General features: G+C 40.4%; 115 protein-coding genes, 8 tRNA genes, 1 rRNA gene and 5 pseudogenes (1 of these 129 running past the window's edge). 34 read left to right on the top strand and 95 right to left on the bottom strand.

Annotated features, from left to right (window positions below):
• Window positions 1–304, top strand: the end of a protein-coding gene (locus KP78_RS01425; RefSeq protein WP_041085663.1) for a LysR family transcriptional regulator. The gene continues 572 nt to the left of window position 1, outside the view; only the last 304 of its 876 coding nucleotides appear in the window; the start codon falls outside the window, past its left edge; its stop codon occupies window positions 302–304.
• 128 nt (window positions 305–432) lie between these two features.
• Here the strand turns inward: KP78_RS01425 and fdhD are convergent, their stop codons facing one another.
• The 11 genes and pseudogenes from fdhD to KP78_RS01370 form a co-directional block, all read right to left on the bottom strand.
• On the bottom strand, window positions 433–1,260 hold the full coding sequence (fdhD, locus tag KP78_RS01420) for a formate dehydrogenase accessory sulfurtransferase FdhD (RefSeq protein WP_422723686.1): 828 nt from the start codon (window positions 1,258–1,260) through the stop codon (window positions 433–435).
• Window positions 1,261–1,300: 40 nt separating this feature from the next.
• Window positions 1,301–2,572, bottom strand: coding sequence for an L-lactate MFS transporter (locus tag KP78_RS01415; protein WP_041085661.1), 1,272 nt, complete (start codon window positions 2,570–2,572; stop codon window positions 1,301–1,303).
• Window positions 2,573–3,001: 429 nt separating this feature from the next.
• Window positions 3,002–3,511: pseudogene (locus KP78_RS01410) on the bottom strand (helical membrane plugin domain-containing protein); the annotation flags it as partial.
• A complete protein-coding gene (gene fdhF / locus KP78_RS01405) occupies window positions 3,504–6,449 on the bottom strand; it encodes a formate dehydrogenase subunit alpha (RefSeq protein ID WP_041086074.1) in 2,946 nt (981 codons plus the stop codon). The gene fdhF and the pseudogene KP78_RS01410, both read right to left, overlap by 8 nt.
• 221 nt (window positions 6,450–6,670) lie before the next feature.
• Window positions 6,671–7,177, bottom strand: coding sequence for a MogA/MoaB family molybdenum cofactor biosynthesis protein (locus KP78_RS01400; RefSeq protein ID WP_041085657.1), 507 nt, complete (start codon window positions 7,175–7,177; stop codon window positions 6,671–6,673).
• Window positions 7,178–7,318: 141 nt separating this feature from the next.
• On the bottom strand, window positions 7,319–8,329 hold the full coding sequence (gene moaA / locus KP78_RS01395) for a GTP 3',8-cyclase MoaA (protein ID WP_041085655.1): 1,011 nt from the start codon (window positions 8,327–8,329) through the stop codon (window positions 7,319–7,321).
• Between the two features lie 35 nt (window positions 8,330–8,364).
• Window positions 8,365–8,982 (bottom strand): molybdenum cofactor guanylyltransferase, encoded by a 618-nt coding sequence (locus KP78_RS01390; RefSeq protein ID WP_157841415.1) that lies wholly within the window; start codon window positions 8,980–8,982, stop codon window positions 8,365–8,367.
• A gap of 92 nt (window positions 8,983–9,074) precedes the next feature.
• Window positions 9,075–9,305, bottom strand: a complete 231-nt coding sequence (gene moaD / locus KP78_RS01385) for a molybdopterin converting factor subunit 1 (protein WP_041085653.1) — start codon at window positions 9,303–9,305, stop codon at window positions 9,075–9,077.
• Complete coding sequence (locus tag KP78_RS01380; protein WP_041085651.1) at window positions 9,298–9,771, bottom strand: molybdenum cofactor biosynthesis protein MoaE; 474 nt, start codon at window positions 9,769–9,771, stop codon at window positions 9,298–9,300. The genes moaD and KP78_RS01380 overlap by 8 nt, the downstream gene beginning before the upstream one ends.
• Window positions 9,768–10,283, bottom strand: a complete 516-nt coding sequence (gene mobB / locus KP78_RS01375; protein WP_041085650.1) for a molybdopterin-guanine dinucleotide biosynthesis protein B — start codon at window positions 10,281–10,283, stop codon at window positions 9,768–9,770. The genes KP78_RS01380 and mobB overlap by 4 nt, the downstream gene beginning before the upstream one ends.
• The gene (locus KP78_RS01370) at window positions 10,265–11,536 is read right to left on the bottom strand and encodes a molybdopterin molybdotransferase MoeA (RefSeq protein ID WP_041085649.1); all 1,272 of its coding nucleotides are present in this window, start codon (window positions 11,534–11,536) and stop codon (window positions 10,265–10,267) included. The genes mobB and KP78_RS01370 overlap by 19 nt, the downstream gene beginning before the upstream one ends.
• A gap of 130 nt (window positions 11,537–11,666) precedes the next feature.
• Here KP78_RS01370 and moaC point away from each other — a divergent pair, with 130 nt between their 5' ends.
• Window positions 11,667–12,161 carry a cyclic pyranopterin monophosphate synthase MoaC gene (gene moaC, locus KP78_RS01365; protein WP_041085648.1) on the top strand — a complete coding sequence of 165 codons (495 nt, stop codon included), beginning with the start codon at window positions 11,667–11,669 and terminating at the stop codon, window positions 12,159–12,161.
• Window positions 12,162–12,189: 28 nt separating this feature from the next.
• On the opposite strand, the gene modB is transcribed toward moaC, so the two are convergent.
• The 10 genes and pseudogenes from modB to KP78_RS01315 form a co-directional block, all read right to left on the bottom strand.
• Window positions 12,190–12,855 carry a molybdate ABC transporter permease subunit gene (modB, locus tag KP78_RS01360; protein WP_041085646.1) on the bottom strand — a complete coding sequence of 222 codons (666 nt, stop codon included), beginning with the start codon at window positions 12,853–12,855 and terminating at the stop codon, window positions 12,190–12,192.
• Window positions 12,856–12,923: 68 nt separating this feature from the next.
• A complete protein-coding gene (modA, locus tag KP78_RS01355; RefSeq protein WP_041085644.1) occupies window positions 12,924–13,691 on the bottom strand; it encodes a molybdate ABC transporter substrate-binding protein in 768 nt (255 codons plus the stop codon).
• Window positions 13,692–13,704: 13 nt separating this feature from the next.
• A complete protein-coding gene (locus KP78_RS01350; protein ID WP_041086070.1) occupies window positions 13,705–14,727 on the bottom strand; it encodes a MoeB/ThiF family adenylyltransferase in 1,023 nt (340 codons plus the stop codon).
• Window positions 14,728–14,999: 272 nt separating this feature from the next.
• On the bottom strand, window positions 15,000–15,806 hold the full coding sequence (ehuB, locus tag KP78_RS01345; RefSeq protein WP_084219604.1) for an ectoine/hydroxyectoine ABC transporter substrate-binding protein EhuB: 807 nt from the start codon (window positions 15,804–15,806) through the stop codon (window positions 15,000–15,002).
• A gap of 136 nt (window positions 15,807–15,942) precedes the next feature.
• Window positions 15,943–16,452, bottom strand: coding sequence for a GNAT family N-acetyltransferase (locus KP78_RS01340; protein WP_041085642.1), 510 nt, complete (start codon window positions 16,450–16,452; stop codon window positions 15,943–15,945).
• A 12-nt stretch (window positions 16,453–16,464) separates the two neighbouring features.
• On the bottom strand, window positions 16,465–16,899 hold the full coding sequence (locus KP78_RS01335; protein ID WP_041085640.1) for an NUDIX hydrolase: 435 nt from the start codon (window positions 16,897–16,899) through the stop codon (window positions 16,465–16,467).
• Window positions 16,900–17,062: 163 nt separating this feature from the next.
• The gene (locus KP78_RS01330) at window positions 17,063–17,620 is read right to left on the bottom strand and encodes a cysteine hydrolase family protein (RefSeq protein WP_041085638.1); all 558 of its coding nucleotides are present in this window, start codon (window positions 17,618–17,620) and stop codon (window positions 17,063–17,065) included.
• Window positions 17,621–17,986: 366 nt separating this feature from the next.
• Window positions 17,987–18,175 carry a PspC domain-containing protein gene (locus tag KP78_RS01325; protein WP_041085636.1) on the bottom strand — a complete coding sequence of 63 codons (189 nt, stop codon included), beginning with the start codon at window positions 18,173–18,175 and terminating at the stop codon, window positions 17,987–17,989.
• An 813-nt stretch (window positions 18,176–18,988) separates the two neighbouring features.
• Window positions 18,989–19,120: pseudogene (locus KP78_RS18875) on the bottom strand (GNAT family N-acetyltransferase); the annotation flags it as partial.
• A 407-nt stretch (window positions 19,121–19,527) separates the two neighbouring features.
• Entirely contained in the window at window positions 19,528–21,177 is a 1,650-nt protein-coding gene (locus tag KP78_RS01315; RefSeq protein ID WP_041085634.1) for a catalase, read from the bottom strand.
• A gap of 368 nt (window positions 21,178–21,545) precedes the next feature.
• Here KP78_RS01315 and KP78_RS01310 point away from each other — a divergent pair, with 368 nt between their 5' ends.
• The 6 genes from KP78_RS01310 to KP78_RS01285 all read left to right on the top strand — a co-directional run bounded on the left by KP78_RS01310 (window position 21,546) and on the right by KP78_RS01285 (window position 27,223).
• Window positions 21,546–21,863, top strand: coding sequence for a DUF3243 domain-containing protein (locus KP78_RS01310; protein WP_041085632.1), 318 nt, complete (start codon window positions 21,546–21,548; stop codon window positions 21,861–21,863).
• 970 nt (window positions 21,864–22,833) lie between these two features.
• Window positions 22,834–23,232, top strand: a complete 399-nt coding sequence (locus KP78_RS01305) for a sporulation protein (protein WP_041085630.1) — start codon at window positions 22,834–22,836, stop codon at window positions 23,230–23,232.
• Between the two features lie 13 nt (window positions 23,233–23,245).
• A complete protein-coding gene (locus KP78_RS01300; protein ID WP_052474440.1) occupies window positions 23,246–24,055 on the top strand; it encodes a TerC family protein in 810 nt (269 codons plus the stop codon).
• A gap of 310 nt (window positions 24,056–24,365) precedes the next feature.
• Window positions 24,366–25,082 carry a (Fe-S)-binding protein gene (locus KP78_RS01295; RefSeq protein WP_041085629.1) on the top strand — a complete coding sequence of 239 codons (717 nt, stop codon included), beginning with the start codon at window positions 24,366–24,368 and terminating at the stop codon, window positions 25,080–25,082.
• A gap of 13 nt (window positions 25,083–25,095) precedes the next feature.
• A complete protein-coding gene (locus KP78_RS01290; RefSeq protein WP_041085627.1) occupies window positions 25,096–26,547 on the top strand; it encodes a LutB/LldF family L-lactate oxidation iron-sulfur protein in 1,452 nt (483 codons plus the stop codon).
• Window positions 26,525–27,223: a LutC/YkgG family protein gene (locus tag KP78_RS01285; RefSeq protein ID WP_041085626.1), complete on the top strand. Its 699-nt coding sequence runs from the start codon at window positions 26,525–26,527 to the stop codon at window positions 27,221–27,223. The genes KP78_RS01290 and KP78_RS01285 overlap by 23 nt, the downstream gene beginning before the upstream one ends.
• 65 nt (window positions 27,224–27,288) lie before the next feature.
• Here the strand turns inward: KP78_RS01285 and KP78_RS01280 are convergent.
• Window positions 27,289–27,615, bottom strand: a pseudogene (locus tag KP78_RS01280) (AAA family ATPase); the annotation flags it as partial.
• A 321-nt stretch (window positions 27,616–27,936) separates the two neighbouring features.
• Here KP78_RS01280 and KP78_RS01275 point away from each other — a divergent pair.
• A complete protein-coding gene (locus KP78_RS01275) occupies window positions 27,937–28,434 on the top strand; it encodes a metallophosphoesterase family protein (protein WP_041085624.1) in 498 nt (165 codons plus the stop codon).
• Between the two features lie 194 nt (window positions 28,435–28,628).
• Here the strand turns inward: KP78_RS01275 and KP78_RS01270 are convergent, their stop codons facing one another.
• Window positions 28,629–29,459: an MBL fold metallo-hydrolase gene (locus KP78_RS01270; RefSeq protein WP_235420803.1), complete on the bottom strand. Its 831-nt coding sequence runs from the start codon at window positions 29,457–29,459 to the stop codon at window positions 28,629–28,631.
• A 302-nt stretch (window positions 29,460–29,761) separates the two neighbouring features.
• Here KP78_RS01270 and KP78_RS20425 point away from each other — a divergent pair, with 302 nt between their 5' ends.
• Together KP78_RS20425 and KP78_RS20420 are read left to right on the top strand one after the other, a co-directional pair.
• Window positions 29,762–29,947 (top strand): hypothetical protein, encoded by a 186-nt coding sequence (locus KP78_RS20425; RefSeq protein WP_235420802.1) that lies wholly within the window; start codon window positions 29,762–29,764, stop codon window positions 29,945–29,947.
• A gap of 14 nt (window positions 29,948–29,961) precedes the next feature.
• The gene (locus KP78_RS20420) at window positions 29,962–30,189 is read left to right on the top strand and encodes a hypothetical protein (protein ID WP_235420801.1); all 228 of its coding nucleotides are present in this window, start codon (window positions 29,962–29,964) and stop codon (window positions 30,187–30,189) included.
• Between the two features lie 81 nt (window positions 30,190–30,270).
• On the opposite strand, the gene KP78_RS01260 is transcribed toward KP78_RS20420, so the two are convergent.
• The 7 genes from KP78_RS01260 to KP78_RS01230 all read right to left on the bottom strand — a co-directional run bounded on the left by KP78_RS01260 (window position 30,271) and on the right by KP78_RS01230 (window position 38,053).
• Window positions 30,271–31,098: an alpha/beta hydrolase family protein gene (locus KP78_RS01260; RefSeq protein ID WP_041085621.1), complete on the bottom strand. Its 828-nt coding sequence runs from the start codon at window positions 31,096–31,098 to the stop codon at window positions 30,271–30,273.
• 422 nt (window positions 31,099–31,520) lie between these two features.
• Window positions 31,521–32,075, bottom strand: coding sequence for a YitT family protein (locus tag KP78_RS01255; protein ID WP_235420800.1), 555 nt, complete (start codon window positions 32,073–32,075; stop codon window positions 31,521–31,523).
• 147 nt (window positions 32,076–32,222) lie between these two features.
• On the bottom strand, window positions 32,223–33,560 hold the full coding sequence (locus tag KP78_RS01250; protein WP_041085617.1) for a hemolysin family protein: 1,338 nt from the start codon (window positions 33,558–33,560) through the stop codon (window positions 32,223–32,225).
• A gap of 493 nt (window positions 33,561–34,053) precedes the next feature.
• A complete protein-coding gene (locus KP78_RS01245; RefSeq protein ID WP_041085615.1) occupies window positions 34,054–35,382 on the bottom strand; it encodes a hemolysin family protein in 1,329 nt (442 codons plus the stop codon).
• 38 nt (window positions 35,383–35,420) lie between these two features.
• Window positions 35,421–35,828, bottom strand: coding sequence for a MerR family transcriptional regulator (locus tag KP78_RS01240; protein WP_041085613.1), 408 nt, complete (start codon window positions 35,826–35,828; stop codon window positions 35,421–35,423).
• Window positions 35,829–35,963: 135 nt separating this feature from the next.
• The gene (locus KP78_RS20885) at window positions 35,964–36,386 is read right to left on the bottom strand and encodes a histidine phosphatase family protein (RefSeq protein ID WP_268747495.1); all 423 of its coding nucleotides are present in this window, start codon (window positions 36,384–36,386) and stop codon (window positions 35,964–35,966) included.
• A gap of 242 nt (window positions 36,387–36,628) precedes the next feature.
• On the bottom strand, window positions 36,629–38,053 hold the full coding sequence (locus tag KP78_RS01230) for an NAD-dependent succinate-semialdehyde dehydrogenase (protein WP_041085611.1): 1,425 nt from the start codon (window positions 38,051–38,053) through the stop codon (window positions 36,629–36,631).
• 198 nt (window positions 38,054–38,251) lie between these two features.
• Here KP78_RS01230 and sspN point away from each other — a divergent pair, with 198 nt between their 5' ends.
• Together sspN and KP78_RS20415 are read left to right on the top strand one after the other, a co-directional pair.
• Window positions 38,252–38,386 carry a small acid-soluble spore protein N gene (gene sspN, locus KP78_RS01225; protein WP_041085609.1) on the top strand — a complete coding sequence of 45 codons (135 nt, stop codon included), beginning with the start codon at window positions 38,252–38,254 and terminating at the stop codon, window positions 38,384–38,386.
• A gap of 338 nt (window positions 38,387–38,724) precedes the next feature.
• Window positions 38,725–38,937 (top strand): hypothetical protein, encoded by a 213-nt coding sequence (locus KP78_RS20415; protein ID WP_157841414.1) that lies wholly within the window; start codon window positions 38,725–38,727, stop codon window positions 38,935–38,937.
• Between the two features lie 148 nt (window positions 38,938–39,085).
• Here KP78_RS20415 and KP78_RS01220 read toward each other — a convergent pair whose 3' ends face one another.
• A complete protein-coding gene (locus KP78_RS01220; RefSeq protein ID WP_041085607.1) occupies window positions 39,086–39,928 on the bottom strand; it encodes an NAD(P)H-hydrate dehydratase in 843 nt (280 codons plus the stop codon).
• A gap of 580 nt (window positions 39,929–40,508) precedes the next feature.
• Complete coding sequence (locus KP78_RS01215) at window positions 40,509–40,889, bottom strand: VOC family protein (protein ID WP_041085606.1); 381 nt, start codon at window positions 40,887–40,889, stop codon at window positions 40,509–40,511.
• A gap of 932 nt (window positions 40,890–41,821) precedes the next feature.
• On the opposite strand from KP78_RS01215, the gene KP78_RS01210 reads away from it, so the two are divergent.
• Window positions 41,822–46,195 carry a S8 family serine peptidase gene (locus KP78_RS01210; RefSeq protein WP_052474436.1) on the top strand — a complete coding sequence of 1,458 codons (4,374 nt, stop codon included), beginning with the start codon at window positions 41,822–41,824 and terminating at the stop codon, window positions 46,193–46,195.
• 136 nt (window positions 46,196–46,331) lie between these two features.
• Here the strand turns inward: KP78_RS01210 and KP78_RS01205 are convergent, their stop codons facing one another.
• From KP78_RS01205 to KP78_RS20225, 9 genes are all read right to left on the bottom strand, one after another.
• A complete protein-coding gene (locus KP78_RS01205; protein WP_041085604.1) occupies window positions 46,332–47,225 on the bottom strand; it encodes a DMT family transporter in 894 nt (297 codons plus the stop codon).
• Window positions 47,226–47,446: 221 nt separating this feature from the next.
• A complete protein-coding gene (locus KP78_RS18870) occupies window positions 47,447–47,599 on the bottom strand; it encodes a YpzG family protein (protein ID WP_084219598.1) in 153 nt (50 codons plus the stop codon).
• A gap of 167 nt (window positions 47,600–47,766) precedes the next feature.
• Window positions 47,767–48,255: a hypothetical protein gene (locus tag KP78_RS01200; RefSeq protein ID WP_041085602.1), complete on the bottom strand. Its 489-nt coding sequence runs from the start codon at window positions 48,253–48,255 to the stop codon at window positions 47,767–47,769.
• Between the two features lie 105 nt (window positions 48,256–48,360).
• Complete coding sequence (locus KP78_RS01195; protein ID WP_041085601.1) at window positions 48,361–48,807, bottom strand: DUF4385 domain-containing protein; 447 nt, start codon at window positions 48,805–48,807, stop codon at window positions 48,361–48,363.
• 295 nt (window positions 48,808–49,102) lie between these two features.
• On the bottom strand, window positions 49,103–49,672 hold the full coding sequence (locus tag KP78_RS01190; protein WP_041085600.1) for a superoxide dismutase family protein: 570 nt from the start codon (window positions 49,670–49,672) through the stop codon (window positions 49,103–49,105).
• A 90-nt stretch (window positions 49,673–49,762) separates the two neighbouring features.
• Entirely contained in the window at window positions 49,763–50,683 is a 921-nt protein-coding gene (locus KP78_RS01185; RefSeq protein WP_041085599.1) for a proline dehydrogenase family protein, read from the bottom strand.
• A gap of 87 nt (window positions 50,684–50,770) precedes the next feature.
• A complete protein-coding gene (locus tag KP78_RS01180) occupies window positions 50,771–51,799 on the bottom strand; it encodes a YkvI family membrane protein (protein WP_041085598.1) in 1,029 nt (342 codons plus the stop codon).
• A 168-nt stretch (window positions 51,800–51,967) separates the two neighbouring features.
• Window positions 51,968–52,573: a methyl-accepting chemotaxis protein gene (locus KP78_RS01175; RefSeq protein ID WP_422723690.1), complete on the bottom strand. Its 606-nt coding sequence runs from the start codon at window positions 52,571–52,573 to the stop codon at window positions 51,968–51,970.
• 108 nt (window positions 52,574–52,681) lie between these two features.
• Window positions 52,682–52,840, bottom strand: coding sequence for a hypothetical protein (locus tag KP78_RS20225; protein WP_162835561.1), 159 nt, complete (start codon window positions 52,838–52,840; stop codon window positions 52,682–52,684).
• Window positions 52,841–53,297: 457 nt separating this feature from the next.
• Between KP78_RS20225 and KP78_RS20880 the strand changes: the two genes are divergently transcribed.
• Window positions 53,298–53,420, top strand: coding sequence for a hypothetical protein (locus KP78_RS20880; protein ID WP_268747494.1), 123 nt, complete (start codon window positions 53,298–53,300; stop codon window positions 53,418–53,420).
• A gap of 202 nt (window positions 53,421–53,622) precedes the next feature.
• Here the strand turns inward: KP78_RS20880 and KP78_RS01170 are convergent, their stop codons facing one another.
• The gene (locus KP78_RS01170) at window positions 53,623–54,399 is read right to left on the bottom strand and encodes a TatD family hydrolase (RefSeq protein WP_041085597.1); all 777 of its coding nucleotides are present in this window, start codon (window positions 54,397–54,399) and stop codon (window positions 53,623–53,625) included.
• A 185-nt stretch (window positions 54,400–54,584) separates the two neighbouring features.
• Here KP78_RS01170 and KP78_RS01165 point away from each other — a divergent pair, with 185 nt between their 5' ends.
• The gene (locus KP78_RS01165; protein ID WP_041085596.1) at window positions 54,585–54,938 is read left to right on the top strand and encodes a winged helix-turn-helix transcriptional regulator; all 354 of its coding nucleotides are present in this window, start codon (window positions 54,585–54,587) and stop codon (window positions 54,936–54,938) included.
• 772 nt (window positions 54,939–55,710) lie between these two features.
• Here KP78_RS01165 and KP78_RS01155 read toward each other — a convergent pair.
• The 6 genes from KP78_RS01155 to KP78_RS01130 form a co-directional block, all read right to left on the bottom strand.
• Entirely contained in the window at window positions 55,711–56,394 is a 684-nt protein-coding gene (locus KP78_RS01155; RefSeq protein WP_041085594.1) for a Na-translocating system protein MpsC family protein, read from the bottom strand.
• A 110-nt stretch (window positions 56,395–56,504) separates the two neighbouring features.
• The gene (locus tag KP78_RS01150; RefSeq protein WP_041085593.1) at window positions 56,505–56,702 is read right to left on the bottom strand and encodes a hypothetical protein; all 198 of its coding nucleotides are present in this window, start codon (window positions 56,700–56,702) and stop codon (window positions 56,505–56,507) included.
• Between the two features lie 355 nt (window positions 56,703–57,057).
• Window positions 57,058–57,909: a DUF1206 domain-containing protein gene (locus KP78_RS01145; RefSeq protein ID WP_041085592.1), complete on the bottom strand. Its 852-nt coding sequence runs from the start codon at window positions 57,907–57,909 to the stop codon at window positions 57,058–57,060.
• 187 nt (window positions 57,910–58,096) lie between these two features.
• A complete protein-coding gene (locus KP78_RS01140; RefSeq protein WP_327063144.1) occupies window positions 58,097–58,489 on the bottom strand; it encodes an SRPBCC family protein in 393 nt (130 codons plus the stop codon).
• Between the two features lie 258 nt (window positions 58,490–58,747).
• The gene (locus KP78_RS01135) at window positions 58,748–59,509 is read right to left on the bottom strand and encodes an alpha/beta hydrolase (RefSeq protein ID WP_041085591.1); all 762 of its coding nucleotides are present in this window, start codon (window positions 59,507–59,509) and stop codon (window positions 58,748–58,750) included.
• A gap of 151 nt (window positions 59,510–59,660) precedes the next feature.
• Window positions 59,661–60,584: a DMT family transporter gene (locus tag KP78_RS01130; protein ID WP_052474433.1), complete on the bottom strand. Its 924-nt coding sequence runs from the start codon at window positions 60,582–60,584 to the stop codon at window positions 59,661–59,663.
• Between the two features lie 230 nt (window positions 60,585–60,814).
• Between KP78_RS01130 and KP78_RS01125 the strand changes: the two are divergent.
• Window positions 60,815–61,642, top strand: a pseudogene (locus tag KP78_RS01125) (superoxide dismutase).
• A 137-nt stretch (window positions 61,643–61,779) separates the two neighbouring features.
• Entirely contained in the window at window positions 61,780–61,965 is a 186-nt protein-coding gene (locus KP78_RS01120) for a hypothetical protein (RefSeq protein ID WP_041085590.1), read from the top strand.
• A gap of 230 nt (window positions 61,966–62,195) precedes the next feature.
• On the opposite strand, the gene KP78_RS01115 is transcribed toward KP78_RS01120, so the two are convergent.
• Window positions 62,196–63,488: an MEDS domain-containing protein gene (locus KP78_RS01115; protein WP_041085589.1), complete on the bottom strand. Its 1,293-nt coding sequence runs from the start codon at window positions 63,486–63,488 to the stop codon at window positions 62,196–62,198.
• Between the two features lie 272 nt (window positions 63,489–63,760).
• Between KP78_RS01115 and tlp the strand changes: the two genes are divergently transcribed.
• Complete coding sequence (tlp, locus tag KP78_RS01110; protein ID WP_041085588.1) at window positions 63,761–63,994, top strand: small acid-soluble spore protein Tlp; 234 nt, start codon at window positions 63,761–63,763, stop codon at window positions 63,992–63,994.
• Window positions 63,995–64,049: 55 nt separating this feature from the next.
• Here tlp and KP78_RS01105 read toward each other — a convergent pair whose 3' ends face one another.
• The 4 genes from KP78_RS01105 to KP78_RS01090 form a co-directional block, all read right to left on the bottom strand.
• The gene (locus KP78_RS01105) at window positions 64,050–66,230 is read right to left on the bottom strand and encodes an ATP-dependent helicase (RefSeq protein ID WP_041085587.1); all 2,181 of its coding nucleotides are present in this window, start codon (window positions 66,228–66,230) and stop codon (window positions 64,050–64,052) included.
• A 350-nt stretch (window positions 66,231–66,580) separates the two neighbouring features.
• Window positions 66,581–68,296, bottom strand: coding sequence for a thiol reductant ABC exporter subunit CydC (gene cydC, locus KP78_RS01100; RefSeq protein WP_041085586.1), 1,716 nt, complete (start codon window positions 68,294–68,296; stop codon window positions 66,581–66,583).
• Entirely contained in the window at window positions 68,293–70,026 is a 1,734-nt protein-coding gene (gene cydD / locus KP78_RS01095) for a thiol reductant ABC exporter subunit CydD (protein WP_041085583.1), read from the bottom strand. Before cydD ends, cydC begins: the two co-directional genes overlap by 4 nt.
• Before the next feature lie 296 nt (window positions 70,027–70,322).
• The gene (locus KP78_RS01090) at window positions 70,323–70,790 is read right to left on the bottom strand and encodes a DUF1643 domain-containing protein (RefSeq protein ID WP_041085581.1); all 468 of its coding nucleotides are present in this window, start codon (window positions 70,788–70,790) and stop codon (window positions 70,323–70,325) included.
• A gap of 758 nt (window positions 70,791–71,548) precedes the next feature.
• Between KP78_RS01090 and KP78_RS01085 the strand changes: the two genes are divergently transcribed.
• The 7 genes from KP78_RS01085 to KP78_RS01065 all read left to right on the top strand — a co-directional run bounded on the left by KP78_RS01085 (window position 71,549) and on the right by KP78_RS01065 (window position 77,143).
• Entirely contained in the window at window positions 71,549–71,932 is a 384-nt protein-coding gene (locus KP78_RS01085; protein WP_041085579.1) for a GntR family transcriptional regulator, read from the top strand.
• Window positions 71,929–72,831 (top strand): ABC transporter ATP-binding protein, encoded by a 903-nt coding sequence (locus tag KP78_RS01080; protein WP_041085577.1) that lies wholly within the window; start codon window positions 71,929–71,931, stop codon window positions 72,829–72,831. Before KP78_RS01085 ends, KP78_RS01080 begins: the two co-directional genes overlap by 4 nt.
• Window positions 72,803–74,767, top strand: coding sequence for a hypothetical protein (locus KP78_RS01075; protein WP_041085576.1), 1,965 nt, complete (start codon window positions 72,803–72,805; stop codon window positions 74,765–74,767). Before KP78_RS01080 ends, KP78_RS01075 begins: the two co-directional genes overlap by 29 nt.
• Before the next feature lie 87 nt (window positions 74,768–74,854).
• A complete protein-coding gene (locus KP78_RS21025; protein ID WP_052474430.1) occupies window positions 74,855–75,094 on the top strand; it encodes a hypothetical protein in 240 nt (79 codons plus the stop codon).
• A gap of 6 nt (window positions 75,095–75,100) precedes the next feature.
• The gene (locus tag KP78_RS21020) at window positions 75,101–75,235 is read left to right on the top strand and encodes a hypothetical protein (RefSeq protein WP_327063142.1); all 135 of its coding nucleotides are present in this window, start codon (window positions 75,101–75,103) and stop codon (window positions 75,233–75,235) included.
• Window positions 75,232–75,552, top strand: coding sequence for an ABC transporter permease (locus KP78_RS21015; protein ID WP_052474429.1), 321 nt, complete (start codon window positions 75,232–75,234; stop codon window positions 75,550–75,552). The genes KP78_RS21020 and KP78_RS21015 overlap by 4 nt, the downstream gene beginning before the upstream one ends.
• A 244-nt stretch (window positions 75,553–75,796) precedes the next feature.
• The gene (locus KP78_RS01065; RefSeq protein ID WP_041085575.1) at window positions 75,797–77,143 is read left to right on the top strand and encodes a M48 family metallopeptidase; all 1,347 of its coding nucleotides are present in this window, start codon (window positions 75,797–75,799) and stop codon (window positions 77,141–77,143) included.
• A gap of 125 nt (window positions 77,144–77,268) precedes the next feature.
• On the opposite strand, the gene KP78_RS01060 is transcribed toward KP78_RS01065, so the two are convergent.
• Window positions 77,269–78,333 carry an acyl-CoA dehydrogenase family protein gene (locus KP78_RS01060; RefSeq protein WP_041085574.1) on the bottom strand — a complete coding sequence of 355 codons (1,065 nt, stop codon included), beginning with the start codon at window positions 78,331–78,333 and terminating at the stop codon, window positions 77,269–77,271.
• A 27-nt stretch (window positions 78,334–78,360) separates the two neighbouring features.
• Window positions 78,361–78,894: a DUF4242 domain-containing protein gene (locus tag KP78_RS01055; RefSeq protein WP_041085572.1), complete on the bottom strand. Its 534-nt coding sequence runs from the start codon at window positions 78,892–78,894 to the stop codon at window positions 78,361–78,363.
• Window positions 78,895–79,035: 141 nt separating this feature from the next.
• Here KP78_RS01055 and KP78_RS01050 point away from each other — a divergent pair, with 141 nt between their 5' ends.
• Window positions 79,036–79,491 (top strand): winged helix-turn-helix transcriptional regulator, encoded by a 456-nt coding sequence (locus KP78_RS01050; RefSeq protein ID WP_041085570.1) that lies wholly within the window; start codon window positions 79,036–79,038, stop codon window positions 79,489–79,491.
• A gap of 14 nt (window positions 79,492–79,505) precedes the next feature.
• Here KP78_RS01050 and KP78_RS01045 read toward each other — a convergent pair whose 3' ends face one another.
• The 13 genes from KP78_RS01045 to KP78_RS00985 all read right to left on the bottom strand — a co-directional run bounded on the left by KP78_RS01045 (window position 79,506) and on the right by KP78_RS00985 (window position 88,864).
• A complete protein-coding gene (locus KP78_RS01045; protein ID WP_041086053.1) occupies window positions 79,506–80,270 on the bottom strand; it encodes an ABC transporter permease in 765 nt (254 codons plus the stop codon).
• A gap of 5 nt (window positions 80,271–80,275) precedes the next feature.
• Entirely contained in the window at window positions 80,276–81,232 is a 957-nt protein-coding gene (locus KP78_RS01040; protein ID WP_041085568.1) for an ABC transporter substrate-binding protein, read from the bottom strand.
• A 14-nt stretch (window positions 81,233–81,246) separates the two neighbouring features.
• Window positions 81,247–82,029: an ABC transporter ATP-binding protein gene (locus KP78_RS01035; RefSeq protein ID WP_041085566.1), complete on the bottom strand. Its 783-nt coding sequence runs from the start codon at window positions 82,027–82,029 to the stop codon at window positions 81,247–81,249.
• 196 nt (window positions 82,030–82,225) lie between these two features.
• On the bottom strand, window positions 82,226–82,774 hold the full coding sequence (locus KP78_RS01030) for a GNAT family N-acetyltransferase (protein ID WP_422723689.1): 549 nt from the start codon (window positions 82,772–82,774) through the stop codon (window positions 82,226–82,228).
• 124 nt (window positions 82,775–82,898) lie between these two features.
• Window positions 82,899–83,132, bottom strand: coding sequence for a hypothetical protein (locus tag KP78_RS19835; RefSeq protein ID WP_235420797.1), 234 nt, complete (start codon window positions 83,130–83,132; stop codon window positions 82,899–82,901).
• 106 nt (window positions 83,133–83,238) lie between these two features.
• The gene (locus tag KP78_RS01020) at window positions 83,239–83,622 is read right to left on the bottom strand and encodes a hypothetical protein (protein WP_041085560.1); all 384 of its coding nucleotides are present in this window, start codon (window positions 83,620–83,622) and stop codon (window positions 83,239–83,241) included.
• A gap of 153 nt (window positions 83,623–83,775) precedes the next feature.
• Window positions 83,776–84,408 carry a YczE/YyaS/YitT family protein gene (locus KP78_RS01015; protein ID WP_041085558.1) on the bottom strand — a complete coding sequence of 211 codons (633 nt, stop codon included), beginning with the start codon at window positions 84,406–84,408 and terminating at the stop codon, window positions 83,776–83,778.
• Between the two features lie 176 nt (window positions 84,409–84,584).
• Window positions 84,585–84,983 (bottom strand): hypothetical protein, encoded by a 399-nt coding sequence (locus tag KP78_RS01010; protein WP_235420796.1) that lies wholly within the window; start codon window positions 84,981–84,983, stop codon window positions 84,585–84,587.
• A gap of 116 nt (window positions 84,984–85,099) precedes the next feature.
• Complete coding sequence (locus tag KP78_RS01005) at window positions 85,100–85,528, bottom strand: MarR family winged helix-turn-helix transcriptional regulator (RefSeq protein ID WP_041085556.1); 429 nt, start codon at window positions 85,526–85,528, stop codon at window positions 85,100–85,102.
• A 61-nt stretch (window positions 85,529–85,589) separates the two neighbouring features.
• A complete protein-coding gene (gene spxA, locus KP78_RS01000) occupies window positions 85,590–86,006 on the bottom strand; it encodes a transcriptional regulator SpxA (protein WP_041085554.1) in 417 nt (138 codons plus the stop codon).
• Between the two features lie 191 nt (window positions 86,007–86,197).
• Entirely contained in the window at window positions 86,198–87,058 is an 861-nt protein-coding gene (locus tag KP78_RS00995) for an SDR family oxidoreductase (RefSeq protein ID WP_041085552.1), read from the bottom strand.
• A 168-nt stretch (window positions 87,059–87,226) separates the two neighbouring features.
• Complete coding sequence (mutT, locus tag KP78_RS00990; protein WP_041085549.1) at window positions 87,227–87,634, bottom strand: 8-oxo-dGTP diphosphatase MutT; 408 nt, start codon at window positions 87,632–87,634, stop codon at window positions 87,227–87,229.
• Between the two features lie 210 nt (window positions 87,635–87,844).
• Window positions 87,845–88,864: a phosphotransferase enzyme family protein gene (locus KP78_RS00985; protein WP_041085547.1), complete on the bottom strand. Its 1,020-nt coding sequence runs from the start codon at window positions 88,862–88,864 to the stop codon at window positions 87,845–87,847.
• A 390-nt stretch (window positions 88,865–89,254) separates the two neighbouring features.
• On the opposite strand from KP78_RS00985, the gene KP78_RS00980 reads away from it, so the two are divergent.
• On the top strand, window positions 89,255–89,626 hold the full coding sequence (locus KP78_RS00980; protein ID WP_041085545.1) for a cyclic-phosphate processing receiver domain-containing protein: 372 nt from the start codon (window positions 89,255–89,257) through the stop codon (window positions 89,624–89,626).
• 1,162 nt (window positions 89,627–90,788) lie between these two features.
• On the opposite strand, the gene KP78_RS00975 is transcribed toward KP78_RS00980, so the two are convergent.
• Window positions 90,789–91,439: a hypothetical protein gene (locus tag KP78_RS00975; RefSeq protein WP_041085543.1), complete on the bottom strand. Its 651-nt coding sequence runs from the start codon at window positions 91,437–91,439 to the stop codon at window positions 90,789–90,791.
• A gap of 340 nt (window positions 91,440–91,779) precedes the next feature.
• Complete coding sequence (locus KP78_RS00970; protein WP_235420795.1) at window positions 91,780–91,950, bottom strand: PadR family transcriptional regulator; 171 nt, start codon at window positions 91,948–91,950, stop codon at window positions 91,780–91,782.
• A gap of 292 nt (window positions 91,951–92,242) precedes the next feature.
• Between KP78_RS00970 and KP78_RS00965 the strand changes: the two genes are divergently transcribed.
• Complete coding sequence (locus KP78_RS00965) at window positions 92,243–92,587, top strand: YuzC family spore coat inner layer protein (RefSeq protein ID WP_052474427.1); 345 nt, start codon at window positions 92,243–92,245, stop codon at window positions 92,585–92,587.
• 183 nt (window positions 92,588–92,770) lie between these two features.
• Here the strand turns inward: KP78_RS00965 and KP78_RS18855 are convergent.
• Window positions 92,771–93,261: pseudogene (locus KP78_RS18855) on the bottom strand (DEAD/DEAH box helicase); the annotation flags it as partial.
• 380 nt (window positions 93,262–93,641) lie between these two features.
• On the opposite strand from KP78_RS18855, the gene KP78_RS00950 reads away from it, so the two are divergent.
• Window positions 93,642–94,124, top strand: coding sequence for a glutathione peroxidase (locus tag KP78_RS00950; RefSeq protein WP_041085534.1), 483 nt, complete (start codon window positions 93,642–93,644; stop codon window positions 94,122–94,124).
• Between the two features lie 80 nt (window positions 94,125–94,204).
• Here KP78_RS00950 and KP78_RS19830 read toward each other — a convergent pair whose 3' ends face one another.
• On the bottom strand, window positions 94,205–94,348 hold the full coding sequence (locus KP78_RS19830; protein WP_157841412.1) for a hypothetical protein: 144 nt from the start codon (window positions 94,346–94,348) through the stop codon (window positions 94,205–94,207).
• A 551-nt stretch (window positions 94,349–94,899) separates the two neighbouring features.
• Between KP78_RS19830 and KP78_RS19825 the strand changes: the two genes are divergently transcribed.
• The gene (locus KP78_RS19825; RefSeq protein ID WP_157841411.1) at window positions 94,900–95,061 is read left to right on the top strand and encodes a hypothetical protein; all 162 of its coding nucleotides are present in this window, start codon (window positions 94,900–94,902) and stop codon (window positions 95,059–95,061) included.
• A gap of 71 nt (window positions 95,062–95,132) precedes the next feature.
• Here KP78_RS19825 and KP78_RS00945 read toward each other — a convergent pair whose 3' ends face one another.
• The 5 genes from KP78_RS00945 to KP78_RS19820 all read right to left on the bottom strand — a co-directional run bounded on the left by KP78_RS00945 (window position 95,133) and on the right by KP78_RS19820 (window position 101,231).
• The gene (locus tag KP78_RS00945; RefSeq protein ID WP_041086047.1) at window positions 95,133–96,296 is read right to left on the bottom strand and encodes an iron-containing alcohol dehydrogenase; all 1,164 of its coding nucleotides are present in this window, start codon (window positions 96,294–96,296) and stop codon (window positions 95,133–95,135) included.
• A 44-nt stretch (window positions 96,297–96,340) separates the two neighbouring features.
• Window positions 96,341–97,762 carry an aldehyde dehydrogenase family protein gene (locus KP78_RS00940; protein WP_041085532.1) on the bottom strand — a complete coding sequence of 474 codons (1,422 nt, stop codon included), beginning with the start codon at window positions 97,760–97,762 and terminating at the stop codon, window positions 96,341–96,343.
• 24 nt (window positions 97,763–97,786) lie between these two features.
• Window positions 97,787–99,175 (bottom strand): hypothetical protein, encoded by a 1,389-nt coding sequence (locus tag KP78_RS00935; RefSeq protein WP_041085530.1) that lies wholly within the window; start codon window positions 99,173–99,175, stop codon window positions 97,787–97,789.
• Window positions 99,176–99,333: 158 nt separating this feature from the next.
• Window positions 99,334–100,326: a LacI family DNA-binding transcriptional regulator gene (locus KP78_RS00930; protein WP_041085528.1), complete on the bottom strand. Its 993-nt coding sequence runs from the start codon at window positions 100,324–100,326 to the stop codon at window positions 99,334–99,336.
• 746 nt (window positions 100,327–101,072) lie between these two features.
• Window positions 101,073–101,231 (bottom strand): hypothetical protein, encoded by a 159-nt coding sequence (locus KP78_RS19820; protein WP_157841410.1) that lies wholly within the window; start codon window positions 101,229–101,231, stop codon window positions 101,073–101,075.
• 205 nt (window positions 101,232–101,436) lie between these two features.
• Here KP78_RS19820 and KP78_RS00925 point away from each other — a divergent pair, with 205 nt between their 5' ends.
• The gene (locus KP78_RS00925; RefSeq protein ID WP_052474426.1) at window positions 101,437–101,793 is read left to right on the top strand and encodes a hypothetical protein; all 357 of its coding nucleotides are present in this window, start codon (window positions 101,437–101,439) and stop codon (window positions 101,791–101,793) included.
• Window positions 101,794–101,812: 19 nt separating this feature from the next.
• On the opposite strand, the gene KP78_RS00920 is transcribed toward KP78_RS00925, so the two are convergent.
• From KP78_RS00920 to sigW, 8 genes are all read right to left on the bottom strand, one after another.
• The gene (locus tag KP78_RS00920; RefSeq protein ID WP_235420794.1) at window positions 101,813–102,319 is read right to left on the bottom strand and encodes an SMI1/KNR4 family protein; all 507 of its coding nucleotides are present in this window, start codon (window positions 102,317–102,319) and stop codon (window positions 101,813–101,815) included.
• Between the two features lie 68 nt (window positions 102,320–102,387).
• Window positions 102,388–102,612 (bottom strand): hypothetical protein, encoded by a 225-nt coding sequence (locus KP78_RS00915; protein ID WP_041085523.1) that lies wholly within the window; start codon window positions 102,610–102,612, stop codon window positions 102,388–102,390.
• A 466-nt stretch (window positions 102,613–103,078) separates the two neighbouring features.
• Window positions 103,079–104,881, bottom strand: coding sequence for a glutamine--fructose-6-phosphate transaminase (isomerizing) (gene glmS, locus KP78_RS00905; protein WP_041085519.1), 1,803 nt, complete (start codon window positions 104,879–104,881; stop codon window positions 103,079–103,081).
• Window positions 104,882–105,514: 633 nt separating this feature from the next.
• A complete protein-coding gene (gene glmM, locus KP78_RS00900) occupies window positions 105,515–106,864 on the bottom strand; it encodes a phosphoglucosamine mutase (protein WP_041085517.1) in 1,350 nt (449 codons plus the stop codon).
• A 66-nt stretch (window positions 106,865–106,930) separates the two neighbouring features.
• On the bottom strand, window positions 106,931–108,331 hold the full coding sequence (locus KP78_RS00895) for a CdaR family protein (protein WP_157841409.1): 1,401 nt from the start codon (window positions 108,329–108,331) through the stop codon (window positions 106,931–106,933).
• On the bottom strand, window positions 108,267–109,109 hold the full coding sequence (cdaA, locus tag KP78_RS00890; protein WP_041085513.1) for a diadenylate cyclase CdaA: 843 nt from the start codon (window positions 109,107–109,109) through the stop codon (window positions 108,267–108,269). The genes KP78_RS00895 and cdaA overlap by 65 nt, the downstream gene beginning before the upstream one ends.
• 450 nt (window positions 109,110–109,559) lie before the next feature.
• Window positions 109,560–110,192 (bottom strand): anti-sigma factor family protein, encoded by a 633-nt coding sequence (locus KP78_RS00885; protein ID WP_041086045.1) that lies wholly within the window; start codon window positions 110,190–110,192, stop codon window positions 109,560–109,562.
• Between the two features lie 14 nt (window positions 110,193–110,206).
• Complete coding sequence (gene sigW, locus KP78_RS00880; protein ID WP_041085512.1) at window positions 110,207–110,770, bottom strand: RNA polymerase sigma factor SigW; 564 nt, start codon at window positions 110,768–110,770, stop codon at window positions 110,207–110,209.
• Between the two features lie 421 nt (window positions 110,771–111,191).
• On the opposite strand from sigW, the gene KP78_RS00875 reads away from it, so the two are divergent.
• Both KP78_RS00875 and KP78_RS00870 read left to right on the top strand, forming a co-directional pair.
• Entirely contained in the window at window positions 111,192–111,500 is a 309-nt protein-coding gene (locus KP78_RS00875; RefSeq protein WP_041085510.1) for a PadR family transcriptional regulator, read from the top strand.
• Window positions 111,501–111,518: 18 nt separating this feature from the next.
• Window positions 111,519–112,703, top strand: a complete 1,185-nt coding sequence (locus tag KP78_RS00870) for a chromate transporter (RefSeq protein WP_041085508.1) — start codon at window positions 111,519–111,521, stop codon at window positions 112,701–112,703.
• A gap of 209 nt (window positions 112,704–112,912) precedes the next feature.
• Here KP78_RS00870 and rocF read toward each other — a convergent pair whose 3' ends face one another.
• From rocF to rrf, 10 genes are all read right to left on the bottom strand, one after another.
• Entirely contained in the window at window positions 112,913–113,815 is a 903-nt protein-coding gene (rocF, locus tag KP78_RS00865) for an arginase (RefSeq protein WP_041085507.1), read from the bottom strand.
• A gap of 443 nt (window positions 113,816–114,258) precedes the next feature.
• Window positions 114,259–114,331, bottom strand: a tRNA-Lys gene (locus KP78_RS00860).
• 1 nt (window position 114,332) lies between these two features.
• Window positions 114,333–114,407 (bottom strand) — tRNA-Gln (locus KP78_RS00855).
• 72 nt (window positions 114,408–114,479) lie between these two features.
• A tRNA-Tyr gene (locus KP78_RS00850) sits at window positions 114,480–114,563 on the bottom strand.
• Window positions 114,564–114,579: 16 nt separating this feature from the next.
• Window positions 114,580–114,655, bottom strand: a tRNA-Thr gene (locus tag KP78_RS00845).
• Between the two features lie 4 nt (window positions 114,656–114,659).
• Window positions 114,660–114,735 (bottom strand) — tRNA-Val (locus tag KP78_RS00840).
• A 45-nt stretch (window positions 114,736–114,780) separates the two neighbouring features.
• Window positions 114,781–114,855, bottom strand: a tRNA-Glu gene (locus KP78_RS00835).
• A gap of 7 nt (window positions 114,856–114,862) precedes the next feature.
• A tRNA-Thr gene (locus tag KP78_RS00830) sits at window positions 114,863–114,935 on the bottom strand.
• A gap of 3 nt (window positions 114,936–114,938) precedes the next feature.
• Window positions 114,939–115,013 (bottom strand) — tRNA-Asn (locus KP78_RS00825).
• Between the two features lie 6 nt (window positions 115,014–115,019).
• Window positions 115,020–115,135: ribosomal RNA gene (gene rrf / locus KP78_RS00820) — 5S ribosomal RNA — on the bottom strand.
• Window positions 115,136–115,343 lie beyond the last annotated feature (208 nt).

Raw genomic sequence — 115,343 nt, 5'->3', positions numbered from 1 at the left:
GGTTCTCTTAACACATAACCATCCTGAATATTGGGATACAATACTGCTGGAATTGAAAAACCAGTACGGTCGCATACGAACAATGAAAGTTTCTCAAGTTCATGTTACAAAACGATTTATTGAAGAAGGATTTGGTTTTTCAATTTTGCCTATTTCGACTGTGAGACGAGAGCTGGCAGAGGGGCGCCTTCTTGAAGTTTTCACACATACTATTAAGTTGCCACACGCCGCCACCTACATGATTAAAAAAAGTAAGAACCAGGAAATAAATGATTTTATCAGCAAGATCAAGGAGTTAATTTAATAGTCAAAGCATAGAGGAACGAAGAAAATCCGGAGTAAATGAATAAAAAAGTACAAGGAGCCAGAAGGCATCTTGTACTTTTTCGAGGATATAAATAAGAAGCCGCTTACACAAAGACAGTGATGATATCAGTTCTCTATTTCTACTAATACGTGCTCCTGCTGCATTTTGATGCGATCTGGGCATGTATAGACATTTAATGATTGGTTTCGAATAAATCCTACTGTTGTAATCTCAAGCTCCTCTGCCAGCTGTAAAGCCCTTTCTGTTGGAGCTGATTTGGACAGGACAATCTCACATCCAATTTTCGCTACTTTCAGCAATATTTCAGAAGAAATGCGTCCGCTGAAGACAAGAATTTTATCGCGTAGAGAGATCTTGTTTTTCAGACAATATCCATAAATTTTATCGAGCGCATTATGTCTGCCAATATCCATTCTGCTCAGGACAATTCCATCCAGATCACAAAGTGCAGCATTATGTACACCGCCTGTTTCTTTAAACGTGGAAGCCCCCTCCTGCATCTCCTTCATCAATCGAAAGCAGTCTTCAGGAGTGACACTGATCCTTCTTTCCGTCATTTTTTTTGCGGTCATAGCATCGCTTGCAAATACAAATCCCTGTCTGCTGGCTCCGCAGCAGGAGGTAATATATCTTTTATTTTGAAGACCTTGGTAAAAAGGATTAAGCTTTGACGTTTTCACATGGACGAAGTCTTGCTTATCTTCAATCCATAAATCTTCTATGTCTTCATATCTACGAAGAATTCCTTCAGAAGCTAAATAGCCGATTGCCATATCCTCAATATATTCAGGAGTACAGACCATCGTAACAAATTCTTCCCCATTAATTTTGATCGTGACGGGGTGTTCGGTGGCAACAACATCTTCAATATATTCAGCATTGCCATTATGATAACGAAGAATCTTTCGTGTTGTTACAATTGGATTTTCCACAATCATTCACTTTCCTTATCTCATATTTCTAAAACAAATATTAGCTTGTCACGGGTTGAGACTTCTCATTTGCCTCACGAATCTTTTTAATATTTAAACGGATCAGAAGGGACACACTAAGCGCTGCGACGAAAGCGACTGTAAAAATATACATCGTTATCGAATAGCTGCTTGTTGCTTCCTGTATTCTCGACACTACAATTGGACCAACAAGACCCGCAGCTGCCCACGCTGTAAGGATATAGCCGTGAATTGCCCCAAGTTGCTTTGTTCCAAAAAGGTCGCCGATATATGCTGGAATCGAAGCAAATCCTCCACCATAGCAGGACAATATAATAAAAATCAGTATTTGAAAGACGAATGCATTTGTGACACTCGGCAAAAGGGCGAAAGCAACCGTTTGAATCGCAAAGAACGCTGTGTATACGTTTGGACGGCCGATATAATCTGAAATGGAGGCCCATCCAATTCGTCCAAAGCCATTGAATAACCCCATAATTCCAACCATTGTTGCTGCTGCAGCGGCACTTAAGCCAGCAACATCCTGCGCCATTGGCGAAGCAACCGAAATGATGGCAATTCCACACGTAACGTTTATAAAGAGCATAATCCATAGCGCCCAGAAGCGAACCGTTTTAATGGCTTCATTAGCAGTTAGCTGCGACAGGTCGCCTGCAGGTTTCGCTTGTTTTTCTACCTTTTCTGCTTCCTTTTCTTTCATACCCGCTGGCAGCCAGCCCTTCGGTGGAGAAGCAAGATAGAGTGAAGAAGAAAACATAAGAACGAAATAAATTGTACCTAGTAAATAAAATGTATTGGAAATCCCAATGCTGTTAATCAATGCGGCAATAACCGGACTTGCGATTAACGAAGCAAAACCGAATCCCATAATGGCAAGTCCGGTTGCCAGTCCTCTTCGATCAGGAAACCATTTTACAAGAGAGGATACGGGAGTTATGTAACCGATCCCAAGACCGATGCCTCCAAGCGCTCCATAGAAAAAATATAATAGATAAAGAGACCCAATACTATCCGCATAACCGGATCCAAGCATGCCAATACCAAAACAGATCGAAGCAATCATTCCTGATTTTCTCGGTCCATATTTTTCAACAAAGTGACCCATAAATGCAGCAGATAACCCTAGAAATAGTATTGCAATACTAAACGTGAGAGAAATCTCACTTAATCCCCAATTGTGCTTATCGCCTAATGGATTGGTATATACACTCCATGAATATACAGAACCAATGGAGATATGGATTCCGACTGCAGCCGCAGCAATGAGCCAGCGATTTTTTGTTTTAGCCATCATATTTCCCCTTTCTTTTAAGGATACATCCTGTTTTGTTAAAGTCAATTCTCTTTAAACTCTTTATCGTCTACTGCTTTTAATGCTGATTCTATTAAAACTTCCGTACATCAATTGCTTCGGCAGAAGGTAAATACACAATTTATATGAACGACTGCTCCAGCGATCCTGACAATCAGCTGGAACAGTCCCTAAACACATGAATTGAAGTTTAGCAGCACCATTAGCCGCCCTTCATTATTTACTCATAGCATCCCCTAACTACTTTTTTAAAAAACGTGAAAGTGGAATCGACAGAAGTGTTATGCCGGCTGCAGCAATCATCCATCCTGCTCCGCTGCTTTCTTCCTTAGAAGATGAACTTGAACGGCTTGTTTTCTTGGAAGCCGTAATATCTGAACCTTCCATTCCAACATAGAGTTGTGCCGCTTGATCCTCAGGATTTTGAGTTGTTCGCTCTAGATCGTCCTGTTTTTCACCAAGCCCCTTTAAAAATGCCACACCGACTGCCATTGCTCTTTTTATTTCCGGATCATTCAGAGACCTGAGCAATGTTCTGTAGCCTGCTTTTTCTTCTTTTTCCCCAAGCTCCGCTACTCTTGCAATTCCCGTATTCATTTTCAGAATCACTGGCTCTAGCTGCTGTACGTTTAGCGTGCCGAGAGTACCAAGCATTAACAAAAGGTTCTTTAATGAATTGGCGGTTTCAGGCGTATCTGCTGTTTTTACAAGGATGTCGAGAACCTTATCTCCTTGAGCGAAAAGTCCATTTAGCAGATTTAACACTCCTCTATCCTGCATATGCTTCAGGATCCCAAAGGTCTCTTCAATGACTTCCTTATGTTCCAGCAATGTGTTTTCAATATTTCTCAAATCCCTTTGTCGCTGCTCTTCCTCACTGAATTCAATTCGATGAATAACCTTCGTCGCCTTAGCCATGCTGCTTCGACTCCTTTTTCACCAGATCGCCAGGGAAGATATAATCCTTGCGCGCCCATTTTTTCTGTACCTGTACACCAATTTGAGGCTGAGGATTTCCATTGCGGTGATTAATCTTCGGCAAGGGATTATCACCCTTCGCTCTCAAAATCTCCATCTTGGCACTCACTTCTTTGTAGGCAGGTGTATCCGTGTCTTTATCTGCATGGCTGCTTGTCAAATAGTTGATAGCTCCATCCCCTGTATCATTCATTGGAAGGTACACTTCTTTTCCTCTGACACGATCTGTGATTAAACACTCTACCTTCACATTTCCATAAGGAGACGTTAAGCGGACAAGCGTTCCATTCTCTATCCCTCTCTCTTTTGCAAGCTCCGGTGATACTTCAAGAAATACATTAGGCGTTTTTGATGTAATGCCTTCGGACTTGTATGTCATATTGCCTTCGTGGAAATGCTCAAGCAACCGGCCATTATTGACATGAATATCATATTGTTCTTCGAATTGAAGCGGCTTTGTCCACACAACCGGGAAAAGACGCGCTTTACCATCAGGGAATGGGAATTCATCAATAAACAATAGCGGTGTATCCGTACCGTCCTTTGCAACCGGCCATTGCAAGCTCTTATACCCCTCCAAGAGCTCATATGATACACCAGCATAAAGCGGTGATAACGAAGCAGCTTCGGCCATAATTTCGCTAGGGTGAGAATAGCTCCATCCTGCACCAAGACCGTTTGCAATGTCCATAATAATTTCCCAGTCAGGCTTCGAATCGCCGAGCGGCTCAAGTGCTTGATACAAACGTTGAACCCGTCGCTCTGTATTCGTAAATGTTCCTTCTTTTTCAAGACTTGGTGCTGCAGGAAGCACAACATCTGCAAATTCAGCTGTTCGTGAAAGGAAAATGTCCTGTACAACGAAGAAATCGAGCTTCTCAAACGCTGCGTGAACATGGTTAATGTTGGAATCAACTAAACCCATATCTTCACCCTTCAAATACATGGCTTTAAGGTGACCATCATGAACAGCTGAAATCATTTCATGGTTATTAAGACCAGGCTCGGCAGGAATTTTCACGCCCCATCTCTGTTCATACTTTGAACGAACCGCATCATCCGTTACTTTTTCGTATCCTGGAAAACGATCCGGCATACTGCCAAAATCACTTGCCCCCTGAACGTTGTTATGTCCTCGGAGCGGATAGCTTCCTGCTCCTGGCTTCCCATAGTTTCCAGTGATCAGCAGCAGGTTTGAAATAGCCGTACTCGTATCACTGCCGCCAAGATGCTGCGTTACGCCCATAGCCCATAAAATCGAAACTGTTTTTGAGGAATGAATTTCTTCCGCAATTTTTATCAGCAATTCTTTTTTGATGCCTGTAGCTTCTTCGGCATAGTCCATTGTAAAAGTTTCAAGACTTGCGATATAGTCATCCAAGCCATTGACTCGATTATTTAGGAAGCTTTCATCCTCCCAGCCCTGATCCAAAATATATTTTGTGACAGCTGAAAGCCATACAATATCGCTGCCTGGCGCCGGCTGAATAAAGAGATCAGAACGGTCAGCCATTTCATGCTTTCGCAAATCAGCAACAATAAGCTTTTGTCCATTGAGCTTGTGAGAGCGCTTAACTCTTGTTGCCAAAACAGGATGAGATTCTGAAGTATTTGAGCCTACAATAATCACAAGCTCCGCTTTTTCAATGTCCGTAATCGAACCAGAGTCTCCTCCGTGCCCTACCGTTCTAAACAGCCCCATTGTAGCAGGTGTTTGACAGTATCTTGAGCAGTTATCGACATTGTTCGTGCCTATTACACCTCTGGCAAGCTTCTGCATTAAATAGGACTCTTCATTCGTGCATTTTGAAGAACTGATAAACGCCATCGAATCAGGTCCATGTGCTTTTTTCATTTCTGTGAATTTTCGGGTGATCAGGTCAAGGGCTTCTTCCCATTCTGCTTCACGGAACGCCTCGCCTTCACGAATTAACGGTTTGGTCAAGCGTTCTTCACTGTTGACAAAGTCCCAGCCGAATTTCCCTTTTACACAGGTTGAAATTCCGTTAGCCGGTGCTTCTGCTTGAGGCTCCACCTTTAGGATTTTACGATCTTTTGTCCATACATCAAAACTGCAGCCAACACCGCAATACGTACAAACGGTTTTGGTCTTTTTAATACGCTCGTCTCGCATGGCAGATTCCATATCGGATATGGCCAGAATGGAGCCGTAGCCTGTTTCTACACTTTTTGTGATTTCAATCATTGGGCGGAGGGTTTTCTTTGCTATGCCCGTAAGAAAGCCGGCTTCTCCTTCCATGCCTTTTTCCATCATGGCATTACAAGGGCAAACGGTTGAACAGTGTCCGCATGATACACATGAGGACTCATTGATCGTGGTATTTTTATCCCAAATTACTCGTGGCTTTTCAAGCTCCCAATCGATCGTCAGCGTTTCCGTGACTTGAACATCCTGGCACGCCTCAACACAGCGTCCGCAAAGAATGCACTGATCGGGATCATAACGATAAAAAGGGTTGGAGTCGTCAACCTCATACGGCTTGTGCTGAAATGGAATGCTTTGGTGGTTGATTTTCATTTCTTTTACGGTGTTATGTACCTCACAGCCACCGTTATTAAAGTCGCAGACTGTGCAATAAAGCTCATGGTTGTTTAAAATTCTGTCCATCCCAATCACTTGCGCTTCTTTTACATGAGGTGCTGCGGTATCAATTACATCTCCATTTTTTAATTGTGTAGAGCATGATCTGACCAGTTCACCATTTACACTGACAATACACGTGTCACAAGTTTCAATCGGACCAAGACTTGGATGATAACAAACATTTGGAACTTCAATTGAGCTATCTTTTAGCATTTGAAGAACTGTTTTTTCTTCCGTAAGAGTTACTTCTGCACCATTAACGTTTACTCTCATGTTATCTGGCAAAATTGTCTCTCCTCTCTTTAACCTTTTGTTAAAAAAACTGTTAAGAAAATTCAGTTTTTTTGTCTAATACCCTCTCATTTACAGCTTAAACTCATATCAATACTACTTTTTCCTTATATAGTATCGACAGTCACAGGAGAAAAATGCTGTTTCAAGAAAATATTATGACAAAAATCTACTCTGTTTGATCCATACACCTTTTATATCGGTTACCCTTTTGATAATTCCATCGCAACATGACCAAGCTCCGGAAGAATGAGTTTTTCCATTGCTAATTTCACTGCACCTGTTGATCCAGGAACAGAAAAGATTGCGGTGCGTTGAGCGGTTCCTGCAATGGCACGGGACAAAATAGCTGCAGATCCAATATCATTCTGATAGCTTAAATAGCGAAAAAGCTCACCAAATCCAACCAATTCTTTTTCCAGCAAAGGCTGAACAACTTCAATCGTGACATCCCTCGCCGCAATCCCGGTTCCGCCATTCAGCAGGATCGCTTCAATCGCAGGATCGTGTAATCCCTTCAAAATTGCTCTTTCAATAACGGCTCGATCATCTGTTACGATGTCATACTCAAGCACTGCATGTCCTTCTTCAAGGAGCATGTCCTTCATTCTCTTGCCACTTTTATCTGTTTCCACCGTTCTCGTATCACTTACCGTGATAATTTTACAATTCACTTTTTTAACTGATTTTTTACGGTGCTCCTCCAGCATTTTTTCATCTCCTTATAAACTTTATCCCCGACATACAGATTGGGAGTCTGTATGTCGGGGATTATTATTATTCTATCTTTTATTGTATTGCATCCATCAAAAAACGTATTTAGTAATGCGAACAATAAGGTATTATTCACACTAGCCGCCAATATAGGACATTTCGATTTTAGGACGGTTCTTTGCTGTCTCTTCCGTTCTCTCATCTGAATAGCGGTCTACTCGATTGCTCCAAATGTTTGAGAGGGTTTTACGCACCTCATCAGCAGTTGCTCCTTTTCGCATTAGCGCTTTAAGATCATGTCCTTCCATAGCAAACAAGCATGTATAAAGCTTTCCTTCTGCTGAGACTCTCGCTCGCGTGCAGGAGGAGCAAAAAGAGTCTGAAACGGATGAGATGACACCAACCTCAGTTTCTGTTCCTGCATATTGATATCTGCTTGCCACTTCTCCAAAATACGCTTCTTCCACTGGGGTAACGGAAAAGTGTTCATTCAGCATATCGACAATTTCTTTTTTTGTCACAACGGAAGACAATTTCCACCCATTCGTGCTTCCAACATCCATAAATTCAATAAATCTTAGTGTAATGCCTTTTTCTTTAAAATGGGCGGCCATTGGAATGACTTGATGATCGTTCACCCCTTTTTGAACAACCATATTAACCTTTACGTCCAGTCCTGCTTCTTTTGCCGCTTCAATTCCTTTTAAGACAGGCTTTACTCCCACAGAACGGCCATTCATAATCTTGAACACTTCGTCTTCAATGGCATCCATACTAACATTTACTCGCTGCAGGCCTGCTTCCTTCAGCTTTGCAGCATATTTTGGCAGAAGCATAGCATTCGTTGTTAACGCGATATCCTTTATTTTATCAATGGTATTCAATTTTTTGATCAGCTCATGCAAATCTTTTCTTAATAACGGCTCTCCGCCTGTCAGCCTGATTTTTTCTACACCTAAATCAGCCGCTGCATTGACGATTTCATATATTTCAGAGAAAGACAGATATTCTTCTTTTGGAAGAAATGCATAATCCGGACCAAAAATTTCTGCAGGCATGCAATATGAGCAGCGAAAGTTACATTGATCCGTCACTGAGATTCGAATGTCTCTTAATGGGCGCTGAAACTTATCTTTTAGCTGATTCATATTCTTCACTCCTTTCCGGATTCAACCATTTCTCTTTAAGTGCTTGAAGAATTGTTTTCTAACAGCAGCTTGTATTCATCCTGGTCATTCACATTTTGAAAAACATCTTCCGTAATCGCTAAATCTTGTTCTGTTACATATTTAGTGTTGATTTTATTTAAAAAATGGATCATTCTGTAATTCTCTAAACTCAGCTGTTCCTCTAATTGAGTAAGCGTGCTTCGATGATACAGACCGGCAAGCGGCTGAATTCTGCCAAATACATTCGGAATAACAGCGTCAAACTGACGGTCAATCTGAGCAGCAAGTTTTCCAGCAGCTGCAGCATTCATTCTCGGCATATCACAAGGGAGAACAAAATACCAGGATGCCGGGCATTGCTTCATTGCAGCATAGATTCCGGATAAAGGACCTTTCCCTTTAAACGGGTCTATATCTTCTATAATTGAAAAACCCTTTTCTTTTATAAAACGTGTGCTGAGAGACGGCTGACTGACAATCACATTTTGATCTGTGTACGGAGATAACGCTTCCAGCGCACTCTCATAAAAGTACTGGTTATTATACGTTGCGAACGCTTTTGAGCTTCTGAATCTTTTTGATTCTCCTCCTGCAAGTATGACACCTGCCAGCCCTGGCTTTTTATCGTTCAAACGAATCTCCTCCGATAACATCTCTTCAGATTGTCCCTCTATTGTACGTTTAACTCCTGCATGAATCAAACATATCTATGATGAATCTGTCTTTATCCTCCACTAACAGGCGGGATAAGAGCTACCGTATCACCAGACTGAACCAAATCTTCACTGTCCGCATATTCTTCATTGATCGCAACCATAATAGAATCCGTTTTAATCGAGTACTTTTCAGCAAGCTCCTGCAGCAGCTCCTTTACCGTAATTTCAGTATGATCGACTGTCAGCTGCTCCCCGCCAAGCTTTTCTCTTAAATGGGCAAAAACCTTAATATTAATCATTATTTTCTACCTCCTCCGGCTTCCCTTTTGGATAACTTTTGTTTTCCAGCTGATCCCCAATCCATTCTTCTCCATCTTCCCACTGTTCTTTTTTCCAGATCGGTACAATTTGCTTAATTCGTTCAATCGCATATTCGTTCGCAGCATAAGCGTCTTTTCGATGCGGTGTTGACACCGCAATCACCACAGCAATATCGGAAATATCAAGCTTCCCGGTGCGGTGAGTGATGGCTGTGATCGCATCTGGCCATTTCTCGTTAATTTCTTCTCCAATTTTCGCCAGCTGCTTTTCAGCCATAGAGGGATAGGCCTCGTACTGCAATGATAGCGTTCTCTTCCCCTTTGTGAACTCTCTCACTGTTCCTATAAAATTCACGATTGCCCCAGCTTCCCTGCGCACAACCTTTTGCGTCACTTCTTCAATTGAAACGGGCTCACTTGTAATAATAAACATCGAATTTTTCATTTCGTCCTCCCAATAAACTCAATAAACCACTCAAGATAGCGTTCTTCCTCGTTGATCAAAAAAACAGGATACGGTGCCTGGATCGGTTCACAGCTGATCACGGCTTCAATATTCTCAAGCTTATCCAATAAAAATAGGTCTTCTTCCTCTTTAATCATAACAATTTTTGGATAATTTTCGTGTTTATAACCCTCTATTAATATCGCGTCAATCTTCATTTGACAATATATAGATAAAATTTCATCAAGCTGCCATTGTGATTGACTGATAGTCATTTGCAGTACTCCTCCGCCTTCAACCCCGCTTATGACGGCTCCTGCCTGCCGATGGCGTTCACTGTCTTTGCTTTGAGCAGCCAGATCAGGTATACCGCCATGACCATGATGCTTAATCGAAGCGATTCGAAAATGGCGCCTGCTGGCCTCTTCAATCAGCTTGCTTACCACCGTTGTCTTTCCGCTATTTTGGAATCCGACGACCTGTAAAATAGTAATTATTTCTCCCAAGGCCATTCACTTCCTTCATAGGATTCCAGCAGCAGTACGTCTACAAGATCGCCATCTTTATATCCCCGTGTTCCGCCTGGCAATACTACAAGTGCATCAGAAGTCGCAAGAGAAGTCACAGCATTTGATTTATTGAAGCCGCTTGGTGCAGCCTTTAATCCTTCTGTTGTTATGTTCAATTTACTTCTAACAAAACGGGTAAAGGGATTAGGCTTCAGAAAATCCTCGGATAATCGAGCCTCCACTTTTGGCAGATGAGGTTTAGCTGAAAACAACAGCGTTTTGACCACAGGACGAACAAGCACCTCGAATCCTACATAACAGGCAGAAGGATTTCCTGACAGCCCGAATAAATATTTCCCTTCCCAATGAGCGACTGTCGTAACACTTCCCGGTCTCATGGCAATCTTATTAAACAGCACCTCTGCTCCAAGCTTTTCATAAACAGCTGGCAAATAGTCAAAATCGCCAACTGAAACCCCGCCTGTTGTTATGAGCATATCCACCTCTGCAGCGGCTTCATTAATGGATTGATAGCAGCGTTCAAGATCATCTTCAAGCTTTCCGAAGTATTTTACCTCTGCACCCGCCCGTTCAATTTGAGCGGCAATCATATGTGCGTTGCTGTTGCGTATTTTCCCCGGCTGCAGCTCCTCATGCACATCAAGCAGCTCTGAGCCTGTAGCAAAAACACCAATAAGCGGTTTTTTTGCAACATAGACATACTCGTAGCCAAAAGTGGCTAAAACAGCCACGACACCCGGATTAATTAATTCGCCTTTTTTTACTAAAACAGCACCTTGCTCTGTATCTTCACCCTTAAACGATACATTATCGCCTGGTTGAAACGGACGTTTAATGGTCATTGTGCTTACGCCGTCTTCAGTAGATTCGGTGGTAAGCTCGAGCATCACAACCGCATCACATTGATCCGGCAGCTGAGCACCTGTCATAATTCGAACAGCCTCATACGGTTTTACCTCTTTGGTCGCGACAGAGCCTGCCCCGACCGTCTCGATTACGTTAAAGGTGATTGGATTTCCCCTGCTCGCCTGCGCCGAATCCTCTGCACGAATGGCAAATCCGTCATAAGGCGAACGGTCAAACGGCGGAACAGGGTGGACAGCAATAATATCCTCTCCCAGTGTCCGACCATATGCATCATTAACATGGATCTTTTCTTTTGTCCCGGGAGCGGCGAAGCTCATTACTCTGCTCACCGCTTCTCCAATGGGAATCGGCTTTCTTCTCTCTGCCATTTCTAAAAGCTCCTCTCTCCTTCTTCGTTGAAAATCCTTTTTTTAAAAGATATAGCGTCATGGTACAATACCATCAATTGATCTATATACTCACAAACTTTTTCACTATTGAAATGGAGGCTTTATCGCAATGTCCGATTTTACACACTTTAATGATCAGGGAAGAGCTAAAATGGTTGATATTACACAAAAGCCGGAGACATCGCGCTCCGCGATTGCCCAATCAAGCATCTTGCTTAATGAAGAAATCTATACAAAAATCACAAACAATGAGATGAAAAAAGGTGATGTTCTTGCTGTTGCGCAAGTTGCCGGTATCATGGCAGCGAAACAAACATCTACGCTTATTCCTATGTGCCACCCTATTCCGATCAGCGGCATTGACATCTCTTTTGACTGGATAAAAACAGAACAGAGCTATAAATTATCCATTTCATCTACTGTTAAAACAAAAGGCAGCACAGGCGTTGAAATGGAAGCTCTCACAGCCGCTTCAGTCTGCGCACTAACCGTTTATGACATGTGTAAAGCAGTCGATAAAGGCATGATCATCGGCCCCACTTTTTTAAAAGAAAAAAAAGGCGGCAAAAATGGTGACTTCTCCCGTCAGGATGAACCGGTTTAATCAAACGTTTGTTTAAAAGTCCTTTTACTCAGTTATAACGCTTATTTAAGACGTTTGTTAAGCCTAACAGAATGAAAGCCGCACTAATACTAAACAAAACATATATAAAAGCAAGCTTCGTGTCGCCTGTTTCAAGAGCAACATAAATGGCTGTTGGAATGGTTTGAGTTTTCCCTGGAATATTCCCAGCAAACATAAGCGTAGCCCCAAATTCTCCCAGTGCACGGGTGAAGCTAAGAATACCGCCAGTAATAAGGGCTTTTCCTGCGAGCGGAATCATGATGTTTCTTAAAATCCCCCACTCTGAGGCACCATCGATTCTTGCAGCGCCAACGATATCTTTATCGATGGAAAAAAATCCCATCTTAGCTGACTGAAACATGAGAGGGAAGGCGACGACGATGGCAGCAAGAATTGCCGCCATCGGTGTAAACATCACAGAGAAGCCGAATACATTTTCTACCAGCCTGCCGGCAGCACTATTTGCTCCAAAAATCATGATGAGCAAAAAGCCAATTACAGAAGGAGGCAGCACAAGCGGTAGAATAAAGAGCGTCTCCCATATTAATTTCCCTTTAATTCTCTCAGAAACAAACAGTCTGCCTAATAGGATACCAAGTACAAAAACTATAATTGCTGCGATTGATGCTACCCATAAAGACAGCTGAATGGGAAACCAAAATTGTTGATCCATTGCTTCACCTACTTATTTTATAAACCAAATCATATGGACATCTCTTGTATAGAACAAGAGTGTCCTTGTTATTTCGGATATAAAAAACCGTTTGCGACCAAGATATCCTGGCTTATTTTCTGATGTAGAAATTCTGTAAACAGCTCTGCTTGAGCTCTATTTTCACTTTTTTTTACTACTCCTGCGTAATACCCAATAGGAGAATACAAAGAAGCATCCAGCTTTTTAATGACCTTCACCTTTTGGGATGAAACAGCATCTGATTGATACACTAAACCGCCATCGACACTCTGCTGCTCGACAAGTGTTAAGACATGCCGAACATCCTTCCCAAAAACAATTCTGCTCTGCATACTCTCCCAAGCTCCCATATTTTCTAGCGCTTCTTGTGCATACTTGCCTGCTGGAGTCGTTTCAGGAATAGCAAGGGCAATCCTTTTTCCATTTTGAAGCAGCTCGTTTAAGCGGTTAAATTCACTATTTTTATGTGTGACCATCACGATTGCATTGCTCGCAAAAGCATTTTTATTCGTTGTGAAGATATACTCCTCTTCTAACAAATCCACAAAATGTTTCTTCGAGGCAGAAAGGAAAGCATCTACTGGCGCACCTTGCTCTATTTGACGTTTAAGTGCACCAGAGCTCCCATAGTTAAACACTAAAGAGATATCAGGATGCACGTTATAGAATTCCTCCTGAATCTCTTCCAAACTATCCTTCATGCTCGCTGCCGCTGAAATCGTGATGACGTTACGACGGTCATCTGCCTGCGCTGCGCATCCACTGACCATTAGGAGCATAAGGATAAGCAGCATAAAATATCGTTGAGTCCGCATCTGCTTTCTCTCCTCAACTAAAAATACGATGATAATATTTTTTCGCCTCTGTTACATTATTTGTTCCATGAACAAGCACCCGCCCATCATAAAACACGACGACTCTATGAGGAGCAAAAGTAACAGATAATAAATACGGGTTTCGCTGTACAACCAGCCCTTGTGAAGAAAAGACGCTCTCGATCTCTGTTAAATCAATCGTTTTCTTTTCAGACGGACGAAACTGGACAGTATCCCGACCACATAAAACTGCTGTTTTCATCAATTTTTCATTTGATAAATATGGAAAATACGCCTGTTCCCCACACGAAGGACAGTTCTTTTTCTTTACTTTCTTCACATTAATTTCTGTATGGGTATTCTCCCAAAGATCAAACATAACAAGCTTCCCACGAAGTGCCTGCCAATCTTCTACGAGAATCTTCAAGGCTTCAGCCGTTTGATAAGAGACGACCATATTAACAGCCGGACTGATAATGCCTGCTGTGTCACAGGTTTGACCGCCGCTCATTGGAATGTTATCCCACAAGCATTGAAGACATGGCGTCTCACCGGGTATAATGGTAAAGGTCATGCCATAGCTTCCGACACATGCACCATAAATCCATGGTACGTTGTATTTTTGCGCTGCATCGTTAATGATCAGTCTCGTGTCATAATTATCTGTCGCATCAATCATTAAATCGACATCTTGAGCAAGCGAGGATAATTCCGCAAAGGATGCATCCATGATTTTCGCATGAATGGTAACAGAAGAGTTGATTTGAGAAAGCCTTTCTTTGGCAGCAATTGCTTTTGGCATTCTTTTTTTTGCATCCTCTTCACTATATAATTGCTGCCGCTGCAGATTGCTTGCCTCTACATAATCACGGTCAACGATGGTTATTGTCCCTACACCGGCTCTTACTAAAGCCTCTGCATTGCCCGTTCCAAGCGCTCCTGCACCAATTAGCAAGACATGTTTATCACTTATTTTATTTTGCCCACTCTTGCCTATTGGATTAAATAACTCCTGTCTTGAATAGCGTTCCTGCAGCAATACGCTCATCCTCTCTATATATCTAAAAACGTTCTATGCTTCATCATTGAACCTCTTGCAAAAAAATTTAGTTTTTATAGGAATGATTCCACTTATCAACTATTATATAACGTTATCATTGTACACAATGTAGAAATCAAAATAAATCCATTCATCTTAATACGCTAAGTAATGCAGCATCCCAAGAGGCTCTCCAGCTATTAAAAAAACTTGCAGAAGACAGGCGGTTTTCAGCCATCATCAGCAAGTTTTTTTATGAAAGTCTTACTTTATAGTACACGTTCTAAAAATGACTGAAGTCTCTCACTTTCCGGTGCTTTTAATATTTTTTCAGGGGGTCCTTCTTCTACTAGCTTGCCATCCGCAAAGAAAACCACACGATCAGATACCTCTAAAGCAAAATCCATTTCATGTGTAATCAAAATCATGGACATATCTCCCTGATCAGCCAAATCTTTTATTACCTGCAGCGCTGTACGCAGGGTTAGATCTGTCATCGTAATGGCATCCGTATTCCCCGCATCAAGTGTTGAAATGTTAGACGCAATGTCACTTACCTGCTGGATTTGATCTTCAGAAACACCGACAGCTAATAAATAGTCACGCTCAATCGCACCAGCCATTACCGTTACCTTCACATCAGGATTGTTTGCAGTATCCTCGTAGCTTGTGAGATTGTGAGGATTACCAGGCTGTACGGCTAACCCTTCACCAATTCTATATTCCGGCTCTGCAAACGCAGCATTTTCACAGCGGTCGGGCGTTATGTACATTCCTGCAGTAACTGCATCAAAATTTCTAGAATTTAATCCACTTATCAATGAATCAAAGCCGACTACTTCCTCTTCCAGCTCTTCTGCTCCTAATTCTTCAAAAACAGCCCGTGCAATTTCAACCGACTGTCCTGTTACGGTTCCATCGCCTTCTTGATAGGCACAGGGTCGTTCATTGGCAAAGCCGACTGTGACTGTTCCCTCTTCTTCAATTTTTTCCAGCGTACTTTTATCGCTGGAGCTGCATGCTGACAAAATTAATAAAAATGCTGTCCCCATCAGGACATACACACTTTTTTTCAACAAAATTTCCTCCTTGTGAAACTCCAGATATTCGAACGTATGTATCATTTATCTGAAGATGAGAGAGGTTGCTCGATATCTAAATTTTTCCCCCTTTAAAAAGAAAAAGCCCAGCACAAAATATCATGTGCTGGGCTCACTCGTTATTTTTTAAAAATAGTACTCTATGCTCCTCATCAAAATATATATCGTTAAACTTTAACGCTCTCTCTTCCGTCGCAAACATTTCAAATCCTAATGAAGAATAGAGCCTTTTAGCGGGCTCATTGGTCGTAACGACTGTAAGATAAATTTGTTCCAATCCCTCTATTCCTTTTGCTTCTTCTATCGTTTTTTCGAGCAAGGATTTTCCAATACCAAGCCCTCTTCCCTCCGGTGAAACGTACATGGCAACAATATTCGCTCGATGTTTGAGCTTAAGCGGTTTTTCTTTGACCAATGTTATAACCCCATCAAGCTTGTCCTTCGTAAATGCTCCTAACGTAAACGAATCATTCGATCGAAGCTGATCACGGAAAAGATCGATTGGATATTCCTTTTCTTCTTCATACGCTGCAGCGAAAGCTTCGGGGTTATTCATTAATGCTTCTAAGCGTAATATCCGATGAATTTCCGCATCCAATGCTGTTAAAAGACGTATAATCATAGCTTCTCCTCTTTAGCAAGATCTTGTTCTCCTTAACTGATCTGCGCGTTTAATACTTTCTTTCAAATAATCAGGCGCCGTTTCTTCATTCAATATTTCCTCTGTTGTCAGCCACATGACCTCATCTACTTCATCTGGGCTTTTGGCAAACGCTTCACCCGCTTCATGCTGGCAGAGGAATACGATATCCACAACATTTTCACCCAACTCCGTCACAAAAGTAGTACTGTGGATATATTGTGTATATTTTTTTATTTGGATCCCGACCTCTTCAGCTACTTCTCTCACAATCGTTCTCTCTAAAATATCTGAAGAAAAGCCTTCAATATCAACCTTTCCTCCAACAAGAGCAAGCATTCCCCCTGCATGCTCTTCCTTTGCACTTCTCTTGACGATCAGCCATTTGCCATCCTTCAAAACCGCTGCTTCCACATTTACAATAAACATTTTCATTCGCCCCCTTTATCCACTGTCTTTTGTGAAGTATGTGAATAAACCCTTTTGAAAACGCAAGAAGTTATTAACATTAAATAAAAATGCGGGTTATCCACAAAAAAGCGTGTGGATTGTTTTTTGCTGCAACCGTTTCAAGTTGTTGATAACCTTGAAACTATTTATTTACTGTTGATAAGTCTATTTCAGCTGAAGGTGTCGTATCCGCAAATAGCGTTCTGCGAATGATATGAAGTGCGTTTTCATTATCCTCGGTACGCTCTGAGGCGATGCAATCTTCAGGAACAAATAGCTTATACTCACGCATGTACGCATCATTGGCTGTAAAGAGAACACATATATCACCCGCAACCCCCGTGATAATCAGATTTTCCACCTGCATTTGGTGGAGTAAAATGTCCAGCTGTGTTCCAAAAAAACCGGAATGCTTTGGTTTGATAATAAAATAATCATCCTCATCCGGCATAATTTTATTAACAACTGGTTTTCCTGGGCTTTTTTTACATTCACGGATTAAATTCATTGCATTATCCTGCCACTGACCGAAGTTGTCATTTACATAAATGACAGGGATTTCAGCTTCCTTTACGCGTTTTTTTAAAGCAGCCAATCGGTCCGCCATGGGCAATGTATGCTTCAGCAGCGCCTCTCCCCCATCAAAATCCATTTTATTGACCATATCTATGATTAATAATGCACTACTGGAAAACTTCATACGGAAACACTCCTCTATAATTGAATTGCATGCTCTATATCGTCATTTTTTCCGTTTAAGTAAACTAAAAAACCTTTTTATATAATTTTATATAAAAAGAGCAAGGGCTACGAGCAGCCACTTGCTTGTTTTCAGGCTTCTTTTACTCTAATGGTCTTCCTTGAAAGTACGTATGCCACAGTCGCTGAAACAAGGCCAAATAGCCAAGACATATAGTTAACTTCACCAAACTCAACTAGGCTGCTGTTTAGTTCAGTTGCTGAACTGGCTGGATCATCGCTTCCGATTTGGATTATGAAATAGACGCAAAACTAACGATAAATAGGATAAATCGTTTCATTTTTCTCCTTCTAACCTACGCTACTCCTATTCAGGAGGGTTTTTCATCGCGATCAGCAAAGCAATATACACGATGATCCCCGGCCCTCCCAAAAATGCCGTTAAGACAAATATTACACGTACAATTGCTACATCCACATTAAAATATTCTGCAATCCCCGAACAAACACCGTCGATCATCTTGTCATTCGGATCTTTATATAATCTTTTTGCCAATACTATGCCCTCCATTTCTGTTCGTACTAATTCTTACTTTATCTACGTCTTTTTCGAAAAAAAGTTTCAACTATTGGAAAATATTTGTAAATATCGGATAAATTATAAAGCAAATATAAAATGTAAAAGAGTGCTGGAAATTTGAATTACAATATTTGTAAAGGAGTTGTTGGCATGGACTTTCTTAACTGGTATGATTTGATTACCTCAACAAATCTGCGGGCTTCTTTGTTTTTTGGGATTTTATCCTCTCTCTTCATTTCCATCATAGTGGGGTTTGAGATGAAGAGCTGGAAAATGTTCAGTTTCTCTTTTAATAACAGGAGTCGTTGTTACTGGAGCAGGAGTTTATATATTAAATGGGATAGGGTTTTATTCAAATTTAGGAGCGTTTATCGAAGCTCGGGAGGAATTTATCGAAGCTTCTCAGTTTTCCGCAAAGTAACAGCCTCATCTCGATCGTGTTCTTATCTTTTTTAGAGCTTCGTTCAATATTTATGTGCATAACTCGAAATTATTGGCCTTCACCAAAGATTTATGCACATAAGCTTATAATTTACGTGCATACGTGCATCGCTGAAACCCATCATCCCAAAATACAAGCCATCAGCTATGATTTACAGGCCGTGCTCCTGAATTTACAAGCCATCCTCAAACATTTATAAGCCAAACGTCCATTATTGTGCCTGTCAACTAACTATCAATCTTATATTTCATCTCATAAATCGCTTGCTCCGCTCTAAATCGTTCCAGTGTTTCTATTTATATCATGCCGATCTTTTCAAACAATTAGCAGGACGCTTTGTTCGCTGCTTACGTTTCTGCAATGTTCTCTGGTAAATACATTTCTTCAAAAACAAATGCGATAACACGATTAACCGTTTCTGTCGCAAGCCCAAGCCCCCACCAATGTGGCAATAGCTGATAGGAAACTTCCATGATTCCACGCTCCCCGGACCTTCGCTCGGTAAACCGGAATGGATATCAAAAAATAAATTCATTTTCTTCACTCCCTATTTTCAAATATATAGTCTAATTGCCTTTTTTTCATCATACTAGTTAAAACGCCTCTGTAGCTCTAGAAGGGAAGAGCGCCGTAAAACATTGTAGAAACGGGTCGCAAGGCAAGGGTTTCAGAAGCACCGAAAAGCAAATAAGCTGAGACAGGTGGAATTCCTGTCGGTGAAAATCCGTAGGGAAGCGTGTTCTCCCCAAAGCCTATGCTTACGCAAGGAGTGCGGGTTCGAATTCCGTCAGAGGCATTGATTAATGCTTGAGAGCACTAGAATTGAAAAATCGGAACTCAACCTAAAAAAACTCCTCTCAGAAAATAAATTCTGAGAGGAGTTTTTTTAATATGGATCTGCCTTATGGCTTTTTCGTTGAGCGCTGTACATAGCTTTTTCCGCATCATACGTTGTTTTAGGTCCCTTTTTCTGATCCTTCATATTTTCCTTCTCTTTTGCTAAACCATTAGCTAGTCGCTTGCCATAGTCTGGGTCTGCTTTTGTGAAATGTTCGATCATTTGCTGTTGAATTTTCTCATGACTAACAGAAAGTGCAGCCACTAGATTACTGATAAGCTCTTCTCTTTCCCACTCTTCAAAATTACGGTACGTTTCACCAACCTGACCATAATTATTGGAACGATCAATTGGCTGCCGCACTAGTTTGGCATTGTAATGAGGCTCGTGGATTTTACCAATCTGTTTTGATTCCTTCAGTCCATCAAGAACAGACGGCTCATAATTTACGTGCGGATTTCGTCCTGGTGCGGTATCAACATAATGGGCGTGCTGCCCATCCCGTTGATTCGTTGCAACACGCTTTTTCGGTGAGTTAATCGGGAGCTGCAAATAGTTCGCTCCTACACGGTAACGCTGTGTGTCAGAATAAGAAAAGGTGCGTCCTTGAAGCATTTTATCATCAGAAAAATCAAGCCCATCTACAAGTACACCTGTACCAAAAGCTGCCTGCTCTACTTCTGCAAAAAAGTTTTCCGGGTTTTTATTTAGCACCATTTTTCCTACTGGCAGGAAAGGGAACTTATCTGTCGGCCATAGCTTTGTATCATCGAGTGGATCAAAATCTAGCTCAGGATGCTCCTCATCACTCATAATTTGCATGCAAAGCTCCCATTCAGGAAAATCACCTCTTCCAATGGCATCATACAAATCCTGAGTAGCGTGGCTCGTATTTTCTCCTTGAATTTCCTGGGCTTCTTTTTGCGTAAGATTTCTGATTCCTTGGCTTAACGGCTCCCAGTGGTATTTGACCAGTACTGCTTCCCCGTCCTCATTTACCCATTTGTATGTATTCACCCCTGAGCCTTGCATTTGCCGGTAGTTAGCCGGAATTCCCCACGGAGAAAAGAGAAAGGTAATCATATGAAGTGTTTCCGGTGATTGAGAAACAAAATCGAACATTCTTTCCGGATACTGAATATTTGTAACGGGATCGACTTTAAACGCATGAATCATATCAGGAAATTTGATTGGATCCCGGATAAAGAATATTTTAAGATTGTTTCCGACAAGATCCCAGTTTCCGTCTTCCGTGTAAAATTTCACTGCAAATCCGCGTGGATCCCGTGCTGTTTCCGGGGACTCCTTTGCCCCTGCAACGGTCGAAAAACGTACAAAAACAGGCGTTTGTTTCCCTGCATCTTGAAATACTTTTGCTCGTGTATATTTAGAGACGGGTTCATCCCCAACTTTTCCGTACGTTTCAAAATATCCATGTGCACCTGCTCCGCGTGCATGCACTACTCGCTCAGGAATACGCTCCCGGTCAAAGTGTGAAATTTTCTCCAAGAAATCATAATTTTCTAATGTCCCGGGACCCCTGTTCCCTACTGTTCTAATGTTTTGATTATCTGTTACAGGATGCCCTTGCCGGTTCGTTAAGGTGTCCTCTGCTTCCCCGGTGCCTAAACGGTGATCGTGTGAATCACCTGCTCCTTCTACAGATGTACCTGTCAGCTCTTCTTTTTTCTTATCCAATTAAATCCCTCCTTTTTTCGGGTACACTCCAATCATGTCCAATCAAAAATCAGGTTAAACGTCCCTTCACGGACTATTTAAATGACGAAAAAAAGGAGCCGCCGAAGTGACTGCTCTCTCGTATACTACCTCAATTTATTCTCCTGCTATCGAAAAAATAACGTGCAAAACCTTCTTCACCATGCTCAACAATGGATGGTTCCCTATTAGGCAGTTTCGTTCTCACGTTATCCCCTCATTTCATTACAAATTCAACGTCTAAATGTTAATCTCCTATCGTTACATGATGAATTAACGCATTTAGTTGTTTGAAAGTTAGATAATCGGGAAGAAGTGTACTATAACAAAAAATTTTAGGAGGTAATACCATGAACCAAAACAGTGTAGATAACAAAGTAGAAAAAGAAATCCTTCACGCTGATTCTGAGAAGAAAGAGGAAATTCTGCAAAACTTTGATCGCTTTAAGAATTACTTAGGTGACCAAGTAGCCAAAGGCGAAAAGCTCGGTTTAGGTGAAGAAGCATTGGCCAAAGGTGCTGAAAAAATAGGGGATTACCTTGCTAAAAATGAAGAGCCGAGAAACCGCGAAGAAAAGCTTCTTCAAGAGCTATGGAAAGTCGGAGACAAAGATCAAAGACATCAATTGGCTCATCTTCTTGTAAGATTAGCACAAACAACAAATTAATGTTCGGTCATTTTTAGGAAAAACCTTCAGTTTCACTATGAGGGTTTTTTCTTTTTGGCTCTGTCAAAGATCATGCTTGGTTTTGGCACGATGTAAATTGAAACGGCTGCGCGAGCTGCGCGAGACTCCTGCTTAGAAAAGCGAGTCAACGGGAGACCCTACAGGCGCAATAGCGAGGGCACTGAAAAAGTAAGTTTTTCAAAAATGACGAAAAATTAATCTCTACTTCACATTTTTTTTCAACGTGTGGTGGTTATGTCCCACAATCAATCGTAAAAATCAATGTTGTTTTGGGAAGTGATTTTATGAGTTTGAAAATATGCGACTTTTTCAGCAGCCTCCGTAATAGAGCCAAGGAGCGTCGAACCGCCCGCGGGAAGCGAGCGCCAGCGTGCTGCAATCAACTAGCAAGTTTAACAAAGTCTTCTTTTTAAATTATCAATAAAAAAATATTGACATTTAATTCGAATCATCATATTATAATTTCAATAGTCAAAGAGTTAAGACTAGCGCTCATATTGAGCATATAACTCCAAAGGGGAGTAGCTTACAGTTATGTCGTCATTTCGTGATGTGGATCATCACCGGCCTAACTGGCAACATGTATTGTTGCTTGCGAGACCTTTGCCATTTTGGTAAAGGTGATATAAATCCATCCACAAAACCTTTACCAATTAATTGGTAAAGGTTTTTATTTTGTCTTCAGGAGGAGAAGAACCATCTAAACACTAACAATCCTACAAAAAAATCATTAGTTTTTAATAAGGAGAAGAAAAACGAATTGAACATTTAGCTGCATCGAAAACTTTTACTTTTGATTACTTTTATCGTGACCGTAAATCTTTACATGGTCTCAATCATAACCTTGGAGACGAATTTGCCCCCAAGAAGCATCTCGGTTCACACTCAAGTCGAACAATCGATTTTGATGCCTGAAACCCATAACAGACTATAAAGGAGGACATCTTTCATGCTTAGTATGTGGAACAATCTTTTCAGTAAACGATCAAAGCACGTTGATCTCATTCTAGATTCTCACGAATTTACACCAGGAGAGAAAGTGACAGGCTCCTTTCGTCTTACATGCGGTCGCAGCAAGCAAAAATTAAAGCGACTAGAATGTGATCTCGTGGTAAAAGATACAAATACAAATGAGGAACGTGTAATCGAAACAGCTGCAACGATTTTGATGTCGAAAACGCTTAAACCAGATGAAGAAGCTGTTATTCCTTTCTCTTATGTTTTGCCAATAGAATTAGCTTCAACCTCTCAGAACATTACGTATCGATTTCACACTAGGTTAATCTTTAACGAAAATGTGAACCGTACAGATCATGATGATATTAAAATAATCCAAAATAAAACTTAAAGGGGGATAGAAAATGGAAATTACGTTGCTGTTGGAATATGGATGGGTGCTTCTTATCCTTATTGCACTAGAAGGAGTTTTAGCTGCTGACAATGCGCTTGTAATCGCAACAATGGTAAAGCATTTACCTGAAGAACAACGTAAAAAAGCATTATTTTACGGATTAGCTGGAGCGTTTGTTTTCCGTTTCGGTTCACTCTTTCTTATTTCGTACCTCGTGCATATATGGCAGGTTCAAGCGATCGGTGCCCTTTACCTTTTTGGTATTGCCGCCTACCACTTACTTAAAAAGCACGTAATAAAAGGCTATTTAAAGAAAAAAGAGCAGGAGAAAGAGAAAAAAGGGTCTGGCTTCTGGATGACTGTCGTTAAAGTTGAATTAGCTGACATTGCGTTTGCTGTCGATGCGATTTTAGCTGCAGTAGCGTTAGCTGTAATGCTTCCTACAACGAACCTGCCAACGATAGGCGGATTGGACGGCGGTCACTTTGCAGTCGTTCTTGCCGGAGGTATTATTGGTCTTGTGATCATGCGATTCGCTGCAAACTATTTCGTTACTTTGCTCGATCGCAAGCCTGGACTTGAAACAGCCGCTTATCTTGTGGTTGCCTGGGTAGGTGTAAAGCTTGCTGTATATGCTATGGCTCACCCAGAGCTAGCGATTATTTCTCAAGACTTCGCAAAAGGAACAACGTGGAAAATCATCTTCTGGTCCGTTCTTCTTGTGATCGGTATTGGTGGTTGGTTCCTTTCTAAAGACAAAACCGATTCAAATAAGGAATGCATGCCTATGGAAGCTCCTGTTATTGAAGAAAAGCCTTAACTGTTGGAAGGTCCACTTAATTGAGGACCTTCTTTTTTATTGTTGGGAGCTTATTGGACGATGGCCTGTAAATTGTGGCTGATGGCCTGCAAATCATTGAGCACGGCCTGTAAATTCACACGACGGCCTGCAAATCACAGAGCATGGCCTGTAAAACGAATAATCCTATTTTCATCTCCTACTTTTTCAATCCACAATACTTTATTAGCCAGCCACTCTATTGAAAGCCTTTTCAATGAAGAGAATCTCATTTATACTGCAACTAACTAAGCTAAATATTAATAGATTAATCTAAAGGGGCTGAGCAATCATGAAAGTCACTTTGTTCGCTACATGTTTAGTCGATATGTTCCATTCTAATGTCGGTAAAGCAACGGTTGAGCTTTTAGAAAAACTAGGCTGTGAGATTGAATTTCCGCAAGGCCAGATATGCTGCGGCCAGCCTGCTTACAATAGCGGCTATGTGAAGGATGCAAAACAAGCGATGAAACATATGATTACCGTATTTGAACAAGCTGAATACATTGTAACTCCCTCCGGCTCTTGTGCAACCATGTTCAAGGAATATCCGCATATTTTAAAGGATGAACCTGACTGGCAGCACCGTGCGCAGCTTGTCGCAAATAAAACATATGAGCTCACACAATTTATTGTACAGGTGTTGAAACGCGAGGATCTTGGGGCCACGCTGAATGGTAAAGCAACGGTCCATACGTCCTGTCATATGACTCGCCTTCTTGGAGCGAAAAGCGAGCCCTTTACCCTTCTAAATAATGTTCAAGGATTGGAGGTTATTCCCTTGGATAAATCTCAGGACTGCTGCGGCTTTGGCGGAACCTTCTCTGTAAAAATGGGACAGATTTCTGAACAAATGGTGGATGAAAAGGTATCTCATATAGAAGATTCAAAAGCGGATTTTCTCATCGGAGCCGACTGTGGCTGTTTGATGAATATTAAAGGACGAATCGACCGCAAAAAAAGCCCAGTAACGGTACTGCATATCGCAGAGGTGTTAAATAGCCAATAAAGGAGATGAGTCCATGTCAATCAAAATTGGAGAAGGGCCTTTTCACCAACGAGTGGAAAAAGGACTTAATAACCCGTTTATGCGCGGAGCCGTATCCAGTGCACAGGAGCGTTTTCAGCAAAGAAAGGCGAGCGCAATAGAGGAGCTTGGGAACTGGGAGGAATGGCGTTCACTTGGAGAGGAAATTCGCCAGCATACAATAGAACACCTTGATTTTTATTTGAATCAATTGAGCGAAAACATCATAAAACGCGGCGGTCACGTCTTTTTTGCTGCAACAGCAGAGGAAGCGAATCACTATATTCGTGATGTTGTTCAATCAAAAAACGGCAAAAAAGTCGTAAAGTCTAAATCAATGGTCACAGAGGAAATAAGCTTAAACGCCTGTCTTGAAGAAGCCGGCTGTGAAGTCATTGAAACGGATCTCGGTGAATATATTTTGCAGGTTGACGACCATGATCCCCCCTCCCACATTGTCACGCCAGCCCTTCATAAAAATAAAGAGCAAATACGCGATGTGTTTAAAGCCAAATTAGGCTACACAAAAAGCGAGATGCCAGAAGAACTAGCCCTCCATGCACGGGAGCTGCTTCGCAAGGAATTTCTATCAGCGGATATCGGTATCACCGGGTGTAATTTTGCCGTAGCTGAAAGCGGTTCAATCAGTCTTGTTACAAATGAAGGAAACGCCCGGCTCGTTACAGCCCTGCCCAAAACGCAGATCACAGTGATGGGAATGGAGCGCATTGTCCCTACCTTTGAAGAGCTTGATATTTTAGTGAGTTTGTTGACGCGAAGTGCGGTAGGTCAAAAGCTGACAAGCTATGTGACGGCTTTAACAGGTCCGCGAACAGAAGGCGAAGTCGATGGTCCTGAGGAATTCCATTTAGTCATTGTGGATAATGGACGTTCGTCAATCCTGGGTACTGATTTTCAATCCGTCCTTCAGTGCATTCGCTGTGCGGCTTGTATCAATGTGTGTCCTGTTTATCGTCACGTTGGCGGTCATTCATACGGCTCCATTTATCCAGGGCCGATCGGTGCGGTGCTGACACCATTACTTGAAGGATATGAGGATCATAAAGAGCTTCCTTATGCTTCTACTTTGTGCGCCGCCTGCTCAGAAGCTTGTCCAGTTAAAATCCCGCTGCATGATCTTTTGCATAAGCACAGACAAGTGATTGTTGAACGAGAAGGAAAAGCGCCTGTAAGCGAGAAACTGATCATGAAAGCCTTTGGATTCGGGATCTCTTCACCTGCCCTCTACCAAATGGGAAGCAAATTTGCCCCTATGGCGATGAAGCCTTTTGTTGGAGAAAATCAGTCCATTTCAAAAGGACCGGGACCTTTAAAGTCTTGGACGGATAGCCGAGAATTCCCGGCTCCTGATCAGGAACGCTTCCGTGATTGGATGAAATCAAGAGCAAAAGGGGGCCGCATTGATGAAAACAGGTACCGTTCATAATAGCGATTCTTTTCTAAAAAACATTTCCTCTAGGCTTGGACGCGACACGATCGAACCCGCTGTCACACTGCCTGAGTGGTCCTATTCCCCTCAGCATCGAGTTTTAGAAAATGCTACACAGGAAGAATTAATCGCTGTATTAGAAAAGCAATGCCAGATTATTCATACAGATTTCGTACGTGTGAAACCAGAAAATACGTTAGAGGAAACGTTGAATTATGTAATCGAATCATATGGAGGCGGTCCCATTATTACATGGGATGATCCACGCTTCGAACAGAGCGGTCTCTCCTCCCTGTTTGAAAGAGACGATACTTCTATTTGGGATCCATCGATTGGGGACAATAACATTCCGCTCGCTGAAAAAGCCAATATCGGTATTACCTTCAGCGATATTACACTCGCTGAATCAGGTACTGTAGTACTGTTCAGCGGAGCGAAAAAAGGGAGAGCGGTAAGTCTTCTCCCAACCGTTTATATTGCTCTTATCCCAGCTGAATCAATCGTCCCTAGAATGACTCAGGCAACATCTATCATCCATAACAAAATACAGGATGGGGACGCTCTTTCATCCTGTATCAACTTTATCACCGGTCCAAGCAACTCGGCTGACATCGAGATGAAGCTTGTAGTAGGCGTTCACGGGCCCATTAAAGTGACATATATCGTTTATTAGATTTTTAAACCAGAAAACAGGAAATCAGCACGCAAACTGCTATTACCTGTTTTCTGGATTTCAAGTTATTCCTTAAACAAATCCTTTAACAGCTTCTCTCTATGCTGTAGAAAGTACTTTGTGAGCTGATAATGCTCCGTCATTTCATACTCCATTTCTTCAATCGTTCCATCATCAAAGCTTAAAATTGTCGCACCCGGGTATCCTAATAGAATAGGAGAATGTGTAGCGATAATAAACTGACACTCATTATTCTTCGTTAAATCACGAACAATCCTTAAAAACGCAAGCTGCCTTTGAGGGGACAATGCCGCCTCAGGCTCATCCAGCAAATAGATCGCCCTCTCATTAAACCGATTTAAAAAGAGTGATAAAAAGGATTCTCCATGCGAACATCTTTATCACCTGCGCTTTAAATTGTAAGTCATCTTCATTGTATATTCCCTAAAAGATTTACACCATAAAATAACAGTTATTTATCTTATGAATCTGTTAAACTTGCCTGTTGATTTCCGCTTCAGGCACTCGCTTTCTGCGGGCAGTCCGGGAGCCTCTTCGGCGCTTTGCGCCTCTGGGGTCTCCCGATGACTCGCATTTCCCACAGGAGTCTCAAGTATCCGTTCCAATCAACAACAGAGTGCCAAAACCAACCATTACCTTTAACATAGCCTATCTTCTAAAAATCAACCTTACTAAAAACAGGAGAGCTTAATATGAAAATGATCGTTATATCCGACACTCATATGCCCAAAATGGCAAAGAAGATTCCCGAGGCTTTAAAAAAAGGCTTAACGGACGCGGACCTTATTCTTCACGCAGGGGATTGGCAAACAGCCGAGGTATATGATGAGCTGAGAAAATACGCTCCTGTAGAAGGCGTGACGGGCAATATAGATGAGGAGGGTCTTCACAAATTATTTGATCGAAAAAAGATCCTTCATTTTGGTGAAGTGAAGATTGGGATTACTCATGGAGATGGAAAAGGAAAAACGACAGAGAAGCGGGCAATGGACGTATTTAAAGACGATGACATTGATATTTTGATCTATGGCCATTCCCACATCCCCGTTTTGAAGACAAATGACAAACCAATTCTGTTTAACCCTGGCTCGCCGACTGATAAACGCCGCCAACAGCACTATTCTTACGGGGTCATTGAAATTGAGAAAACCGTGTCCATCGAGCATGTGTTTTTTGATAACAAAGAGTAGCAACCCTACTCCATCTCTGGATTAATCTGTAAAGCATCCTCTCGCGAACGATATGTATTTTAATAATAGAGCATTGATCCCTACTCATAAAAAGATGATCAAAAAAATCTCTTTAGACTCCACACCTAAAGAGAAAATAAACGATCCTACTATATTGTCTCTGCACGCAACACGCTACGTTCAGGATCAATCTTTTAATGATATGTTCCTTCATCTACAAAACGTCCATAATCAGGTATCGCAATCGTTTCAAATTCACTCACAAGCAAATCGAGGCTGCTAGTCAGTAATTCTTCTGACATGACTCCGCCGTGACCAGTTGCCGCTATGCGAGGCTTTAATGCTGAAAGCTTTCTTACTGAATCCCAGGCCGCCTGCCAATCAGTTGTAAAGTATCGAGGCGGCCCGCTAATTTCTAGTTCCTGTGTAATAACTTTATACAGATATTCCTGTTTTACCGCAACAAAGGCGTCTCCTGCGATTAATATCCGGTCTTGTTCGTGAAATAATGAGATGTGGCCAGGTGTATGGCCCGGAGTGTGAATCCACTTCCAGCCTGGCATAAACGGAACACTTCCATCTTTTGGAAGATTCTGCACATGACTTCCCAGATTAATCGCTTCATTTGGAAAAATGGGCGACATTTTCGCTACCATTCCTCCTTCTACAGAGGAATCAGGTTCAGGGTAATCTATTTTACCCTGTAAAAAAGGCAGCTCCAGCTCGTGAGCGTAGACTGGAACATCCCACCACTCTACTAATTCTTCAATTCCTCCGACATGGTCAAAATGACCGTGTGTCAGTATGATCGCTTCCGGCTTGCTGCCTTTTCCAAATCTTTCCTCAGCCTCTGCTCGAATCTTTTCAGCCGACTTCGGCATACCTGCATCAATCAAAACCCATCCTCCATCTGTTCCTACGAAAAAAAGATTAACAACCTGATTCGTATACATATAAGCATTGGGTGAAAATTCTATACCAAAGCCTGATGCAACAGAAGTAACAGGAATTAATTTATCCTCCACACATAACACCTCCATAATTCAGCCAAACCATTCTGTTCAATCGCCTTATATTTTCCTTCTTAATTAGAAAACATACATCATTTCCTCTAAATTAACAGACTAAGTTTAGGGCGAAAAAATAATAAACCAAATAATTTATAAAAGTAAAATTCATAAACAAAGACGCTCACAAATCACTCTGAGTGTCTTTATATTCATATTTTTTCTTCTCTTCATGCATCCAGTTCAATTAAACTGAAAAAATCATCAGTAAAGTACTGTAAAATAATAAATATACAGCCTTGCAATGAAGAGAAATGAGTATGACTATAGTTGTTAGAAATGCTGAATTTAAAGATATTAATCAATTAACTGAACTAATGTATAAGTATGTCGTTGATTTTTATCGACGACCAAAACTGCCATTTGAAAACATTCATCAGCTTATTTATACACTGCTTAATCATAAAGAGGGAATTCAATTTGTTGTTGAAAAAATGAAAAGTTAGTTGGTTTTGCAACATTGTATTTTACATACAGTACACTACAAGCAAGTAAGGCAGCGTTATTAAATGATTTATATATTATAGAAGAATGTAGGAGTACAAATGCAGCTAATGAACTATTCCAAGCATGCAAACATTTCACGAAAGATCACGACTATGCTGATATGTCATGGGTGATAACAAACGTGCCCAACGCTTTTATGATGGGTGCTGCTTCAGGAGAGTGGCGTAATTATTCCATATAAATAAAGGACCTCCTTCATGATTAGGAGGTCCTTTTTACTAACCTTTCTCGCAGTAGGAGAATGAAATTTTAGTGCCACGCCTTAGGTCATTGCATGCGTTCTTTCACGCTCAGCTAGCACTTCTTTACTCCCAAGCCAATTGATTGTTGCATGAATTAACTGTGTATAGCCATCACGAGAAGAAAATGTATGGTTAGCACCTTCCACGGCCTTCTTTTCACATGTTCCAAAAGCTCTTGCTTGAAAGGCCTCATCATAATCATTCAAATACTGAAAGGGAATATCTTCATCTTCTGTCCCGTGAACGATCAATACATCACCTGCAAATTTGGACGTCTCACGTAACGGACGATATTTTAATAAAGAACGAAAGAAGTTTTTCGTGAGTGAATACCCTAGATAATCCAACTCTGCTGCTTCTTGTAGCCCTTCCACTTCTTTCACTCCTACAATGTTTGTAATATCATTATAGGGATTAGCAACGGCACCCCAGAGAATCAGCTTCTTTACTCGTTGATCTCTTGCTGCTGTAAGTACAGCAACCGCCCCTCCAAGGCTATGTCCAATCAATACGAGATTTTCTGTATCGACTTTCTCTATCTTAGCGGCAAAATCAATCACGGCTATTGTCTGTTCAATAAAATCCTGAAGACGATTCTCCCCATAGTTCCCATCACTTTCACCACAGCCAGCATAATCAAACCGAAGAACAATGCTTTCTTTTGCGGAAAGCTCTTCAGAAGACTTAACGAAAAGCCGGTCAACCCCAATTCTACTGCCAATAAAGCCATGGCAAATGATCATTATAGGATACTGCTTATTTTCATTTTTTAGATTGTAGGAGTGCGGAAACTGAACGGTTGCTGTGAGATTTTTCTTTCCCCAGTTTATATTCACTTGTTTCTTCATTTCTTCACCCTCTTATTTCTATTTCAATTTTATTATATGTGAATTCGTTTAATTCATATCGTTTTAGTCGGTTTTAAGTATGTATTAAATTTACTAGGAGAAGTGGGAATTGTCAAACATTATATGGTACTCTCATAAAAAAGTTAATACAAGTAGAGAATAATCTGCGATAAGGTGATTACAGTAGAGTAAACGTTCTTTTGTTTACCTATTCAACGAACATTTCAAGAGGTGATTTTACTTAATGACGACATAACGAATTCTCGTGGAAGGTTTAACAGGTTAGGGATAGTGCAAATCCACTACCGTCAACCTTGCTCAGGAAATACTTACCGATACATTCAATTAAAACGAAGGACGACTGTGAACTACTGACAGCCGACCCTCGTTTTACGTTATGTTACTTTATATGTATTCCCCATTTAAATCGATCTCTTTGTTGCAATCAAAGAAGTCATAAGCCCCACCACACAAATCGTTAAGCTTGAATAAAGAAAACTCTGCAGTCCAAGCACATTATATCCCACCACGACGACAAAACCATCTACAATCAAAATAACAATACCTATATTTAAGGAAAGCCATTTAGAAATAAATTGCGCTAATAAATCGGTTCCTCCGGTGCTTGTCTCATATCGAAGCATAAGACCAATCCCGATGCCAATTAAGAAACCTCCTATTATCGAGCTAGGAAGGATCGGAACAGTAAATTGCGTTTCCAAGGGAGCCAGCCAATCAATCATCAGCGATGAAAGCAATAACCCATGAAGGCTGTTGTAAAAGTATATCCGCTCATGAAACCAGGCATATATAAATAAAGGGATGCTTAGCAAAATGATACATAGTCCAGTCTGAAAGTTAAAGTAATAATGAAGAATAAGTGCAGTTCCAATGATCCCGCCATCGAGCAACTGATAGGGTACTAAGAACCCATTCAGTCCTAGACTTAACAATGAACTGCCGACGATTATAGCCATTCCTTTTTTTAAAATAAGCATCACCTTGCCTTAGTAGCACATTTACTACCTACTATATGTTTATTCATGTAGATTGAGAAGTAATTAAAACAGGTTTACAAAAAACAAAAAAAGTGTCGAGAGGCTATAGCCTTCTCGACACTCTTCTTATTCGTTAATAGTTTCGCTTCTATTTTCTTCATGAATTGCACGGAGTTGTAAAGCTACCTGCAGGATTTGATGGTTTTCCATTTCTAGCACAGTCCATCGATGCTCTCCATGGTCGACTGAAACCTCTAATTCCGCCTCCATATTCTGAACCTGGAACCATCCACCTATCGTATCAACATCTTCGCTTTCTTTAAACGTTATACCGAAACGTTTTTCAATTTCCGAAAGTAAAACTCGGCCGTTAATATGATAGAGATCTTCACGTACTTGTTGAATATCTGGAACTTCATCATCATCGAATTCATCGCGGATTTCACCAACGATTTCCTCCAGAATATCCTCCATCGTAATTACACCTGCCGTACCGCCATATTCATCAATAACAAGCGCCATGTGAACTCGTTCAAGCTGCATTTTACGCAGAACTTCTTGTATAGGAGTCACCTCATTAATCAATGGCAGTTCATGCACAAATTCCGAAAGTTGACGTTCACTTCTTCCAATTGCAAATTCTGTAAGCATCTCCTTGACGTTAATAAAGCCAACGATGTGGTCCTTATCTCCGTCCTCGGTCACTGGATAACGTGTATAATGATGCTCGTCAAGAACGGCGATGATTTCTTCTCTGCCAAAAGCTTGTTCAAGTGTCACCATTTGTGTACGAGGTACCATGATGTCTTTTGCAACTCTCTCATCGAAATCAAAGATATTCTCCATGTACGACAGCTCTGTTTGATTAATTTCACCGCTTTGAAAGCTCTGTGTCATAATTATTTTCAGCTCTTCTTCAGAGTGTGCCTGCTCATGACCTGCTGGCTGCACACCAAACGTACGAAGCAGCACGCGTGCTGAACCGTTTAACGTCCAAATAAGCGGGTACATTAGCTTACCGAACCAGTACAGAGGACGAGCCAGCAGCAGTGTCATTTTTTCAGCAAACTGGATCGCAAGTGATTTTGGTGCTAGTTCTCCAATCACGACGTGAAGAAACGTAACGATTGAAAATGCAACGGCAAAAGAGATGATGGTCGAAACAGAATCAGGAACCCCAAAATCATTAAAGACTGGGTGTAAAATCTTTTCGACAGTCGGCTCTCCAAGCCAACCTAATCCAAGCGCTGTTACTGTGATACCCAGCTGACAGGCTGAAAGATAGTAGTCTAATTCAGTGATTAGTTTTTTTGCAATGACAGCTGATTTATTACCTTCTGCGATTAATTGATCAATTCGAGACATCCTTACCTTTACAACTGCAAATTCTGAACCAACGAAGAAAGCCGTCAGTGCGATTAGAAGTGCCACTAAAAACAAATTTAATAGTAATATACTGTCCAATTCTTTCCCTCAAACGAGGGATTCACCTCCAGGAGATTATAAAAGTTAAATCGATAACACATATGATCTGTGAACATTAAAAAGATAAAAGCGATGATGCTTAAAATGTTTAATTAGTTCATTAATTTTTAAGAATACGATTATGATTAAGTTCGTGGCCTTGAAATGGACGCATGAATGTCGGCAATCCATACCCTGTATAAAAGAATTAATCATTCGCGAAAATAACCCGCTTAATTTCGCCGCATGCCCAATATAGAATAACGCCTTCCCAAGGTCCATCCCTCCCTATTTTAAGAACATATGATAAAAAGATAGCACTTTTCTGAAAAAGCGTACAGCAGAATGCCCTTCTTAAAGCTAAATGTTACCATATATTCAGGTTGGTTGCGATAGCTGACTTTTCAAATAAAATTATAAAAAAATCAGCTTATCCCCGTTGGACACGTCACTAAAAACGGTCGGGACAGCGATAATTTCTAGATAATACGTATTATTTCTCTTCTTCTGCTTCTTCTTTCGGCACAATATTTAGCTGTAGTTCTATCTGAAGGATCTGATGATTCTCCATCTCAAGAACGGTCCATTGATGCTCTCCCTCTTGAATAAAATCATTCATCACAGCATCCGTGTTTTGAACATAGAACCATCCACCGATTGTATCCACATCATCACTATCGTTAAATGTTATACCGAACTCTTTCTCAATGTCAGAAAGCAGTACTCGCCCATTGATATGATACGTATTCTCACTTATTTTTTGAATATCGGCTACTTCATCCGTATCAAACTCATCACGGATTTCACCAACGATTTCTTCCAGGATGTCCTCCATCGTAATGAGACCGGCTGTACCGCCATACTCATCGATAACGAGTGCAATATGGACACGTTCTTTCTGCATTTTACGCAGCACATCTTGAATAGGTGAGACCTCATGGATCATTGGAAGCTCGTGAACGCAATCCACCAATGCTGTGTCTCGGCCAGCCGCATAATTCGTGAGCATCTCTTTGGCATTGACAAACCCAATAATATGGTCCTTATCCCCTGCTTCCATCACTGGATAGCGTGTGTATTGGTGTTCATGAACAGTCTCAATAATCTCCTTACGAGTCAGTGTTTGCTCAAGTGTTACCATCTGCGTCCGCGGTACCATAATATCTTTTACGACACGCTCATCAAATGCAAAGATATTTTCCATATAATCAAGCTCTGTCTGATTGATTTCACCGCTTTGAAAGCTCTGTGTCATAATAATTTTCAGCTCTTCTTCTGAGTGAGCCTGTTCATGACCTGCAGGCTGAACACCAAACGCACGGAGCAGTAAACGTGCTGAACCGTTTAACGTCCATATAAGCGGAGCCATAAGCTTGCCAAACCAATATAATGGACGCGCCAAAATCAGTGTCATTCTTTCAGCATACTGGATTGCCAATGTCTTCGGTGCAAGCTCTCCTACAACCACATGAAGGAATGTTACAATCGAAAAAGCCACCACAAACGAAATTACTGCTGATACAGAGGCTGGTACCCCGAAGTTATCAAAAACAGGATACAAGATTCTTTCAACCGTCGGCTTTCCTAACCAGCCAAGTCCGAGTGCTGTCACTGTAATACCGAGCTGACAGGCCGACAGATAATAATCCAAATCATCTATTAACTTTTTAGCAACTACCGCTGTCTTATTGCCTTCTGCGATTAATTGATCAATTCGAGACATCCTTACCTTTACAACTGCAAATTCTGAACCAACGAAAAAAGCCGTCAGTACAATAAGCAAAGCCAATAATAATAAATTCACAACTAAAATAATGTCCAATTCTTTCCCTCATAATGAGGGATTCACCTCCGCGAGATTTAAAGTAATGTTAAAAGCTGCATAACATCTGTAAGTTTATGGGCAAGCTCTTCGTACACAATTTTTCTTTCTTCTTGAGGGGTATTTTTCATTTGTTCCTCAAGTGCCGTCAGCTTTTGCTGCAAGGAATCTATTTCCTCTTGTACCTCAACTACCAACGGCTCGATCGCTTGCATACTTGGAATATGAAGCGCGGCTGATATTTCGGTTAGGGATAGTCGCTGTTTTTTTAATAATTTTATTCGCTCTAATGTTTGAAGAACATTTTGATGGTAGAGTCTGTAATTTGATGACGATCGCTCGTAATTTAGTAATCCTTGGCGTGTATAGTAGTCAATCGTTCTTGCAGATAGACCGCTTAGTTCCGCCACTTGGCCAATACGGAGTAAAGCCTCCCCAAGGTCCATTCCCCCTCAATTTTCATGCAGATGATCTAAGAATAGCACATACAACAAAAAACCGTACAGTACAACGTTATGGTTTGACGTCAAATCATGTCATATTTATGACGATTATCCAAAACGATAAGTTGATATATTTTACTACATCACAATTCTAGCAACTTTTTCTATTTCTTTTTCGTTAAAAATAAGCTTATAAATATCCGGCATCGTAAGGCCCTGCCAAAAAGGAAAATCATAGCGATAATCGAAGCACTTCATGATCAGCACCTGAATATTTCCGTGTGTCCCAATTACAACATTTTTGCCAGCATATCTTTCTAAAACCATTTTAGTTGCCTTAACTCCTCTAGACTGGGCCGTTAGATTGGACTCACCTCCAACAAAAGAGAATGATTCATTCTGCCACACCCATTTAATCGCCTGATCAAAATGCAGTTGGCCTGTTGATTTCCGCTCCAGGGACTCGCTTTCCGCGGGCGGTCCGGGAGCCTCCTCGGCGCATTCGCGCCTGCGGGGTCTCCCGTTGACTCGCTTCTCCCGCAGGAGTCTCGCCCCTTCCACTCCAATCAACAGGGTGCAAGAATCAATATCAGCATATAAACTAAGGTAAAAAAAAGAAGAAAATCATCCTTTTTGGTATAATAAAGTCACCACAACCTACCATACGAGAAAGGAACGATTTTCTTATGTTATAGAGCTATTTTCTCGGAAAAAAGAGGGTGCCCAAAAGCTTTATACTTTTGGGACACCCTCTTCTCTGAAAACCATTCATTTTTTTCAATGATAGATAAAGTAGTGAAACACTACATTTTAATGGAGACATATTTTGTTTCTAAAAACGCTTCTAGTCCTTCTACTCCTCCTTCTCGACCAAGACCGCTTTCTTTCATGCCTCCAAATGGTGCTTGAGCAACAGAAGGGGCTCCATCGTTCCAGCCGATGATTCCATAGTCCAAGCCTTCCATGATCGCATTCCCTCTTGAAAGATTTTCTGTGAAGAAATAAGCCGCCAATCCAAAGCGCGTGTCATTTGCCAGGCGAACCGCTTCATGGTCTTCATCAAACACCATGATTGGTGCAACAGGACCAAAGGTTTCCTCATTCATAACCAGCATATCAGTGTTGGCATTTGCTAAAACTGTTGGTTGGAAGAAGTACGCATCACCATTAACTTGGCCTTCTCCTCCTGTTAGTACAGTCGCTCCTTTTTCCACTGCATCATTTACATGCCGTTGAACTTTTTCATAGCCATCTTTATCAATCAACGGTCCAATATTGACATCCTCTGTCAAACCATTGCCAACCTTCAGCTTAGTTGTTGCCTCTTTAAGCTTTTCAGTGAAGGTTTCAAGGATTGAGCGCTGAACAAAGATCCGATTGCCGCATACACATGTTTGACCAGCATTTCGGAATTTTGAAGCGACTACTCCTTCAACCGCTTTATCAATGTCCGCATCATCCAATACGATCATTGGCGCCTGTCCGCCAAGCTCTAAAGAAAGGTTTAGCATCCGGTCTGCACCTTGCTTCATCAAAATTTTACCGACTTCAGTGGAGCCAGTGAACGTAAGCTTTCTTACAGACGGATGGCTTGTAAACACTCCCCCAATTCCCTTTGCATCTCCGGTTACAAGATTAATGACGCCTTTTGGAACGCCAGCCTCTTCAGCCAGTTCAAATAAACGAACCGCTGTCAGCGGAGTCTGTTCAGCTGGTTTGGAAACAAATGTACAACCGGCTGCTAATGCTGGTGCCATTTTTCTAGCAATCATCGCAGCAGGAAAATTCCATGGAGTTATCGATACCACTACACCAACCGGCTGCTTGAGAACCTGAATCCGCTTATCAGGGGCACTCGCAGGAACAAGCCTTCCATAAGAACGCTTTGCTTCTTCAGCAAACCAGGAGATAAATGAAGCAGAGTACTGGATTTCACCAATCGCTTCTTTAAGGGGTTTTCCCATTTCTGTTGTTAAGGTTTTACCTAAATCCTCTTTATGTTCAAGCAAGAGATCATGCCACTTCATCAAAATTTCCGCACGCTCATACACCGTTTTAGCAGACCATTCAGGAAAAGCCGCTGCAGCAGCCTCTATCGCACGAGTAGCTTCTTCCTCTCCGCCATTAGGAACGGTACCCACAAGCTCACCATTTGCAGGATTATAAACATCAATCACCCCATCGCCGCTTTCGATCCATTGTCCATTAATAAAATGCTTTCCTTTCATCGCATATCTGCCTCCTTTTGTTTGTAAGAATCACGAAATAATAGCGCTTTCAAAAATTATTGTAACGTTGATCATATTGTAGAGTCTGCATCTATTGTTCGCAACAATTCTGCTTTATGCGAGCAATTAATCATCATTAATCAAATGAATAAATATCTAATCTGTAACAGGGCATATTAGATTTAGGGGGTGATGAATGTGAGCAATCCGAAAAAAAACAGCAAAGATTTCGTCCCAAACCAAACGGGAACACAATCAAGAAATAAAACAGGAACGAACAAAGGAAAAATGCTTGATAAAACGGGAAAAACCCCGGATGCAATGAATGGATAAGAAATACTTAAAACTCTTTCAGTGAAAAATAACTACCCTTTTCAAATATAATGAAAAGGGTAGTATATGTACATTTTCTATTTTAAATTTCTTCCAATAAGGCTTGCAGACAACAGTTCCAGAGCTATATTTGCAACAAAAGGTTCTAGACTCTCAATCCCACTTTCCGCTGTTCCATTTTCAATTAAATACTCACGTACAGCTTTTTCTACACCATTTTTTTATAAGCAAAATACCCCAAGATTCCCCCAATAACTAAGGCCAACATTATAAAAATAGAAAGAGTTAACCTCACTATTTTATTTTTATGCCTAATCCCCTTTTCTTCAATGTCCTCAATGTCTTATCATCTAAAAAATCTAAACAATGAAATCAATAGCGCTGTCATCTCCTCTCTTCACAAGAATGCGATTGAGGCTGATGTCTATGTTCATACTGGAAAAAAGAGCAATCTTAAAAAGGCTCATAAACTAGGTACCACGATCTATCAATATGAAATATACATGGATTTAAAAGAGCAAGGGCTGCCGATACTTTTAGAAACAACTTAAAACATAAATAAAAAAAGCCTGGCTTTAATCTTTTTTTCAAAGCCAGGCTCTCATTTTACTTCATCCTGCTTCACTGAATAATCTTGGTCAGGAGATCATTTTTCTATGTTTGGGACATTAACGAGCTCTATATAGACACCCTATGTATCTATCTCTCAAGTTGCTTCCATATAGCAGGAAGCAAATGGGTTAATTCGTGTGCAAGAAGTGTATGGGGAGAGTTTGTTTCAGTCCATTTATCAGCACAAGCTCCATGCAGATACACTGCATTCAAAACAGCTGGCTTAAAGTAGTCGTGACAGCATATCATGCCAAGTATCATGCCAGTTAATGTATCACCTGTCCCTCCTTTAGCCAAGGATTCATTGCCCGTGGGATTTACACGACAATCACCATCCGGGAAAGCAACAACGGTCTCCTTTCCCTTTAATACGATCGTTACACCTAGCCTTTGAGCCCACTCTTTTGTCAGCTCCTCCCTATTTTTCTGCAATTCTTCCAATGGAATCCCTGTTATCCGAGAAAATTCTCCAGGATGCGGTGTAAGAATAATTGGTTGTTTGCGTTTAGGGTAGGTACGCTCCGAAAGAGCTCCTGCATCCAGCACAACAGGGCAATCCATTTCAAAAACACGTGTGATCACCTGCTCAAGATCTGGTGTTGAGGCTATCCCTGGTCCGATGGCAATCGCTTGATAGCGCTCTTCTAAACGCCCCTTTCTTGCTTTTTCCAAGCCATTACGCCAGTACGTTGCTTCTGGCAAAGCCGGAACAATAAGAGGAATAACACCATCTGGCGTCCCGATCACGAGCTTTCCAATCCCACTTCGCATTGCGCCAAGTCCTGCAAGAAGAGCGGCTCCCGGCATATCTTCACTTCCTGCCAAAAGCAGACCAGTTCCAAACGTTCCTTTATGGCTATCCTTTCCTCTTATTGACAAGGTAGCGTTTACCTGTTCTCTCGTCCAAAATGATGCTCTTTGCTGCTTCATTCATCTTCCTCCTTTTTAAACATGTACTTGTTACGGAAGTTCTGCGGTTCTTATGTTTTTTTATCCTTGTTCTTAGCATTTCTTTAGCGGAAGATGGATGTATTTAATGAAATAACCATGTCTGTATATTTCAAATTTATTTGTATCAAACGATCTACAACCTTATCTATTTACCATTGGTTTATCTGCAGATTTCGAAAATTTTCCTGAGTCTTTACTATTTTTCAAGCATAAAGATAAGCAACATATGAATGAACTATCACCATTAAGGTAAAAACAACTAACAAACTGCTGACAATAAGAAAGCTATTGATATGGATTATTGGAATCATCATAATATAGTAAGGCGCATACCTATCCTAATACTTTTCGTTTTTTCCATCTCCCTTCCATTCAGTATTCACATTACATTAATTGTATTTTATTCCAGGTGCATTTTAAAGAATTTTATAAAAGTTTCAGTCGACAAAAAAGTGAAAAAACAGGGGAATAACTTAATTAAAACAGTTCTTTCATAAAATCAATAAGCCATTAAAATAACACCGTTCAAGGAGAGAACGGTGTCATATCGTTAAAGAATCTATATATCCCCTTGAATCCGATCCAAAATTTCAATTCGATTGCCAAATGGATCATTCATATAAAGCCTGTTTGCTCCCGGCAGGCTGTCATCTTCAGTAAAAGATACATTATTTTTCGTTAAATGCCGTTTTAATTCCTCAATCTTCTCCACGTTAAAAGCGGGATGAGCTTTTTTAGCTGGAAAAAATGGTTCTTCTATTCCTATATGTACTTGGTAATGATCAAACTCGAACCACACACCACCACGCTTTTTTAGCAATTCCGGCTTTTCGATTTCATTAAATCCTAAAATTCCACTGAAAAATTTTCTCGCGGTTTCTTCAGATCCCTTTGGTGCAGCTAATTGAACATGGTCTATTGCTTTAAACACAAATGACATATATATCCCCCTATCAAGAATCTAAAAATAATACTAAACTTTAAAATTAACAAAGAAAAATTTATTATTTTATTTTTATAAGGTTCAATAAGAAATCCTTATATAGTGACCTACCTTAATCGTGGTGTTTTAAAGTGAAATGCTTTTTGTCCAGTACTAAAATCTTGTAGCATGTGGATGCGGTCAGGTGATGCTTTGCTTTTGATTTCATCCCAGACTAGGTGCATATGTGCGGTCACAGAGTCAAGACTTGTTGTTACTACATGTTTTATATGGTGTATCAACACTCTGTATAAGTTCTTTAGTAATTATTATACTTTCTTGCAGAGGAACAAGTTCATCATTTTCAGCAAATACACGATACAGCAGCGCCTTCACTTTAGGAAGAATATGACGTGAATCATAATCCAAAATATAGCTTAAGTAACTAGACTTTTATATTCGAGAAATTATTTTATAAATATACATGGTCCCTTTTAACCTAATCCCCAAATAGCCTCGGCATTTTATTGCTGCCCTGATAATTTTTGGCTGTCTACATTTTGCTCACTCACACAATGAAAAATGCTTAATTCCAGATTCTCAAAAGTATCCATCTATTATTATTCCGTCTTTTTGAAGATTTATCAGATTAGTTTACTCCATGGTTAAGGCTACGTTTAGAATTAATTATTCTCTACTAATTTTCTCCATTTATGTGCTGATCACCTTTTTTCTCGCGATATTAAATAATGATTCATTCCTCCTGCGGATTCTTTTTAATTAATTTCCTTCCTTATGAAGTCTTTGTCGGCTTTTGTCTAACACTTATATATTTCCAAATAATGAAATAAGAGGTATTATTTATCAATACAATTCTAATTTAATAGAATTTTAGACTACTACAGTTTTCTTTAAACACTAACAACTATTATCGATTTGGGAGGAACAATGTGAAAAAGAAAAATTGGGTTAAATCAGGGTTTTTAATCGGTATGTCGCTCTTCATTCTTAGTACACCCTTTCAGGCACACGCATTTACGGAAGGAAGCAAGGAAAAATTCAAGCTATTTAACCAATCACCAATTTTAAGTCATCTTGAAACTTCAGAAAACAAAGTACACGTAAGCCCTCTCGCAATTGAACAACCTCAGAAGCCTGATGCATCATTACTCATCATTAAGTATCAAAAGGGTTTCAATAAGAATATCCATAAGACAGCAGGCGTTACGCTAAAGAAGCAATTCCCAGCATTAAATTATGATGTAGTAAGCCTTCCAAAGAACGCAAATTTAGAAAAGATTGTAGATACATACCAAAAAGACAGTAAGGTTCTTTCTGTAACACCAAGCGTTCCTTATCAAACTCTTGAGATAACGGATCCAAAGGCAGATAAAATGATTCAGCACCAAATTTTAAATACAACGGAAGCACAGCTGCTTGCAGGGGATGAGCCTGTCACAGTTGCTGTTATAGATACCGGAGTATATATGGAGCACACGGATCTAAAATCAAATTTGCTTCCAGGTGTTAATATTCTTGATCCAATGCGGAAGAGCACCCCCGATCTTCATGGTACGCATGTTGCTGGAATAATCGGGTCCGTTAAAAACAATGGGATTGGGGGATATGGGGTTAATCCGAATGCCTCTTTGCTTCCAATCGATGTTTTTAATGGGTCAAGCTCCGCTTACGACTACGCGATCGCTGAAGGAATTCTTGAAGCGGTTGAGCAAGGAGCACAGGTTATTAATATGAGCCTGGGTGGACCTTATCCCTCTGCAATTTTAGAGGATGCCGTTGCAATGGCGATTGATTCAGGCGTGACCGTTATAGCGGCAGCTGGCAATAGCAGCAATGAAGAACCAATGTACCCTGCATCCTTCAACGGTGTCATTAGTGTAGGAGCTACCAATGAACGAAACAAACTTTCTTGGTTCTCCACTTATGGTCCATCAGTCGATGTTGTGGCGCCTGGTGAAGATGTTTATAGCACTGCTTATGATGCATCGAAAAAATCAACGTATATGAATTTAAGCGGCACATCAATGGCTTCCCCTGTCGTAGCAGGTGTTGCTTCTCTTCTATTAGCTAAGTATCCAGATTTAACACCCTTTCAGGTAGAAACCATTCTTAAAAATACGGCAATGGATTTGGGCGGTAAGGGCTATGATACTTCCTTTGGTTACGGATTAATCGATCCTGTGGCAGCTTTATCATATGACCTATCTAGTCTGCCAGAAGACCCTCAGTGGGATGAAGGGGATATTCTGTCTTCTGCAAATGAAATTACACTAAGCAATAATACGGCAATGGCTGAAAACAGTATTCAATTTCCAGGCGAAACCCAATGGTACAGCCTCAAGGTAAATACGGGAGAATTTCTTCAAACGGTTTTAAGCGGTGATGAGCGTTTTGATTTTGCTTATGAACTATTATTCTATGCGAATAACGAAGATTATCCTTTCGACTGGTTGACCATCAACGATGTTCGAAACGGTACTTCAGAAGGTAATTTATATCAAGCACCTGAGAACGGCACTATTGTAATTGGTGTTAAAGAGATTTACGGTAACAGCAGCGCGTCTGAAGCAGCAAACTATGGACTACACCTGATGAAATCATCAAGCTTGCTGGAGGATGCACTCTCTGAGGAAAACTCGCTTTCTATTGAACTTCCTTTCAGCTCAGATGAATCAGCTGCTGGACCATTCTACTTAACCGGTGAAAATGGGGACAGTGATTTTTATTCATTCCAGGTATCTGAACCACAGGTTGTAAAGGTAAACCTTTCAGCGATCCCTGGCATTGATCCTGCCATAAACACTTATATCGAAGAAGAAATAACCGATGAGACAGGTACGGTAACGGAGCGTTATCAAATTGCAGAAGGAAACCGACAAGGAATCGGAAAAGGAGAAAGTATCGCCTTCAATGCTTACCCTGGTGTAATCTATAACGTTGAAATAACCAATTTATACTTTAGCGATTTTGATTTTACAATTGAAAATTTTGATTGGACAGACGGGTTTTCTTTTATGCCAGTATCGTCCAATATTCCATATCAGCTTCAGTTAAACGGAGCTGTTCTGCCAGAGGATGAAGATGGATTCCCATATCCTTCAGAAGATGCAGTTATCTTCGAAGAAAAATGGATACAAGGGAAGATATCTAGCAAGGAATATGCTAACCATATGCGTGAAAAAAAAGAAAATATGCCTGAATACGATGAATTGATTACAGAAGAAGAGGATTTTCTTTTAAGCATTGCACAACCTCTTCCAATTGAAGGAAGCGCTTCTGCTTACATTCAGTACAGTGATGATATGGATATTTATCATATTCAGCCTGATGAAACAGCAATATACGAAATTACTGGAAACATTTCACCAGTATTTGAGCCGGCTCTCCATCTCCTCGTATATGAGGAAATGATAGGAGATTGGGTGGAAGCAACGAGTAATATGTTTGACTGGACCTATAAAAACTCTCTTGAGATCGGATTAAATGGAGGAAAAGATTATCTATTAGTTATCGCGAACACACTCTATCAGCCCGACACCGAGCCTTATGAAATCTCGATTAAAAAGTCTTTTGAAATTGCTGACATGAATGAACCAAATGATACTGATTTAACTGCCACTCCACTTTTAGAAGGAAAGATTTCGGGAGATTTTGCAAATGTAGCAGATCAAGATATCTTCTATCTTGAACCCGGGGAAGAAGGCTTGTACAGCTTCACAGTGGAGCCTAATCCAGATCAGCTTAATCATTCTGTGCCAGAAAGCTTGCGTTCTCCAATTGATCCTATGCTTGTGATCATTGAAGATCTAAATGGTGATGGTCTGTTAGATGTTGAAGACTATGATACGATCGTTCTATATGATAATGGCTGGGATAATGAAATTGAAAAAGGATCAATCAACAGAAAATCAGAAAGCGGCTACTTTGTCATTCTCGTGAATTTCGCTTGGGATACAGCTGCTCGAGCAACGCCGTATGAATTAACCTTTAAACAAGCAACGACAAAGGATGAAGATGCTGGATCAGTTATAAAGAACAATGTCCCATCAAAGCCCCTTTCTTTGAAAAAGATAACGGATTACCAGCTTGAAGCAACAGGGTATTTAAACGCCCTCGGTGAAAAAAATGATGAGGATTGGTACATCCTCCCTGCAATGAAAGGAACGACTGCAAAGGTTGCTTTAGCCGCACCGGCTGATGTAGATGGGGCTTTAACCATCTATGATAAAACTGGCAAGCTAGTGATGCATTCTGACTCCTACAGAGCAGGTGATGACGAAGTCTTTAATGTCTCACTTGATGCTGGACCGTACTATATTAAAGTTTCTGATGCTTTAGGGAATCCATCTGCAGATTTTTATCAATTAAAAATTAATTTAGAAGCGCAGGCTGGAATAGTAGCAAGAATCGCCGGAGGCGGCCGCTATGAAACCTCCCGGGCATTCACAGCACAGATGTCAGATCATACACTTGATACGGTCATTCTTGCATCTGGTGAAAACTACCCTGATGCTCTCGCAGGCGGCGTTTTAACAAATTCAATGAATGGTACTATCCTACTCGTTAAAAACGATCCGAACACAATTAACAAAGTAAAAGCAGAAGCAAAAAGACTATTAAAAACAGGTGGTAAAATTGTGCTTTTAGGCGGCACAGGTGTTATCCCTGCCAACATTGAGTCAGAGCTTAAAAAAGATTTTAAAGTGGAACGGATTGCTGGAGATAACAGGACAGAAACCTCTATCGCCATTGCGAAAAAAGTCAGTGCCAAACCGAAGGAGATCATCATCACATCAGGTTTAAACTTTGCTGATGCACTGAGTGTCGTGCCTTACGCCACAAATCAGAAAATTCCAATCCTGCTGAACAGCTCTAAAACAGGCCTATCCAATGAGCTTATTGCCTATATTAAAGCAAATAGTATAAAAAAAGTAACGCTTATTGGTGGAACTGGACCATTACCGGATAAAGTAGCTGCTGACTTACAAGCATCAGGCGTTACGAGCGTGGAGCGGGTTTCTGGAGATGACCGCTACGAAACATCTCTTGAGGTTGCCAAGCGTTATTATCCAGATATACAGCTTGCTGCCTTCGCAAGCGGAAAATCATTTCCGGATGCACTAAGCGGAAGTCATATGGCTGCCTATTGGAAAATGCCGATCCTGCTAACAAACGGTACGGCATTAACGCCTAGCATCCAGGCTTGGTTGAATAATACCCATCCAAAGAGTCTTTACATTTACGGCGGTACAGGTGTTATTAACAAGGAAATTGAAGCAGAGCTTAACAACTACATTAAGTAAAAGTGGAAGGACTTCCTGCCGAAGCAGGAAGTCCTTCTTGATGATTTATGCATTCTTCTACTAATTAAAACAAAAAAAGCAGGCTGGGAGCAACAGCGCTCCTTGTACCTCTTTCAATGATTAAATTAGAGGAACTTTACCCCGCTTTAACCGTTTGCTCACCATTACTCTCACTTTTACGGCTTTTCCAATTAACTAAAAAGATGCCTATAAAGATACATATTCCGCCAATCGCCACATACGCTTTCAGCTGTTCATCAAGCACCAGCCAGCCTGACACCACGCCAAAAAACGGGGCCAAGAAAAGAAAAGCGCTTGTTTTTCCTGGATCTCCTTTTTGCAGTAAATAAAACCATACAGCAAATTGAACAATCGAAGCCAAAATTACTAGCCATATCAATATTAAAACCGAAGTTGAATTAACGATAAAAAAGGGTGTTTCAAGAAAAAAGCTTCCGAATAACAGAAAAACGCCGCCAAACATCATCTGGTAGGCTGTAAGGACCCATGTATCAAATTGCTGTCCCCACGCTTTAATTAAAAGGGTTGCAATCGCCCATGCCACTGCTGATAGAAAACCTAATATCGTACCAATTTCAAGCTCCAGGTTCGCACCCATCGTAATAAAAACACCAATCAGCCCAAACATTACACCAGCCCATTGTATCGCTCGATATTTAATATGTAAAAAAACAGTGCCAAATAAAACGACCAGCAATGGGTTTGTAAAAGTTAAAATAGCCGATTCACCTGAGGTAATGGTTTTCAAACTAAGAAAAATGCATCCCATTACTGCTGATGTTTGAAAAAAACCAATGATGACAATTTGAACCCAGCTTTCTCTTTTTTCAGGATGCCTTTTTTTAAAGAGACGTACTATTACTGCCATTATGATCCCTGCAAATGTAAAACGAAGTCCTGTCAACAATAGAGGTGATGAATAGGCTAATCCAATTTTCCCTACAGCAAATGAGGAACCCATAAGAGCCGTTGTAAGTATGACTAACAGCCCAAAGACTATTTTATTCATTTGCGTTCCTCCCTTGTCGTAAAATTATCAAAAGTATCAGCCTTTTAGACGATTTCTCAAAAATGAATGGTTAGTCACTTTCATTGTAACCGATTCCACATCGTTATTAATACCATTATTTTCAATACATATAGGCTAAACATTAGTACAGCTTTTGACCTGCAAAAAGAAAGAAGACTCGGATCCCCAAGTCTTCTCCTTTTAATCCCCTATTTCTCTAACTAGAACTGGCGGGCTTTCGCATTCGTTTTCAGAATAATGGTCGGCTGAGAAATGGCCGTATGACCATTAACCTGAGATTTTGCATGCTTCGGCCTTGTCCAATTGTGGTGAAAAAGCTGAGAATGCTGATCTAATCGATCTTTATAGCTCATCACAAATCACCTCTGTTAAGATATAGAGTTCGATATCCAAAAAGAATATCACCTATAGATTTTGTCAAAACATCAGAATTTATTCCTTACATGACCGTTGTAAGCTAATAAGTCCAATATAATCACTAAAACCTTTAAAACTAAAAAGTAAACTATTTCCATCCAGATTACTCATTTTTCTTTATCCTTCTTCTTATTCGATCAATTTTAATTAAATCCTTGCTGTTATTCTTTTTCTTCCTGTAGCTGTCCTTGGATGATTGCAAATAGACCTTTAAATAGTCATGCAAGCTTAATTGTTTATACGCTGCTCCGTTAAATGATTTGATTTCTAAAGCTTTATAATCTACTCCAGCAAAGTCATAAAGGTCCTCTAAAAACGAGAAGGCTGCTTTAATGCCGTTTTTATTGAACTCATGCTCATGTAAATCTACAAAAATGTACCCCATTCCTTCCATCATTTGTCTTAATAATGTCCACTTCTCTTCAATAAATTCCTTCGGCACCAAAATATCAATGTCTCGCGGGGAATAGTTGATGCCAGAGGTAACTTGCAAACCTAATGAGCCATATAAAACCGGTATGGCATTTAGTTTGGAATTGAGTTCTTTTGCGATTTGAATAAATTCTTTGTGTAATATCTGACTTCTATCCATAGAATCAGCCCTTTTTCTAAACTGTCATACTACAGGAAATCTATTCATTATATACAAATTTCTATCTATACAAAAGGGCATCAGCAATCTTTAACAAGTGGCCATTTATCCATATTTCTTCTGGTGTTTTTTCTTATATGCCAAATACTCATGGTCTTCTCTTGCCAGCTTCCATTTCTCTTCAAAAATTTTCGCAGATTTCGCTTTTTCGTTGTCAATGTGGCGCTTATTGACGTCACCTTGCTTATTGTACTTTCTTCCACCTTTGTAATTGGTGTAGCGTCGTGAACGAGTATATCCCATTTGTAGGAATTTTCTTGCCATATCCATTCCAACAAAATCCCCATTTTCCTTGTACGCTAAAAACATTTCATAAATTTTTTCCGAGGATTCCTCCGCGATGTCAGGTGTTTTAAAGCGCCAGTGAGGCAAGATCTCACTTTTATACGGCTCAACCAGCAAAACACCCTGCTCTCCTCTGCCTACGCTGTAAAGCTCTGGCTGCTTACGGAAATCAATTTCGTTATAGTCCAATGAATAGTCAAAAGGCATATTCAACACCTCCTATAAATCCTTTACCCATCTAAATAAAAAGGTAAAACAAAACCAACAGCCTGTTTTTTGGTCAACAGGCTCTGATTCAAATATTTATCCCGTTTTTTAGGAGAGCAGCCATCTTCAAAAGGACAATCACCAATAGAAAAACCGCATATAAAATGCAAAATACCCCCAAGCGCTTATAGCAGTCAGGGGTGGAGTTAACATTTATCAGGATCCATATTGGTAGTTCCCAAAGTCAGCATGGCTATTGTTTAAACATAAAAAAGTTTGTATGAACAACCTTCATCTAGTGCTGTATTACACCGCATACCATTCGGTCACCTGCATTTCCTGCCGGGTCCGTTTTATAATCATCCGGACCTGCATGAATGACGAGTGCGCTCCCATCTTCATCGAGCAGTGAATTCTTCTCACCTTGCTTAAGCGTCACAGTCTTGACCGTCAATTCGAAATCCACTATCCCGTTCTCGGGTATTTCCAGATTCGGCAAGTCGCCCGCGTGGAAGCCTTTAGGATTTTCAAAGCCATGCTCTTTATGCTCAGGATTAAAATGGGCACCGGCTGTTTTAAAATCAGGCTTCTCACATTTTCCAGTTTCGTGAAAATGAATCGCTTTTTCTCCAGGCTCAAGCCCCTCTGCCATTAGATGGATCACAACCCCCTTAGGCGTTTCAGAAAGCATGGCCGTTCCAACCTTATTTCCTTCTGTATTCATCATATCCACTTCAACAGCTTCTATTGCTTTTTCATTAACAGGAACCGTTTCCTGACTAGTCAGCACATCAGTTGCGGAATTACAGGCACTTCCCACTATAGCAACCAAAAGCACTGATGAAACGAGCAAACATTTCTTCATTTAACAAGCCTCCTAGCGTATTGAACTCTTTAGCAGGATTGCCATGAATGCTTCATTTATACGCTAAGTGATTTATTAATTCATTTTGCTTTATCTTCTCACCATCGATTTTAATGTAAACCCGATATTGGCCGGACGTTCAGCCAAACGTTTCATAAAATAGGTATACCAGTCCTTTCCATATGGGACGTAGACAACCATTTTATATCCTTCCTTGGCTAATTCCTTTTGACGTTCATCACGCATACCCTGAAGCATTTGAAACTCAAATTGATCATTTGGGATATCGTGCTTTTTCACCAGGTTCTTTACATATTGAATGATATCATCGTCATGTGTAGCCACTTGCGTATAGTTCCCATTAAGCAAATGGGTCTTGACAAGCTTTTTATAGTTTTCATCCACTGTATCCTTATCATCAATGTCCACATCACCGGATTCCTTATAAGCACCTTTTACAAAACGGATCACTGGAGAAAATTCATTTAGCTTTTCTACGTCCGTTTCTGTTCTATAAAGATTGGCCTGCAGCGCAATTCCGACATTGTCATACTCTGCTCTTAATTTTTTAAACACGTCAATGATTTTTCCGCAGTTTTTATACTCTTCCATATTAATCGTAACGAACACATCAAATTGCTTTGCTTCTTCTAAAATTCGCTTCATGTTTTTCAGGACGGTCTCTTCTCCCAATTCAAGACCCACGGAAAAAAGCTTTAAGGAAACCTGGCCCTTCAGCTCATGCTCATTAATAGCGTGAATGGCTTCTATACATTGCTTTGTAATCTCTTCTGCATCTGAGGAATCATGGATAAATTCTCCGAGACAATCAATGGTCACGTAAATGCCGTCTTCATTAAATTTCTTGACCTGCTCAACTGTTTCATCAATCGTTTCCCCACCGACAAAACTTGAACCGCCAAGTTCCATACCTACTTTATTAGCCGTCTTAATTAATGGTTTATTTTTAGCAAGAAAGGTAAAAAATGCACGCATTGTTTCTTCTACCATGTGGGTTCCCTCCATTTTTAAAGTTCGCTTGTGTTTCTTTTGTTTTCCCGTTAAAGAAATAGCGAAACCTTTATATGGAGCCTATCTTTATCCTTGATTAGGAATTTTTTTAAACATAAGCAAAACTAGTACCACTAAGCAAATTTTTCCAAACAGCGGATATAGCAATGTAAGCAAAGCGCTATACCCCACTTGGCTTATGACCACTGCCACTAACAGAATGCCAAGGATCATCATCATCCTCGGTATATTAAAATACCGGATCAATTGCCTTTCTAAACCGAATAAATTGCCAATAACACTCGTAAATATTTCCCCGTAAATGACAACGACATAAACAAAATAAAAAACGGCAAAGATTGTTTTCATCATCTCTGCCATTGGGACGTCATAGGCGGCTACATTAGGGAGAGACGACAATGCAATATGGCTGCTTATCAGGATTAGCATTAATAATATGCCGCCCACAATCCCCCCTCTTTTTAACACCTTTTCATCTTTGATTTCGTTGGCTAACGGCACAAGAACAGCTGCCGCCATCGTAATGTTAAAGGCTGAATAAGAGAGTGCTGAGAGAATCCAGCCGGCAGAGGCTGGATTCTCAGGCGTCATTAGATGTAATGTACCGGTTGATTGAACTGCAACAGCAATGCTAAAAACAACTAGCATGGGGACGACTAAAACATTTACACTAAGCAGTCCCTTTACGCCAAACACCATGACAAAAAGGGCTAAAATAACGGTACTGCCAATCCCTATTTGCTTCGATAATCCCAATTGTTCTTCAAAAACAGCCCCCGCTCCAGACAGCATAATCGACGTTACCCCGAGCAGAACGGCTAGCATAAATAAATTAATGACCTTGCTTACATGACGCCCAAAGAGAAAACGATTTAAATCTTGATAGGAAGTTGCGTTGATCCTTTTTGATAAAATCATCATTTTTACACCCATAAAAATAAACAGCAGCCCGGCCACTAAAATTCCAGCTATACCTAAAAGTCCATATTGAGTAAAAAACTCAACGATTTCTTTGCCGGTTGCAAACCCTGCACCAACAACCGTCCCAACGTAAACTGCTGCTACTTGAAAAGAATGAATCCACCCACGCGTCATCTTTCCCACTCCTTCAATAAAACAGCCTGTCTCTTCTTATGTATATGAGACAGGCTGGTGAAAAGAAGGTGTTATTATAGTGATTGCTTTACTAGTTATATAAATATCAATCGAAAAAACAGACTGCCTAGTTTCTTGACAGTCTGCTTAATGCGCCACATCCTTAAATCAAACCCTAAACTGGCGGATTAATTCATTTAGCTCCTTCGATAAGCTTGCTAATGCATCAGCATTATCTGTGATTTGATCCATCGAGCTGCTGGTTTGCTGAACGGAGGCTGAGGTTTCTTCGACTCCTGCTGCTTCCTCAGCAACGGATGCGATGCTGACTGCTGATGTCGTTACATTATAGGTCTCTTTATTAATTTCAGTCAGGCTAGTTGAAATACGTTGGATTTTCTCAGTCATAGTAGAAAGTTCCCCTGTGATTTCTTCAAATGTAAGTCCTGTTGTTCGAATTTGATCTGCTCCCGATTCGACCTTTTCAAATCCTTCCTGCAAGGATGTTACGGCCTGCTTTGATCCATTTTGAATCCCGTTTACGATATACGTAATATCTCCAATGGAATGCTTGACCTGTTCAGCCAGCTTACGCACCTCATCTGCTACGACAGCAAAGCCTTTCCCGCTTTCTCCGGCTCGAGCGGCTTCAATTGCTGCATTTAATGCTAACAAATTTGTCTGATCTGCAATCGCTTGAATCACTTGAATCATTTCTGTAATTCGGACCGATTGTGCATCCAAATCATTCACTCTTTGAACAGAGCTCTTCATGATTTCCTGGATCATGTTCATCTCGTGGACAGAGATATTCATTAATTTCCTTTGTTCGTTAACTGCAATACATCATTTGCAGCAGCCGCAATTTGCTGGCTTCCTTCCTTAATTAACAGCTACAATTGAAATAGAAAAAAAGCTTAGTGGTGTAACGTAGCTTTTCCATCCGCCTTTAACGTTCATTTCTCTTCTTTTTTTAACAATCATAAAAAAGTTAATCAAAATTACTGCTATAAAAACCGGAAGCAGTAGAGCAGGATCCAATTGTCACACTCTCCTTCCCAGTAATGGCATGCCTTACCCATTAATCAACGTGTCCACCAATAGCCAAAACCAACAAATCCAATTAAAACACCACTAGCCACTAGGTAAAACCAAATGGGTACAACTTCCATCCCCATAAACATAATAACGCTCCTTTCAGCCCTTTTAATTCGTTTACCTCATAGTAGTTAGTCTAAACGAATGAATAGGATAGATAAAACAATATCCTTTTATTCGCATTATTCACAAAAGACTACACCACATAAAATGGGCCTTATGTTCTCTTTCATTTATATGTAAAGTAGAAGCTTCTTTTTTGGGTAACCATGTTGATCCTTAATCTATTAATCATTCTTCTATAAACATAAATAATTCATTTACCTCACGATATACGCCTTTCCAATTTTTTCAATCCTTCATACAATATACTATCTTATAAAGATTGGAGGGATAGCATATGTGTAAAAAACACAAAAAAGATTGGGACGATAAGAAGAAAAAGAAAGACAAGAAGAAAGACAAGAAGAAAGGCAAGAAAAAAGACAATAAGAAAGATAAAAAGAAAGATAAAAAGAAATAGCAGCGTTGTAGTTAATTGAGTATCATAAAAGATATAGATTCATGAACCTTTTTCCGCTGCCTGCGGATTTTTTAATTTTAGTATTAGTCATTGGTTACTCTGTCTATTGTTCTATCATTCTCATAAAACCCTATCGATTCCTTCTTTTTTCATATTTTCGGCAGGAGATGGAAGAACTGAGAGAATCTCTTTCACACATCATTTATAGCTGATAGAATTCCTTTGTGTTTCTATACAGCTCCTGATAAGCATCCTTTAGATCAATTCGTTTTAACTCAGCTATTTTAGCAATGCTGTGACGAATCATCTTTGGATGAGTCATTCTTCCTTTAAATGGACCTTCAAATGGCCAAGGTCCATCCGTTTCTACCATCATATTTGTTAACGGATATTCTTTTATCATCTGTTGAATGCTAGGCTTATATAAGCAATCAGGTGTAAGCGATATGTAGTAACCATTTTGCATTAAATGCTGAACAGACACTGATGATCCCTTAAACCAATGAAAATGGGCTTTCTTGATGGAGTATTTCTCCAACAGCTCGCAGACAACTGGTGCATCTTCATATACAGCATGAAGAATTACAGGCTTATTCAGATTAGCTGTCAGTTGAATAAATACTTCCAACATCTCCAAATACGGCTCTATCGGTATTTCAGGTTTCTCTCTTCGTAAATAATACGGCAAACCGACTTCGCCAATGGCGATCATATTATTTGTATTGTTCTTAATGAATGAAAGTAATTGATCTATTTCAATCTCGCTAGGCAATGCTTGCTCCGGATGAAATCCAAAAGCAGCATAAACTCTTTGATCAATTTGAGCTAATTCTACATTCTTCTTCGCAGAGGAAAGGTTGTTTGAAACAGAGATTAGTGCCTCTATCTCATATTTTTTGAGGTCTTGTAAAAGAATCTTCCTCTCTACTTCTGAATACAAATCCAAGTGGAGATGAGCATCAATAATACTGCCATTCATTTGATCACCTCCCTTTACCGTTTAGTTTCTTTTCAGCCCTCGGGTCTCGCCCGTCATCGCGAATTGATTTAACACTGTGAATAATTATGTTAACATTTTAATGAAGGTCTAAGCGTGAAAGACTGTTTTATTTCGTTTATAATGAACTAACAGAGTACGAAAAATACAGTGGTGGAGGTAATCGCATGCGAAAAAATCTAGAACACATTAAAGCATCTATCGCACTGGAAAAGATCGTAGGATGGAAACCCATCATTATTCAACATTTATTTTTCTGTGAGATAATGCCTTTTCATGAGCTAAAAGATCTAATTCCAAATCTCACTCACGGAACACTTATACAGCACCTGCGCGAGCTAGAGGAACAAGATATTATTGAACGCGTGGTTTATAATCCACCAAATGCAGCCTATTCTATAACAGAATACGGCAGAACATTAGAGACCACCTTGGAATCGATGCTTCAGTGGAGTGTAACTCACCTTGAGCATATGAATGCAAAAAAAGAAGCTGACAGCACCCAAGAAGCTGTGAAGTAAAAAGGAAGTCAAGCCGACTTCCTTTTTTTCTTTTCTAATGATGTACACATAAAAAGGGTGAAAAATAGATAACGCCAAAACCATCATTTAAAAGATTCCCACAACCATCCCCTTTTTAAAACAGTACAATACACCCAATTTCCAGATGGTAAAAACTGATAATATAAGGCTATCAGATAAATCTCGCGTTTAGGAGGAATTTATTTGTTAAAAAAATTACAGATGATTTTTGCATCAGGAGCCCTAATACTCGCAGCGATTTATTTATTTGGAATCGATAATGAACAATTAATACCATACTATTTATTTTCATTAGGGAATATGTTCATATGCTCAGGAATACTTGCACTCAAGGAGAATCGAACATTGAATGGGTCAGTCTTCTTTTTTTTTTCTATAGTGGCGTTTTTGGCTTCAGTACAATTATTTTTTAATACATAGCATGCGAACGGAATAGGGAGGAATAAAAAAAGAAGAGGGGTGCCACGCTGGAATCGGCTATTGCTGGATTCAGACAAGAAGTCGTCAATACAAAAATCTTTTAATGATCATGATCCTTGCACGGAGCGAGCATGAGAGGAAAATAGCCAATTGGTAATACTCTTAGTAAATAAATTCATCATGTATGCTTTTATAAGTATGAAATGAGCATAGAGTAGCGGCTCGCTGGGCTTATTGATCCCAGCGAGCTTTAAAGTCGCTTTCTATCGCTTAAATCAATGTCTACTATCTCCAGACATGATGCAAACAATTTTGACAGCCAAAGTTCCCCTTACTCTGTCACTAAAACAATATACCCTACGTCATCATCAACGTCCCAATCAACAAAAATATCCTGGATTTTCTTTTGCAGCAACGGTTCCAAATTAGCTTCAGCAACCAATTCCTTTTCCATTGGCCGTTTTGTCAGCTTTAATTCTTCCACATAGCCGTTTTTAATTAATTCCTTTTCGATGCGAACGAAGATCCCCTTGCGTTTGACTACAATTGTTCTCTCGCTTAACCAGAAGAGCTCCGTTTGCTCAGGCGCCTTTTGCCCTTTTTTCGTTAATATAATGACTTCCTGACGAAAAGCCTCTTCATTTAAATAAGATGGCCATGAGGGAGGAATAATATTCTGCTCATTGATCACCCCAAAGATCATACCCGACTGATTTTCTAGAGACCAATTATAATAAAGCTTGTTAATATTTACGTCAGCTATTTGACTTAACATTCGACTTAATTCAGGTAATAGATCTACCATGATCAAATCTCTTGTTTCTTCTACCCGCTTGACTTCGTTTCTCTCTACCAATATCCTTTCCATCGGCGCTAAAAAATCGCGCAGATAAATGGTAATGTATGGTTTGTTCAACGTAATATAGATGGATGTTGGGCCTTTTCCGAAATGATCTCTTAATTTTTTCCCAACGTAGCTTACCATTTCAGAGTATATTTCTTTATTCTTGTTCATCACAGATCCCTTTCTAGCGACATTTGTACGTTTATTAATTTTACACCAATTGATTAAAATTATCAGAATCAAAAGTTGTGAAAATACAAAAAAATCTCTTTAATTTATTTTTACTCCCTCTCTATTCTCGAAAACGAATCGCAATATCCACACTTTTTGTACTGTTGTTTCTCAATCAGTTGAGTAACAACATTTCCATCACGTGTAAATTCCCTTTTCTCGAGAGCACTTTCGTTAAAACCACACTGATCTCCCGCAAACGTTGTGCGGTGTATAGACTTTGTTTCATGGTCAATCAAGTATTTCATAAACTTCTTCCTCCTTGTTCAATCAGCGCATCCCCAGAAAAATAAAAAAACCGAAAAGGATCCCTAAAGATCCTCTTCGGCTTATGTTCGACTCTATAGGTACGACTCATTTCGACCTGTACATAATTTAATTGGTTTTATTCCAGCTATATCCTCACCTTGTTTAGTGAATGGCATTAAAGAATGAATAATAGTTCAGTTTGTTTGCTGCATAATTTTCTTGGAAACGCTATTGTTTTCCCAGTAACAATATTTTACTAGAAGAATAGGGAAGAGTAAAGGACATAGCTTAAATGGCTGCAGTAAACTGAGAATTTAAAGCACATGTTCTTGAAAACTGTTGCTTAGTAGAGTGCTATTTCCCAAAGTTCATCTTTGCATAGCGTCCTCTAATGATCTCGTAAATACCATATAGCATAAGGCCTGCAGCTACAACTCCAAGCAACCAGCCCCCATAAGGCTGCTGGATGAGCTCTAATAACGCTCCATCTAGTCCTTTTGATTCTTCTGGATTGGCCGTTACCGCGGTTTGCATGAAGAAAAAACCGATCATAGAGAGTACAATTCCACGTGCGATAAGCCCTATCTTTCCTGCATTCCTTGCAATTTTCTTTTCATGCTGATTCATTTCATTCACATTAAATTTTTTCATAAACCTTTCTTTGTAGCCATTATACAATTCGTATATCCCGTATCCAATAATGACAAGTCCGACCATTCCGACAATCCATTGGCCAAAGGGCTGAGCTAGCAACCGCGCTGATATGGTTTGTTCCGAGTTACCACTGCCGCCGCCAGCATTCATTGCTAATTTCATTGCACTGAAAGCAAGACTTCCATAAATAACAGCACTCACCAGATAGCCAATTCTTGTGATAACTCCTTTTGCATCATGCCCTTTATTTTCCGGATCTTTTATCACCTTTATAAGATCCCAAATAATATAGCCAATAAGACCAATTCCGATTACCCAAAGAAGTCCCTCACCAAATGGCATACCTGCTAATGACTGAAGCGCCCCGCTCGTATCTGTCGTCTCCCCGCCAATTCCTAGAGCTGCCATCACCGCAAGAAGGCCAATCAAGGCATACACTGCCCCTTTGGCCATATGACCAAATCGGCCAAACCTTCGTATCCAAGGCTTTATTTCCTGACTTGCATTTGATGTTTTTTTCCTTACCCCTACTTTTGATGCTTGTGTACTCACCTATATCACCCCTTTAATTTTTATGTATAATACGTTATCTATTCATTTCCCGCCTTACTTTAATCAAAAACCTCAAGAACAAATTTTTACATCAATTTGTCATCACATAATTAAGATACAAAAAAACCAGCAGCATGATTGAAGCATGTGCTGGTCAAAAAGATAGATGATGTTGTTTTGATCATTCTCATTCAAGTGTTGAAATATACTGCTTACGCTCTGATTCCGCTGCTTGCTTTACTCGCTCCAAAAACCTCACGACTACTTTTTCACTCTCAAAAATCAAAAATGGCTTAATAAACCATTTCAACGGCTTGTTCGTTATTGTATATCTAAAAAATGTTTTGTTGTCTTCCATTTTCATCAGCTCATAAAGGGCTGTAATTTCAAACATACTAGCAAGTGTAAAGCCGACCTTCAGCTTCTTTTTTTCAGCGGTATCCAAATACTCCAGCGTCTTTACATCATACTCCTGAACTCGTTTTCCTTCTTTGTATTTTTGACGATACACACTTCCAACCAATTCCTGTGTAATTTTAACAGGTTCATGCCCGATTACTTGAGGCATAATTTTTTGCATTTCTTCTAATGAACCGTTAAAAAGCTTCCAGACTTGATCAATTGAAGCGTTTATTTCAACTCATTTTGTCCATTGCTTCATTTATAATCCTCCAATCTAAATTATTTTACGACACTTAATTATTTTCAATAATCCATGCGGTTTTGATGTCTAAAGTCCCGAAGCGCGGATAAAAGTAAGTTGAGCTTCGATAAACTCATTTTTAAATTTCGATAACGTATTTCAGAACAATTTAAAACCAGAAAAAACTCACTTGTTTTATGCTCTCTGAAGAGGCAGCCACGCCAATACATCCTGTATCTTTTTATCCCAGTAATCCCAATTATGATCCCCGGCTTCTTCTTCGAACATTAAGTCGATCCCCTTTTCTTGGCATGCTTTATGGAACCGGACGTTTTGCTCATATAAAAAATCTTCGGTACCACAGGCTTGATAAAGTTTAGGCCTCTGCATAGTAGCCTGATCAATTAACCAAAATAAGTCATTCTCTGTTCCAGTGACCTGCTGATCTCCAAAAATTAAGTGGTCATCATATGGTGCTCTCTTTGCAAAATCGGCAATATCCATCACACCTGATAAGCTTGCAGCGGCTGCAAATTGCTCCGGCCTTCGCAACGCCCATTTCATCGCTCCGTATCCACCCATTGATAAGCCAGCAACAAAATTGTCTTCTCTCGCATCAGATAAAGGGAAGAAGGAACGTGCAACTTCCGGTAATTCCTCACTTAAGAATGTCCAATACCGATTTCCGTATGCCATATCAGTATAAAAGCTGCGATGAACCTGCGGCATGACAACTGCAATGCCTAAAGATGCAACATATCGTTCAATCGATGTTCGACGAAGCCAGATAGTGTCGTCATCCGATAAACCATGGAGTAAAAATAATGACGGATGCCGGTCTTTATATTTAACATTTTTCATCCCAATCTGGTTTTTCGTTTGCTGCGGTAAAATAACCGTCATGGAAGTACTTAATCCTAATACCTCTGAGAAATAATTGCATTGTATTAACGCCATTACATCGCACCCCTTTATGTACTATTCTTCTCTTATTCTAGACTCTTTTCATCACAAGTTTCCGTTTTCATTTACAAATTGAATACTTCCCCATCTCTTCGACAATTATTTTCCGGGAAATATCGACCAAACAGCTCTGCCCCATCAATTACTATTTCTTTACAACCCCATACTTGATCTGACGCGTACTCCTCCAATGATCCACTGCCCCGCTTCCGCCAACAACTCCAATAGCGACTAACACGAAGCCCATAATTTGCTCTATATAAATGGATTCATTTAATAGCAGTGCCGCACCAATAAGCGCGAAAAATGGATTTAGATTTGTAAAAACGGCAGATTCACTTGGTCCAATTAGTCGAATCGCGTAGTTATAAAACATATGGCCAACAGCAGTTGCGATAATAGCTGAACCAAAAAAGACGACATAATGATGCCATTCTCCCGTTTGCATCGAAGCAAAGCCGTTCGGCTCAAGAGAGAGACTGATCACCATTAAACACGCCGATCCAATTATCATCATCCAGCCAGTCATAAGACGAATATCAATGTTTGGTGACGTTTTTTTGATCAGCACAAAGCTAACCGCTTGAGTAATAGCAGACAAGAAAATAAAAATATCCCCTTTTGCCACTTGAAAACCACCTTGTCCTCCTGCAATCACAACAAAGCTAACCCCAACAAACGCCACTAAAATTCCTGCCAGCTTAATAGGCGTCAAACGTGCGCGTAAAAAAAGAATAGCTGCGATTGCCGTTAAAATAGGAAGCAGTCCAAGTATCAGCCCACCATTTACTGCAGAAGTTTCGGTAAGCCCAACTGACAAAAAATAATGATGCGCCACAATATTAAATAAGCTGATAAAAGAGATCATCTTTAATTCCCTCAGTGACAGCCATCTCCATGATTTTGAGATCAACAAAACAACTATTACAGCCATTCCCGCTGTGAAAATTCTAAGTGCCGTCATTGTGACCGGTTCAAACTGCTCCACCAGCACTTTTAATGCAACAACATTTAATCCCCATGTCACCATGACCGCCACTAATAAAAAATAAACGAACGACCTATTCATTTCTTCACCTGATTTCTAAATGCTACCGTGCATTGTTCTTTCTTTTTATAGTACCATGAACATTGCATTTAATTTGTATTTTTCCACTGTGTTAATTGCAAAATGGTGATATGCTCAAGGCAATAAAAATTAACGAAAAATGGTAGTCAGATGGACGAACATTTCACACCGGATTTAGTTTCTCAATATGAAAATGGAATTAGATAAGCATTTCCTGTTTATGATCATTTATTTGCGATGACCCAATTATTTTACGTGCCCAGCCACAACGGCTCAAGGAATCGTTATTTCAGCAATTGCAGCCTTTGCAGAAACTTGGCTGGAAGCTAAAAAGGAATGAAGATCCAGAAATGGCTTATCATTTAAGCAAGCAGGCAAATAACTTATATCAGCAATGGGAGATTCTTTCACAAACAAGCAGTCCAAATGTATCTCCAGTCCCAATAGGCAAGCATCAGTTATCACCGCTTCCCTATTCATACGAAGCGCTTGAACCTTATATTGACCGCAGAATCATGAGACTTCATCATGATAAACACCATCAAAGTTATGTAGACGGATTAAATAAAGCAGAAAAAGAAATGGATAATGCGAGAAAAACCAATCAATTCGATCTAATCAAGCATTGGGAAATAGAAGCAGCCTTTCATGGGACAGGCCACTACCTTCATACGATTTTTTGGACAGTGATGTCTCCTAATGGAGGAGGCGAGCCAAAGGGGGAACTTGCCGCCGAAATTACTCGTTCGTTTGGAAGCTTTAAAATGTTTAAACAGCATTTTCTGAAGCCGCAAAAAATGTAGAAGCCGTTGGCTGGCAATCCTTGTCTGGTCTCCTCGCTCGCATCACTTCGAAATACTGCAGGCTGAAAAGCATCAAAATTTAAGTCAATGGGATGTCATTCCCTTCTGCCATTAGACGTATGGGAACATACCTATTATTTGCATTATGAAAACAACAGAGGGAAATATATCGAAAACTGGTGGAATATTGTGAACTGGAACGAAGTCGAAAAACGATTCAACGAAGCTAAAAAAGTAAAATGGAAGACCTCATAATATCTCTATGGTTCCAGCGAACAGGCTTTTTATGATTGTCTATATTGGGAACAATCTCCGTGGTTGTTTCATTTTTTTTAAGCCATGATAAGAACGTTCAAGTAATGAACAATATAATAAGAAAGGTGATGACGAAGTTGAAAACAAATATGAAAATGAATAAAATTTTACCAGTTATGGCTTCAGTAGGAGTCGGGCTTGCTGCTTATCAAATGTTCAGCGGGAATGGCGGAAAAATGAGAAATATGATGCCATCTATTGCTTCTAATATGATGGGAATACCAGGCGGAGGACAACAAGGTCAGCAGTCTCAAAACCAATGATATTTATGACGTTTGCATGACTTATTCCCATAAATAGCAGAGAGGATAAATTGTTGATTAAGAAGACCACATACACGGGAAGGTCTTAAACAAAATTTGGATGATAAAGTAATAAGGCTGTTCTAGTAATAAACAGCTTTTTAAGATGGTTTACCCCTTTAATTGTCACGTTATCTTCCCTTTCTCCTTATGTAAAAAGACCATCCAATTAACGGATGGTCTCATCAAACTTATAGTAGAGGAAATTCAACTCGAATTTCTGTTCCTTCATTCACTTTACTCTTAACATAAATACTGCCTTGAAAATGTTTCACCAGCAGGTTTACGGTGTACATCCCTACCCCTTGCCCAGTTTTTTCTAAATTCATTTTTTCATACTTATAAAAAAGTTTAGCAACCTGATGCTCAGCCATGCCTATCCCATAATCCTTTACTGTTATAACCAAATCCTTATTTTTAACATAGGCTGCTAAGTAAACTTCTTTTTTTTCATAGCTATATTTAATGGCATTACTTAAAAGATTTGACAAAAGCAAATTGAAACCGATTACATTACTATTAATACATATATTCGGCAGTGAGATATTCGTTACGAGCTCAATGTTCTCGCACCGTGCCTTTGTATTCATAAAGTAAAGGACTTCATCTATGGCGGTCAGCGGGTCAATGCGTTCAAGTTTCCATAATTCATCCGCAGACAGCATTTGTTCGGTTCGAATAATATTTGTAATTTCATGGTCGATCACATCTACATAATCAACAATTGACTTTAATTTTTTTACTCCGTCCTCACTTAATTTTTGTTCATTGGATAAAATCAAGCTGCCATATGCCTTGATAACGGTTAATGGATTGCGAACCTCATGAGAAATAACATTAATGAAGTCTAATTTACGTTTATATAAATCCATTTCAGATTGGATCTCTGCCTGAATTGAGAGGGAAGGGAACACCACTTTTTTCTTTTTGTATAAATGAGATTGCAGCAGTTCATCATCTGTCATCACATATTCATGATTACTCATCATTTTAATTTGGATGGATGATGTAATTCGTGCCCCGCTATACGCACAAACGGAGATGATTTTCAAATCATTGACAGCCGTGTCCGCAGACGTTTCATACTCAACCAATCGCGAAAAAATTTCTTTTTGTTCATTCCATTCCACATGAGCCCATGTACGAAATGGCGTACCGCTTTCAATCAGCGGTTGAACAATTTTCTGAAAATAATCAACAATTATAGAGGTGTTAAAATCTCCATTCAAATTGTAAAAATCATAGCTATCAATGAAGTGAACCTTTTTTAAATCCTCTTTGGACAACCGCGTTTTAAGTTCCTCGTTTATTAGTTGAAAACGCTCCATTCGATCAATAAAAAAAATATGATGATTTTCCTGAGATCCCGTTACGATATATGATACAGCATTTCTTACGTACCGATCAATTTCGTCATACAGGTACAGGATGTGCCCCCCGGAAGAGACTTGTAAATTTTTAGTCAATTGGATATTCGTTTTCACTTATATACACCCCCAAGTTTTAACCAAAACGCTGCCTTATATAAGTTTATTAATATTGACATTATTTTAACGTATAACTAACATGGTGTAACCATATAATGTCGAAATTTCAGAAAAATTTACAATACACCCGTTTTACTTCCATATTTCAACACTGCTGAAACCATTGTTAGTTGAATCGATTCTTGATATTTATCCTTCTTTTTAGAATAGTCTTGCTTGAAATGGACACATTATCATATGTGTCACATTCATAATAAGGAGGAATTACTATGACTAATAACAAGCCAAAACCAGATGATCGATCTGATAACGTAGAAAAACTGCAAGAGATGGTAGTAAATACAATTGAAAATATGGAAGCTGCTGAAGAAACACTTGCTTTTACTGAGGGCAATAACGCTGGGGCTATTAAAGCAAAAAACGAACGCCGCAGACACAGTATAGAAGGAATGCGCGCTGAAATCATGGATGAAGCAAAAGCACGCAATAATGGTCAACAATAAGCACATTCTCCTATAAAAAAAACAGCGTCCTAAAAGCGGACGCTGTGCTGTCTTCTTAGTCTGCCGGTTCCAAAAGCCCCATCGTCAAACACCTTTCAATCGACAGCTTTTTAACCCCTGCTTGAAATCGAATTTCGATTCCCTCTTCAACAAAGCCAAGTATTTCACCTCTGCCAAATACACGGTGCTTTACTGCAGAACCGACGATAAGCTGTGAAACCTTCGTGAGTGCATTAGGATTATGCGGGATCTCCGGTTTTTTACCATCCGATTTTTGACCCGCTTCTTTTTCCTTCTGCGGATCAAGAATATACGCCACATTAAGCAAGAAAACTGACGGCTTTGTATTCTTTTTATTTCTTTTTCGATAGGAGATGAGTTCTAACTCCTTTTCAGCTCTTGTCATCCCCACATAGAAAAGACGCGCGGCTTCTTCCATCGGGTTAAGATTTCCTTCCTTTTTGGCCTCATTATCAGACTTGGAAGGAATAATGCCATCAATTAAATCAGTCATGTACACTTTTTTAAACTCCAGTCCTTTTGAGCTATGGAGTGTGGATAATGTAACCGCATTTTGCCCCTTATTAACCTTCGATGTTTTCATCATGGATTCCAAGTGCTTTAAACGATTCGCAAATTCAGTCATCGTATTCAAACTGCCTGAAATCTCTTCCAATGTGTTTAAAATATCAAGCAGCGCATCCATTTTGAAACCTAAACGCTGGCTCATCTTTTCCAATGCTTTTTCATAGCCTAAATCTTCACGAATTAAACGAATGACATGAAACGGTGTTTTTCCCTTCATCTGCTGGAAGGTTTCCTTGCACGCCTTGATTTGTTTAATTTGATAGCCCTTTAACTCAACCATATTTAACAGATTATCAAAAACTGATTGCCCATTCGCAATTTTTTTAAGCTCCCACATCTGCTGTTTAGTTACGTAACCATTAAATTTCGTATAAATTTTCTCAAATATGTCTATCCGGACTTCATTAAAGGTAACGCGCATAAAATTTAAAATATCTTCAACGATCCAATGAGAGAAAAAGCGGTTATCAGAATCTTTCATATAAAAAGGAATGCCCGCCCTTTCAAATCCATTAATTAATAAAATGGATGAGGCATTATTGCGGTATAGAACGGCTGCATTCTTATAGCTTTGCAGCTTGGACAATTCCTGTGCCAAGTATTTCGATTGGTCTTCATAATCCGGGAAAACCTTTATCACAACCGGCTTCGCTGATTCATTTTCCGTAAACATGTTTTTATCGTAACGATTTTTATTGCGCTTTATAAACTGATTGGCTACTTCTACTATCTCTTTTGAGGAGCGATAATTTTGCTCCATTTTTACTATCTTGGCTTTTGGATATACCTGTTTAAAATCTAATAAATATTGAGGTTCAGCTGCTCTCCATGTATAGATGGACTGATCATCATCAGCAACAACGCAAATATTCCCATGACCCCTTACCAGCTTTTCGATGATTGAATGCTGCACTAATGATGTATCCTGACTTTCATCCGTCAGTACGTAATCATAGCGCTGCTGATACTTTCTCAAAAGATATGGGTTTTGTTCTAACGCTTCATTCGCAATCGTGAGCATATCATCATAATCCAACAAAAGCTGACCCGGATTCGCATTTTTTACTTTTTCGTACTCTTCAAAGATTTGTTCTGCATGGGGAACATCACAAGGTACCGTTGACCAATGATTTTTCTTTATAAGCTTGTTTTTTATAAAACTGATATAAGTTGCGAGCTCCTCCAGCTGATCTTCCGTTATATTCTCCCCTGCGTAATCTTGATAAATTTTGCGCAGCATAAGCTTTTTATTCATAAAAGATGGATCCTTTATATCTGCAGCGCCTTCTATAAGCTGATACTTTATACTCTCTTTGTAGAAATGCTCTCTTACTACTTCAAAAGCGAGACTATGGATTGTAGAGAAATCTACCGGCTCAAGCTCCGGGAAAAAGCGTACGAAACGTTCTTTCATGTCCATTGCCGAAGCTTTACTAAACGTTACTCCCTTAATCCTTGAAGGGTCAACGCCCTTTTCTTCGATTAAATAGCCAATCCTCATAATGATCGTCGTTGTTTTTCCTGAACCTGGCGAGGCTAACAGCAATAAAGCTCCTTCAGTCTGTAAAACCGCCTTCTTTTGAACTTCATTTAATGAAACCCCCAGCTCTCTTTTTTTGCGATCAAAGAAATCCACTTTTACAACCATATAAAGAACTCCCTATCTTGTTAATCATAATGTAAACATTTTACCAGAGTGCGGCATTGAAATGATAAAATTCGAGTACATAGGATAGAGGCTTTGCTTTAAACGACATTTTTTTCGCAATGATTTTACAATCTTATTTTTAATTTAGGAGAACATGAATGACTATATATGGGTTTTGTTATTTATTAACTGAATTGCCATTTATCATCACAATCACTAAAGACATCGTTTTGAAATCCCTTCATTAGTCACTATAAAGTATTACGCATCGTGAGGGTCAATGAGCAAGAATATTTTTCCCATAAAAAAACAGAACAAAATCACAGTGATTTCGTTCTGCCTTTAATTGGCTACATCAACACACTTTTCTCAATCTGTTTCATTTCATAGAAGTAGCCCTTTTTATCCATAAGCTCATTAAATGTCCCAAATTCAATTACCTTTCCATTTTCCATTACGATAATTTGATCCATTTTTTCGAGCCCAGTCAAGCGATGGCTGATGAGTATTAGCGTATCCTCAGCTGCCTGTTGAAAAAGATGACCATAGATCTGCTGTTCAGTCAGTGCATCGACGGAGGAGGTTGGTTCATCAAAGAACCATAAATGCTCACCCTTCAGCATAGCGCGGGCTATGGCCATCCGCTGCTTTTCTCCACCTGACAGATTTTCACCCTTTTCAAAGACTTCGTCATCTAAAGAAAACTGCTCTAGCTTTACGTTTGCAAGTGCAGCTTCCATTTCCGCATCCGTTAATCCATCTTTAGCAAGCAGCAGGTTTTCACGAATCGTACCGTAGAAAAAGTGGTTTTCCTGCAACACGACATTTGATTTTGCCCATAGATCCACTTGTTTAACGTGGGAAATGGAATTACCATCGATCCTTATCTCCCCTTCGTTTGCTGCTCGAATTTTCAAGATAAGCTGAAGTAATGTTGACTTCCCTGAGCCGCTTGGCCCGACAATCGCTGTTTTTGTGCCTGCAGGCAAATGAATGCTCACATGAACCAATGCCGGCCGAATTTCATCTGGAAAGGCAAACGTTACATCGTTCATTTCAATGGACAATGATTTTTGGCCGGGAAGCTCCACAATTGGCTCTTTTTCTTTTTCTGGCTCTTCACTTACTACAGAAAAGAGGCGTGTAGCCGCTCGACGATTGTCTTCAAAGTGGCTTGGGACTAATGCCATAGGTGTCGCATTTTCAAAAACAGTCAGCGAAATCATGACAAGCATCGCAAGAAACAGTCCTTCCAATTGCCCGTCCACCACTAAATAAGCGCCAAGCGCAAGAACAGACCAGGAAATGAACAATGACACCATTGTATTGACGGAATGGTTAAACATCTCCTGAATACCTTCTTTTTCCTGCTCTTTAATATACGCATCGGAGGATTGGGTCAGCTGCTGTTCTTTTTTCTCAAGCTTTTGATAAATTTTCAAATCACGAAAGCCATATAGAAGCTCCGTTACTTCTGTCGATAATGCCCCGCGTCCTTCCCTTACTTGACTGTGGATTTTACGCTGGCTATAGGCGAACCATGCTGGAACGACAAATCCAGTTAAAATCAACCCCAACAGCAAAAGAAGCGCCACGTAACTCGAGAAAAAGGTCGTAAAGAAAATCGTGCTTAAAAAGACAATTACCAGCACAATCGGCGGATAATAAACACGCAAAAAGAAGTTTTGTAAGCTCTCTACGTCTCCAACAATACGTGCCAGAAGATCTCCGCTTCGGTATTTTTGAAAGATTCTAGGTGCTAACGGCTCAAGCTTTTCAAAAAATGAGACCCGTATATTGCTTAACATTGTAAAAGTCGCACGGTGTGAATAATAACGCTCCCAGTAACGGCTGAAGGCCCTTGCCAGGCCAAACATTTTCAATAATGCGATCATTACGGTCAGCGCATGTAATGGCGGAAGAAGCGCTGCCTTTGAAATGAGATAACCACTGGAAGCAAAGAGACCAACTGACGTAATGCCGGCAATGAAACCACAGATAATCGAAAGAAATATATCCTTTTTTTCCATTACTGTTAGCTTCATTACATGTGCTAAATCCTTCATTCTGCAGCACCTCCTTGCTGTACAGACACCATACTGCGATATTCTGCCACCGATACGATCAGCTCATCGTGTGTTCCTTGTGCAACAAGCTTTCCATTTTCTAAAAACAGAATCTTGTCCGCATTTCGGATCGTATGGAGGCGGTGAGCAACGGTAATGACGGTTGACGTCTTCGCCAATTCTTCAATTGATGCCTGTAAAATTCTTTCTGTCTGTAGATCAAGCCCTGTCGTTGGTTCATCAAAAAGGATGACAGACGGCCGTTTCAAAAAGGCTCTAGCAATGGCCACCCGCTGCTTTTCTCCTCCTGAAAGTCCTCTTCCAGCTTCACCAATCGGAGTATCATAGCCCTGTTCAAGCGACTGAATTAGATTGGAAATACCGGCCTTTTCAGCTGCCTGCTCGATTTCGGCATGCGTTGCGTCCGCTTTTCCTCCAATCGCAATATTTTCTGCAAACGTTCCTGAGAAAAGGTATGGATGCTGTGAAATATAGCTTAATTGATCGAACCACTCGGCTTCCTTATAATCGTACAGTGAACGACCGTTAACTAGGATCTCTCCTTCAGTAGGTCCAACAAGTCCTGCCATCATATGCAGCAAGGTTGTTTTCCCGGCGCCGCTTCGTCCAACAATGGCGACTTGTCCGTATGATGGGATCTCCGTTTTTATATTTTTTACTGCAAAGCCACCTTTACCATATTGAAAGCCTGCTCCGCTCAGCTCGACAGTTGGCGGTGTAGTGCCGTTGTTTAGGCTAGCGTCTCCCCACATAACCGCTTGCTCTGTTTTATTTAATTCTTCTGTTACTTTTTTCGCTGCCCCCATACTGCCGCGTCCCGTATGGAAAGCACTGCTTAGCTCCTTCAGCGATAAATAAAACTCCGGTGCCAAAACGAGTAAAAAGAAAGCCGTAAAGAAGGTAACGCTCTCGAACACAACAAGACGGAGACCAAGCTCAAGTGCGATCAATCCCATACCAAGTGTGGAAATATACTCCATCATCAATGAGGAAATAAAGGCAACCTTCAATACAGCCATCGTCGCATCGCGAAAACCTATGCTGCTTTCGCGAATTTTTTCTTTCTGCTGCGAAGAGCGTCCAAATAATTTAAGCGTGGTCAGTCCCTGCAGCGTATCAAGAAAACGGCCGGAAAAAGCGGCCAGCTTCTCCATTTGCTCTTCTGACTTATCCTTTGTTTTCATCCCGATAATCGCCATGAATATTGGAATAAACGGCGCCGTGATCATCATCAGAAGCCCCGTGTAAAAATGCTGAGTAAAGGCCGTGACCACAATCATCAGCGGAATGACAGAAGCTTGAATCACCTGCGGAATGTATCGGCTGAAATAGCTGTCAATCTCATCCACAGCATCCATCATGACACTTACTTTTTGACCAGACTGCCCTTGCAATGAGGCCTGAATAGGGTTCCTTGAGTACTTTTCCAAAAGCTTTCTTCGGAAATCCGCCTTCACCCTCGCGGCCATCCTCACGCCCACTCGTCCACTTACATACGTAAGTGCCGCTCTGGCAATAAGCACAATCATTAAGCCGCCCAAAAATGGGACAATCTCTTCAAATGACTGCCCTCTTATAAAAATGCGATCTACAATCGCGACAAAGAAATAGGCCTGTCCAATGATGACCGCACCCGTCAGTACAGCCGTTAAAATTAGAAACAGCCTTGCCCCTTTATACTTTTTGGCAATATGTTTTAGTTCGTTCATATCATCATTATCTCCCAACATTCGATACTGTATTGACTTATGAAATTCAGCTCGTTGAGTTAGTGAAATATTTCACAATGTTATATTTATATTATATATGATTTGTAGAGGCAATGCATGCTTGGAGATTGATGAGTTTGTGACAAATGTGCGTTATTTTCTAAAAGGTTCGTCAGGCAGGGGTCCTGAGACCTTTTATTATCAGATGGTTATTTTATTGTTTCAAAGCAAATATTCCTGAGTAGCATTTTGCTAGTAAAATTAGATATAAAAACGGTCAAGGACCCATTTTTCTGTTAAGTCCCTCGGATGCCTTGTTTTTTTCCTTTTTCATCTACAAATGCAAACAGCTTTTCTTTGTATGGCTGCAATAGCTGTATTACCTCTCTTTTCCTTGATACATATTTATTATTGTCGGAACCCCATGCGATAATAATCTTCTCGTAACATTTTGCTGACTCAATAATAAAAGCATCATTTTGTGCTTCAAAAGCTGTATCTCTGTTCTTTAATTCTTTTGGTGTAGACGACATAAACGCAAATAAATTTACTACTTCAAATCCCCCATAGTCATTATCAACAAAATAATTCGTTAACCTCATAATCGTAATATCAAGCTTCAATGAATTAGCCTTACTTGGATTCAGCATAATTACCGCTGCTTTCTTTTTATCTGGATTCCATTCCTTTGTTAAGCTATAGCGATATTTTTGATCTTCAGACATAACAGATTTTGATATAATCTTATTCTCACTGATGATCACAGCATTTTTCCTCCTTTTATTTTTATCTAAGTTTGGGAAGCCATTTTTGAAACTTAACTAATTTTCACGCACGTGCGACTCTCGTCTTTGTGATAAATACATAAATAACACAATATTTAAAATGTTTACTTTATTTATTTTATCACCTATGATAAATATGTAAATGAAAGCGATTACATATTTATTTTTAGGGGGTTGGAGTCGTTCACTTGATTAAACCAACAATCTTGTGAGGAGGTAGGACATATGGATCAGTTGCATTTGACACCTTATTTCGCGTTAATTCCAGGACATTTTTAGGCGTGGAAGCAAGCGATACAGCACGAAGACTTCTGCTTTCAATGGATTTACGGACTGAAGGAAAGTTGAAATAGAAAATATACATTAGTCCTTTTGAAAATTAGCGATTTTAACCGGAATAGTCGTGCATGTGCACGGCTTTTTTGTGCTGGCGGATAGTCCTGAAGTGCGGATAAACGGGGGCTGATCTTCGGTAAAAGTGTGTCGAACTTCGATAAATCTACTTTAAGCTTCGATAAATTACCCGTGAACTTCGATTAACTACTTGCTAACTTTTTTAACCTCCTAAACTTCGATAAACACTACTCGAATTTCGATTAACTGCCCACAGGCTTCGATTACACCACTTCCCTCATTTTCCACAACCAAACTAAAAATTCCAAATATAGTATTGACCAACCGTATTAACTGTATTATATTAATTAATACAGTTAGAACACTTTGAGAGGAGGGTGCGGATGTTTACGTTAGATACGAGAAGCCGGGTCCCAATTTATGAGCAGCTGATGGATAAGCTTAAGACGTTGATGATGCATGAGGTGCTGAAGCAGGAGGATCAACTGCCTTCTGTGAGGTCACTGGCGCAGGAGCTGACGATTAATCCGAATACGATTCAAAAAGCGTATCGGGAGCTGGAGCGTGAAGGATTTATTTATTCAATTCCTGGCAAGGGAAGCTTTGTTGCACCATTCCAGATTGATGCGAATAAGGAGCGATTGGAGATGCTGAAAAAGGATCTTGAGAAAATTATCAGTGAGATATTGTTTTTAGGCGGTTCAAAAGAAGAAATCATTCATTTGGTAAACTCCATTAAAGTTGCGGAGAGGGAGGATTCACAATGATCAAGGCGACAGCTGTTGACAAACGATTTGAGGATCTTCAAGCGGTCTCAAATCTCACCCTTCATGTGCAAAGAGGTTCGATTTACGGTCTGCTCGGGTCAAACGGTGCCGGGAAAACGACATTACTAAAAATGCTAGCAGGGATCTACAAGCAGGATCAGGGAAAAATCACAATTAATAATCAGCCGATTTATGAAGTGCCTGACACAAAGCAACGTGTATTGTTTATTCCTGATCAGCCCTATTTTTTGCACCAAACATCGCTCAACAATATGGCTGCTTTTTACGAGCAGGTCTATACACACTGGAATTCGAATCGCTTCAAGCAAATAACGGACCATTTTAAAATGGATCCAAATAAAAAGCTGAACCGTATGTCAAAAGGGATGCAGCGTCAGGCATCTTTTATCCTATCCTTATCAACGATGCCGGAAGTGATGATTTTGGATGAGCCGTTTGACGGACTGGATCCGGTTGTGCGGCAGCAAATGAAGAATCTTATTTTACAAGACGTAGCAGATCGCGGATTAACCCTTCTTGTATCCTCTCACAACCTTCGTGAAATGGAGGATTTCTGCGATTATGTGGGAATTATGCACAAAGGAACACTTCTTTTCGAACGGGATATGGATGAATTGAAAACGGATATTCATAAGCTGCAAATTGCTTTTCGTGTCGTTCCGGATAAATCATTTTTGGACGGTCTGAATGTTCTTCACTACGAAAAGCGCGGGAGTGTCCTTCTTTGTATTGTCAAAGGGAGTGTGGGAGAAATTTCAGATTACGTAGAATCCTATAACCCGGCTATTTTTGATCTTTTGCCATTAACGCTTGAAGAAATTTTCATCTACGAATTAGGAGGTGTCGGCTATGAAATCCGGAATCTTATCGTTGAATAAAGGCCTTTTTCAGCAGCAGGCACGCTCAATTTTATGGATCGCAATCTTTTTTACACTGGCATTGATTATTATGCTTCCGCTCAGTATTTTAATTAACAGCTTATCGATACAAGATCCGAGTGAATTTTATCGTCCAACGACAGATTTTAACCATCTATTCGCTTTTTCATTTCCGTTTCAATTAGTAGCATTCGCTACATTTCCAGTATTACTCGGCATTATTCTTGTGAACTACACATCTAATAAAGCGGCTACTGATTTTATGCACAGTCTTCCCTTTACCCGCCAGTCCATCTTATCGCATAGCTATTTAATTGGGATTGCATCACTTTTTATCCCGTTATTGACAACTGCTATACTGACAGCTATTTTACGTCCATTTATCAAAGTGACCTTTTATTCCTGGATTGAGATCCTAGTCTGGCTGGGTGTATCTTTTTTCATTGTTCTCTTTATGTTTATCGTAACAATCACTGTTGGCATGTTTGTCGGAAGCAGCTTGCTTCATGGAGGATTGACCTATTTAATCATCGTCCTTCCTGCAGTCATGATTTCCCTCTTACTAGTTAATGCCCAGTATTATGTGAACGGGCTCGCATTAACTGCCTATACAGAGGAGCTTTTGACAAAAGGGATTTTCTTCGTCCGGCTGGCTGAATTAAATTATGATCCATTTACTTTGTTGGAGTATGGGATTTACACATTGCTCGCAGCTGCACTTGTTTTGATATCATATATTGCTTATGCAAAAAGACCAACGGAAGCAACCGATCAATCCATCGTTTTCCCTTTCTTCCGTTACGTATTTCTTTTTGGGCTGACGCTATTTGTGATGCTGATCAGCGGTTTTTATTTTAGCGAAATTCAGCAAGGAAGCGTTGTTTGGTCCTTCATTGGATACTTAATTGGCGCCTTTATTGGGTACACCATTTTGCAGATGATTCTTCAAAAAACACTGCGATTGTCATGGCCATGGAAAGGATTTGTTAGTTATCTGGCGGCCCTTGCACTCTTATTAATTCCTGCAAGCTTTATTGCTGGCTTTTATGAAAACAAGCTGCCGGACGCAGATGAAGTCGCTTCTATTGTTGTCCATAACCCTTACACGGGCGAACAGCCGCCAATGGAAGGATTGACAGACGAAGAGACAATCAATCAAGTAATGGCTCTTCATGAGGCGCTTATTAATGAAGGACAGACGTTTCGCCACGATTTAGAAGCGATCTCCATAAAGTATACCTTGGGAAACGGCAATACACTTAGCCGTGAATATCGTGTTGATTACGATACATTGGACCAGTTAACAGAAGAACTGCGAAATAATGAAGAGTTTAAACGAAAAACTGAACCTGTTTTCTTTGCAGATCGTGATGCTGATATTCTTTATGCCGAAGTATTCGACCCAACGGGATATACAGCAGATCGAATCACAGATTTGGACAATATTGATGAACTATTAGCCGAAATGAAAAAAGACGTATTTACTGTACCAAGCCGTGCTCTCTTTTCTTACGGCAGCTATAACTATATAGGAGAAATTATTTTATCACGTGACGAGCATTCATCGCTTGTACTTCCCATCTATTCAGACTATACCAATACAATTGAATGGATGAAGGAAAATGGCTTTGCAACAGGATTGATGCTGCCGGAAAATATTGAGTCCGCAATCGTTATCCCTACCTTTAACGAGGAAAATCGAATGGAGATTGATAATGTCGTCTACGGGATGGCAGATCTTGACCAGCTGCCTGAACCAAATTTTGTCACGATGGACCCCGCACAGATTGAAATCCTTCTTGAGGTGGGGCAACAGGGCTATTACAGTGACTACACGATTGTCATTCCGGCTGAAGGCAAACCCCAGCATTTTATCCTTGGATTCGATGCGGAGGATGTCCCTGATTTTGTAGCTGAAGCATTGCCGCTGCGTTGATTCTTTAAAACCGGATGGAATTCTACGTTCTGATAACGGCTGAATTCCGTCTTTTTTTATGCCCATTTTAAATAAGGTAGAGCCATTATGATTGAAGTAAAACAGCTTAGCCACGATTTCACACTCGGAAAGAAAGGAAATAAAACAACAAATACTGGAACAATAAAAGAAGTGCTTGCTGAACCCGAAGAATTGTCGGAAACGACTGCAGCCACGTATGAGGAAGTCATCGTTTATGCAAACAATTTGGAAGCCGTAAAGGGAGTATCAGACCAACTGGAGGAGGCAAACTATGCCACCTACTCAGTTGTTAGCGAAGTGGAATAAATCAACATGCTCTATATGATTTTTAAAGCAGGACTTGTTTTAATTGGAACGATCGCTATTTTGATAGCATCCATCGGCATCTATAACACCATGACGATGGCCGTAACTGAACGTGCGCCCGATCCGATATCGGCATTATGAAAGCAATCGGTGCAAACCCGCGTGTGATTAAACGAATCTTCTTGCTGGAAAGCAGCTATATCGGATTAATTGGGGCATTTGTTGGAACCTTTACCGCTTATGGTGTCAGCATTCTGGTGAATTTCGCACTGCCGATGATCCTCGAAGCCGCTTTTCAGGAAGAGCTGCCTGCAGGATTGCAGTTTTCTTCCATTCCGTGGAGCCTTGTTGTGATCCCAGTCGGCATTTGCCTTGTCGTTACCGTATTATCTGGCTTGCGCCCAACGAAGAGAGCAACTGAAATTACTGTGTTGAAGGCGATGAGACGAGAAGTGTAAATATAAGATTAAGAGAGTGTCTTGATTGGCACTCTTTTTTATGCAAAGGATCATTCAAAAGTTCCAAAGAGCGAAAAAAATCGGTAAACGCAGATAAAACGCTATCTAATGTTGATCATCCATCAGTGAACTCGGATAACCTCCTACTCTCATCACTATCAAAATATTTGATTGACTACACGAGTTTCCTCCTATAAATTTAGTAATGTATGTAAAATACAAGCAATATCAGGAGGAATTTGGAATGAACCATTCATCATTAACATCCGAGCGCGAAACCCTTTATTTTGTGCTGGCTGCTATTTTTAGCGGAATTATTTATATTATTGCTCTTATTTCCATTATAGGGATAGGAATTGCTTTAGCTCTTCTTGTAGTGCTGCTGTATGTTAATGCTCTTATGCTGGGTTCAATTCGCGGAAATGGAGTCCGGATCAATGAACAGCAGTTTCCGGATGTTTATGAACGGGTTATTGAGCTTTCAAATAAAATGGGCTTAAAGAATGTACCAGAAGTTTTCGTCGTACACTCTGAAGGTGCTTTAAATGCGTTTGCTACCCGCTTCTTCGGACGCAATATGGTAGTTATTTATTCTGAGGTTTTTGAGCTTGCACGTCAGGAAGGAAAAGATGAGCTGGATTTTATTATCGCCCATGAGCTGTCTCATATTAAACGACGACATGTGTGGAAAAACATTCTGATTATGCCAGCTCAGTTTATCCCATTTCTTTCACAAGCCTATAGCCGTGCATGTGAGTACACGTGCGATCGCGAAGCTGCTTACATAATTCAAAATGGTCCGGCAGCAAAACGTGCTTTAACCATCTTAGGTATCGGCAAAGTGCTTTATCGTGAGGTTAACGAGGATGCGTACCTGCAGCAAATTCAAACAGAATCAAACGGTGCAGTGTGGTTAAGTGAGGTATTGTCCACTCACCCCCGCTTGCCAAAACGTATTCAAGCTGTCGGCCATTTTATGAAAGTGGAAGGCACTCCGCTGTACTTCCCAAACAACGGTAAAATTGTACTCGGCGCTGGATTGCTTTTCGGTGGTGTTTTTGGCGCGTATATTGCTGTTTTAATCAGCATGACACTTAGCGGAGTAGTTTATGGCTCTCTTCTGGCAGGGAGTGATTGGCTGGATGACACTTCTTTTGCAGATGGCTACGATGATTCTTATGATGAAATGGCTGATTTTGAAGACTATGATACAACGGGTATGGGGTTAACACCTCTTATGGAGGCCGTTAATCTCGAGGATGTCAATGAAATAGAAAGCCTCATTGAATCTGGTGCTGATTTGGAAGAAACTGATACTGAAGGCAGTACCGCCCTGATGTATACTATTTATATGGGCAATCCAGAAATTGCGGAAACACTGCTTGATGCAGGAGCCGATCCGAACACAGAGGATATATACACAAACGCGTTGGCACAGGCCTTATTCAATGAAGATTATGATATCGCAAGGCTATTGTATAACTATGGAGCGGATCCTAGCATAGAGGATAGCGCAGGCGACTCTGGCTTCTCCCTCCTTGGCGTAGATAACGAAGATGATTTTGTGAAAGCGCTGGAAAATCAATATTAATCTTAGAAACTAGTAAATCCATCGAAGAAAAGAAGCCTCGGTGGATTTTTGTATTATTGCCGTGGATGAAGCTATCTCCTTAAATAAAAAATGACCCCAGCTCAACGTCTGAGATCATTTATTATTTAAGCATTCAGCACTTTTTCCAAATGTTTAACTGTTGGTGTTAAATTAGCAAAAAAATAGGCTTCACGCAGTCTGCGGGATGGTGCGCTGTCTTTTATATAGCCGGCGCTCCCGTTGTGCAGCATGCTTGCCTGTACAGCCTGCAGCGTTAAATAAGCAGCTTCAAGACGCACCCCGCAAATTTCTTTCCAATTCGGTGTTTCTTCTTCGCCATCAAAAAGTGATTTTATTTTCCCTTGCAATTGGCGCTCTTTTTCCTGCAGCTCGTCTGATTGCGTACGCAGGAAACGATTGCAGCCGTTTTGCTTTTGGCCGACTTTTTCAATCGAAGAAATGGAAGCTTGCGTTACACCAAGGCCAAGCGGTATTTGATATGAAATGAAAGCCGGCCGGACTTTCTCAACAAACGTATCGGCATTTTCAGATAAGACCCACTCGTTAGAAATGAATACATCTTTAAATGTACAAGCATACGTCGCACTTCCATTTAGCGCTAAATAGTCCACTTTCGCTTTCAGTGTTAATCCTTCAGCGTTGCACGGGACGAAACACATAATTCGTTTGTTTTCATCCACGCCGGCAATTAATCCAAACCAATGATCTTCACCAAGGTTGGATACAGACGGCAGAATACCCGAAAGGATATATCCGCCTTCTACAGGCTTCGCTTTTAAATGCAGCTTTTCAAGTCCGGCATAATATTTCATCGGATTGGATAAGCCTGTTGCACCTAACACCTCGCCGTTTTCGAGAGAAGGAAGCAGTTTGTTTTTTAATTCTTCATTGCCGGTATTACGTACATACGTTAATGCAGCAAGGTGGCACCAGAGACAAAATGCGGTAGTCATGCACATCTTTGAAACTTCCTCTACCACTTGCATCTCATCTAAAAGAAGTTCCTTTTGTGACTTGTTTTCAGAAGATAGCAATCCAGCTTCACCAAGCTTTTTTAAAAAGCTCTCCGCATAAAAAGCATCCACATCAATTTTTTTCACATAAGGCTTTAATTCCTGTTCGATTAACTGTTCAAGCGTGGAGCTCTTATCCACTCCGCTTTTTGCCATGGTAACCACTCCTGCTATTTTTTTCAATTATTTGTTTGATTGAATTTCAGTAATCGCATCAATTGGCGCTTTAACAGCTTGACGCGCACGTTTTACAGCTTCTTCATCTGGCGCATCGTAGAAGCATAGGCACTTGGTCATATCTTCGCATACATATGTTCTTGAAAATGCTACCTCTGGTACTTCTTCATAGTGAACAGAGTTCGTTTTCTTTCTGTCCAAGTAAGCATCCATTGTTAAATCCTCTGGTAAGTTCCATTCTACCAGATAGTTCACAACCTCTGTGCTCTTCTTAACATCTTCAAGATCTTTACCTACAAGACGAACATCCTTTACTAGGTCAACTGGAATGCCAGCTTCTTTCAATGTTTCAGTTGCTGCATTTTGGTTCTCGCTTTCAACAATAAAGAAAGAACGTGAAAAGTCTTTTGATACTTGAAGCTCGATCAGGCTTGAATCGCTTTCAGCCAGCTTCGCTTGAAGTGCTTCTACCTTTTGATCCAATTCTTCTTTCGTTGACACGATACCCGCTAATGATGATTCGATTAAATGTAGTCCCATGTTAATCCCTCACTTATTTTTTTTTTTTTGAAAATTGATACTTCTTGTAAGTTATTTTATTATACTTAGTATAAAAAATCAACCTACATGATTGCAAAATAATTATGGTAAAATTAAAATACACACTGGAGGGACTTATTTATGAAACCAAGATACAATTTGCCATGTAATATTGCCCAATCTCTTAATATTATTGGAGACCGCTGGACATTATTAATTGTCCATGAAATCCTCATCGGACAAACAACGTTTAATAACATCAAGAAATCACTGGATGGCATTTCTTCCAATCTTTTATCCGAACGGCTCAAATATTTGGAGGAAGAAGGACTTCTCATGTCTGAATTGTATTCCGATCACCCGCCCCGCTATCGCTACACTTTGACAACAAAGGGCGAGGAGCTTGAGCATGTGTTCAATTCCCTTATTATATGGGGCAGTAAAAACTTGCAGAAATGCTATAAAAAACTGATCGATCCCTCCTCAGGTGACGAAGTTGAGATCGCCTACTACTCAAAAGAAACCGGTGAGCGTATTGATAATATCGAGGTAGTACCTTTTGAATATGAGCTTCAAACAATTGATGGAGATAAATAATATCTCCATTTTTTTTATCCGCGTACCATTCCAAAATGCTTGCCAACCCATCCTTCAAAAACACTGATCAAACGATCCAACAGAAAGCCGCAAACACCGATAAAAATAATACCTGCCAAGACATAATCAAGATTCAGCATATTTCTCGCATCAACAATTAAGAAGCCAAGGCCGGACTGCGCTCCGATCATCTCTCCTGCTACAAGGAAGATCCATGCAGTACCAAGCGCTAAGCGAAGACCGCTGACAACAGATGGAAAAGCAGCAGGGAAAATAAATTTATACATTAGCTGCCAGTTCTTAATCTCCAAATTTTCAGCAATTTTCAAATACGAACGATCGATTTTCTTTACACCCGCTACGGTCGTTAATAATACAGGGAAAAATGCTGCAATAAAGATGATTGCAATAGCCGGCATATTGCCGATCCCAAACCAAAGTACAATAAATGGCGACCACGCTACAGGAGATACCGGTCGCAGCACTTGAACAATTGGGTCAATCACTTGCCAAACTCTCGGTGATCTACCCAGAAGCATTCCGAGCATAATAGCAGGAATAACCGCTAATAAATACCCAGCTATAAAACGTCCAAGACTCACCTGTAAATGGACAAATAGCGTTCCATCCACAATCATGGCAATAATCGCTTTCGCTACACTTAACGGGGAAGGAAGCAATGCTTCTTGATAGTCCCCTATCCAAATAACCATTTGCCACAGAATAACAAGAATTGTCATCCCTATCGAAAAATTCAATATTTTTTTCCTGAAATTCATCTCGATCACATCGCTTCGTCTATAAATGTGTTGTCTACGAATTCCTCAAAAGCAGGTGGATTTTCCATCAAATCCATCTCAAGGACAAAATCTCGCAGTTTGTTGTATTCATTTTCCTCAATACGCAATCCATCAAAAGAAATCCATTCAAGAGAAAGCTCCAGTACTTCTCGATCCACATTCATAAATTGATCAAAAGAGGCATATACATCTTCCCCTTTATGCTCCGCATGCTCACCAGATGCAACATATTGCTTCACAAGTGATTTAGTGGCTGTCTGATGGTTGTCGATAAAATCCTGTCTCATAACAAGCACACAGCAATAGGAATCAGCCCAAATTGCGTCCGAATGGCTAAGGACATTCCCAATTTCATTTTTTACAGCAAGTGCACCAAATGGCTCTGCCACTACATAACCTGCAATTCGATCCTCTGCTAATGCTGCAGGCATTTCGGCAGGCGCCATCTCTACTACATTGACATCATCAAATGTTAATCCTTCTTTTTTCAGCATTTCATATAATAAGATATTATGGCTGGAATACTTATGAGGAATTGCGAATGTCTCACCTTTTAAATCCTGTGCTGTTTCAATGTCGTTTGCAGCAACGAGAACATTCCCATCTTTATGCCCAAGCGCAAGCGCCTTTAGATCAATTCCTTTTTCCTTAGCCTTCATGGCAAGCTCTACTAATACAGATGCCCCATCAATTCTACCAGAATTCAAGGCATCCATTAAATCAGGCCAGGAACTGAATCTGACCATTTCAATATTGTAATCTGCGAATTCCCCATCATGAAGGTGTGCGTCCAAATAGAGCGGCCCAACATGAGTGATTGGCAGATAGCCAATTTTAATTGTTGGTTTGCCTCCAGCCGTTTGCTGCGACTGTCCGCACGCCGATACTAGCATGACAAGCGTTAGTAAGAATGGGAGCGCCCATTTACCCCGTTTTTTCACCGTTCATCTCCCCCTTAAATGTTGTATTCCGGAGCAAGCTGTTCATCACTCAGCTGGAATTCTTCTAAGATCTTTTTACGGTAATATTGGAAATCTCCATGCGTACGATCACGCGGTTTCATTTGATTGATCGAAATTTCTTTGAAAATTCTCCCTGGATGTGAGCTCATAATCATAACTCTGTCCGATAAATAGACTGCTTCGTCAATATCATGCGTCACAAGGACAATTGTTGTTTTCTTTTTTTCCTGAATACGGAGAAGTTCATTTTGCAGATTGTAACGATTGAATGAATCAAGCGCTGCGAATGGCTCATCCATTAAAATCACATCCGGCTGAATGGCAAGTGCTCTTGCGATTGCCACACGCTGCTGCATCCCACCTGATAATTCATGCGGAAATTTATTCAGATGTTCTTCAAGTCCAACGAGCTTTAATGCATCCATCACTCGCTCTTTTTTCTCTTCTGCTGAGATCTTTTCCTCTTCAAGTCCCAATTCTACGTTTTTTATAACAGAGCGCCATGGAAGCAGGTTAATTTGCTGGAATAGCATGACGCATCGTTTGGTTGGACGTTCCACCGGATGACCATCATGCATTACGTCACCGTTATCCGCTCTTTCAAACCCGCCCACAATATTCAGCATCGTGCTCTTGCCGCATCCGCTCTTTCCGAACAAGGTCACAATTTCACCCTTTTTCACACGAAAAGATACATTATCCAACACATGAACTGGCTTTGCTCCATTTCCAAATGATTTATTTACATCTGTTACTTCAATCATGTATTCCGACACGTTCGCGCCTCCCGTCCCTACAAAGACCTTAATCCCTATCAGTTTAGTATGTTTTAAGTTATTTTAATATACTCACTTAAAAAAAACAACTTTAATTTCAATCTTTTCAGAAAAATAGCAAAACAGAGAACAAAACTCGTACAAAAAAGCCAGTCTCTTAGCAAGCGAGTGCTTTACTAAGAGACTGGCTATCTGTCTATTTATTTAATTTGGCATAAATACAAGTGTCTCTTAATTGGCTGCCGTCCTCTGCCAACGAATCATTTTTTAAAACGCCTTCTAATTCAAATCCTAGTCTCTCTGGAACAGCTCGGCTCCTTTTATTTCTTGCATCACACCGGATCTCCACTCTATTCGCATTAAGCTCCTGAAAGGCAAAATCCGAAATACCTTTGACTGCTTCTGTGATATAGCCATTTCCGCTATGCCTGCTATCAATCCAGTAGCCTATCTCAAACTTCGGAATCTCCCAATTAATTCGATGCAAACCTGAAGAAGCAATAAATTCTCCCGTCTCCTTATGAAAGACTAGGAAGCGCAAATCCTCTCTCTTTAAAAACTGAGTATGCGCTTCCCGAATATTTGCTTCTACCTCCCCAAGTGATTGTTCCTTCTGGGCAAAAGGAAGCCAAGGCTTAAGCTCTTCTATAGATACATTGATGGCCTCATAAACGGTTTTCCCATCTCCTGGTTGAGGCATTCGCATGTGCAATCGTTCTGAATAAAATTCGGTTGGAAATTCCATCAATATAGGCTTCAAGACTAGTCCTCCTCTGCGCCGTTAGGCAAAATAGTCATTATACATTTGTACTATACTACCACTAAATACTTAATTTCCTTCCAATATCAGTAGTCTGCCATTTAAAAAATCATCCACCCAGGAGTTCCGGATGGATGATTCGTTCAAGGTCGGCCTGAAATCGATTTCCATCATTTTGTTTGGTCTTTTTACAAGATTTCACTAACACAAAGCTGCAATAATTTTTAATCTGCATCTGCACCTCCTCCACCCCCGGCTCCGCCATCTGTGTAGCTTCCGGAACTGCTGGGTGGTACAGACGTCTATGACCAGGTGTGAACCATATATTCAAATGGTTCCTCACCAGGTAAATATAACATGAGACCATTTCAGCTTCATCCTTTTTTAATATTGAATATCCTGTTGCCAATCTAAATTGAAGGGTGTGCTTTGGTGCCTTTTTATCGTATTTAAAGCGGGACGAGACTGGAACAGCATTCACCGTGATGCGTTCTTTTTCCACTTCGGCAATGTATCTGTGAAAGCGTGAGTCTTTGGAGCTCCGCTGGATTTACAAACCCAAGCTCAGCGTTACTTTTCAAAAGTTCATAGGCTTCAAACTGATCGACACCTTCATGACCATGTACATGAATAACACGAAATGCGCTCCTACAGGAACCATTTAATGTATAATTAAAAATTTCATTCACAAGCACATCACCATTTGGCTGTATCCAGGCACGAATATTAATTTCATCCACAGAATAAGAACGTGACAGTGCAGCCTGTGGATGAAAAGCGGCAATAAAGAATAACATGAAAGTAAATAAGCCGTAGATTAAATTTTTCTTCATTTAGATGTCTCCCTTCTTAACTTTTTACGTATACGCCATTTAAAAGATTCAATACCTGCCCCCTAAGCCACTGGATCACTTCTATGACGGAACAATGTGAAAATTAAATACAAAAACCCGTATTACTCAAAGAGCAATACGGGCGGCAGTATACTAATTTTCTAATGGGAGCGTTTCATGAATAATACCTGATTTAAATTTAGTTACCCACTTGTAAAACAGTTGAATCAGCGGTCCGATACCAAATGCGACGAGCACCGTCCCAATGCCAATGGGTCCGCCAATGATTAAGGCGATAACCAGTACCGTTACCTCCATAATTGTTTTTGAAAAGGATAAGCTTTTCCCTGTTCTATATTGTACGGCCAACATTAGGTTATCAATCGGGTTTCTGGCAAAATTCGATTGCAGATAAAACGAAATCCCAATTGCCATAATGAAAATCCCGCTGACAAGCATACTAACCCTTATCGCCATCGAGGTAACCACCAGCTCTGAAAACACCATGATCAACCAGAAATCGATAAAAGATCCGATTAAAAAGATCGTGATGACAGCAAAAAAGTCCGGCTTTTTTTTCAATAAAAGCGCATTTAATAAAATAAGGAGAAAACCGACAATAAATACCCACGTTCCAACGGTAAGACCCATTTTTTGTGATAGTCCTACATACATGGCATCCCATGGTCCTGCCCCAAGATCAGCAAAAATTAACATGCAAATCCCGAAGGAAAGAAGCAATAATCCAACTAAATAAAACAATCCAATAATAATTTTGTTCTTCATGGTGCACCTTCTTCTATAATCCTTCTTATTCCCTCAATCATCGTATCATTTTATTAATGTTCGTGCTATAAATGCTTTCTATTCGTTATCTTTTGTTTCGGTTTTTCCAAGTCATTTACGGAAGAATCAATAAACAATGCCAATAACGACTGAAAGAGCTCCCGCTGCTTAGGATTTTACCAATCCTCTTTCTCTGCCATCAGCCACATGACCTCGTCCAAATAAATATGTTCGAGTACGTTTACCCAAGCTTTACTTTCAATAATTTCATCGTCTTCACCTGAATATTCATTTCCGTTAATGAATGGATATATGGCAAAGACATCCTCGCTAATCACTTGCAGATTCTCTTTCAGCATGTGAACGGGTGCTACGATGTTTACCCCTGCTTCCTTTAACGCTTTCAAATAGTTCATCAGCCCATTCGCAAGACCAAGAGGCTTTTGAGTTCTTTTAATAATATACACAACTCGGTCTGACTCCATATAATAAACAGGTGAAAATGGATAAATGCTTTTCGGCTCTTCATCTGCGTCAAATCCAAAAGCCTTTAAAATCTGTTTGCCGCTAGTCAAGATCATCGCTTGCAGCCTTAATATATATATAATGTTTTATTCCATAAATATCATCTCAACAGATAAAAAAATTCACCCTGTTTTTAGGACGAATACATGATCAAGGCCACTAGTTTTCACTTTCCAACTAAACACTTATAAAAAATATCCTTCAGGTTTTGAACCTCTCCGTCCGATAACATCCCAAACATCTTATCAATTTGTTCATTGATCTGCTTTCGCGCCGACTCTAGAAGCTCTCTTCCCGCCTCTGTAATTTCTAAATTATAAGCTCTGCGGTCGCGGTCATTTTGCGTTTTTACAACATACCCGTCTTTAATTAGCTTGCTGGTCAATACAGTGACTCCGCCAGTTGTAATATTCAACTGCTCTGCAAGGATGGAAGGACGTTTAGAGCCTTCTACCCCTAATATTTTCAGAAGGAAAAGATGGGTTTTAGAAAGTCCTACCTCATTATGGTGATTCCATTCATTCGTCCATTTTCTTTCAAGAGAAAAAAAGATCTCATATAATGAGCTGATATTGTCAATTCTTTTTTCGTTCATTCTATTCATCCCCAAAAATATGAAGTCAATTGCTGAAACCAGCAATCATTCTTTATGAAAATTAATTCGCTAATTTTTGCGCTTCAAGAAGCTGATACGTACGAACCTTACGTGGTAAGAAACGACGAATTTCGTCTTCGTTATAACCAATTTGAAGTCTCTTTTCATCCATAATAATTGGACGGCGAAGCAAACTTGGATATGCTTGAATCAGCTCTAATAGTTCATGAAGAGACAATGAATCTAAATCTACATTTAGCTCTTGAAAAGCCTTTGACCTTGTTGAAATAATCTCATCTGTTCCATCTTCTGTCATACGAAGAATCGTTTTAATTTCTTCAATGCTTAGAGGTTCTGAAAAGATATTTCTTTCTGTGTATGGAATTTCATTCTCTTCTAACCAAGATTTTGCTTTTCTACATGAAGTACAGCTAGCTGTAGTGAATATTGTTGTCGACACGATCCATTCACGCTCCATTTATCATATTTATATACATTATTGCACTTTATTTTTAATCGATAGCTTCTGCTTTTATTACATATCTTATTTCAAGCTTATATATATCTTACATGTAAGATATATATAAATCAAGTGATACGCTTATAAAAGTATTTACCGGGCAAAAAATACGATTACAGGCTAGAGAAAGCACTGGTGTCTAGAAAAAATTATATTATGGTCTCCTGTTCTTTATTTTTCAAGCCAACCTGCTCCTCACTCCATGACCACAATCTTTCAGCCAACAACTCATCCCGAGCTGCAACAGACACCGGAGCTTCTTTCATCTTATAAAAATACTTCCCTGTCACATCTTTGATTTCCGGGTCAGTCGCCAGGTAAATGGCCGTTTTTGCTCCTTCAGCTGCAGTTAGAAAAAAAGGCTTAAGTGCACGTGTAATAAGACGTCCAAAATCAGTTTTTCGGTTTACGCCAAGATTCGTTGCCACTGCTCTAGGATGCACGGAGTTCACTGTGACATTGGTTCCTTCCAGCCGCTTTGATAGCGCAGTTGCAAACAGGATATTTGCAAGCTTCGAGCGTCCATATCCTTTTGCTGCATTATAGTTTTTCTCGAAATAAGGATCTTGAAAACTCATACTGCCCCACTTATGAGCACCTGAGGACACGACGACAATTCTGCCGGACTCTGCATTCTTAAGCTCCTCCAGTAATAAATTCGTTAAAAGAAAATGTCCCAAATGATTAATGCCAAGCTGTGACTCAAATCCATCCTTCGTCAATTCTCGTTTTAATGAAACAACTCCTGCATTATTTAGCAATACATCCAGACGGTCAAATTTTTCTTTGAATTTCTCAGCAAATGCTCGTATACTCTCGAGTGAACCAAGATCGCAGTGCATCAGTGTAATCTCATTAGAACCGCTTTGCTCTTTGGCTGAAATCCAACCGACCTTCCCTTTGCGCGGATCTCTGCACAGCATGACAACATGCATGCCACGCTTCGCAAGCTCGATTGTTGCTGCCAATCCCATTCCGGAATTTGCGCCTGTTACTAAGGCTATTTTCATCTTGCGCACCTCTTTTCCAGTGTATAGGTTTTTATAAAAACGATGTATCAAGTTTTCTCTTACAATAAACCCCACGCAGCTTGCTACATTTACTGTAACAGCAAACACGTAGGTTTTTCTGCCTTATCTGTTTATGATATTCGATGTGATCTGATTAACTCCTGCCAATTACACTGCAGTTTGATCAGCCGCCAAAAGTTTATTAACAGCCGGAAGATCCGCTGGTGCCCATTCGAGGCTTCGCAAATGATCAAGGGAGACCCATTTAATTTCGGCGTGCTCACGAGCAGTCGGCTCGCCTTTTAAAATCGACGCTTTATATGTCATAAGTCGCACGATCATGTTTTCGTACTCGTGCGTAGTATCCTCAACTAATTCAAAAATGTTAAGCGTGCAGCCAAGCTCTTCTTGAATTTCCCGGTAAAGCGCTTGTTCCGGCTGCTCTCCTTGTTCTATTTTTCCTCCGGGGAATTCCCAGACATTCGGAAGCGACATCTCAGGTGAGCGCAAAGCGCATAGTACTTCATCTTGATCATTGGTGATGATTGCTCCAGCAACATTTATCGTTTTCTTCATATTAAAAGCTCCTCACCTTATGTACTCTTCAACTAATCTCCTATTCTACCATTTTATAAGTAGATTTTATGTGAGTAAAGGGAGAGACCTCATGTGGGGATTTTATCGAAGCTCAGGCATCATTTGTCGAAGCTTCAGGACTAATTCACCAAAAAAAAAAGAGCGAATTCAGATTATCTCTCCGAATCCACTCTTAACCAACCACCACCATTACCCCTTCAATCTCTCTAAAACTTCCCCATATTGCAGCTCTACCATCGGTTCATTGCGAAGTAAGCGGTCACGAATTTGCGCTACTAGCTGTTGTGTATTGTCGCTGGCGTTTTCCATATCCACTTTTTTGTGAAAAACAGCATAAAGAACATAGTCTCTTAGTTGTAGGAACAAAGGAATTCGATAAATCCACTCCGGATCAATCTTATTTACCTTTTGGTAGCCTTTCAAAAAATGATAGAGCAGCTCTTTTCCAAATTCAGATCGATCCTCCAAGATTTCGTTTCGACACTTCCACCACACCGCATAATAAAGCGGAATGGCGATATCACTCATATAGTAAAAATAAGCACTGTCATCAAAATCAAAAACATGAATTTCGTTGCCATCAAGAAAAAAGTTCCCCGGATGAATATCAGAGTGGATGAGCCCAAAGCTCTCCTTTGTTACAGGAAGGCCCTTGATAACTCTCACGACCTCTTCTCCGTCAGCAATTATTTTTGCATCCTTTTCTTTATCTAGATAAAGGCCAAAGTCCAGTACATCATCCTCTTCCCAATGCTCCCGCTTATGATCTCCAGGCTGATAATCCTTTGTGACTCGATGCATTCCCCCTGTAATTTGTCCCCATTTTTCAAATAGCTTCGGACCAAAAAGAGGGTCATCTATTTTCACAGGATTTCCAGGCGCTTTATCAAATAAACAAACAAAAAATGATGTGTTGCCCACAGGGATTTCTTCTACAAGACTTCCATTTTTAGACTGGTGCACCAAGGATACATTAATCGCTTTTGCATGAAGGTAGTTAATCCATTCGAGCTCTGCTTCTACATCCGCCATATTGCGATGAGAGGAATGAGTTAGCCGCAAAATATAGGGCTGGTCATTTTTATATACTTCAAAAACGTAATTTTCAAAGTCTCCTAGCTTTTTAGCCTCTGTTGCATCTGCATTATATCGGCTTGCCGCTTCATTTAATAGATCTTTAGTAAATAGCGCTTCTATCCACTGTTCCATCTCAATCCCCCATTTAACATTTAATGATTAATGATTAGGGCCTTCTACTATGCTTATCATTTTCAGCAACTAACCACCAAAACTTCAGCATCATTACATATCTTCCACATATTGCGACAAGAACCCTTTTTGCATACTCTCATATTTTCAAATAGTCATGAAAACAGCCGTTTCGATCCAGTGTCCCATTATCCATACTTCTTACGAAACCAGCTAGTAAAGAAACGATACAGCCCTTTGATAGATATATTTTGGAAACATGGTATTTTTTATGCTGATTATGCCCTATTCTGACAAAAAATATGTTATAATTAATAGATACAAATGAATTACTTTGGGTTATTCGACTTTTCTTAGTCACCCCCCTGTATAAGAGGAGGAGTATAAGAAATGGAGAAAATCAGCGTTTTTCTTGATGACTACCGGAGTGCACCTGACGGCTATGTATTGGTTGAGACAATAGATGAGTGTATCGAGCTATTGAAAAAATTTAAAATTGAACATCTGTCTTTAGACCATGATTTATTAGATCGAACTAGGAATGGTTTTATGCTTGTTCAAATGATGATTAAAGAAAAACTATTTGCTAACCGCATAACCGTTCACTCTGCCAATTCAGGTGCAGGTAAAGCGATGTATAACAGCTTGAAACAAGCACAGCACGATTCTATAATGCCGCATTCCACTATTTTGTCCTTAAGACCCTTGCCCCTAAAATTCTTTCCGCCACGGGTACTGCAGCATTATTTAGAAGTACAGTAGACCCAACTCTTTGCATCCTATCCATCTTTCAATGATATTTACTTACCCTTAAATCTGTAAGTAGTGATTAGTAAAATTCGAGCAGGACGACTTAATTCGAACGGAACGTTGCTTATCCCAACCATAGAAAACAGAATCCAGGGGAATGAATGATCTAAACATACGATTTCGAGTTTGATCAACTAGAATCATGTTTTATGATCACACCAATTATCGTTTCTTCCGATAACACAACAGGCTATCTAATTCAGATAGCCTGTTGTTTTTGCGTTAAAATCCCTTTTTAAAAAAGTACAAACCGTTTCGGCTAAATGGAACCGGATCAGCACATGGAGTATTTTTATATCGTTATTCTCTCTTCTTTCATCAAAAAATCCGATTTTTTTATGCCGATTACGAACAAATTTGCCATTAAGGAAAAGATTTCTGCAAGAAAGAATGCCCTTGTATAGGAATTGAATATTTTATAAATAAGGCGCCACACCTGCCTGATGAGCCGCAAAAATTGATCCGTAGACTATTCCACTTTGTTTAACCATTCAGAACAAGAAACAAATCATACAGGCTGTAGATTCCATTAAATTTAGAGCAGATCATCCACATTCGTCTCCAAACCCAAGTAATGAACTCACACAGTTAAGTATGGTTATTTATTATCCAGATTCCCGAAAGAGCAGAATATCATCATTATGACATTCTGCTCTGTCTATAATGCTGCACAGGGTTTAATAATTTTCCGGCTTTGTTATTCCACTAACCCCGCAGTTTTTGTGAAAAAATAAATAGTAGGTTACCGATAGATGTGATAATATTCATCGTAACTGTTCTGCACCTATAAAGATGAATGCATTAAAGTTGTTTTAAAACCATAAAAGAAAACAATCCCTTCATATTAAATAGCAAGAACTAGCACAATCTCCAGTGCGTGCGATTTGGGAGAGCATTTTGCATATGCATGTGGTTAATTTACATTTTTATATAGGCGAATAATCAATCGAGGAATAAAAGATAAAATGCTCCAAATGACCGAAAAAATGATAGAATCTCGTATTTCATTGAGGATTTCTTTCATCCAACTATTCTTTCGCTTCTTTTGATTTTTGTTCATAAGCCGCCTCCACCTCTCATTCTTTCAGCTATGACATTTGCCGCTTCACAAAAATTATTTTATTTTTTTGTTAGCAGCCTTTTCTTTTTTTTGAAAAGGAGCATACTCTTCATCAAAGGATATAAACCAATAGCCTGACTCATCCTGCTTACATACTGCACTTCTACTTTCACTTAAACCCATCGGTGTAAAATGGCAGGCACAAACTCTCTCAATATCAAGTTCAGCATCACGATAACGGTAGACCATTAAAACGGTTGACTGCTGAATAGTATTCCTTTGGATAATTAAATCGTTAAGATAATCGATTCTTTCAGCCGATCCAATATATTGAATACCTATCACATTATGAGGAACATAGCCTTCCACTGTTTCAGAAAAGAGCTTTTCGATTGTTTCGACATCTTTATCCCAAACATTTTCTCTTTCTAAATGCAGAGCAAGATACAAATAGTTTTCCGGATCTTTTCGTGCATCCCACTTCCACCATGACAAGTCCATAGGTCTTGATCGCCCTTTAATCCGATCGAACTTTGAATCCTCAACAAAAGCTTCAAACCCCAACATTTCTCCTAAATTAGCAAAATAATCGATTTCCCTTTTTGTAAACATAGAATGATTATGCAAATAAGACAAATTCATTCTTCTATAATTCCGAACATACCCTTCAAAAAATTGCATGAGATTAAAATATTGTTTTTCCATCCGTATACTATCTCTCCCTTATTTTTAATCCTTCATTTCACTTTCGCATATCTATCATCTATTAAATTGTTTCACATGAAACTCTCATATCTAATCCTTTCGAACTGCATGCTGATAAATGTTATGGTGTAGTCTGTCATTTAGCTTCATCTGAATTTCAAGTAACAGACTGTATATTTTTCAATCAGTAATATCCATTCAATCTCACCAAATTTTCTTAGCAGCTTCTAAATCATTCAAACGTATAAGCCCTTTTTGCATAGGTGATGGACATATCTTATTATGCTTTATAATTTCTCATTAATTACTTCTCCATCATTTTCTGGCTGGCAAGATTGAATTAAATTACGTAATATTTATGTGGTCTAGGCTCATTCGTATCCCACTTACTTTCTAATAATCCTTGTTTTTCCAAACGTCTAAGAAGCGGATATAACGTCCCAGGTTCAACCTGAATGCCTTGATTACCTAGCATCCAAACAAGCGAATATCCATATTGAGGCTCTGACAACTGGCTTAGCACCCCACTCGTAATAGTCCCCTTCGCAGTACCTGCATTAATTTATCATTATGTTCCACAAGACCCTCTGAGTTTCTGTTTATGTTATTCCGTAAGAGCGCCCGATTTTTGAGGAAAGATCTTCAACTACAATACTTCGTGATCGCCTTAAACGTTTATTAGTTTAATAAGATTTTTTATTAGACAATATAGTCTTATTGTTCATTACAAATGCATCAACATCAAGTCACCATTATTCAATTATTTACATAAACATATTTGTAAAAGCAGCAGGAGGTAAATGATGTATTACCAAAACCCCTATTACCAATTTCCTATAAATCGTCAACAATACCCTCCAGTTGACGTCACAACCTTTGAGCATTCTGTAAAAGCCTTTCAAGTAACTGTTGTCGAAGCCGGCACTTTACTTAAAAAGTTTGCTGAACCCCAATTCGCTCATAGGATAATGTCAGCAGCTCAAACTGGAAATCATAAAGAAGTTGACAGTTTAATTAAATCGATAGGGATCAGCACACCTGTTACAGCTAAATACACTCCAGATGGAATTTTTCTTACAATTCATGCTGAAGCTCAAGGTTCACAATGCTGTACTTTAACGATGTACCTTAGATGGGGAAAATTCTAAATTTCAGTACTACGCACGATTTTTTGTCAGCGATTTCACTCCTTTACAACTAAGAACTTCAGCTTTTACAGCCATAAATGTAAAAAATACTCTCTCCTTAATGCAGGACTGCTCCCTATTTAGAGGATCCCTCTACAACATCCTTTTTACGGTACGATTGCAGAAACATTCCTATCAGATATCTTATACCATAAGAATTTCACGAATATCCTCTTCTGTTAAAGAGGCTAATGCTTTTTCTTCCGAATCGATAATGTCTGAAACGAGAGCCTTCTTTTTTTCTTGGAGGTCATTCATTTTTTCTTCAATTGTGCCGCGGGCAACGAGCTTGATCACCTGTACAGCCTTTTTTTGGCCGATTCGATGAGCGCGGTCTGCCGCTTGCTGTTCGACCGCGGGATTCAACCAGAGATCATATAAGATGACTGTATCCGCACCTGTCAGGTTCAGCCCGGTCCCTCCTGCTTTTAAGGAAATCGAAACAGATCCCTCTCCCCCTCATTAAATCGATTGCAGAGCTCCACTCGTGCCTCTATAGGCATTTGTCCATCAAGATAAAAATATTTTTGCTCTCGCATAGTGATCTCTTTGCCAATCAGCTTAAGCATTTTTGTAAATTGGGAGAAGATCAATACTCTTCTTCCGGAAAGTCTCGATTCTTCTATGATTTGCAAGGGATCAAGCACCTAAAACAGTTGCAGAAGATGGTTTAGCCAAGATACAAACATTTTTATCTTAAATCGAACCATTCCAATTTTCCGGAAGGTTTTTTATCCAAGAAGACCAATTCCATCTTCGTCTAATGCGCATTATCTTGTTTTTTTCGCTTTCATCTAAATATGGAGAGATTATTTTAAAATTCGCTTTCGCAGCGAAACTCCTCTTTGTTAACTGTTTCGGAAATCAGCAGCGCATTTAATCAAGTAAAAAGGCGTAAGGGGCTTATGGAGCCGAGTTGTGATCCTGAGGCTTTTGAATAAACATTTTTAGCTCAAATCGTGTAAGATTTAACCGTAAGTGACTTACATTTCAGAATGAACAGGAGGATTTTAATATGGGAACAGTTTATGATTATACAGTTAAGATGCCAAACGGAGAACAGAAATCATTGAAAGATTATGAAGGAAAGGCATTAATTATCGTAAATACCGCTAGCAAATGCGGCTTTACTCCCCAATTTAAAGGGCTGCAAGAATTGTATGATAAACATAAGGATAAAGGGCTTGAAATCCTTGGATTTCCTTGTGATCAATTCGGGAACCAGGAATTTGACAATATTGAGGAAACCACTCAATTCTGTCAGATGAATTATGGTGTTACTTTCCCTATGTTTGCTAAAGTAGACGTAAACGGCGACAACGAAGATCCTTTATTTACTTTTTTAAAGGGAGAAAAAAAGGGACTTTTGTTAAAAAATATTAAATGGAACTTTACTAAATTTCTTATCGATCAAAACGGGAACGTAGTAGAGAGATATGCGCCGACTACAGAACCAAGTAAGATAGAGGGAGATTTATTGAAGGTTATTTCTGAGTAATAGACACTCCTCTTTGCTTTGCTATCTTTGAGACATCAATTGAATTATCTATAGTCTTGAAAGTTCAAGACTATGGAAAGTTAAGAAGAATCCATTTTGATTAACCAAAATGGATTCTTCTCTAGCTGTTTTAAGTTTCTAAGTTTCGTTTTTCCGTTCTGGCACAGCTGCACCATTTGCTTTTTGAACGCGGCTGTAAATGTGCGGCGTTCTCGCTTTGTCATATTCGAGGCTCCTCATCTGTTTTAGATCAAGTGTACGTAACCTTAATTTTTCTGTCCAGATAAGTGTAGACGCTCCATTGTCTACTGAATTTCAACTAGTAAATACTAGTATCTTTTCATACATAATCAGACAAGGTTTGACTAAAGGCGTTATCTCATTAACTTGTGTAAGACCAACAGGTTAAGGGGATAGCGTCTTTTTTGTTTTTCTGTTACGTGGAATTGTCTGCAACCATGTAAAAAACTGAGGTTACTAGTTAAAGATCACTGGTAACAATGGCTTGTTGTTGGTTGTACAGGGGGTACTGTACCGTCTCGACAATATTGAAAAGAGAGAAAGTAATGGGGTGGTTTACGTCCTGGATTGCACTAATGAAGCAGATCCAATTATCATTACTTTATATCTAAAATAAAGGAGGAAGCTAAATGTTAGTAAATATATTTAAGGAGAGCGTAAAATATCTTGTGTAAATGAGTAAATAGAAAAAGAAAGACCTTTTCTTGTAGAATTGAATCACCACAAGACAATGCACAGAAAAGAGGTCTTACCTATGAACCAGTTTACAAAAGATATCGTTAACGCTCTAGTGAAAAAACAAGATATTGCCGAAAGCATTCCTCTGTTTGTTCGAAGGAACCAACCGAGGCAAGCAATTGGTGAAAGTGGCAGACCCGGAATTCGCAACATTATAAGACCCGATTTTCCTCTATAGAAATACAAAAGCTGAAGCAGGAACCCATAAAGGTTTCCCGCTTCAGCTTTTTTCATGAAAAACACTTGCTGTCAGACCCTTTTCTTTTCTGTCACTTCCCCTGAATAAGCAGCATGGTAAATAGTATAAATGTCTTCTCTCGTTAACGGCATCGGGCTTCTTGCTAAAATTCTCGTTTGCTTGATTCCGTCGTCGGCTAAACTGTCCAATGCATCTTCCCCAATGTCGAAGCCTTTTAACGACACCGGAATATTCACGTCAGCAACGAGCCTTTTCAATTCCTCCACACATTTATAGGAAGCTTGTTCTTGAGATAATTGATTGGCACTAAATCCCATTGCCTCTAAAATATCATTCATTCTCTTTTCGCAGCTTGGGCGGATATAGCCCATGACATACGGCAACAGGACGGCATTGGATTCACCGTGTGAAATATGGAATTGGCCGCCAAGGGGATAGGCCAACGCATGGACCCCGGCAACTCCTGCATTGAAGAACGATAATCCCGCCAAATAACTCCCGTAACTCATATTCGTACGCGCTTCTTTATTTTCCCCATCAGCTACAGCTTGCCGGATGGATCCGCTGATCAAGCGGATCGCCTGCAACGCAAGCCCGTCCGTCACCGGATTGGCGTTTTTGGAAACATATGCCTCAATCGCATGAGTCAATGCGTCAATACCTGTCGCAGCGGTCACTTTCGGCGGCAAGGAGGTCGTCAAGGCGGGGTCGACTATTGCGACGTCCGGCAACAAGTAATCATGGGTGACCACATCTTTCGTGGATTCCAGTGACAGCACTGAAATATTGGTCACTTCAGAACCGGTTCCGGAAGTCGTCGGGATTAAAATTTTCGGGATGCCTTTATGAGTCAGGGAACGGTCGCCCGTCAAGTTCAAATAATCGGCCACCTTGCCTTCATGCGCGGCTAATACGCCTGCTAATTTCGCGAGGTCAAGCGCACTGCCGCCTCCCAGCCCGATTACTAAATCAAATTTATTTTCCTTTGTGTAAGCCACCAATTTTTCGCCAACTTCCAAAGGCGGCTCCGGCACAACTTCTGTGTAAACGCTCGTCTTCCATCCTTTAGCCTGAAGCGGTTCGACGATTTTATTCGTCATGCCCAGCTCTTCCAGAAACGGATCGGTGACAATTAGAATATTGCTGGCATTTAAGCGCTCAGCCTCGCTTGTTAAATGTTCCAATGAACCCCAGCCTGTATAACTGATGGGCATGAAAGTAATTTTGCTCGACACATTATCCACTCCTTTTCTAATTTTTAAGATTGATTCCAAATGACCAGCTTCATTTCAGTCATTTCTTCAATAGCGTATTTAAGTCCTTCTTTTCCATTGCCGCTTTCTTTCACACCGCCATAGGGCATCTGATCCACACGGAATGTAGGAATGTCATTGATCAGCACTCCACCCACCTGCAGCTTTTTGGATGCATTGAATGCAGTCTTGATATCATTCGTGAAAATGCCGGCCTGCAGCCCGAAATCCGAGTTATTGATTTCGTCGATTCCTTGAGCAACCGATTGGATCGGATTGACAATGACGATAGGCGCAAACACTTCCTGACATGATACTTTTGAATCTGTTGCAGCATTCGAAAGGATAGTCGGTTGGAAAACACCATCTTGGACTGTACCCCCAGCAACTAGAGTCGCCCCTTCAGCAACCGCTTCTTGCACCCAGTTTGCAGCCCGCTCTTGTTCCTCTTTGGAAATCATCGCCGAAAGATCCGTTTTTGGATCTAATGGATCTCCAATTCTCAGTTTGCCAGCCGCAGCTTTAAAACGCGAAAGAAAATCTTCCATCAAGTTTTCCATGATATAAATTCGCTGTAGTGAGATGCACACTTGCCCCTGGTTTGAAAAAGCTCCGGTAATCGCCTTTTCGACAACTAAATCGATGTCTACCACTTCGTCGACGATCATCCCCGCATTGGATCCTAATTCTAATGCCACTTTTTTCAATCCCGCTTTATCACGGATGCCTTTGCCGACAGTCGGGCTGCCTGTAAAGGTCACCATCTTCACTTTGTCGCTTTCGACTAAAACATCTCCAACACTTCTTCCGCTGCCGGTTACTAGGTTAAAGGCACCTTTCGGCAAATCCGTTTGATCCAGCAGTTCTGCCAGTAAAAACGCAGATAGCGGTGTTTGGGAAGCCGGCTTTAAAACGACTGTGTTGCCCGCAGCAATGGCCGGTCCGACTTTATGGGCGACCAAGTTCTGCGGGAAGTTGAAAGGTGTGATCGCCGCTACTACGCCCAGTGGCTCACGCAAAGTATAGGCTAACCGATTGCTGCCGCCTTTTGCTGCGTCCATCGGGATCATTTCCCCTGACAAACGCTTGGCCTCTTCAGCTGCAAACTTATACGTTTCAATCGTCCGTTCGATTTCTCCCAAAGCATATTTCATAGGCTTGGCTGATTCCAGCGCAATAATCCTCGCAGCTTGTTCTTTATGCTCGATGAACAATGAAACCAACTGATCGAGGATGGCGGCACGTTCATATGCAGTCAACGCTTCCATTGCTTCACTTGCGCCAGAGGCAGCTTCAATTGCTGCTTCCACATCTTGTACAGAAGCTTTTGGAACTTCACCGATTTTTTCATTTGAATACGGCGAAAACAACTCCGTATAGTCTTCCGTTTCTCTCCATTGCCCGCCTATATATAGTTTCTTTTTCATACATTACACCCTCTCGATTATCCATTAAACATTTTCTTTCGTTTCCAGAGGAAGGTCTTTCGTGAATGTCTCATCCGATTCATTCTTGAAGAAGTCCTTGCCATATATTAGCAGGCACAAGGCGATTCCGACTGGAAATGCCCACGCAGCTCCTTTAATAACTAAAACTGCTCCAATGATACCTGCAATCCCCAAATCACTTTGGCTTCTTGCTTCTAAAATACCGACTTTCACACTGACATACCCTTGAATCAGAAGTGTCAAGGCGAGAGCGATTCCTAGGATAGGTTCCAACAAACTGACAATCGGCAATACCAATAAACCGGTATTGGTTCCCCAACGGAAAGAGCCAGCGCCTCCAATAAAGGAGTCCATCGCTTTTCTGCCATCTTTATAACGCTGAACAACCACTACCTGCATTGCCGCCCATAAAGGCCCAGCCATCGTAACATCCGGACCGATAACACTCATAGCCGAATTTCTTGCCCCGAAAATTAAGTGTGCACGGTTCGGGTTGAAGTCGAGCTTTTCATCCGGACGCGATAAATCTGCTTCTTTCACTAACGCTTTCGTCTGCAATACGTCGCCAAACAGGACGATGTAGGCTGCAAGAACGGTCGGAATCCCCGTTACAAACAGCATTAAAGGAGGAAAGCCTAAACCGAACAACGTGTAGTTCGTCCATAAGCCCATAAAGTCAGGCGAGATGAGTCCCCACTCAATTGTCGGCCACGGTGCTTCACCGAACAATGGTGCAATGATAATTGCAATAATGATGATCGGGAAAATTCCTAGCTTCCCGACCACGCCCCAGACAGGATTTTTGGTTTTCAGTTTACTGAAATGCTTTGAAAACAGTAAATAGAAACCGATTCCGACAGCAATTGAAATGGTCCACGGGAAGGTCTCGAAACGTCCGCCCACTTCGAAAATAGAGACAACTGCGGCAAATCCAGCACCGAGAATAATCCCGGATCTAATTGCAGAAGGAATACTTGATACAACCTTAGCTGCCAAACCAGTCGATCCGAGAAGAATAGAAAATATCCCCAAGGTCATCTGAAAAGCGATCAACGCATGTACCCTCTCCGGCCCTTCCGGAAATTGCGTGCAATATAGCATAATCAAAGGAATGGCAGGCGTAATCCATCCTGGAATTGTAGGATCTCCAAGCAAGTGGTGCAATAGATAAAAAATTCCGTTCAACAATACAATAGCTAACGCTACTTCAAAAGGCATTCCAAGCAATTCGATTAACAATGGAATAGCCGCCAAATCAACAGCGCACATTAATAGCCCTTGCACATAATCGGGCCATTCAAAACGATAATGAATAAAAGGTAAACGAATTTTAAATGGTCCAGCTGGAATAAATGGTGATTCTTCCCCAAACTTGCGATCTTTCCACTTCATATACATCCCTCGGTTCTACATAGAGTTGGTATTGCCAGTTGAACTGGTTGCTGGATTTCACTTCAACCAACCCACTTTTATGAAAGCGCCATCATTTTAAAATGAACAAAATGACTACGTAACCATTTTAGGTTAAAAAATAAAACTCACTCTCACCCCTATTTTTCGACTGATGTCTTTCTTTCGAATATTCTAACAGATTCAGTAATTTGAATACAAGCTTTATTTTTTTCCTGAATCATCTTGATCAGGTTTTCAATGGCCAATTGCCCTAGCCCGATTGGAGAAGAAATGCCGACAGTTGTAAGGCTGATAGACGCGTGTTGGCTCATTTCGACGTTATCAATTCCTATGATGCTAATATCTTCAGGTACCCGATAACCTGCTGAAATATAAAAATCCATCATCTGTATAGCAATGGCATCAGTCGCCGCGTGAATCGCTGTCGGCTTTTCCGGAAGCTTTTCCATCTTCAAAAAAGCTTGATACAGCTCATCTTTGCTGGTATCTGTAATGAAAACCTGCTCTTGTTTCACCGCTACTGCTTTTTTCTGGAATGCTTTTAAAAATCCATTATAGCGCCCTTTGAACGTACTGATTTCCAGAGGCCCGCCTACCCAGCAAATAGTCTCGTGTTTCAGTGATAGTAAATAATCAGCAGCTAAAAACCCAGCCTGTTCGTTATCCATCTCCACAAAATTCTTATTGCTTTTATGCTTTCTGTTATATGTAATGAACGGAATTCCCGATTTCTCCAGCTTATCAAAAATAGGATCCTCCAATAAAATTGAGGACAATATAATGCCATCCACTTTGTTTTCAAAAATGGAGTTATAAGTTTCCGACAGGTTTTCATCATTCGAAAAATGGACATTGATTTTAAATCCGTTTTTGTTTGCATAATTAACGATTGAAGTCGTCGTATCAACAAAAAACGGATTGTAAAGTGGGCCTGAAACGAGGGCAATCGTATCGGTTTTCTTTTGAACGAGCGACCTAGCGTTGCCATCTGGAATATAATTCAGGTCATCGATTGCGGCCATTACTTTTTTATATGTGGGCCCTTTTACTAAATGAGGAGTATTCAGCACACGGGAAACTGTAGTTTGTGAAACACCTGCGTATTTTGCAACATCTTTTGATGAAACCATATTGAACCCCCGACTTTCCTGTGTCATAGAACTTGTGCAGTTGAAAATAGTTGATCGGAAGACAGCTTCAACTCATTTTACTATCACAAGTTCATGCTTTGTCATTATGTCCAAAAAGAAAGTATCTTCCATAGAAATTTTACACGAAAGTCGGTGTGGGTTAAAGGAAACTTAAATACTTTTATATGAATAACTGCACTAGTGATAAAATATATACAAAAAACCTAAAGTGAATTCTTTACCAAGAGGAAAAAACGCTTCTTAATCATATAATTCGATTTTTTAATAAGATAAAACAGTTTAAAAAAAGTGTTTTAAAGCAACATTTTGCATCCCACTTACTGACCAAAAACACAGCGCTTACAGATATGTCGTATATTATATCCCTTTTTTAAAAATATTTGAAAAAAACAAAAGGATTTTATCACGTCTGTTGATTATCCAAAAATAGGTAGATTAAAAGAAGCCCTTTCTCTTAATTGATAAAAGAATTCGGCTTTGGCATTCTTCCATTCCATCGACAACGTATCATTAAGCAAACAACGATAGAATGACTTGAGGGATTTGGATTCTCTGATGTTTTTCCTCATTTGTTCATGCATCCACCTGATCAAAATATAGGCAATTAACGCAACGAAAAGTTGTGAAAAGACAGCGTTTTTCGTTTTGCCGAACAATTTCTTTCCATTTAATTGCCCTTTGATCCATTGGAAAAACGATTGTTTTTGTTCGCGCTTGCTCCATACCTAGCTGACACGTAATATCTCCAACAATCGTTGATCCAGATTACGAACGCCGAATTTACGGCCTTCTTCTCCATAATTATGTTTGTCTGCGATCAAAAAACGTTCATTTTCAGAAATTAACTGGTTAAAAAAGGTCGAAACTGTGCTAAACCGGTTCATGGAAGGTACCTCGCTGGATTTGATGTTGGTTTTGTCGCTTAACTTCGTACCAGTTTTGGTGCCTTTTTTCTATCTTTTTATGGTAATAATTAGCTAATCAACAGACATGTTAAAATATAATGAAAGATTTAAAATATTTATTCACAGGATGGATTCATCAAAAAATTAATGAGATGAGATTTGTTTGGATAGTGAGAAAATAAATATGTTAAAACCATTCTTATTAGAATTAGACGGAGCTGAATTTCAAGTGATCTCTAAAGGTTTAGAAGAGGAAGATTATCTACATTTTATCCTCTTTAGAGAAGAGGAAATTGAAGATCAGCAACTAGGTTACAGTGTTAATGACGAAGGAGAATCTTTAATTGGAAGTGGTGAAGGAGATTGGCGGGAGGGATGGATCGTTATTGGGTATGAAGAAGATCTTGGAGACCCTTTAATTGTTGACACTTCTCAGGAAGCCATGCCGGTTTTTACTGCCGAACATGGTGCTGGCGATTGGGAGCCTATTCTCCTTTTTGATTCACTGCAGAATATAAAAGAACGAATCGGTCTGAAATAGATCGATTCGTTTTTTTAATTTAATCAAGATAAGAAAACATTTCAGTTGAATGCAGTTTATTAATTAACCAGTCATCAAAGCTATCATAAGTGGAAATAAGTTTTCCGGAACGCCTCTTTAATTCCACAATGCTTGCATTATTTGTGTATGCAAAGATGCTTTCCGGTGTACCTCCAAAGTAAAATAATTCATCTGATACTTTACATGGAGGATCTTCCCTTTCTTCAACCAGATCGTATGGTTGGTATAGCATTTCCTCCCGTGACATCCCTTTTTCCAAAAATGCCTTCCCATAAATGTAGAAATTCCCGTTAAACAGAAAACAACCATTGCAGTGGGATAGGAATTCTTTATATTCCTTCGAAAAAGGTTTATTAACTTGCTTTTCTAGTAAATCAATCTCTTTCTTTTCCATCCGATGATAAATAATATGCTTCCAATTTTCAACCCCGTTTTCAGAATGTCTGTTAATTAAGATCGTTTTATTTTTTAACGTTTTAAACCCCTGTTTTATATCTTCATCCATGAATTTTAATATTTCTTCTCTATAATTCATATTATCACTACTTTCTCTTTATAAATTTTCCAGCGGTTTTATTTTTTCCAATTTACACCATGTGATCTATAATGTTGTTTAGGTGTTTCAAACCTAACATTTCGTGCAAGCCCAGCCCATTGATGATGGTGTTTTACATTGTTGACATGGTGCCCAACTATTCCTTTTGTTTTACCATGTTTTAAAATTTCCTCTCTTCTTTTACCACTCCATTTTCTTGTTCCTTGCCCTGTCTTGGCAATCATTGCTCTTTCTGTACCCATCAAATTAAGTAGTTCACTCCCGCCTCTTTTTAACCCTTGGTACGACTGACTTTCCATATTTTGTAGGCGAATTAGTTGTACACTAATTCGCTCTTTTTTTGTCCTATTTTTTGTCAGAATCCAGTTTTTTCAGGTAAATAAGTTGTTCCCTGAAACCCAGGATTTCCCCGCGCATTTTCTCATGCTTTTTCTCGCTCTTTTCCCCTCTTTTTTCTTCCCCTCTTCTTTCAAACCCAAGGTTTAACGGTCTTTCTCTCCCGCTTTTCTTCTCGCTTTTTCTCCCCAGTTCTTTTTCGCCAATCTTTTTCCTCGCTCTTTTCATCCAACAAAAAACACGAGGAAAATCGGATGGTGATTCCGATTTTCGCTCGTGTTAGGGAACGTTTTATTTAGCCAAGAATACAGTTTGTTTTGCTACGGAAGAACTTAATTTGACGAGTACATTAGTGTACAAACCACTCAAATATTACTCTACCGTCACACTCTTCGCCAAGTTACGTGGCTTATCTACATCGCAGTCGCGGTGCAGGGCAGCGTAGTAGGCGATTAGTTGTGTTGGGACTACAGAAACAAGCGGGCTTAGCAGTTCGTTAACGTGAGGGATCACGTAGCTGTCGCCTTCTTCTTCGAGTCCTTTCATTGAGATGATGCAAGTGTAGGCACCGCGTGCAGCTACTTCTTTTACGTTTCCGCGGATGCTCAAGTTGACGTTTTCCTGCGTGCTGATTGCGACAACTGGTGTGCCGTCTTCAATTAGCGCGATGGTTCCGTGTTTGAGCTCTCCTCCAGCGAAGCCTTCTGCTTGGATGTAAGAGATTTCTTTAAGCTTTAAAGCGGCTTCTTGAACGACATGGTAATCCATAGAGCGTCCGATAAAGAATGCGTTGCGCGTTACGCTTAGGTATTCACGCGCAATTTGTTCGAATGCTTCTTTGTCGTCAGTCATTGCTTCCATTGCATTCGCAGCGATTCCAAGCTCTTGAATAAGGTCAAAGGACATTTCCAAACCTTTTGCTTTTCCAGCTACAGCAGCAAGGATTGCAAGCACAGCGATTTGCGCTGTATATGCTTTAGTAGAAGCTACTGCGATTTCAGGTCCTGCATGGAGCAGCAGCGTGTGGTTTGCTTCACGAGAAAGTGTAGAACCAGCAACGTTTGTAAGAGTTAGAGCCGGGTGTCCAAGCCCTTTAATGTGTACGAGTACTGCACGGCTGTCCGCCGTTTCACCGCTTTGAGAGATAAAGATAAATAATGGCTTTTCAGAAAGAAGCGGCATGTTGTAGACGAATTCACTCGCTACATGTACTTCTGTTGGGATTTTAGCTGTTTTTTCAAGGAATTCCTTTCCTACAAGACCCGCATGGTAGCTCGTGCCGCAAGCAACAATATAGATACGGTCTGCAGCGTTAACGGCTTCCAGGATGCTGTCTTCGATTGCAAGCTCGCCTGTTTCGTTTTGGTACGCTTGGATGATTTTACGCATCACAAGAGGCTGCTCGTCGATTTCTTTTAGCATGTAGTGAGGATATGTTCCTTTTTCAATATCACTTGCATCAAGCTCTGCCGTGTAAGGCGCGCGAGTCATTGTTTCACCAGAAAGATTTTTAATCACCGCTGCATCCTTTGTTAAGATTACGATTTCTTTGTCCATAAGCTCAACATATTGGTTGGTTACTTGCAGCATTGCCATTGCATCAGATGCAATTACGTTGAAGTCTTCGCCAAGTCCGATTAGCAATGGGCTTTTGTTTTTTGCAACAAAGATCGTATCTGCCACTTCATTATCAAGCAATGCAAGAGCATAAGAGCCTTTAAGCTCTTTTAGTGTTTGTTGGAATGCTTCTTCTGTTGAAAGTCCTTGTTGTACAAAGCCTTCAATTAGTTGAACAATGACCTCTGTGTCGGTTTCGCTCGCTAGTTCAACGTTTGACAGGTGTTCACGCTTTAGCTGGGAGTAGTTTTCGATTACTCCATTGTGCACTAGGGTGAAACGTCCAGTTGAGCTTTGGTGCGGGTGAGCGTTAATTTTGCTAGGTGCTCCGTGAGTTGCCCAGCGAGTGTGACCAATTCCGATTGATCCTGTCACACTGTCATCGACGATTGCGCGAAGGTCTGCAATACGGCCTTTTTCTTTAAATACCGAAACACCATTTTCGTTCTTCACAGCGATTCCGGCAGAATCATAACCGCGGTATTCAAGCTTTTCCAGACCTTTAAGCAATACTTCTTTCGAGTCATTTAATCCAATATATCCTACAATTCCACACATGTTTTTTGTCCTCCTAATTTGGATAAAGGAGGTCCATAGGTCGTCAGGGGACGACTTGGCCCCCTTTATCTCTCATTTGTATTGGGTTGTGTGGGTGCAATCCCGCTCCTTTGTCCACGAAGTCACCTTCATGATTTAAGAACGGGCTACGACTGTGCATCCGATCAGTCGGGAGGCATCCGCCGAAAACTCGATGCTCCTCCTCCTCGTCAACTGCCGAATCGATCCGGGCAGTCCTGGCGCTTTATATGGCTTTAACCTTACGATCCACCTTTCTGTTTTTAATTCAACCTCTTCGTGTATACCCTTTTTATCATAAAGGTAACACGTAGTTCATCATACACGATTTCGATTTTACTCGTCAATCTATTTTTTACAGCTGAATCTCTTATGGATTGATATTTTATCCATCACCATATTCTACGATAAAAGGTGTCCTATTGTGCGTAAAAGCGCTTGATTCTCCTAGCATACCCAAAATTCACGAAAAAAGATGTGAGTCCATTTAGATTCAGCCAAGTGAGTTTCATCCGCTTTCCAGCACCTTTTACCCATGAATTTTGGGTATAGATACCTATTAAGGAGGAAAAAATAAAAAAAGCTGGTGCCATTTCACGGCACCAACCTTCTCAATTATTCCTCTATACCCATTTCTTCTTTTACTACCTCTGCAATACGGTCAACATAAGCCTCACACACTTCAGCGGTTGGTGCTTCTGCCATGACACGAACGAGTGGTTCAGTTCCGGAAGGACGAACAAGAATACGGCCATTGCCGTTCATTTCTTCCTCCACCTGCTGGATCACTGCTTTCACACGTGCATTATCTGTGACGCCGTTCTTGTCCGTTACACGAATATTAACAAGTTTTTGCGGAAAGATTTCCATCTCACTGGCAAGCTCGGATAACTTTTTGCCTGTTATTTTCATGATATTCACAAGCTGTAGACCTGTTAACAGACCGTCACCTGTTGTATTGTAGTCAAGGAAGATAATGTGTCCGGATTGTTCTCCACCTAATGTATAGTTGCTCTCTTTCATTGCTTCCACTACATAGCGGTCTCCTACTGCTGTTTGGATACTCAAGATTCCCTCTTTTTCCAGCGCTTTGTAGAATCCAAGATTACTCATCACGGTCGACACAAGCGTATTTTGCTTTAAGCGTCCTTCTGACTTCAAATGCTTCGCACAAATATACATGATTTGATCGCCATCTACGATTGTACCGTTCTCGTCCACCGCAATAATGCGATCCCCGTCACCATCGAACGCAAGGCCAACGTCTGCACCTTTTTCTTTTACGAATGCTGCAAGTGCTTCAGGATGTGTAGATCCCACACCTTCGTTAATATTTAAACCATTTGGTGAAGCCCCCATAGTTGAAAGGTCAGCATCTAAGTCGGCGAATAGGTGTGTAGCAAGCGTTGACGTTGCGCCATGTGCACAGTCAAGCGCCACATGCAGACCTGAAAAATCTTCGTCCGCAATTTGCTTCAGATATTGAAGGTATTTTTGTCCGCCTTCAAAGTAATCTGTCACAACACCAAGGTTTCCACCAACTGGACGAGGAAGCTCATCCTTTTCAGCATCAAGCAATGCTTCTATTTCATTTTCTTGCTCATCCGTCAGTTTAAAACCATCAGGACCAAAAAACTTAATGCCGTTGTCTGCTACAGGGTTATGTGAAGCTGAAATCATAACACCTGCTTGTGCACCCATTGCTTTTGTTAAAAAGGATACACCCGGTGTGGAAATCACACCAAGACGCATGACCTCAGCCCCTATTGATAGCAAGCCCGCTACCAATGCTCCTTCTAGCATATGTCCTGAGATTCGTGTATCTCGACCAATTAACACTTTTGGTCGATCCATATCTTTTGTCAGCACATAGCCTCCAAAACGCCCAAGTTTGAATGCCAGTTCTGGCGTTAGTTCAGCATTTGCTACGCCACGAACGCCGTCTGTTCCAAAATATTTACCCATTTCCTACATCGCTCCTTCATATCATTACCCTAAAGCGTCAGTTGATGATCATCCGACTGCTATTTTTTATACTTTGGCTAGTTCGATTCGAATCGAAGGCTGAGACAAAATATATGTTACATTTGCTGGTCCGTCGATCTGAACCTCCAGCTCATGCTCACCCTCGTCAAGATCTGTCATATCAACGTAAAGCGAGACATCCTCTTCCGATATTTCAGCCAGTTCGGCTTGTTCGCCTGTGACACGCAAGTCCAGCTCCCCGCTTGGCGGCTCAATAAATGCCGTACGCAGATCATCGCTTACTCCCCGTACTTCAACAGGAAGGCCTGAAAGTGTTTGCTCTTCTTCCGTTGAATCCACTATTGTATCTGAATCTGGGTCAGGATTACTCGCCTGGTCTCCCTCATTTGAAGATGGTGCCTGCTCTCCAACGGATTGCTCGTTCGAGTCTGGATTGGCGGCTTCTTCCACTTCATTAAATATCACGATTGCTGAAGCCGTTTGCTGCGACAAGCGAGACACCCCATCTGGTAAAGGAATCGGTACTTCAATTCTCGATCCGCTCTGCTCAATACCAGTTAGATCAAATGTAACCGGTATTTCATCAATCTCAGCTAAGGCATCCGCCTGACCATAAATTGTGACTGCATCATCATTTAAGGTGAGACTAGCCACCTCAAGCCCTTCTGCGATAGTACCTGTCTGGTTTGCCACTAGTGCGACTTCTTTACTTGGCTGTGTGACACTGATCGTGACTTCGACAGCAGGTGGATCTACACTGACTGAAAGCTTATCCAGGTTCTGATCCAACACTTGAACCTGCGACTCCACCGTTGCTTCTTCATCAATAGGATCATTTAAATCAATTGAAGCACGTACGTAACGAATAGATTCAATTACATTTTTCGCTCCAGTGATTTCAACGGTTTGCGGATTCACAGAGAGAGCATCGAGCTCATAGCCATCCGGAATAATTGCGTTATTGAATTCTGGGTCTACCCTAAATTCTTCTGTTACGCGCTCATCAATGTATATATCCGCCACAGGATGGCTCAATGTGACACGGAGACGAGACGAAAGTCCTTCATGCTGAAGTGCGACTTGGTGTCTCCCGATACTAAGGTCACTTAAGTTTAAAAAAACACGGAAATCACGGACAGCTTTTGCTTGCTGGACAACCTGTCTCGGTCCTTCAATTGTCACATCCACAGTGGTCGGTACACCGGTTGCAACAAGTGTATCCTGGTCATATATTACATCCACAGGCACACTCTCAATGGTCTCGACGTCATTTTGTGAACTCGTGTTATTGGAACTAGCTTGATCATCATTAGCGGTCGCAAACATCAGCACTGCTAATAGAAGTGCGAAGCCTCGCAGAAACCAGCGGCTGTCCATGAATTTATCCATTTTTCTTTTTATCCCTCCAATTCCATCGAGTTGCAGCAGCAGAGGTTGCTTTATCACCAAACCATTCACGAAGAATGAGGCTGCTGAATTCTTCTAGATCAAGATCGCGTTTAAGTTCTCCATCACTGGTAATCGAAATCGCTCCAGTCTCCTCTGAAACCACCACAGTAACGCCATCCGTTACCTCACTGACGCCTAAAGCCGCCCGGTGCCGTGTACCCAGCTCCTTTGAGATAAAGGGGCTTTCTGAAAGCGGTAAATAACATGCAGCTGCAGCGATCCGGTTTTTTTGAATAATAACCGCTCCATCATGAAGGGGAGTATTAGGAATAAAGAGATTAATCAACAGCTCTGAAGTGATTTTTGAATCCATCGGGATTCCGGTCTCGACATAATCGCCCATTCCTGTTTCCTTTTCTACGGTAATCAAAGCACCGATTCGACGCTTTGCCATATAGCTCACCGCTTTTGTCAGCGCTTCAACCAGACGGCTTTGTTCCTCTTGTTCTTGCAAATGATTCCCTCGTGCAAACAAGCGGCCTCGTCCAAGCTGTTCCAGCGCACGGCGAAGCTCAGGTTGGAAAATGATAATAACAGCTAGGACCCCCCAGTTAAGTGCCTGCTCCATCATCCAGCTCAATGTATTAAACCCGAGAAGCTCACTTAGCCCTCGCACAATAACAATAACAAAAATTCCTTTTAACAGCTGTACAGCCTTGGTACCCCGAATAACGGCAATCAACTTATAGATCACAAACCAAACAAGCAGAATATCCGCTGCGTTGATCACGAAATCCAACACCGTTATATCTGAAAATCGATCGGCAAACGGCATGTAACTTCCTCCAATATTGTATTTGAAGCAAACCCCGTGATAGAGACTGCCTATTCTCATATAAACTATACCATTATATCACACAAGACAAGCGACATCAGTCTGGCTTTTTCAATTCAGGCAAAATAGATCGTTCGTTCTTTTACTAGCCTGTTTTCCGTCAATTTTTTCTCTAATCTCTTGATTCAGAAAGAAATATGATTCTTATTTACTACTTCAGCAGCATTCGCTTGGAAAGCACAAACTCCGTGTATAAGGCTTACCTACCGCTATCGCTCAGGCTTTGCCAATCTAAATAATTGCATACGACTCTTTTAGTATGTGAAAGTTTTCTAGCTTTATCTAGTCTTATTTTCTTATTTTATCTGATTTTTTCTCTCGCCGCTGTGTTGTTTTCAGAAATCAAGAAAAAAAGCATCGACCGCTTTCATGCCGTCAATGCTTTATCATTTATTCTTCTGATTCATTTAGTCCAAAAAATTGACCCATGTTTTTAAAGGAGGATTTCATGCTATACCAGAGCCACTCAAAAGCTTGATCAATTTCATCAATATCTCCGGTAATACTTCCCGCTCCCGCCATATAACGCTGTCCATTAATGAGAGTCACATCACCTTGCACTTCTCCCTCAACTCGAAGGTCACCGTTTCTTACGAGAAGGTCACCGCTTACAATCTCACCTTCAGGTACAATCACAGTTTGCCCTTCTACTACTACGTTCGGCTGTGCAGTAAAGGCAAACTCACTTCCATTATTCCACGACGTCAGTAAGCTTCCTCCCATTAAAAGAAAGAAAACTGCGGCTGCCATGATCAATGGATGGCGCTGGAACCAACGCTGTATGCCAATCTTTTTCTTTTCCTTAGGCAACCGGCTCATGACGCCTTCGGTAAAATTGCTAGGTGCTGATATATGAGAAGTGCTTTGTACAAGCGCTATTGTTTTCTTTAATTCATGAAAGTGAATTCGGCATGCCTCACATTGCTGGATGTGCAGCTTTAATTCCGTTTCTTGCTCTTGCGGCAACTCTTCATCTAAATACTCATGCATATATTGCACCATTTTGTCAGGACAAGTTTTCATCATACTCACCCTCTCTATACTGTTCTTAGTTGTTTTCGGAGCGCTTCACGCCCACGGTGGATTCTTGTCTTGACGGTGCCCAGCGGTAAGTCCAATATCTCGCTGATTTCTTTTAACGAGAGTTCTTCAATATATTTTAATACGATCACAGAACGATATTTATCGGGTAGTTTTGAAATTTCTTTTTGAATGGTATCCTGTAATTCCATGGACTCCACTTCTTCCTCTGGCAGACGTTCATCCACCGGAATCTGGGAGTACATTGTCAATCCCTCCGTACCAGTTACCTCGGCATCAAGATAATAATCGGGTTTCTTCTTCCGTATGCGGTCAATACATAAATTCGTCGCAATCCGGTATAGCCATGTTGAAAATTTCCGGTCTATATCGAATGTATGGATATTAATATACGCACGAATAAAAGCGTCCTGAGAAATATCCTCCGCTTCTTGCCGATTGCCTAACATTCGGAAGCAGACATGGAAAACTTTATCTTTATAGATCTCTACTATCTCCCCGAATGCATTTTGATCACCTTTCAGCACCTGTTTTATTCTCTTTTTCACCAATTCTTCCATTATTTTGTAACCTCCGCTTCGTGCGGCTATAATCCTTTTACGACTAAAAGGATAAAAGGTTTCACACTTTTTCTTTTATCACAAAAAATTTTTACCATCGTAATATGTATGATCAAAAATAAAGCAAAACGACTACTTGTATTACTTAAACCGACTAAAGTGTCACTATATACTAATCTAATTATACTGCTCTAAGAGTAACACGTCATCCCTTTTTCAAAAAATTGGTACGTGAAATTGGCATTTTTTCACTTCATTGTTCTGAATAAACAAGCCTGTTTTCAAACCAGAATCATTTTGTAAAGATTGTGTAAAATGGAGTCCCTATCACTTGCCATGCTAAAAAAATGAATGTTATACTGCTGATATAATTTATCGATATCGATATACGATATTGATTTTCATAATTGGAGGTGACAGCTTGGAGGATAAAATTTTACGAAAATTATTTTTAGGGTTTATACAAATTCACATTTTACATCATGCCAAGGAACACCCGATATTTGGTGTATGGATGCTGGAAGAGCTTAGAGAGCACAGCTATAATATTAGCCCCGGCACACTTTACCCAATCCTCCGCACAATGGAAACGGATGGTCTGCTAATAAAAGAAGAACGTAATGTTGAAGGGAAAATCAGAAAATATTACTCAACTACAGAAAAAGGAAATATGGTTCTGATCGAAGCAAGAAAAAAAGCCTATGAGCTTTTTAAAGAAATAAAAGATTGAAGTGGAGGGAGCAGCATTATGGAGAAAAAAAGAGATTTGAAGTCCCTTATGGAGATCCTTTTTGTATCTACAAGGCTTGGTCTAACGTCGTTTGGTGGTCCGGTCGCTCATTTAGGATATTTTCATGAGGAATATATTCGAAGACGAAAATGGATGGATGAAAAAAGCTACGCAGATTTAGTGGCACTATGTCAGTTTTTGCCTGGACCAGCTAGCAGCCAGGTAGGGATCGGAATTGGTGTTATGCGAGCTGGTGTGTTAGGCGGGCTGCTGGCTTTTATCGGCTTCACCCTGCCATCTGTCATTGCGTTAATTCTCTTTGCCTTGCTTCTTCAAGGCTTTGATGTAAGCACAGCAGGCTGGATTCAAGGTTTAAAGATTGTGGCCGTCGCAGTTGTCGCTCACGCCGTCTTGGGTATGGCAAAAAATCTTACACCTGATCTGCAAAGAAAAGCCATTGCCCTGTTTGCACTCGTTGGTACGTTGCTATGGCAAACTGCCTTTACACAAGTAGGCGTCATATTATTGTCTGGTCTTGTTGGTTATCTAATTTACAAAAATCACCAGCTAGATGAAGAAAGCAGCTTTCATTTTCCCATTTCTCGCAAGCTTGGTACTATTTGTTTAGCCTTGTTTTTCGGATTTCTTATTTTCCTTCCGATCGTAAGAGAAATGACAACATTAAACTGGGTCGCCATGTTCGATAGCTTTTACAGAGCAGGTTCTTTAGTGTTTGGCGGAGGACATGTTGTATTGCCTTTGCTCGAACGCGAATTTGTCCCGACTGGCTGGCTAAGTGAAGAAGCATTTCTTGCTGGTTACAGCGCAACACAGGCCGTCCCTGGGCCGCTATTCACCTTTGCTGCTTATTTAGGAACCGTTATTAGCGGATGGCAAGGTGGATTGTTGGCCACTGTGGCCGTTTTTTTACCTGCATTCCTATTAATTCTAGGAGCACTGCCATTTTGGGATGTGTTACGCCGCAATTCAAAAATTAAAGGCGCACTAATGGGTGTCAATGCTGCAGTTGTTGGGATTTTAATTTCTGCCTTGTATCATCCAATTTGGACAAGCTCGATCTTGTCAGCGATCGATTTTGCGTTTGCAGCGATTTTGTTCAGTATGCTTGTATATTGGAAGCTGCCTCCTTGGGTCATTGTATTGACTGGGGCAATCGGCGGAACGATTATCGCAATGTTTTAATCAAGAGGAATGACCCTGCGAACAGATTCACACCGTTCTGTAAGAAGAACGGTGTGTTTTTTATAGCTGAAAAGCCTTTGGATAGAGATAACATCTACTCGGCTAAGTAAGATTGCGATTTGGATAATAATAACCTAGCTTAAACATGAGATTAGCTGCTTGAAAAGAATGATTTAGTATTTATCATACCAGGAAACAACTCCGCTTGTTTATAGAAGCTTTTCTCCAAACAACGAGCACATTAAAGCAACAGCAACAGTCGCCGTCTTGTTTCGTTCATCAAGTATTGGATTAACCTCAACAAACTCAGCAGATGTGATCATCTCGGACTCCTCCAGCATTTCCATTGCCAAGTGGCTCTCACGATAGCTGAGGCCGCCAATAACAGGCGTTCCGACACCAGGTGCATCACTAGGATCTAAACCATCTAAATCAAGCGATAGGTGTACACCATCAGTCTTTTCCTTTAAGTACTGAATGGTCTCTTCCATGATTTTCGTCATGCCGAGACGGTCGATCTCATGCATTGTATAAACACGGATGCCTTTTTCCTTAATCAATCTACACTCTCCATCGTCAAGTGAACGAGCTCCAATGATGACAATATTCTGCGGCTTCACCTTAGGTGCGTAGCCATGAATATTTACTAGCGTTGGATGACCAATACCTAAGCTTACCGCTAACGGCATGCCGTGAATATTTCCTGAAGGAGAGGTTTCTCCTGTATTTAAATCACCATGTGCATCGTACCAAATCACGCCAAGATTTTTATAATGCTGGCTTACGCCTGCAAGAGTACCAATCGCAATACTGTGATCTCCTCCCAAAATTAAAGGAAAATCACCATTTGAAATAACATTATTTACGATATCAGCGAGCTTTGTATTTCCATCAGCCACAGCTTCAAGGTTACGCAGGTTCGTCTCCGCTGTATGCACACGCTCAGCAGGGGTAATTTGAATATCTCCTAAATCCTCAATAATATGGCCAAGATGTTCTAGATGCTCAATAACTCCTGCATATCGAATAGCACTTGGACCCATATCAACGCCTCGCCTCATTTGACCGAGATCCATCGGCACGCCTATCACTGAAATTCTTTTCTTATCCATGGCGATTATCCCCCTTATTCCTCAATTCCACTTTCATTTCAATATAAAATGGAAACGGTTTCACTCTTCTATTGTATCCGTTCACGCATATATGACTCAACTGGACAAAATTATGTATATATATGCGTTCATTCCATAGAAGGTTCCAGAATAGAGAAGTAATGTGCGATGATACGACCTTTTAAAGCTTTGAAAGTGGGATCTTTTTTGAATAATATTTGGAAACGGTAGGTAGACTCTTATTGTTAAGACCGGCAAATGCTCTTTGAATCATAAAATATGATGGACTCAACAAAACAATCGATTTATAAGAAATATTCGACATTAACTTGGGTCTTGGATATTGAATCTTCCCCGCCAGCGCATACTGGGTGTTCTGAGCACAAATCCATTATCCTGATAACGCAAAAAATCTCCCATCAAATGATGAGAGATTTTCTTAATGAGCCATGTAGGATTCGAACCTACGACCCTCTGATTAAAAGTCAGATGCTCTACCAACTGAGCTAATGGCTCTTGGCTGGGCTAGCTGGATTCGAACCAACGAATGACGGAGTCAAAGTCCGTTGCCTTACCGCTTGGCTATAGCCCATTGAATATGTAAACATTTTTAGTATGTCCTAATAAAAAAGATAAAGGACATTTTTTTATGTCCAAATAATGGTGGTGGAGGGGGGCAGATTCGAACTGCCGAACCCGAAGGAGCGGATTTACAGTCCGCCGCGTTTAGCCACTTCGCTACCCCTCCATATTAAATTGAAGACTGGTGCCGGCAAGAGGACTTGAACCCCCAACCTACTGATTACAAGTCAGTTGCTCTACCAATTGAGCTACACCGGCAAGATGGTGGAGAATGACGGGCTCGAACCGCCGACCCTCTGCTTGTAAGGCAGATGCTCTCCCAGCTGAGCTAATTCTCCATCTGGGTTGTACAAAAATACTGTTTAATCTTGTTAGTTGTTAAATGGTGACCCGTACGGGATTCGAACCCGTGTTACCGCCGTGAAAGGGCGGTGTCTTAACCGCTTGACCAACGGGCCATTACAGAGCTTCCAACAGGATTTGAACCTGCGACCTCTTCCTTACCATGGAAGTGCTCTACCTGCTGAGCTATGGAAGCAATTGGCTCCGCAGGTAGGACTCGAACCTACGACCGATCGGTTAACAGCCGATTGCTCTACCACTGAGCTACTGCGGAATGATTGCCTAGCGACGTCCTACTCTCACAGGGGGAAACCCCCAACTACCATCGGCGCTGAAGAGCTTAACTTCCGTGTTCGGCATGGGAACGGGTGTGACCTCTTCGCGATCATCACTAGACAATTAACTTAAAATTGATTTGGACAAAAACTATTATATCAAGTTTGTCGCAAATTTCAATAATAAGTTACAAAGAAAGAATAAAAAATGCAGTAACTACATTGCTCATTCCTTCAAAACTGGATAAGACGTTTCACAAGAAAGCGAACCGAAGGTCGCATATAAAATTTGGTTAAGTCCTCGATCGATTAGTATTCGTCAGCTGCAC

Source organism: Jeotgalibacillus soli (genome assembly GCF_000829435.1).
GTDB lineage: Bacteria > Bacillota > Bacilli > Bacillales > Jeotgalibacillaceae > Jeotgalibacillus > Jeotgalibacillus soli.
This window is presented reverse-complemented; position numbering and strand designations above follow the sequence as displayed.

Excerpts from the sequence above, each read along its gene's own strand:
- KP78_RS00925 (WP_052474426.1), top strand. The coding sequence starts at position 101,437 with ATGTTAAAACCATTCTTATTAGAATTAGACGGAGCTGAATTTCAAGTG.
- KP78_RS00930 (WP_041085528.1), bottom strand. The coding sequence starts at position 100,326 with ATGGTTTCATCAAAAGATGTTGCAAAATACGCAGGTGTTTCACAAACT.
- KP78_RS01195 (WP_041085601.1), bottom strand. The coding sequence starts at position 48,807 with ATGCCTTTTGACTATTCATTGGACTATAACGAAATTGATTTCCGTAAG.
- tlp (WP_041085588.1), top strand. The coding sequence starts at position 63,761 with ATGACTAATAACAAGCCAAAACCAGATGATCGATCTGATAACGTAGAA.
- KP78_RS01140 (WP_327063144.1), bottom strand. The coding sequence starts at position 58,489 with ATGCAAAAAATTATGCCTCAAGTAATCGGGCATGAACCTGTTAAAATT.
- KP78_RS01295 (WP_041085629.1), top strand. The coding sequence starts at position 24,366 with ATGAAAGTCACTTTGTTCGCTACATGTTTAGTCGATATGTTCCATTCT.
- KP78_RS01415 (WP_041085661.1), bottom strand. The coding sequence starts at position 2,572 with ATGGCTAAAACAAAAAATCGCTGGCTCATTGCTGCGGCTGCAGTCGGA.
- KP78_RS01180 (WP_041085598.1), bottom strand. The coding sequence starts at position 51,799 with ATGACGCGTGGGTGGATTCATTCTTTTCAAGTAGCAGCAGTTTACGTT.
- KP78_RS01085 (WP_041085579.1), top strand. The coding sequence starts at position 71,549 with ATGTTTACGTTAGATACGAGAAGCCGGGTCCCAATTTATGAGCAGCTG.
- KP78_RS01310 (WP_041085632.1), top strand. The coding sequence starts at position 21,546 with ATGAACCAAAACAGTGTAGATAACAAAGTAGAAAAAGAAATCCTTCAC.
- KP78_RS00995 (WP_041085552.1), bottom strand. The coding sequence starts at position 87,058 with ATGAAAATAGCCTTAGTAACAGGCGCAAATTCCGGAATGGGATTGGCA.
- cdaA (WP_041085513.1), bottom strand. The coding sequence starts at position 109,109 with ATGCCGTTTGCCGATCGATTTTCAGATATAACGGTGTTGGATTTCGTG.
- rocF (WP_041085507.1), bottom strand. The coding sequence starts at position 113,815 with ATGGATAAGAAAAGAATTTCAGTGATAGGCGTGCCGATGGATCTCGGT.
- modB (WP_041085646.1), bottom strand. The coding sequence starts at position 12,855 with ATGGATCAACAATTTTGGTTTCCCATTCAGCTGTCTTTATGGGTAGCA.
- KP78_RS19820 (WP_157841410.1), bottom strand. The coding sequence starts at position 101,231 with ATGAACCGGTTTAGCACAGTTTCGACCTTTTTTAACCAGTTAATTTCT.
- KP78_RS01015 (WP_041085558.1), bottom strand. The coding sequence starts at position 84,408 with ATGAAGAACAAAATTATTATTGGATTGTTTTATTTAGTTGGATTATTG.
- KP78_RS01215 (WP_041085606.1), bottom strand. The coding sequence starts at position 40,889 with ATGTCATTTGTGTTTAAAGCAATAGACCATGTTCAATTAGCTGCACCA.
- KP78_RS01300 (WP_052474440.1), top strand. The coding sequence starts at position 23,246 with ATGGAAATTACGTTGCTGTTGGAATATGGATGGGTGCTTCTTATCCTT.
- KP78_RS00950 (WP_041085534.1), top strand. The coding sequence starts at position 93,642 with ATGGGAACAGTTTATGATTATACAGTTAAGATGCCAAACGGAGAACAG.
- KP78_RS01005 (WP_041085556.1), bottom strand. The coding sequence starts at position 85,528 with ATGAACGAAAAAAGAATTGACAATATCAGCTCATTATATGAGATCTTT.
- KP78_RS01255 (WP_235420800.1), bottom strand. The coding sequence starts at position 32,075 with ATGGCTATAATCGTCGGCAGTTCATTGTTAAGTCTAGGACTGAATGGG.
- KP78_RS01065 (WP_041085575.1), top strand. The coding sequence starts at position 75,797 with ATGAACCATTCATCATTAACATCCGAGCGCGAAACCCTTTATTTTGTG.
- KP78_RS20880 (WP_268747494.1), top strand. The coding sequence starts at position 53,298 with ATGTGTAAAAAACACAAAAAAGATTGGGACGATAAGAAGAAAAAGAAA.
- KP78_RS01050 (WP_041085570.1), top strand. The coding sequence starts at position 79,036 with ATGAAACCAAGATACAATTTGCCATGTAATATTGCCCAATCTCTTAAT.
- glmM (WP_041085517.1), bottom strand. The coding sequence starts at position 106,864 with ATGGGTAAATATTTTGGAACAGACGGCGTTCGTGGCGTAGCAAATGCT.
- KP78_RS01185 (WP_041085599.1), bottom strand. The coding sequence starts at position 50,683 with ATGGTAGAAGAAACAATGCGTGCATTTTTTACCTTTCTTGCTAAAAAT.
- KP78_RS01230 (WP_041085611.1), bottom strand. The coding sequence starts at position 38,053 with ATGAAAGGAAAGCATTTTATTAATGGACAATGGATCGAAAGCGGCGAT.
- KP78_RS01380 (WP_041085651.1), bottom strand. The coding sequence starts at position 9,771 with ATGAAAAATTCGATGTTTATTATTACAAGTGAGCCCGTTTCAATTGAA.
- KP78_RS01340 (WP_041085642.1), bottom strand. The coding sequence starts at position 16,452 with ATGATTATACGTCTTTTAACAGCATTGGATGCGGAAATTCATCGGATA.
- moaA (WP_041085655.1), bottom strand. The coding sequence starts at position 8,329 with ATGAATCAGCTAAAAGATAAGTTTCAGCGCCCATTAAGAGACATTCGA.
- mobB (WP_041085650.1), bottom strand. The coding sequence starts at position 10,283 with ATGGCCTTGGGAGAAATAATTACTATTTTACAGGTCGTCGGATTCCAA.
- KP78_RS00870 (WP_041085508.1), top strand. The coding sequence starts at position 111,519 with ATGGAGAAAAAAAGAGATTTGAAGTCCCTTATGGAGATCCTTTTTGTA.
- moaC (WP_041085648.1), top strand. The coding sequence starts at position 11,667 with ATGTCCGATTTTACACACTTTAATGATCAGGGAAGAGCTAAAATGGTT.
- KP78_RS00885 (WP_041086045.1), bottom strand. The coding sequence starts at position 110,192 with ATGAAAACTTGTCCTGACAAAATGGTGCAATATATGCATGAGTATTTA.
- KP78_RS01060 (WP_041085574.1), bottom strand. The coding sequence starts at position 78,333 with ATGGCAAAAAGCGGAGTGGATAAGAGCTCCACGCTTGAACAGTTAATC.
- KP78_RS01290 (WP_041085627.1), top strand. The coding sequence starts at position 25,096 with ATGTCAATCAAAATTGGAGAAGGGCCTTTTCACCAACGAGTGGAAAAA.
- KP78_RS00935 (WP_041085530.1), bottom strand. The coding sequence starts at position 99,175 with ATGAAGTGGAAAGATCGCAAGTTTGGGGAAGAATCACCATTTATTCCA.
- KP78_RS20415 (WP_157841414.1), top strand. The coding sequence starts at position 38,725 with ATGTCTTATCATCTAAAAAATCTAAACAATGAAATCAATAGCGCTGTC.
- KP78_RS01075 (WP_041085576.1), top strand. The coding sequence starts at position 72,803 with ATGAAATCCGGAATCTTATCGTTGAATAAAGGCCTTTTTCAGCAGCAG.
- cydC (WP_041085586.1), bottom strand. The coding sequence starts at position 68,296 with ATGAAGGATTTAGCACATGTAATGAAGCTAACAGTAATGGAAAAAAAG.
- KP78_RS01190 (WP_041085600.1), bottom strand. The coding sequence starts at position 49,672 with ATGAAGAAATGTTTGCTCGTTTCATCAGTGCTTTTGGTTGCTATAGTG.
- glmS (WP_041085519.1), bottom strand. The coding sequence starts at position 104,881 with ATGTGTGGAATTGTAGGATATATTGGATTAAATGACTCGAAAGAAGTA.
- KP78_RS00980 (WP_041085545.1), top strand. The coding sequence starts at position 89,255 with ATGGAGAAAATCAGCGTTTTTCTTGATGACTACCGGAGTGCACCTGAC.
- KP78_RS01240 (WP_041085613.1), bottom strand. The coding sequence starts at position 35,828 with ATGGACCTTGGGGAGGCTTTACTCCGTATTGGCCAAGTGGCGGAACTA.
- KP78_RS01305 (WP_041085630.1), top strand. The coding sequence starts at position 22,834 with ATGCTTAGTATGTGGAACAATCTTTTCAGTAAACGATCAAAGCACGTT.
- KP78_RS01400 (WP_041085657.1), bottom strand. The coding sequence starts at position 7,177 with ATGCTGGAGGAGCACCGTAAAAAATCAGTTAAAAAAGTGAATTGTAAA.
- KP78_RS01055 (WP_041085572.1), bottom strand. The coding sequence starts at position 78,894 with ATGGGACTACATTTAATCGAATCATCATTAGCGGGTATCGTGTCAACG.
- fdhF (WP_041086074.1), bottom strand. The coding sequence starts at position 6,449 with ATGAGAGTAAACGTTAATGGTGCAGAAGTAACTCTTACGGAAGAAAAA.
- KP78_RS01335 (WP_041085640.1), bottom strand. The coding sequence starts at position 16,899 with ATGTTTATTGTAAATGTGGAAGCAGCGGTTTTGAAGGATGGCAAATGG.
- modA (WP_041085644.1), bottom strand. The coding sequence starts at position 13,691 with ATGCGGACTCAACGATATTTTATGCTGCTTATCCTTATGCTCCTAATG.
- KP78_RS00940 (WP_041085532.1), bottom strand. The coding sequence starts at position 97,762 with ATGAAAAAGAAACTATATATAGGCGGGCAATGGAGAGAAACGGAAGAC.
- KP78_RS01275 (WP_041085624.1), top strand. The coding sequence starts at position 27,937 with ATGAAAATGATCGTTATATCCGACACTCATATGCCCAAAATGGCAAAG.
- KP78_RS21020 (WP_327063142.1), top strand. The coding sequence starts at position 75,101 with ATGCTCTATATGATTTTTAAAGCAGGACTTGTTTTAATTGGAACGATC.
- KP78_RS01220 (WP_041085607.1), bottom strand. The coding sequence starts at position 39,928 with ATGAAGCAGCAAAGAGCATCATTTTGGACGAGAGAACAGGTAAACGCT.
- KP78_RS01285 (WP_041085626.1), top strand. The coding sequence starts at position 26,525 with ATGAAAACAGGTACCGTTCATAATAGCGATTCTTTTCTAAAAAACATT.
- spxA (WP_041085554.1), bottom strand. The coding sequence starts at position 86,006 with ATGGAGCGTGAATGGATCGTGTCGACAACAATATTCACTACAGCTAGC.
- KP78_RS00945 (WP_041086047.1), bottom strand. The coding sequence starts at position 96,296 with ATGCCCATCAGTTATACAGGCTGGGGTTCATTGGAACATTTAACAAGC.
- KP78_RS01330 (WP_041085638.1), bottom strand. The coding sequence starts at position 17,620 with ATGAAGTTTTCCAGTAGTGCATTATTAATCATAGATATGGTCAATAAA.
- moaD (WP_041085653.1), bottom strand. The coding sequence starts at position 9,305 with ATGATTAATATTAAGGTTTTTGCCCATTTAAGAGAAAAGCTTGGCGGG.
- KP78_RS01105 (WP_041085587.1), bottom strand. The coding sequence starts at position 66,230 with ATGGTTGTAAAAGTGGATTTCTTTGATCGCAAAAAAAGAGAGCTGGGG.
- KP78_RS18870 (WP_084219598.1), bottom strand. The coding sequence starts at position 47,599 with ATGAGCTATAAAGATCGATTAGATCAGCATTCTCAGCTTTTTCACCAC.
- KP78_RS00975 (WP_041085543.1), bottom strand. The coding sequence starts at position 91,439 with ATGGAAAAACAATATTTTAATCTCATGCAATTTTTTGAAGGGTATGTT.
- KP78_RS20425 (WP_235420802.1), top strand. The coding sequence starts at position 29,762 with ATGACTATAGTTGTTAGAAATGCTGAATTTAAAGATATTAATCAATTA.
- KP78_RS01135 (WP_041085591.1), bottom strand. The coding sequence starts at position 59,509 with ATGGCGTTAATACAATGCAATTATTTCTCAGAGGTATTAGGATTAAGT.
- KP78_RS01150 (WP_041085593.1), bottom strand. The coding sequence starts at position 56,702 with ATGAAATACTTGATTGACCATGAAACAAAGTCTATACACCGCACAACG.
- KP78_RS00920 (WP_235420794.1), bottom strand. The coding sequence starts at position 102,319 with ATGGATGAAGATATAAAACAGGGGTTTAAAACGTTAAAAAATAAAACG.
- KP78_RS01155 (WP_041085594.1), bottom strand. The coding sequence starts at position 56,394 with ATGAACAAGAATAAAGAAATATACTCTGAAATGGTAAGCTACGTTGGG.
- KP78_RS01175 (WP_422723690.1), bottom strand. The coding sequence starts at position 52,573 with ATGAAGAGCTCTGTTCAAAGAGTGAATGATTTGGATGCACAATCGGTC.
- KP78_RS01030 (WP_422723689.1), bottom strand. The coding sequence starts at position 82,774 with ATGGAATTTCCAACCGAATTTTATTCAGAACGATTGCACATGCGAATG.
- KP78_RS01370 (WP_041085649.1), bottom strand. The coding sequence starts at position 11,536 with ATGGCAGAGAGAAGAAAGCCGATTCCCATTGGAGAAGCGGTGAGCAGA.
- KP78_RS01020 (WP_041085560.1), bottom strand. The coding sequence starts at position 83,622 with ATGAAGAAAAATTTAATCTACGGCTTATTTACTTTCATGTTATTCTTT.
- KP78_RS19825 (WP_157841411.1), top strand. The coding sequence starts at position 94,900 with ATGAACCAGTTTACAAAAGATATCGTTAACGCTCTAGTGAAAAAACAA.
- KP78_RS01170 (WP_041085597.1), bottom strand. The coding sequence starts at position 54,399 with ATGAATGGCAGTATTATTGATGCTCATCTCCACTTGGATTTGTATTCA.
- KP78_RS00965 (WP_052474427.1), top strand. The coding sequence starts at position 92,243 with ATGTATTACCAAAACCCCTATTACCAATTTCCTATAAATCGTCAACAA.
- KP78_RS01165 (WP_041085596.1), top strand. The coding sequence starts at position 54,585 with ATGCGAAAAAATCTAGAACACATTAAAGCATCTATCGCACTGGAAAAG.
- KP78_RS19830 (WP_157841412.1), bottom strand. The coding sequence starts at position 94,348 with ATGACAAAGCGAGAACGCCGCACATTTACAGCCGCGTTCAAAAAGCAA.
- KP78_RS21025 (WP_052474430.1), top strand. The coding sequence starts at position 74,855 with ATGATTGAAGTAAAACAGCTTAGCCACGATTTCACACTCGGAAAGAAA.
- KP78_RS00915 (WP_041085523.1), bottom strand. The coding sequence starts at position 102,612 with ATGGGTACAGAAAGAGCAATGATTGCCAAGACAGGGCAAGGAACAAGA.
- KP78_RS01045 (WP_041086053.1), bottom strand. The coding sequence starts at position 80,270 with ATGAATTTCAGGAAAAAAATATTGAATTTTTCGATAGGGATGACAATT.
- sigW (WP_041085512.1), bottom strand. The coding sequence starts at position 110,770 with ATGGAAGAATTGGTGAAAAAGAGAATAAAACAGGTGCTGAAAGGTGAT.
- KP78_RS00985 (WP_041085547.1), bottom strand. The coding sequence starts at position 88,864 with ATGGAACAGTGGATAGAAGCGCTATTTACTAAAGATCTATTAAATGAA.
- mutT (WP_041085549.1), bottom strand. The coding sequence starts at position 87,634 with ATGAAGAAAACGATAAATGTTGCTGGAGCAATCATCACCAATGATCAA.
- KP78_RS21015 (WP_052474429.1), top strand. The coding sequence starts at position 75,232 with ATGAAAGCAATCGGTGCAAACCCGCGTGTGATTAAACGAATCTTCTTG.
- KP78_RS01080 (WP_041085577.1), top strand. The coding sequence starts at position 71,929 with ATGATCAAGGCGACAGCTGTTGACAAACGATTTGAGGATCTTCAAGCG.
- KP78_RS01200 (WP_041085602.1), bottom strand. The coding sequence starts at position 48,255 with ATGGATAGAAGTCAGATATTACACAAAGAATTTATTCAAATCGCAAAA.
- KP78_RS01205 (WP_041085604.1), bottom strand. The coding sequence starts at position 47,225 with ATGAATAAAATAGTCTTTGGGCTGTTAGTCATACTTACAACGGCTCTT.
- cydD (WP_041085583.1), bottom strand. The coding sequence starts at position 70,026 with ATGAACGAACTAAAACATATTGCCAAAAAGTATAAAGGGGCAAGGCTG.
- KP78_RS01130 (WP_052474433.1), bottom strand. The coding sequence starts at position 60,584 with ATGAATAGGTCGTTCGTTTATTTTTTATTAGTGGCGGTCATGGTGACA.
- KP78_RS01260 (WP_041085621.1), bottom strand. The coding sequence starts at position 31,098 with ATGAAGAAACAAGTGAATATAAACTGGGGAAAGAAAAATCTCACAGCA.